Origin of the sequence: Achromobacter kerstersii (assembly GCF_902859595.1) — a bacterium.
Taxonomy (GTDB): domain Bacteria; phylum Pseudomonadota; class Gammaproteobacteria; order Burkholderiales; family Burkholderiaceae_B; genus Achromobacter; species Achromobacter kerstersii.
The window spans coordinates 1204213-1316430 of record NZ_CADIJQ010000001.1 but is presented as its reverse complement, the minus strand read 5'-3'; the positions used below and the strand labels follow the sequence as shown (position 1 = coordinate 1316430).

Annotated in this window: 110 protein-coding genes and 1 pseudogene (2 of these 111 cut by a window edge); 64 read left to right on the top strand and 47 right to left on the bottom strand. The window is 64.9% G+C overall.

Annotated features, from left to right (window positions below; translation table 11 throughout):
• The 9 genes from HV765_RS05775 to queE form a co-directional block, all read right to left on the bottom strand.
• Positions 1-1054 carry the 5' portion of a thiamine pyrophosphate-binding protein gene (locus HV765_RS05775; RefSeq protein WP_054421630.1) on the bottom strand. 677 nt of this gene lie to the left of the window's left edge, so 1054 of the gene's 1731 nt are visible here — the first part of the coding sequence; the start codon lies at positions 1052-1054; the stop codon falls past the left edge of the window.
• Positions 1055-1067: 13 nt separating this feature from the next.
• The gene (locus tag HV765_RS05770; RefSeq protein WP_175169075.1) at positions 1068-1901 is read right to left on the bottom strand and encodes a hypothetical protein; all 834 of its coding nucleotides are present in this window, start codon (positions 1899-1901) and stop codon (positions 1068-1070) included.
• Between the two features lie 163 nt (positions 1902-2064).
• On the bottom strand, positions 2065-3486 hold the full coding sequence (locus HV765_RS05765) for an efflux transporter outer membrane subunit (protein WP_175169074.1): 1422 nt from the start codon (positions 3484-3486) through the stop codon (positions 2065-2067).
• Between the two features lie 75 nt (positions 3487-3561).
• Positions 3562-4539, bottom strand: a complete 978-nt coding sequence (locus HV765_RS05760) for an efflux RND transporter periplasmic adaptor subunit (RefSeq protein ID WP_254600459.1) — start codon at positions 4537-4539, stop codon at positions 3562-3564.
• Between the two features lie 2 nt (positions 4540-4541).
• Positions 4542-4754, bottom strand: coding sequence for a DUF1656 domain-containing protein (locus HV765_RS05755; RefSeq protein ID WP_054421638.1), 213 nt, complete (start codon positions 4752-4754; stop codon positions 4542-4544).
• Positions 4751-6814 (bottom strand): FUSC family protein, encoded by a 2064-nt coding sequence (locus HV765_RS05750; RefSeq protein WP_175169073.1) that lies wholly within the window; start codon positions 6812-6814, stop codon positions 4751-4753. The genes HV765_RS05755 and HV765_RS05750 overlap by 4 nt, the downstream gene beginning before the upstream one ends.
• On the bottom strand, positions 6811-7287 hold the full coding sequence (locus HV765_RS05745; RefSeq protein WP_054421643.1) for a MarR family winged helix-turn-helix transcriptional regulator: 477 nt from the start codon (positions 7285-7287) through the stop codon (positions 6811-6813). Before HV765_RS05745 ends, HV765_RS05750 begins: the two co-directional genes overlap by 4 nt.
• Positions 7288-7522: 235 nt before the next feature.
• Complete coding sequence (gene queD / locus HV765_RS05740; protein ID WP_054421646.1) at positions 7523-7966, bottom strand: 6-carboxytetrahydropterin synthase QueD; 444 nt, start codon at positions 7964-7966, stop codon at positions 7523-7525.
• A gap of 28 nt (positions 7967-7994) precedes the next feature.
• Positions 7995-8627, bottom strand: a complete 633-nt coding sequence (gene queE, locus HV765_RS05735) for a 7-carboxy-7-deazaguanine synthase (protein ID WP_175169072.1) — start codon at positions 8625-8627, stop codon at positions 7995-7997.
• Positions 8628-8728: 101 nt separating this feature from the next.
• Here queE and arfB point away from each other — a divergent pair, with 101 nt between their 5' ends.
• The 3 genes from arfB (at position 8729) to HV765_RS05720 (ending at position 10707) form a co-directional block, all read left to right on the top strand.
• Complete coding sequence (arfB, locus tag HV765_RS05730) at positions 8729-9145, top strand: alternative ribosome rescue aminoacyl-tRNA hydrolase ArfB (protein WP_054421652.1); 417 nt, start codon at positions 8729-8731, stop codon at positions 9143-9145.
• A 100-nt stretch (positions 9146-9245) separates the two neighbouring features.
• A complete protein-coding gene (locus HV765_RS05725; RefSeq protein WP_054421655.1) occupies positions 9246-9593 on the top strand; it encodes an ArsR/SmtB family transcription factor in 348 nt (115 codons plus the stop codon).
• Between the two features lie 61 nt (positions 9594-9654).
• Entirely contained in the window at positions 9655-10707 is a 1053-nt protein-coding gene (locus tag HV765_RS05720) for an alkene reductase (protein ID WP_175169071.1), read from the top strand.
• Between the two features lie 130 nt (positions 10708-10837).
• Here HV765_RS05720 and HV765_RS05715 read toward each other — a convergent pair whose 3' ends face one another.
• Positions 10838-11686, bottom strand: a complete 849-nt coding sequence (locus HV765_RS05715) for a CPBP family intramembrane glutamic endopeptidase (RefSeq protein WP_175169070.1) — start codon at positions 11684-11686, stop codon at positions 10838-10840.
• 143 nt (positions 11687-11829) lie between these two features.
• Here HV765_RS05715 and HV765_RS05710 point away from each other — a divergent pair, with 143 nt between their 5' ends.
• Positions 11830-12204, top strand: a complete 375-nt coding sequence (locus HV765_RS05710) for an MAPEG family protein (protein WP_175169069.1) — start codon at positions 11830-11832, stop codon at positions 12202-12204.
• Between the two features lie 71 nt (positions 12205-12275).
• Here HV765_RS05710 and HV765_RS05705 read toward each other — a convergent pair whose 3' ends face one another.
• The 10 genes from HV765_RS05705 to HV765_RS05660 form a co-directional block, all read right to left on the bottom strand.
• Positions 12276-12710: a flagellar hook assembly protein FlgD gene (locus HV765_RS05705; protein ID WP_054421665.1), complete on the bottom strand. Its 435-nt coding sequence runs from the start codon at positions 12708-12710 to the stop codon at positions 12276-12278.
• 79 nt (positions 12711-12789) lie between these two features.
• Positions 12790-13563: an NRDE family protein gene (locus tag HV765_RS05700; protein WP_175169068.1), complete on the bottom strand. Its 774-nt coding sequence runs from the start codon at positions 13561-13563 to the stop codon at positions 12790-12792.
• Between the two features lie 3 nt (positions 13564-13566).
• Positions 13567-15546, bottom strand: coding sequence for an FUSC family protein (locus HV765_RS05695; protein ID WP_254600458.1), 1980 nt, complete (start codon positions 15544-15546; stop codon positions 13567-13569).
• A 52-nt stretch (positions 15547-15598) separates the two neighbouring features.
• Positions 15599-16081, bottom strand: a complete 483-nt coding sequence (locus HV765_RS05690; RefSeq protein ID WP_054421673.1) for a YbaK/prolyl-tRNA synthetase associated domain-containing protein — start codon at positions 16079-16081, stop codon at positions 15599-15601.
• Positions 16082-16159: 78 nt separating this feature from the next.
• Positions 16160-16891, bottom strand: a complete 732-nt coding sequence (locus HV765_RS05685) for a response regulator transcription factor (protein ID WP_054421676.1) — start codon at positions 16889-16891, stop codon at positions 16160-16162.
• Between the two features lie 217 nt (positions 16892-17108).
• The gene (locus tag HV765_RS05680) at positions 17109-18602 is read right to left on the bottom strand and encodes an efflux transporter outer membrane subunit (protein ID WP_175169067.1); all 1494 of its coding nucleotides are present in this window, start codon (positions 18600-18602) and stop codon (positions 17109-17111) included.
• Between the two features lie 6 nt (positions 18603-18608).
• On the bottom strand, positions 18609-19754 hold the full coding sequence (locus HV765_RS05675) for an ABC transporter permease (protein WP_054421682.1): 1146 nt from the start codon (positions 19752-19754) through the stop codon (positions 18609-18611).
• Entirely contained in the window at positions 19751-20731 is a 981-nt protein-coding gene (locus HV765_RS05670) for an ABC transporter ATP-binding protein (protein WP_175169066.1), read from the bottom strand. Before HV765_RS05670 ends, HV765_RS05675 begins: the two co-directional genes overlap by 4 nt.
• On the bottom strand, positions 20728-21693 hold the full coding sequence (locus tag HV765_RS05665) for an HlyD family secretion protein (protein WP_054421686.1): 966 nt from the start codon (positions 21691-21693) through the stop codon (positions 20728-20730). The genes HV765_RS05670 and HV765_RS05665 overlap by 4 nt, the downstream gene beginning before the upstream one ends.
• Positions 21690-22424: a TetR/AcrR family transcriptional regulator gene (locus tag HV765_RS05660; RefSeq protein WP_175169065.1), complete on the bottom strand. Its 735-nt coding sequence runs from the start codon at positions 22422-22424 to the stop codon at positions 21690-21692. Before HV765_RS05660 ends, HV765_RS05665 begins: the two co-directional genes overlap by 4 nt.
• Positions 22425-22588: 164 nt before the next feature.
• Here HV765_RS05660 and HV765_RS05655 point away from each other — a divergent pair, with 164 nt between their 5' ends.
• From HV765_RS05655 to HV765_RS05645, 3 genes are all read left to right on the top strand, one after another.
• Complete coding sequence (locus tag HV765_RS05655) at positions 22589-23638, top strand: NADP-dependent oxidoreductase (protein ID WP_175169064.1); 1050 nt, start codon at positions 22589-22591, stop codon at positions 23636-23638.
• 11 nt (positions 23639-23649) lie between these two features.
• Positions 23650-24330 (top strand): type 1 glutamine amidotransferase domain-containing protein, encoded by a 681-nt coding sequence (locus HV765_RS05650; protein ID WP_175169063.1) that lies wholly within the window; start codon positions 23650-23652, stop codon positions 24328-24330.
• A gap of 166 nt (positions 24331-24496) precedes the next feature.
• Positions 24497-25123 (top strand): HD-GYP domain-containing protein, encoded by a 627-nt coding sequence (locus HV765_RS05645; RefSeq protein WP_054421695.1) that lies wholly within the window; start codon positions 24497-24499, stop codon positions 25121-25123.
• Between the two features lie 53 nt (positions 25124-25176).
• On the opposite strand, the gene HV765_RS05640 is transcribed toward HV765_RS05645, so the two are convergent.
• Both HV765_RS05640 and HV765_RS05635 read right to left on the bottom strand, forming a co-directional pair.
• Positions 25177-26772, bottom strand: a complete 1596-nt coding sequence (locus HV765_RS05640; RefSeq protein WP_175169062.1) for a glycerol-3-phosphate dehydrogenase/oxidase — start codon at positions 26770-26772, stop codon at positions 25177-25179.
• A gap of 105 nt (positions 26773-26877) precedes the next feature.
• Positions 26878-27696, bottom strand: a complete 819-nt coding sequence (locus HV765_RS05635; RefSeq protein ID WP_217483338.1) for a DeoR/GlpR family DNA-binding transcription regulator — start codon at positions 27694-27696, stop codon at positions 26878-26880.
• Positions 27697-27918: 222 nt separating this feature from the next.
• Between HV765_RS05635 and HV765_RS05630 the strand changes: the two genes are divergently transcribed.
• The 7 genes from HV765_RS05630 to HV765_RS05600 all read left to right on the top strand — a co-directional run bounded on the left by HV765_RS05630 (position 27919) and on the right by HV765_RS05600 (position 35091).
• Positions 27919-29004: an ABC transporter ATP-binding protein gene (locus tag HV765_RS05630; protein WP_054421702.1), complete on the top strand. Its 1086-nt coding sequence runs from the start codon at positions 27919-27921 to the stop codon at positions 29002-29004.
• Entirely contained in the window at positions 29004-30092 is a 1089-nt protein-coding gene (locus tag HV765_RS05625) for an ABC transporter ATP-binding protein (RefSeq protein ID WP_175169060.1), read from the top strand. Before HV765_RS05630 ends, HV765_RS05625 begins: the two co-directional genes overlap by 1 nt.
• The gene (locus HV765_RS05620; protein WP_054421708.1) at positions 30089-30979 is read left to right on the top strand and encodes a carbohydrate ABC transporter permease; all 891 of its coding nucleotides are present in this window, start codon (positions 30089-30091) and stop codon (positions 30977-30979) included. The genes HV765_RS05625 and HV765_RS05620 overlap by 4 nt, the downstream gene beginning before the upstream one ends.
• Positions 30972-31784: a carbohydrate ABC transporter permease gene (locus HV765_RS05615; protein ID WP_054421712.1), complete on the top strand. Its 813-nt coding sequence runs from the start codon at positions 30972-30974 to the stop codon at positions 31782-31784. Before HV765_RS05620 ends, HV765_RS05615 begins: the two co-directional genes overlap by 8 nt.
• A gap of 12 nt (positions 31785-31796) precedes the next feature.
• Complete coding sequence (locus HV765_RS05610; protein WP_175169059.1) at positions 31797-32105, top strand: DUF2160 domain-containing protein; 309 nt, start codon at positions 31797-31799, stop codon at positions 32103-32105.
• Between the two features lie 87 nt (positions 32106-32192).
• A complete protein-coding gene (locus tag HV765_RS05605; protein ID WP_175169058.1) occupies positions 32193-33923 on the top strand; it encodes an ABC transporter substrate-binding protein in 1731 nt (576 codons plus the stop codon).
• Between the two features lie 199 nt (positions 33924-34122).
• Entirely contained in the window at positions 34123-35091 is a 969-nt protein-coding gene (locus HV765_RS05600) for an alpha/beta hydrolase family protein (RefSeq protein WP_254600457.1), read from the top strand.
• 94 nt (positions 35092-35185) lie between these two features.
• Here the strand turns inward: HV765_RS05600 and HV765_RS05595 are convergent, their stop codons facing one another.
• The gene (locus HV765_RS05595) at positions 35186-36082 is read right to left on the bottom strand and encodes an NAD(P)/FAD-dependent oxidoreductase (RefSeq protein ID WP_175169057.1); all 897 of its coding nucleotides are present in this window, start codon (positions 36080-36082) and stop codon (positions 35186-35188) included.
• Positions 36083-36319: 237 nt separating this feature from the next.
• Here HV765_RS05595 and HV765_RS05590 point away from each other — a divergent pair, with 237 nt between their 5' ends.
• Positions 36320-37447, top strand: coding sequence for an acyl-CoA dehydrogenase family protein (locus tag HV765_RS05590; RefSeq protein ID WP_175169056.1), 1128 nt, complete (start codon positions 36320-36322; stop codon positions 37445-37447).
• Position 37448: 1 nt separating this feature from the next.
• On the opposite strand, the gene HV765_RS05585 is transcribed toward HV765_RS05590, so the two are convergent.
• Positions 37449-38339 carry a tetratricopeptide repeat protein gene (locus HV765_RS05585; RefSeq protein ID WP_175169055.1) on the bottom strand — a complete coding sequence of 297 codons (891 nt, stop codon included), beginning with the start codon at positions 38337-38339 and terminating at the stop codon, positions 37449-37451.
• 137 nt (positions 38340-38476) lie between these two features.
• The gene (locus HV765_RS05580; RefSeq protein ID WP_175169054.1) at positions 38477-38875 is read right to left on the bottom strand and encodes a DUF2784 domain-containing protein; all 399 of its coding nucleotides are present in this window, start codon (positions 38873-38875) and stop codon (positions 38477-38479) included.
• 200 nt (positions 38876-39075) lie between these two features.
• On the opposite strand from HV765_RS05580, the gene HV765_RS05575 reads away from it, so the two are divergent.
• Entirely contained in the window at positions 39076-39459 is a 384-nt protein-coding gene (locus tag HV765_RS05575; RefSeq protein WP_254600456.1) for a nuclear transport factor 2 family protein, read from the top strand.
• Between the two features lie 28 nt (positions 39460-39487).
• On the opposite strand, the gene HV765_RS05570 is transcribed toward HV765_RS05575, so the two are convergent.
• The 4 genes from HV765_RS05570 to HV765_RS05555 are packed head-to-tail and all read right to left on the bottom strand — an operon-like array spanning position 39488 to position 41649.
• Complete coding sequence (locus HV765_RS05570) at positions 39488-40063, bottom strand: restriction endonuclease (protein ID WP_054421729.1); 576 nt, start codon at positions 40061-40063, stop codon at positions 39488-39490.
• A 59-nt stretch (positions 40064-40122) separates the two neighbouring features.
• A complete protein-coding gene (locus HV765_RS05565) occupies positions 40123-40368 on the bottom strand; it encodes an RNA-binding S4 domain-containing protein (protein WP_175169053.1) in 246 nt (81 codons plus the stop codon).
• A 30-nt stretch (positions 40369-40398) separates the two neighbouring features.
• On the bottom strand, positions 40399-41139 hold the full coding sequence (locus HV765_RS05560; protein WP_254600455.1) for a DUF502 domain-containing protein: 741 nt from the start codon (positions 41137-41139) through the stop codon (positions 40399-40401).
• A gap of 42 nt (positions 41140-41181) precedes the next feature.
• A complete protein-coding gene (locus HV765_RS05555) occupies positions 41182-41649 on the bottom strand; it encodes a winged helix-turn-helix transcriptional regulator (RefSeq protein ID WP_054422406.1) in 468 nt (155 codons plus the stop codon).
• Positions 41650-41783: 134 nt separating this feature from the next.
• Here HV765_RS05555 and HV765_RS05550 point away from each other — a divergent pair, with 134 nt between their 5' ends.
• The 4 genes from HV765_RS05550 to HV765_RS05535 all read left to right on the top strand — a co-directional run bounded on the left by HV765_RS05550 (position 41784) and on the right by HV765_RS05535 (position 48346).
• Positions 41784-43085 (top strand): D-amino acid dehydrogenase, encoded by a 1302-nt coding sequence (locus tag HV765_RS05550; RefSeq protein WP_175169052.1) that lies wholly within the window; start codon positions 41784-41786, stop codon positions 43083-43085.
• A gap of 46 nt (positions 43086-43131) precedes the next feature.
• On the top strand, positions 43132-44256 hold the full coding sequence (locus HV765_RS05545) for a metallophosphoesterase family protein (protein ID WP_175169051.1): 1125 nt from the start codon (positions 43132-43134) through the stop codon (positions 44254-44256).
• Complete coding sequence (locus HV765_RS05540) at positions 44253-46880, top strand: AAA family ATPase (protein ID WP_175169050.1); 2628 nt, start codon at positions 44253-44255, stop codon at positions 46878-46880. The genes HV765_RS05545 and HV765_RS05540 overlap by 4 nt, the downstream gene beginning before the upstream one ends.
• 557 nt (positions 46881-47437) lie before the next feature.
• A complete protein-coding gene (locus tag HV765_RS05535; RefSeq protein WP_175169049.1) occupies positions 47438-48346 on the top strand; it encodes a DMT family transporter in 909 nt (302 codons plus the stop codon).
• Here HV765_RS05535 and HV765_RS05530 read toward each other — a convergent pair.
• Both HV765_RS05530 and HV765_RS05525 read right to left on the bottom strand, forming a co-directional pair.
• Positions 48300-49331, bottom strand: coding sequence for a hypothetical protein (locus HV765_RS05530; RefSeq protein ID WP_254600454.1), 1032 nt, complete (start codon positions 49329-49331; stop codon positions 48300-48302). The genes HV765_RS05535 and HV765_RS05530 overlap by 47 nt on opposite strands.
• 396 nt (positions 49332-49727) lie before the next feature.
• Positions 49728-50714 carry a tripartite tricarboxylate transporter substrate binding protein BugE gene (locus HV765_RS05525; RefSeq protein WP_054421745.1) on the bottom strand — a complete coding sequence of 329 codons (987 nt, stop codon included), beginning with the start codon at positions 50712-50714 and terminating at the stop codon, positions 49728-49730.
• A 555-nt stretch (positions 50715-51269) separates the two neighbouring features.
• Here HV765_RS05525 and HV765_RS05520 point away from each other — a divergent pair.
• The 17 genes from HV765_RS05520 to HV765_RS05440 all read left to right on the top strand — a co-directional run bounded on the left by HV765_RS05520 (position 51270) and on the right by HV765_RS05440 (position 68102).
• The gene (locus tag HV765_RS05520) at positions 51270-54185 is read left to right on the top strand and encodes a monovalent cation/H+ antiporter subunit A (protein ID WP_054421746.1); all 2916 of its coding nucleotides are present in this window, start codon (positions 51270-51272) and stop codon (positions 54183-54185) included.
• Positions 54185-54529, top strand: coding sequence for a Na+/H+ antiporter subunit C (locus HV765_RS05515; protein WP_054421748.1), 345 nt, complete (start codon positions 54185-54187; stop codon positions 54527-54529). The genes HV765_RS05520 and HV765_RS05515 overlap by 1 nt, the downstream gene beginning before the upstream one ends.
• The gene (locus tag HV765_RS05510) at positions 54526-56157 is read left to right on the top strand and encodes a monovalent cation/H+ antiporter subunit D (protein WP_054421750.1); all 1632 of its coding nucleotides are present in this window, start codon (positions 54526-54528) and stop codon (positions 56155-56157) included. The genes HV765_RS05515 and HV765_RS05510 overlap by 4 nt, the downstream gene beginning before the upstream one ends.
• Entirely contained in the window at positions 56157-56639 is a 483-nt protein-coding gene (locus tag HV765_RS05505; protein ID WP_054421752.1) for a Na+/H+ antiporter subunit E, read from the top strand. The genes HV765_RS05510 and HV765_RS05505 overlap by 1 nt, the downstream gene beginning before the upstream one ends.
• Positions 56640-56641: 2 nt before the next feature.
• Positions 56642-56923, top strand: coding sequence for a K+/H+ antiporter subunit F (locus tag HV765_RS05500; protein ID WP_175169520.1), 282 nt, complete (start codon positions 56642-56644; stop codon positions 56921-56923).
• Positions 56920-57261, top strand: a complete 342-nt coding sequence (mnhG, locus tag HV765_RS05495; RefSeq protein ID WP_054421756.1) for a monovalent cation/H(+) antiporter subunit G — start codon at positions 56920-56922, stop codon at positions 57259-57261. Before HV765_RS05500 ends, mnhG begins: the two co-directional genes overlap by 4 nt.
• A gap of 271 nt (positions 57262-57532) precedes the next feature.
• Positions 57533-58060: a hypothetical protein gene (locus HV765_RS05490; RefSeq protein WP_245636267.1), complete on the top strand. Its 528-nt coding sequence runs from the start codon at positions 57533-57535 to the stop codon at positions 58058-58060.
• 372 nt (positions 58061-58432) lie between these two features.
• Complete coding sequence (locus HV765_RS05485; RefSeq protein ID WP_175169048.1) at positions 58433-59281, top strand: HAD family hydrolase; 849 nt, start codon at positions 58433-58435, stop codon at positions 59279-59281.
• Entirely contained in the window at positions 59274-59798 is a 525-nt protein-coding gene (gene tadA, locus HV765_RS05480; RefSeq protein ID WP_175169047.1) for a tRNA adenosine(34) deaminase TadA, read from the top strand. Before HV765_RS05485 ends, tadA begins: the two co-directional genes overlap by 8 nt.
• Positions 59795-60781: an LD-carboxypeptidase gene (locus HV765_RS05475; protein WP_175169046.1), complete on the top strand. Its 987-nt coding sequence runs from the start codon at positions 59795-59797 to the stop codon at positions 60779-60781. The genes tadA and HV765_RS05475 overlap by 4 nt, the downstream gene beginning before the upstream one ends.
• A gap of 117 nt (positions 60782-60898) precedes the next feature.
• The gene (locus HV765_RS05470) at positions 60899-62503 is read left to right on the top strand and encodes an ABC-F family ATPase (protein WP_054421760.1); all 1605 of its coding nucleotides are present in this window, start codon (positions 60899-60901) and stop codon (positions 62501-62503) included.
• Between the two features lie 150 nt (positions 62504-62653).
• Positions 62654-63892, top strand: coding sequence for an MFS transporter (locus HV765_RS05465; protein WP_175169045.1), 1239 nt, complete (start codon positions 62654-62656; stop codon positions 63890-63892).
• A 163-nt stretch (positions 63893-64055) separates the two neighbouring features.
• The gene (locus tag HV765_RS05460; protein ID WP_175169044.1) at positions 64056-64826 is read left to right on the top strand and encodes an ABC transporter ATP-binding protein; all 771 of its coding nucleotides are present in this window, start codon (positions 64056-64058) and stop codon (positions 64824-64826) included.
• A 65-nt stretch (positions 64827-64891) separates the two neighbouring features.
• The gene (locus HV765_RS05455) at positions 64892-65890 is read left to right on the top strand and encodes an ABC transporter substrate-binding protein (RefSeq protein WP_054421765.1); all 999 of its coding nucleotides are present in this window, start codon (positions 64892-64894) and stop codon (positions 65888-65890) included.
• Complete coding sequence (locus HV765_RS05450) at positions 65887-66660, top strand: ABC transporter permease (RefSeq protein ID WP_175169043.1); 774 nt, start codon at positions 65887-65889, stop codon at positions 66658-66660. Before HV765_RS05455 ends, HV765_RS05450 begins: the two co-directional genes overlap by 4 nt.
• A gap of 16 nt (positions 66661-66676) precedes the next feature.
• A complete protein-coding gene (locus HV765_RS05445; RefSeq protein WP_054421768.1) occupies positions 66677-67480 on the top strand; it encodes a transporter substrate-binding domain-containing protein in 804 nt (267 codons plus the stop codon).
• A gap of 34 nt (positions 67481-67514) precedes the next feature.
• Positions 67515-68102, top strand: a complete 588-nt coding sequence (locus tag HV765_RS05440) for an IMPACT family protein (protein WP_175169042.1) — start codon at positions 67515-67517, stop codon at positions 68100-68102.
• A 63-nt stretch (positions 68103-68165) separates the two neighbouring features.
• On the opposite strand, the gene HV765_RS05435 is transcribed toward HV765_RS05440, so the two are convergent.
• The 3 genes from HV765_RS05435 to HV765_RS05425 all read right to left on the bottom strand — a co-directional run bounded on the left by HV765_RS05435 (position 68166) and on the right by HV765_RS05425 (position 71291).
• On the bottom strand, positions 68166-68540 hold the full coding sequence (locus tag HV765_RS05435) for a thioredoxin family protein (RefSeq protein ID WP_006222300.1): 375 nt from the start codon (positions 68538-68540) through the stop codon (positions 68166-68168).
• A 175-nt stretch (positions 68541-68715) separates the two neighbouring features.
• On the bottom strand, positions 68716-69738 hold the full coding sequence (locus HV765_RS05430) for an LLM class flavin-dependent oxidoreductase (protein ID WP_054421770.1): 1023 nt from the start codon (positions 69736-69738) through the stop codon (positions 68716-68718).
• A 260-nt stretch (positions 69739-69998) separates the two neighbouring features.
• On the bottom strand, positions 69999-71291 hold the full coding sequence (locus HV765_RS05425) for an NCS2 family permease (RefSeq protein ID WP_175169041.1): 1293 nt from the start codon (positions 71289-71291) through the stop codon (positions 69999-70001).
• A 110-nt stretch (positions 71292-71401) separates the two neighbouring features.
• On the opposite strand from HV765_RS05425, the gene tsaD reads away from it, so the two are divergent.
• Complete coding sequence (gene tsaD, locus HV765_RS05420) at positions 71402-72433, top strand: tRNA (adenosine(37)-N6)-threonylcarbamoyltransferase complex transferase subunit TsaD (protein WP_175169040.1); 1032 nt, start codon at positions 71402-71404, stop codon at positions 72431-72433.
• Positions 72434-72616: 183 nt separating this feature from the next.
• Here tsaD and plsY read toward each other — a convergent pair whose 3' ends face one another.
• Positions 72617-73258: a glycerol-3-phosphate 1-O-acyltransferase PlsY gene (gene plsY / locus HV765_RS05415; protein ID WP_054421776.1), complete on the bottom strand. Its 642-nt coding sequence runs from the start codon at positions 73256-73258 to the stop codon at positions 72617-72619.
• Between the two features lie 180 nt (positions 73259-73438).
• On the opposite strand from plsY, the gene surE reads away from it, so the two are divergent.
• The 11 genes and pseudogenes from surE to rlmD all read left to right on the top strand — a co-directional run bounded on the left by surE (position 73439) and on the right by rlmD (position 83115).
• On the top strand, positions 73439-74197 hold the full coding sequence (surE, locus tag HV765_RS05410; RefSeq protein WP_054421778.1) for a 5'/3'-nucleotidase SurE: 759 nt from the start codon (positions 73439-73441) through the stop codon (positions 74195-74197).
• Positions 74182-75006 carry a protein-L-isoaspartate(D-aspartate) O-methyltransferase gene (locus HV765_RS05405; RefSeq protein WP_054421780.1) on the top strand — a complete coding sequence of 275 codons (825 nt, stop codon included), beginning with the start codon at positions 74182-74184 and terminating at the stop codon, positions 75004-75006. Before surE ends, HV765_RS05405 begins: the two co-directional genes overlap by 16 nt.
• A 17-nt stretch (positions 75007-75023) precedes the next feature.
• Positions 75024-75887, top strand: a complete 864-nt coding sequence (locus HV765_RS05400; protein ID WP_054421782.1) for a peptidoglycan DD-metalloendopeptidase family protein — start codon at positions 75024-75026, stop codon at positions 75885-75887.
• The gene (locus tag HV765_RS05395) at positions 75884-76663 is read left to right on the top strand and encodes a 3'-5' exonuclease (protein WP_054421784.1); all 780 of its coding nucleotides are present in this window, start codon (positions 75884-75886) and stop codon (positions 76661-76663) included. Before HV765_RS05400 ends, HV765_RS05395 begins: the two co-directional genes overlap by 4 nt.
• Positions 76664-76866: 203 nt before the next feature.
• On the top strand, positions 76867-77496 hold the full coding sequence (locus tag HV765_RS05390; protein WP_054421786.1) for a hypothetical protein: 630 nt from the start codon (positions 76867-76869) through the stop codon (positions 77494-77496).
• A 418-nt stretch (positions 77497-77914) separates the two neighbouring features.
• Positions 77915-78667 (top strand): TorF family putative porin, encoded by a 753-nt coding sequence (locus HV765_RS05385; RefSeq protein ID WP_175169039.1) that lies wholly within the window; start codon positions 77915-77917, stop codon positions 78665-78667.
• Between the two features lie 241 nt (positions 78668-78908).
• Positions 78909-79256, top strand: coding sequence for an Imm51 family immunity protein (locus tag HV765_RS05380; protein ID WP_054421790.1), 348 nt, complete (start codon positions 78909-78911; stop codon positions 79254-79256).
• Between the two features lie 106 nt (positions 79257-79362).
• Positions 79363-79473 (top strand): annotated as a pseudogene (locus HV765_RS32050) (helix-turn-helix domain-containing protein); the annotation flags it as partial.
• 93 nt (positions 79474-79566) lie between these two features.
• On the top strand, positions 79567-80196 hold the full coding sequence (locus tag HV765_RS05375) for a LysR family substrate-binding domain-containing protein (RefSeq protein WP_276529722.1): 630 nt from the start codon (positions 79567-79569) through the stop codon (positions 80194-80196).
• A 96-nt stretch (positions 80197-80292) separates the two neighbouring features.
• Positions 80293-81474, top strand: coding sequence for an MFS transporter (locus HV765_RS05370; protein WP_175169038.1), 1182 nt, complete (start codon positions 80293-80295; stop codon positions 81472-81474).
• A gap of 105 nt (positions 81475-81579) precedes the next feature.
• Positions 81580-83115 carry a 23S rRNA (uracil(1939)-C(5))-methyltransferase RlmD gene (gene rlmD, locus HV765_RS05365; protein WP_175169037.1) on the top strand — a complete coding sequence of 512 codons (1536 nt, stop codon included), beginning with the start codon at positions 81580-81582 and terminating at the stop codon, positions 83113-83115.
• Positions 83116-83245: 130 nt separating this feature from the next.
• On the opposite strand, the gene cueR is transcribed toward rlmD, so the two are convergent.
• Both cueR and HV765_RS05355 read right to left on the bottom strand, forming a co-directional pair.
• On the bottom strand, positions 83246-83638 hold the full coding sequence (cueR, locus tag HV765_RS05360; protein ID WP_054421795.1) for a Cu(I)-responsive transcriptional regulator: 393 nt from the start codon (positions 83636-83638) through the stop codon (positions 83246-83248).
• A gap of 17 nt (positions 83639-83655) precedes the next feature.
• A complete protein-coding gene (locus HV765_RS05355) occupies positions 83656-85935 on the bottom strand; it encodes a heavy metal translocating P-type ATPase (RefSeq protein WP_175169036.1) in 2280 nt (759 codons plus the stop codon).
• Between the two features lie 163 nt (positions 85936-86098).
• Here HV765_RS05355 and HV765_RS05350 point away from each other — a divergent pair, with 163 nt between their 5' ends.
• The 3 genes from HV765_RS05350 (at position 86099) to HV765_RS05340 (ending at position 88941) form a co-directional block, all read left to right on the top strand.
• Positions 86099-86299 (top strand): heavy-metal-associated domain-containing protein, encoded by a 201-nt coding sequence (locus HV765_RS05350; protein ID WP_175169035.1) that lies wholly within the window; start codon positions 86099-86101, stop codon positions 86297-86299.
• A gap of 180 nt (positions 86300-86479) precedes the next feature.
• Positions 86480-87211 (top strand): glutathione peroxidase, encoded by a 732-nt coding sequence (locus HV765_RS05345; RefSeq protein WP_054421800.1) that lies wholly within the window; start codon positions 86480-86482, stop codon positions 87209-87211.
• A 293-nt stretch (positions 87212-87504) separates the two neighbouring features.
• A complete protein-coding gene (locus HV765_RS05340; RefSeq protein WP_054421801.1) occupies positions 87505-88941 on the top strand; it encodes a dihydrolipoyl dehydrogenase in 1437 nt (478 codons plus the stop codon).
• Positions 88942-89076: 135 nt separating this feature from the next.
• Here the strand turns inward: HV765_RS05340 and HV765_RS05335 are convergent, their stop codons facing one another.
• From HV765_RS05335 to HV765_RS05325, 3 genes are all read right to left on the bottom strand, one after another.
• Positions 89077-89967, bottom strand: coding sequence for a 23S rRNA (adenine(2030)-N(6))-methyltransferase RlmJ (locus HV765_RS05335; RefSeq protein ID WP_054421803.1), 891 nt, complete (start codon positions 89965-89967; stop codon positions 89077-89079).
• Positions 89968-89980: 13 nt separating this feature from the next.
• Positions 89981-90730, bottom strand: a complete 750-nt coding sequence (ugpQ, locus tag HV765_RS05330; RefSeq protein WP_054421805.1) for a glycerophosphodiester phosphodiesterase — start codon at positions 90728-90730, stop codon at positions 89981-89983.
• A gap of 188 nt (positions 90731-90918) precedes the next feature.
• Positions 90919-92211 (bottom strand): M20/M25/M40 family metallo-hydrolase, encoded by a 1293-nt coding sequence (locus HV765_RS05325; RefSeq protein WP_175169034.1) that lies wholly within the window; start codon positions 92209-92211, stop codon positions 90919-90921.
• A gap of 356 nt (positions 92212-92567) precedes the next feature.
• Between HV765_RS05325 and HV765_RS05320 the strand changes: the two genes are divergently transcribed.
• Positions 92568-94532, top strand: a complete 1965-nt coding sequence (locus tag HV765_RS05320; RefSeq protein ID WP_054421809.1) for a SurA N-terminal domain-containing protein — start codon at positions 92568-92570, stop codon at positions 94530-94532.
• A 148-nt stretch (positions 94533-94680) separates the two neighbouring features.
• Here the strand turns inward: HV765_RS05320 and HV765_RS05315 are convergent, their stop codons facing one another.
• Complete coding sequence (locus HV765_RS05315) at positions 94681-95331, bottom strand: arylesterase (protein ID WP_175169033.1); 651 nt, start codon at positions 95329-95331, stop codon at positions 94681-94683.
• Between HV765_RS05315 and HV765_RS05310 the strand changes: the two genes are divergently transcribed.
• On the top strand, positions 95330-96007 hold the full coding sequence (locus tag HV765_RS05310) for an ABC transporter ATP-binding protein (RefSeq protein ID WP_054421812.1): 678 nt from the start codon (positions 95330-95332) through the stop codon (positions 96005-96007). The two genes, HV765_RS05315 and HV765_RS05310, sit on opposite strands and share 2 nt — an antisense overlap.
• Before the next feature lie 25 nt (positions 96008-96032).
• Here the strand turns inward: HV765_RS05310 and HV765_RS05305 are convergent, their stop codons facing one another.
• From HV765_RS05305 to HV765_RS05295, 3 genes are read right to left on the bottom strand one after another with little or no spacing between them, the layout of a single operon-like run.
• The gene (locus HV765_RS05305; RefSeq protein WP_054421813.1) at positions 96033-97016 is read right to left on the bottom strand and encodes an ABC transporter substrate-binding protein; all 984 of its coding nucleotides are present in this window, start codon (positions 97014-97016) and stop codon (positions 96033-96035) included.
• 23 nt (positions 97017-97039) lie between these two features.
• Positions 97040-98686: an ABC transporter permease gene (locus tag HV765_RS05300; protein WP_054421815.1), complete on the bottom strand. Its 1647-nt coding sequence runs from the start codon at positions 98684-98686 to the stop codon at positions 97040-97042.
• Positions 98687-98699: 13 nt separating this feature from the next.
• Entirely contained in the window at positions 98700-99776 is a 1077-nt protein-coding gene (locus HV765_RS05295; RefSeq protein WP_175169032.1) for an ABC transporter ATP-binding protein, read from the bottom strand.
• A 250-nt stretch (positions 99777-100026) separates the two neighbouring features.
• On the opposite strand from HV765_RS05295, the gene HV765_RS05290 reads away from it, so the two are divergent.
• From HV765_RS05290 to HV765_RS05280, 3 genes are all read left to right on the top strand, one after another.
• Positions 100027-100932: a LysR substrate-binding domain-containing protein gene (locus HV765_RS05290; RefSeq protein ID WP_175169031.1), complete on the top strand. Its 906-nt coding sequence runs from the start codon at positions 100027-100029 to the stop codon at positions 100930-100932.
• An 18-nt stretch (positions 100933-100950) separates the two neighbouring features.
• The gene (serB, locus tag HV765_RS05285; protein WP_175169030.1) at positions 100951-101673 is read left to right on the top strand and encodes a phosphoserine phosphatase SerB; all 723 of its coding nucleotides are present in this window, start codon (positions 100951-100953) and stop codon (positions 101671-101673) included.
• A 212-nt stretch (positions 101674-101885) separates the two neighbouring features.
• Positions 101886-102194: a hypothetical protein gene (locus HV765_RS05280; RefSeq protein WP_175169029.1), complete on the top strand. Its 309-nt coding sequence runs from the start codon at positions 101886-101888 to the stop codon at positions 102192-102194.
• Between the two features lie 45 nt (positions 102195-102239).
• Here HV765_RS05280 and fabV read toward each other — a convergent pair whose 3' ends face one another.
• Positions 102240-103430: an enoyl-ACP reductase FabV gene (gene fabV, locus HV765_RS05275; RefSeq protein ID WP_175169028.1), complete on the bottom strand. Its 1191-nt coding sequence runs from the start codon at positions 103428-103430 to the stop codon at positions 102240-102242.
• Between the two features lie 129 nt (positions 103431-103559).
• A complete protein-coding gene (locus HV765_RS05270) occupies positions 103560-104510 on the bottom strand; it encodes a DMT family transporter (protein ID WP_054421824.1) in 951 nt (316 codons plus the stop codon).
• A 72-nt stretch (positions 104511-104582) separates the two neighbouring features.
• On the opposite strand from HV765_RS05270, the gene HV765_RS05265 reads away from it, so the two are divergent.
• The 7 genes from HV765_RS05265 to HV765_RS05235 all read left to right on the top strand — a co-directional run bounded on the left by HV765_RS05265 (position 104583) and on the right by HV765_RS05235 (position 111936).
• Positions 104583-105488, top strand: coding sequence for a LysR family transcriptional regulator (locus HV765_RS05265; protein ID WP_054421826.1), 906 nt, complete (start codon positions 104583-104585; stop codon positions 105486-105488).
• Between the two features lie 367 nt (positions 105489-105855).
• On the top strand, positions 105856-106902 hold the full coding sequence (locus HV765_RS05260) for a TRAP transporter substrate-binding protein (protein WP_054421828.1): 1047 nt from the start codon (positions 105856-105858) through the stop codon (positions 106900-106902).
• A gap of 118 nt (positions 106903-107020) precedes the next feature.
• On the top strand, positions 107021-107641 hold the full coding sequence (locus HV765_RS05255; protein WP_054421830.1) for a TRAP transporter small permease subunit: 621 nt from the start codon (positions 107021-107023) through the stop codon (positions 107639-107641).
• Positions 107638-108921: a TRAP transporter large permease gene (locus tag HV765_RS05250; RefSeq protein ID WP_054421833.1), complete on the top strand. Its 1284-nt coding sequence runs from the start codon at positions 107638-107640 to the stop codon at positions 108919-108921. Before HV765_RS05255 ends, HV765_RS05250 begins: the two co-directional genes overlap by 4 nt.
• A gap of 73 nt (positions 108922-108994) precedes the next feature.
• Positions 108995-109678, top strand: coding sequence for a DUF2848 domain-containing protein (locus HV765_RS05245; protein ID WP_054421836.1), 684 nt, complete (start codon positions 108995-108997; stop codon positions 109676-109678).
• A 91-nt stretch (positions 109679-109769) separates the two neighbouring features.
• Complete coding sequence (locus tag HV765_RS05240) at positions 109770-111119, top strand: amidase (RefSeq protein ID WP_054422412.1); 1350 nt, start codon at positions 109770-109772, stop codon at positions 111117-111119.
• A 10-nt stretch (positions 111120-111129) separates the two neighbouring features.
• A complete protein-coding gene (locus HV765_RS05235; protein WP_054421838.1) occupies positions 111130-111936 on the top strand; it encodes a putative hydro-lyase in 807 nt (268 codons plus the stop codon).
• 75 nt (positions 111937-112011) lie between these two features.
• On the opposite strand, the gene HV765_RS05230 is transcribed toward HV765_RS05235, so the two are convergent.
• Positions 112012-112218 carry the 3' portion of a porin gene (locus HV765_RS05230; RefSeq protein ID WP_054421839.1) on the bottom strand. Its footprint extends 864 nt past the window's final position, so the window shows 207 of its 1071 coding nt (coding positions 865-1071); its start codon lies off the right edge, out of view; it ends in the stop codon at positions 112012-112014.

Sequence of the window (112218 nt, the reverse complement as noted above, 5' to 3'; positions counted from 1 at the left end):
CGTAGTCCTGGCGGCCTTGCGCGGACGCGGGTTGCGCGGCCAGCCGTTCGCCCAGTTCTTCCAGCGTGGCTCGCACGTCGCCCCACAAGCGCAAGGCGGGCGTGGTGGTGCGGTCGAACTCTTCGGCCACGATGTCCAAATGAATGATGGGCGTGCCGGCCGACAGCAGGTCGTAGCGGCGCGTGGCCACTTCGCCCAGCTTGCAGCCCACGACAAACAGGCAATCGGCCTTGGCGATCAGGTCGTTGGCGATGCGGCTGTAGCGGCCGAACAGGCCGGCGTTCAGCGGATCGTTGCAGGCGACTGCGCCTTTGCCGCTCATCGTGTGCGCCACGGGGATGTTGAATTGCCGGGCGAAGGCTTGCACGGTGTTGGCCGCGTCGCTGATGTGTACGCCGCCGCCGCACAGCATCAGCGGGCGGGCGGCGCCAGCCAGCATGCTGGCGGCCTGCGCCAGATCGTCGGCGGCAGGGCGGCAGCGCAGGGCGGGGGCGCGGCGGTAGTTGGCGCTGGAAAAAAAGGCGTCGGCATCAAAGGCGTGAACCTCGTGCGCAATGTCTTCCGGCACATCCAGCACCACCGGACCCGGCCGGCCGCTGGTGGCCACCGCGAACGCGCGGCGCACCAGTTCCGGGATGCGCTCGATTTTTTCCACGCGCAGCACGTCTTTCACCACCGGCCGCAGCACCTCGAGCTGGCGCGCTTCCTGCGTCATGTTCTTCCACGAATGCATCCGGTGCGAATCGCCCACCAGCGCCACCATCGCCGTGCCGGCGTTATAGGCTTCGGCCAGCCCGGTGACCAGATTGGTCGCGCCCGGGCCCAGGGTCGCGTCGCAGACACCGGGGCGGCCGCTGACCTTGGTGTAGGCATCGGCGGCGAACACGGCGCAGCGCTCGTCGTTGATCAGGTTGTGGTTCAGCTTCAGGCGCCGCACGGCGTCGTAGAACGGCAGCAGCTGAAAGCCGCCCATGCCGAACATCAAGCCCACGTCGTGCGCGGCGAACATGCGTGCAATGGCTTCGCCGCCCGTGATTTCCAGTTTTTCCGACATGCGGGTAATGCTCCTAGTAAGTGCTGCGCCCGTTCAGCAGGGCGTCGATGAAAGTTTTCAGCGGCGTGCCAACGCGGCAGCCCCATTCGCGGGCGCGTGCGTTCGCGCAGGAAATCACGCCATCCTGGTAGCACGAGCGGGCATCGCCGATGCGCGCGCTGTAGGCCGACACGGTCAGCGCTGCGATGCCGCGCTGTTGCAGCAGCGGCAGCCGGCCGATGCCGGCGCTGTCTTTGCCGATACCGGCGTCGTTGAAGGTCACAAGACGCGGTGCGGCTTTCACGCCGTCGGTGTGCAGGCCCGCCAGCCGCTCGCCATGCGAGGCCGTGACCACGATGCGTCCATCGTCGCCGGCATCCACCAGCGATACGGAGTCGGCGCCGACGACCAGCGGCGTGCCATCGGCAGCGGCTTTGAAAATGGAGCGGGATTCTTGCTGCGTGGCGGGCCGGGCCTGGCCGGCGGGCGCTTCACCCAGCGCCAGGGCGGCGTCGGCGACGGCCATGCCTGTGCGGCAGCCCAGCGCTTGCGCCAGGGCATTGGCGTGGCTGATGACCCCGTGGCGGGCCATGTCGGCGCCGTCGCCGATGCGGCAACTGCGGTAGTCGGCCGTGGCGGCGGGTACTCCCCATTGCTGTAAATCTGCCAAGCCCGCAATGCCGGCCTGTTCCCAGCCCACCCCGGCGTCATTCAGGATGACGGCGAGTACGTTGCCGCGTGCCGCGCAATAGGCCGCGTAGCTGCCGCCGTGCGACCCCGCGATCACAACGCGGCCCGCATCGTCGGGCGTCAGTTTGGTGATGCTGTCGAGGACGCGCGCACCCGCCGCCCCTGATAGGTATTCCATATTATGGATTTGTCTCATTGCCTGAACCGCTCTGGCGCAATGTGCTGCGCGACGCGGTTCATTGATAGTTATAAAAATCAGCGATGAGACAATTCTACGGGCGGCCATTTCCCGCGGGCAATGTCATATCCATATTATGGAAACGACATTGCCGGCCTGCGGCTTACTTTTCCCAGCCGCCACCCAGCGCCAGGAAGACGGCGATCTGGTCGCTGCTGAGTTCCGCCTGCGAGGCGGCCAGCGCGCTTTCGTTGGTGGCCAGGGTGCGTTCGGCGTCCAGCACGGTCAGGTAGTCGGTCTTGCCGTACTGGAACAATTGGCGCGCTTGCGAAGCGGCTTCGGCGCTTTGGTCGCGGGCGGCGCGCAACGACGCATTGCGGTCCAGCTGGCGGGCGTAGACGACCAGCGCGCTTTCCGTTTCGCGCAAGGCGTTCAGCACCGTGGCGTCAAAACGCGCCACGGCGGCCTTGGTGTTGGCTTCGGCTTCCGCGATGCGGGCCTGCACCGCGCCCGTGTTCGGCAGCGTCCACGATATCAGCGGGCCCACGCTCCAGCCGAAGGTGCCGCGGTCGCCAAACATCGAAGCGGGGCCGCCCGATGCGCCGGATAAGCCCAGCGTGATCTTCGGATAGAGGTCCGCTGTGGCCACGCCGATGCGTGCCGTGCTGGCCGCCAGCGTGCGTTCGGCCTGACGGATGTCGGGACGGCGGCGCAGCAGCGACGCGCCATCGCCCACGGGGATGGTGTCGGTCAGGCGCGGCGCGGCGGCGCATTGCAGCAGCGATGCGGGAATTTCGTTGGGCGTCTGGCCCGTCAGTGCGGCCAGGCGATACAAGGCGGTGCGTTGCTGCGCCTGGAAGGGCGGCAGGTTGGCTTGCAGTTGTTCAAGCTGGCTACGGGCGCGGGTGACGTCCAAGGTGGTGCCACGGCCTGCGCGTTGCAGGCGGCTGACGGCGTCCAGCGATTCCTTTTGCACCTGCACCGAGTGCTGCGCCGACGCCAACTGCATGCCGGCCGCGCACATGTTGGCGTAGGCGCGCGCGGTCTCGGCGGCGACCGTCACACGCGTGGCGTCGTAGGCGGCTTGCGCGGCCTGCGCGTCGCCGCTGGCGGCTTCGATGGCGCGGCGAATTTGCCCGAACAGGTCCAGCTGGTACGACACGCTGGCGCCCGCCGAGTACGACCAGCGGCTGGGGGGATCAATGCCCGGTTGCAGCTCTTGCAAGCCCGACACATGGCCGAACGTGGGCGACGCGTTCACGCCGATGGTCGGCTGCTGCTGCGCCTGCGATTCCTGCACCGCAGCCTGCGCACGTTCCAGGTTGGCGCTGGCCACACGCAAGTCCGTATTCGCCGACAACGCTTTTTCAACCAGGCCGTCCAGCACCGGGTCGTTATACAAACGCCACCAGTGGCCCGACACCGCCTGCTGCTGGAACACGCCCGCCTGCGCTTCCAGGAACGCACCCTGGGCCGCCTGTCGCTGGACGAACGACCCGGCCGGCACCTGGTAATCAGGGCCCACGGTGGTGCATCCGGCCAGCGCAAGGGCCAGCATCAGCGGCAGAAGGTGTTTGGTGTTCATGGCAGGTACGGCTTGGCGTTGATAAGAGGGTTGAAAAAGGGATCGTCAGAAATCAGGTTGCGGAAAAACAGGCGATCAGGCCGGCGGAGGCGTGTCGGGCGCCGCGCGTTGCGAGGGGCTCTGGGTTGCGGCCGGAGTTCTGCCAGGAGAGGTGTCCTGCTGGGCCGCCTGCACAGGCTTCGGGTCGACCGACACGGTCGCCGTCTGGCCCGCCACCAGGCGCACGCCCTCTGGCACGTCGTCGATCTTTACGCGCACCGGAATGCGCTGCGCCAGGCGCACCCAGTTGAACGTCGGGTTCACGTTAGGCAGCAGGTTGGCGCCCGTGCTGCGGTCGCGGTCGGCGATGCCCATGGCGATGCTTTCCACGTGGCCGCGGATGTGGCGCGAGTCGCCCATCAAGGTCACGGTGACGGAGTCGCCTTCATGAATGCCGGGCAGCTTGGTTTCTTCGAAATAGCCTTCGACATAGAACGACCCGGCGTCTACCAGCGCCATCACGCCGTGTCCTGCGGTGGCGTACGAGCCCGCGCGCAAGTCCAGGTTGGTGATGCGGCCATCGCTTGCGGCCAGCACGCGGCTGCGTTCCAGGTTCAGGCGGGCGGTGTTCAACTGCACTTCGGCCTGAGCCAGCGCGGCTTCGGTCTGCTGCACCTTGGTCTGGCTTTGTTCAACGGCTTCGGCGGCCACCAACTGGCCCAGCGAACGGTTGCGCTTGGCGTCGCGCAGCGCCTGGTCGTGCGCCACTTGCTGCGAACGCACGGAGGCTTGCGCCTGATCGAACGCCAGCTGGAAGCGGGCGCGGTCGATTTCAAACAGCAGGTCGCCGGCTTTGACGTCTTGGTTGTCGTGTACGGGCACGGCGGTCACCAGGCCGGACACGTCGGGCGCCACCTGGACCACGTAGGCTTTGACGCGGCCGTCGCGCGTCCAGGGTTCAACTTCGTAGTGCACCCAGAGCTGCCAGCCGGCGTAAGCGGCGGCGGCGACGACAACCGCCGTCACCGCGAACTTGCCGATAGCAGCAGGGCGAAGAGCATTGGGGAGTTTCATACCTATCTCTGGAGAAAATAAGGGGAAATCAGGGAGACGCCATACAGCAGCACCACGAACAGCGCCAGATCAAACAGCGCGGGGTGCCACACCAGGCGGTACAGGCCGGCGCGCGCGAGCACGCGGCGCAGCGCCCAGGCCACGCCAAGCGTGACCACGCCCAGCACCAACAGCCAAGGGAAGTAAATACCGTAGAGATTGAATTCGCCGATCATGATGCGTGGCCCTCCATGGCGGGATGGGCGGGTTGGTAGTCGGGCGCGTCGGGGAAGAAGGCGCGGCGGATGCCCACCAGGGCCACCACGGCGCGGTCTCGCGCGGCCAGGCCTTGCGGGGTGGCGGCAACGCTGGACAAGGCGCGGTCGATCTGCGCCAGGAACTCCGGCGTTTTTTCGCCGATGCGCCACGATGACCGTGCGCGGAAAAACTGCGCCAGGCTATTGAGCACCGGCTGTATCGTGGGCTCGGCCATCGGCAGATGGCGGCGCGCGCGTTGCAGCTCGGTGATGTCGCGGCCCACGCGCAGGTCTTTCAGCGCGTCGGCGGCAACCAGATCATCGGGGCGCTGGGCCAGCGCCAGGCGCGGCTGCAACAGGCCGATGCGGTCCAGCATCCGCGCGGTGTAGGTGTGGCGCGAGGGCGCGCGCGGCGAGCTGGCCAAGGTCGCCAGTTCCTTCCAGTTGGCGGCCTGGATGCGGCGGGCGCTCCAGTCGGCGCTGACCGTGCGGAAGATGGCGGCGATGATGGCGGCCGTAGCCACGCCCATGCACTGCGCCACTTGCGTGTCGATGAACGAGACGACGTCGGCAGTGTTGGTGTCTTGCAGCGCCATCGTGCCCAGAAAGCCGAACAGCATCGCCATGGCCTTGCCGGCGCTGGCGGGGCGGGCGATGAAAATACCCAGCACGAAGGCGGTCGGCAGCATCGCCAGCGCCAGCATTTCAAACGAATGGATGGCGGGCATGATGCCCAGCAGATACAGCGCCGACAGCGGAATCGAATACACCGTGTAGGTCAGGAACTGCATGATGCCCGGCACGGGATTGTCTTGCGACGCGAAGAAGCAGCTGAAGATGGCGGCCATCAGCGCGGCAGTCGCGCCGTTGCTCCAGGCCGTGCCGATCCAGAACGCGCAGCACACTGAAATGGCCACACCCGCGGCCAGGGCCGACAACAGCGCCATGCCGTGGTCGCGGTGCAGCGCGGCGTTCGGGTCGCGGTTGGTACGCTGCGTGCGCATGGGCGCCCGCAGCGGCGCGCCTTCCAGCCCGGCGCGAATCTCGCGGCGCAGCGCCAGGCATTCGTCATAGGTGTCGATCAACTCGCGCAGCCGCGTCATCAGGCTGGCCAAGAGCGCGTCGCGCCACGTGGAATGGCTGTCGATGGCGGGTGTCAGGCGGGTGACGGCCGCGCGCAACTGCACGGCGGTTTCGTGCGAGGCCTGGGCGCCGGCATTGATCCATTCCGAGATGTCGTTCAACAGCGTAGACACGGGTTCCGGCAGCGGCTGATCGTTCGCTTGCAAAGCGCGCAGCCGGTCTTCCACGGCCGAGACGGCGGGCGTCAACGCCGAAATCTGGTCCTGCATGGCGCGCACCGCGCCGGACGTCCAGCGCAGGTTGCTGGTGTCAAACGGCACGTGGGTGGACAAGAGACGCAGCTGCGTGATGTCGTTGGCCAGCACGCGGCGGTCGCGGTCGCGCTGTTCGGCGTTCTGCCCGCTAAGGGTGTCGTGCATCCAGTTGCGCGCATCGCGCACGGCCTTGTCCAGTTGCAGCGTCAACGCAGGCGCCAGGCCACGCGGCAGCACAATGCTGTGGACGAGCGTGGCGCAGACGATGCCCAGGCTGATCTCTTCCACGCGGGCCAGCGCCGTGTCGAACACCAGGGAAGGGTCCGTGACGCTGGGAAAGCCGATCATCGCGGCGGTGTAGCCGGCCAGCATGAACAGGTAAGAACGCGGCGTGCGGTCCAGCACCGACATGTACAGGCAGGCGCCTACCCACAACACCATGGCGCCCGTCATGATGACGGGCGAATTCGACAGCCGCGGCACCATGTACACGGTGGCGGCTGAACCGAAGAAGGTGCCGACGAGCCGGTACAGCGCTTTGGAGCGCACGGCGCCCGACCAGGGCTGGGCCACGACATAGGCGGTAGTCATCGCCCAGAACGGACGCGGCAAACCCATGCTGTAGGCCAGATAAAGCGCCATGATGGCGCTTAGGTAGCTCTTCAGCGAAAAGATGGTTTCGCGGACGTTCGGCAATTTCACGATTGATTGTCCTGTTGATGGCCGCCTGCGGTGCCGCGCCCCAGGGACACTTTCAGCGCATCGAAGACGCGCAGGCACGCTTCCAGGTCGGCTTCGCTGACGCCGCTGAACAGGCGGCGGCGCAGTTCCACCAGCACGTCTTCGACCTGCGCGCGCAGCGCATGGCCGGCTTGCGTCAGGTGCAACGTCTTGGCGCGGCGGTCGTGCGCGTCTTCGCGGCGTTCCATCAGGCCGGCGGCCACCAGCTGATCCAGCACACGAACCAGGGACGGGCCTTCGACGCCCAGCGCCTCGGCCAGCGCGCCTTGGCGCACGCCGTCGCCCAGGCGGCCAGCCAGGATGACGGGCCAGGCCGTCGCTTGCGACAGGCCGTAGTCGACCAGCGCTTTATCAGCGGCGCCACGATAGGCGCGGGACAGCACCATCAGATTTGCGGTGGTGGCCATGAGTTGGGAGTCGGAAGGCGTGTTCATGGAGATAGATTGTATCCTATCTATTAGCTTACTAATAATTGAAAATGGCGAATATCCCCATTGATTTTTTCAATTGGCTAGATAGAAGCGGGTCTTTCCATAGGTGGAAAAACGGGACCGGTGCGGCCCTGCCGGGCGGCGCTGACGGCCAGCGCACCAGGGGGAATGCGCGCAACAGATGGGGCCAGAACCCCCTGGCCAGAAACCGGCCACGTCATCGCGCGCAATCCTTCAACTACCCGTTGCAATCCGCCCAGCAGTTGGGCGTTTCATACAGACGCACGCGCGACAGGCGCAAGTCGGCGCCGTAGTGGCCGTGATAGTGCGGGGCCAGCGTGTCGAACACGATCTTGGCCAGGTTTTCGGCCGTGGGAATGCGGTCCAGCACCACGGTCTTGTGGCCGGGCAGGGTGTCCAAAAAGCCGCGCACGGCGGCGTCGCCTTCAAACACCAGGAACGCGTGATCCCAGACGTCCACGATGTGGGTCTTGGCGATGTGCTTGATTTCGGAGAAGTCCATCAACATGCCGTTGTCGGATTCGCCCGGGGCTTGCACGATGTCACCCGTCAGGGTGATTTCCAGCACATAGCGGTGGCCATGCAGGTTGCGGCACTGGCTGCGGTGATCGGGAATGCGGTGGCCGGCGTCGAATTCCAGCCTGCGGGTCACGGAAATCATTGCGTGCTCCGCCGCGCGTTCGGGTAAATCATGGAATGCCTATGTATTTGTGAGTCTGCAAACTGAGCCGCCATTGCGGGTGCTGCATACAGTATTGAACGGCTTGCTCGGTGTTCTTCACGCGCGTTGGGCCGTCCATGGGTTGCAGGAAAAAGTGCTCGAAATCCAGATGCGTAAAGGCTTCGGGCAGGGCATTGAGCTGCGGGTAGACCAGCTTCAGCTCGTTGCCGCGTTCAATGACAAGCGGCGCGGTGCCTTTGGGGCTGACGCAGATCCAGTCGATGCCCTCGGGCGGCTTGACGGTGCCATTGGTTTCAATGGCCACGGTGAAGCCGCGCGCATGGACGGCGGCCAGCAGCGCGTCGTCCAGTTGCAGCAGCGGTTCGCCGCCCGTGAAGACCACGTAGCGGTCTTCCGTGCCTGGGCCCCAGGATGCCGCGATGGCGTCGGCCAGCAGCTCGGCGGTGGTGAATTTGCCACCACCTTCACCGTCAGTGCCGATGAAGTCGGTGTCACAGAACGTGCAGGCGGCGCTGGCGCGGTCGCTTTCGCGGCCGGTCCAGAGGTTACAGCCCGCAAACCGGCAAAACACCGCCGCGCGGCCCGCATGGGCGCCTTCGCCTTGCAGGGTCTTGAATATTTCTTTGGCGGAGTAGGTCATAGGGGGGAGTAATGGCGTGGTGCAGAGCCGGACGCCGTAATTTCACACAAAAGCGGATTAAAGCAAAAGCGGATTATTTTACTTGGTATAGACTCGCGCCCATGTTTCATGTTCAAGATTCCCTGTATATCGACGAGCGCGACCTGACGTTCTCCATGATCCGCGCCCAGGGCGCGGGCGGGCAAAACGTCAACAAGGTGTCCAGCGCCGTGCACCTGCGCTTTGACGTGCGCGCCTCCAGCCTGCCGCCCGAGGTCCAGGACGCGCTGTGCGCCGTCAGCGACCACCGCATCTCTAAAGAGGGCGTCATCGTCATCAAGTCGCAGTCGTTTCGCAGCCAGGAAAAAAACCGGGCCGAAGCCATTGAGCGCCTGATCGGCATGGTGCGGGCGGCGATTCAGGTCGACAAACCGCGCCGCGCCACCAAACCGACCCGTTCTTCCCAGCGCCGCCGGGTGCAGCGCAAGGTCCAGCACGGCGAGGTAAAACGGCTGCGTGGCCGGGTGCAGGGGGACTGATCTCTCCCGTGTTGCAAAGCAAAAACCCCAATTCGCACAGGGGCATGACTATATATCGAGCATTCACGATATATGATTCGATAAATTGCGATATACCAATATGACCGCATCCTCTTCACCGACCGATCAGACCGGCAACCTGCCGGGCATTGACGCCGACGCCATCCTCAAGGCGCTGGCCAATCCCGTGCGGCGCGACATTCTCGCGTGGCTGAAGACACCGCAGGCGTACTTCGAAGAGCGCCCCGGCCACACCTTTGAACATGGGGTGTGCGCGGGCCACATCGATGACCGCTGCGGCTTGTCACAGTCCACCGTGTCATCGCACCTGGCCGTCTTGCAGCGTGCAAGCCTGATCACGTCGACGAAGGTGGGGCAGTGGGTATTTTTCCGTCGCAATGAACCCGTGATTGCCGCGTTTTTGCGGCAATTGAATCAGGATATGTAGTCAGCCGCAGGCCCCTGGCCGCGGCCCCAGCGCCCCGTGATCCGGGACGGAAGGATTTTGCATGAGCTCCCTGTTTGACCCCCTGCGCGTCGGCGACCTTACGCTGCGCAACCGCATCATCATGGCCCCGCTGACCCGTCAGCGTGCAAGCGAAGGCCGCGTGCCCAACGACTTGATGCTTGAGTACTACACCCAGCGCGCCGACGCCGGCCTGATTCTGACCGAAGCCACCTCCGTGACCCCGCAGGGCGTGGGCTATGCCGATACCCCGGGCCTGTGGTCGACCGAGCAAGTGAAGGGCTGGCGCAAGATCACCGCTGCCGTGCACGACAAGGGCGGTTTGATTGCTGCGCAGCTCTGGCACGTGGGCCGCATTTCCGACCCGATCTTCCTGAATGGCGAACTGCCCGTTGCGCCCAGCGCGATTGCGGCCGGCGGCCACGTCAGCCATGTGCGCCCCAAGCGCGCCTACGTCACCCCGCGTGCGCTGGAAACGGCCGAAGTGGCGGGCGTGCTCGAAGCCTATCGCCATGGCGCGAAGATGGCGCAGGAAGCCGGTTTTGACGGCGTTGAAGTGCATGCCGCCAACGGCTACCTGCTGGACCAGTTCCTGCAAGACAGCACCAACCATCGCACCGACCAGTACGGCGGTTCGCTGGAAAACCGCGCCCGTCTGCTGCTGGAAGTGGTGGATGCGTGCGTGGAAATCTGGGGCGCGGGCCGTGTGGGCGTGCATCTGTCGCCGCGCGCCGATGCGCACACGATGGGTGATTCGGATCTGGCCGGCACGTTTACCTACGTGGCTACCGAACTGGGCAAGCGCGGCATCGCATTCATCTGCGCCCGCGAACACGAAGGCGAAGATAGCCTGGGTCCGAAGCTGAAGGCCGCGTTTGGCGGCGTGTACATCGCCAACGAAGGGTTCACGCGCGAATCCGCCGAAGCCGCCATCGACGCAGGCCGTGCCGATGCCGTGGCGTTTGGCGTGCAATACATCGCCAACCCGGACCTGGTGCGCCGCTTTGAATTGAACGCGCCGCTGAACACGCCAGATTCGTCCACGTTCTACGCGCAAGGCGCCGTGGGTTACACGGACTATCCGGCGCTGCCCTGAAGCGCCAACAAGGGCCAACGCCGGCCGCTTCGGGGGACGTCGGGCCTCCTCGGGCCGCTTCGGGGTACGTCGGGCCTCCTCGGGTCGTTTCGCGGCACTTGGGGCCGCGTTAGCCCGTCCTGGTTCGGCCCTAGAACACCGCGCGCATCGGGTACGTAAACAAGCCGAAGTGCGCGGTGTTCAAGCCCAGGTGCGCCAGCACGGCGGCGGCAAGTCCGCCGTATCGATACGCCACGCCGTAGGCCATGCCCGCGCAACTGGCCAGCAGCATCCACTGCCAGCCGCCCGCGTAATGCGCCAGTCCGAATAGCACGGCGGCAATCGCCAGCGCCGCCCAGCCGCCCCAGGCATGGCGGCGCCAGCACATCGACAACTGCTGCTGCACATAGCCGCGAAACAGCGCCTCTTCGGCCAGCGTGACCAGCAATGCGTTGTTGACGAGCCAGATCCAGGCAGGTTCAGGCCACTTGGGCGCCCAGCCCACCACGTTCAACGCCAACCCCAATCCCAAACACACCAGCACCGCGCCCGCGCAGGCCAGCACGGCGGCGGCGAGGGTTGCGCGCCCTGATGCGCCTGCCATCGGCGGGGCCAGCGCCAGCACCACCCAGAACGCGACCAGCGGTTTGTCCAGGTTCAGGTACATGCCGAACGGCACCGCGTCCGGGCTTAGCGGCGCGGGGGCGATGACCTGCGGGTTGTGGAACCCCGGCAGCCCATGCAGGAACAGCGCCGCAGCCAGCAGCAGAAACAACACATGCCCGGCCGCGCGGGCCGCGTCAGGTGCCGCCGGCCGGACGCACACGGCCGCCAGCAGCAACAGCGCTGGCGCCATCAGCGCCACCGGGTCGATCACGCCATCCGCCAACGCCCACCCCCACGCCACCGCCAACGGCGCCAGCGCCCAGCGGCGCGTGGCGGGCGGCCAGAGCAGGGCGGCGGAAAGAAACAGCGCAGACCAGGGGCTAAGCAAGGGCATGGAAGGCAAGCATGCGAAGGCAAAGCGCAGAGTTTACGTGCAGGCTTTTCATTTCGCCGCTTTCAGGCGACCATGCCGCAGCGGCGGCGCAGGCCCGCCATGTATCCGGCGGACCCGATTGTTCGCCAGCACCGGGAGTCAAAATGAAAATGATCGCGTGGTTGATGTTGGCGGCGGCGATTCTGCCGTTCGTGTCGGCGCTGCTTGCCAAGGCGGGCGGCAACAAGTACGACAACAACGATCCGCGGGCGTGGCTGGCCCGTCAGCAAGGCTGGCGTGCGCGGGCCAACGCGGCGCAGGTCAACACCTTCGAGGCGCTGCCGTTCTTCTACGCCGCCGTGTTGTTCGCGTTGTACAACCAGGCGCCGCCCGCGCATGTTGCCACCTTGATGGCGTGCTGGCTGGGTGTGCGGCTGGGCTACATCGCCATGTACCTGGCGGGCTGGGGCGCGCTGCGCTCGCTGGTCTGGGCGGTCAGCGTGGGTTTCGTGATCGCCATCCTGTTTTCGGGCGTCTGACGCACCAGCGCTTTTGCTACGCGGCGGGGGCGGTGCCCCTCGCCGGCGTGCGTGCTCTTATTTCCACTCGCTTATTTCCACTCAAACGTCGCGCGGGCGGTGCCGGTGTTCTGTACCGTCACCGCCCGTTCCTGCGTCTTGCCTTCATAGGTGGCTGAAATCTTGTAAGCGCCTGCCGGCAGCTTGACCAGCATGTACGGGCCTTCGGACGTGGCCTTCAAGACTTCCTTGCCCTGCGCGTCATGAATGGCGACGCCGACGCTGGCCACATAGTCCGCTTTGCCGTCGCGTTGCGCGGCGAAGGTGAGCGCCAGCGGATAGTCCTTGGCGGCCGCCTTCATGGCTTCCGATTCGTCAATGCCGATGCCGCCGCTTACGTACTGCACCGTGCCCTGATGTTTGACGGGCGGCAACGCCGCTTGCGCGGTCGACAAGACGCCAGCCAGTGCGATGCTGCCCACCGCCATCATGGCGGCCAAGGTGCAGCGTTCAATGCGTTTGTTCATAAGGGTCTCCTGATAAGGACCTGAGTATTTCGACTGGCATGCCGCCCGGGAGTTCGCGCTTGCCCAGCATATCGCCGCGTTATGCGGCCTGCCAATCAAAGGTCAGCCGGCTTTCCCCGCTGACCATGCCGTCAGGCGCAAAGCGCCTTTCATCCAGCTGTCCGGCGCCGCCTTCATGGAGCGCCAAGACGCTGGAGCTGCGAGTGCCATAGTCGGGGCTGACGATAAACGGGCTGCTCAATAGTTTTTCGCGATCTCGCGGCAGACCCGTGGCGGGCATGTCTTCATCGTCTGCGGCTTGGCGGTCGGCCAATGCGTCGAACAGCGCAGGCAGATCGGGCTGGGGCGACTGCGCCAATACGGCCGTGAACGCCGCCTTGGTGCGGGCCAGCTTGGGCCACGGGGTGTCCAGCAAGTGGTTGGACAGCGCATAGATACCGGGTTCAAGCGCGCGCGGGCCACCATTGCGATTACTCAAATACCAGGCTTCGCGCGTGTCGCCCACGATCAGGTTGAAGCCGTTGTACGCCTGATCAACAGCGTGCGTGCTCGCCAGGTAATCGGCAGGCGAGGCCGTGCCGCGCAAAAAATCTTCCACCAGCGCGCCACGCGACGGCGCCGGGTTCAGGTGTTTGCCGGACTCGCGGAAATTGGTCACCAGCGCAAAACGCCCCGACGTGGTCACGCCCATCCAGGTGCCGCCCGCCAAGCCGTCGCGGCCCGCGTAGATGGCCGGCGCGTCATCCCATTGCGCGGCGGGGCGCGTGGGACGCGCGTGAAATTCATCGCGGTTGGCGGCGATCAAGACGGGGATGCCCGGCAAGGCATGCAGGGCCAATACGGCAAGACACATGGTTCAGACCTGGTGGACGGGGTGTTTGGGGGCGCCAGCGCCGGGGGCGGCTGCAAAATCCGGCCCGGCCAGCACGGCGCGCAAGGCTTCGATTTCGGCGGCCACATCGGCCAGCGCGGGCGAGGGGGCGGTGACGGCAGTGACGGGCGTGGCCACGCCTTGGTCGACGGCGACGCTCATGGCGTGCAAGGCGTCGGCCAATTGCGCAACTTCGGCGGCGCTGGGCGGCGTCTGGCCTTCCGGCCATGACCACGCGGTGTCCGAGATGGCGTTGGCCACGCGTTCCAGCGCCACCTCGACCGGCCACCACGCCAGCGCGCGGCGGCTGACCAGACGCGGTTCAGACAGCCCGCGCTGCAAGGCGATGCGCAGGTCAGACAGCCGCGCATAGGCGCGGGCGCGCAGGTCATGGCGGTTGGCCGGATCGGCCTGGAATACGGTGTTCAGATAGGCCGCCAAGGTGTCCATCGACGCGGACACGGCGTGGTCCAGGTTGCTGCGTTCGATGCGTATCCAGGGCAGGTAGCCCACCACAAGCACAATGCCGGCCGCCACGCCCACATCCACCAGCCGGGCCAATGCAATGGTCCAGGTGCCGGGTTGCAGGGCGCCAATCAACAGCATCAGGATGGGCACCAGAATGGCCGAGAACAAACCGTAGTTGCGGCGAATGGACCAGGGCAGCAACGCGGCCAGCGCCGCCACCGTCAGCAGGCTGGCCACACCGCTCTGGTCCACGGCCAGCACGGTCGCGCTGATGGCCACGCCCACCACGCTGCCGCCGCAGCTTTGCAGCGCGCGCGCAAAGACCGACCCAAAGTTCGGTTTGAAGATGACCACGACAATCAGCGGCACCCAGTACGACCGGGGCAGCGATGCGGCCATCGCCACGGCTTCCGCCGCGATCAGGCACAGCGCCAGCCGGATCAGGTAGCGCACCGTTGTGGGCCCGGGCCGATACGTGCGCGCCAGCACCCGCCAGGGCGTGCGCGGCCGCACGGGCGCAAGCCCCGCCAGCGGGTCCGGGTTGACGGGCTTTGCGCCATCCAGCAACGGCAACGCCTGCGCCAGGGCGTCGGCCAGTTGCGGCATATTGGCCAGGCGCAAGGCGGCGATATCGTCGCCTGGGTCGGGTTCAGCGTCGTTCTCCACGCGATCCGCCAGGCGGTTCATGACGCGCGCACATTCAGGCGGCAGCACGCGGCCCGCGCGCGCCAGCGCCAGCGCGGCATTGGTCAGTGGCGTGCAGGCCTGCAACTGCGCCGCCAGCCGCGCCAGCCGGGGCGATGGCCCCATCGCCCGGCCACGCGCTGCCAGCACGGTGTCGTAAGCGGTGGTCATGGCCGCTTCCATATCGCGGCGCGCCACCATCGTGCGCGACGTGCCAATGGCGGCAAACATGGCGGCCAGCTTGCGGTACGCCAGCGCCACGGCGGCGCGTTCGGGCGCGATGGGGTTCACCACCCACCCCGACAAGGTCAGCGCCAAGCCGAACAAGCCGCCTGCGCCCACCAGCACCGACGGCATCCAGGGCGGCAGGGTCGAGGTCAGGCTCGCGCCCACAATGACGTACACCGCGAATTGCAGCGTGGCCACCGCGGCGATGTTGTTGAACGTGCCGATCAGGCTGGCGATGAGCACCAGCAGCGTCATCGCGGCGCTGGTCCACAAGCCATGTCCAGCCACCAGGTTGCCCAGCAGGTAGCCCAAGGCGCCGCCAAATACGGTGGAGCCGATGGACAGCGCCCGGTTGCGGTAGGGGCCGCCGTTGTCGCCGGTGATGGCGGGCAGCGCGCCCAGCGCAACCAGGGCGGCGGCCGCGCTTTGGTCCAGCGCCAGGCCCACCGCCGATGGCAAGCCGATCGCCAGCGCCGCACGCAGCGCCACCCATCGGCTGACGGGCGAAGGCTCCATATGCGCCAGGCTCATCAGCCAGCGCATGTTCGAGCTGCGCGCGCCGCGGGTCAGGAATGAGCGGGACACGGCGGCTTCAGAGTGGGCGACATCGTGGCGGCGACATCATGGTGGGGGGGCTTCAGGCCTTGATCAGCGGCGCCACATCGGGCGCGGCCAGCCGGAAGTAGTCTTCCGTGTTCAACAGAATGGACGCGTCCAGGCGGCCGGCGTTGAACACGATTTCATCGTGGCGTAAGCGCAGGGTGGGGTCCACCAGCAAGTGCAGGTCGGGGTTGAAGGAAAAGGGCGGGATGGCGCCGATCTCGCACCCGGTCAGTTCGCGCGCCAGGTCTTGCGAGGCCAGCGACGCCTTTTTGCCGCCCGCGGCGCGTGCAATGGCGTCCAGGTCGGCCTGCTGGTCGGCCGGAAACACGGCCAGCACGTTCTTGCGAACGTTGGACGAGATCTTCACCCGGCAGACCAGCGCCTTGGCGCCCTGGCTGACTTCGGTGCCGCGTATGGCGGCAACTTCCACGGATCGGCCCGCCGCCGCGTGTTCGATCAGGCGGTGGCGAACCTGGTGCTGGGCGAGCAGGGCTTGAAGGCGTTCAAAGACTTCCATGGCGGCAATAGAAAGGTGGACGGACGGGGGCCGCAATTCGCGGCCCCGCACGTCGCATGATACGCCCGCCAGCGGCGCTCAGATGTCTCCGGTGAAGGCATAGCCCCAGCCCCAAACGGTGCGGATGGGCAGCTCTACGTTCACGTCCAGCGCCTTGCGCCGCAAGCGGCTGACGACGACGTCGGTGCGGCGGACGGATTCGCGCCCGGCTTGCGGGTCCACGCCCGGCGGGTCGCTGCGCGGCAAGCGTTTGTCGGCGGACGCCGTGAGCTTGAGCATGAACTCGCGCTCGGCCAAGGTCAAAGACAGCCGCGTGCCTTGCGGGCTCACCAGCGTCCAGGCGGCGTCGTGGAATTGCCATTTTCCCGGCGCATCGGCGATGACCGGCGCGGCGGGCACGACGCGCGGCTCGATCTCCGGCACGAGCGGGCGGCGCCCCGTGGCCGGAACGCGGCGCACCAGCGCCTGCAATGCCGCGGCGATTTCGGCGGTGGCCACGTCGGGTTGAAAGCAGGCGTCGGCGCCGCAATGCAGCCCCAGGATGCGGTTTTCAGGCGTGTCGAAGGTTGAGACCGCAACAATGCCGGCGGTGGTGTCCATGGCGCGCAGACCTGCGACGGCCATACAAAGGTCGGTTAATTCGGCTTCCATCACCAACAAAGGCGTGCGGCGCGCCTGGAACAGGCGGAACAGGCCATTGGAGTCCTCACAGCGTCGAGGCGAAAATCCCATGCCAGCCAGTGCGTCGCTGCGGCGCACTCGTTGGTCGGGATCGGGAGAGAAGACGATCAGGTCTAGTAGGTCATTCATGAATCGTAGTGATCTGTGCAGCTTGAGCGCATGCATGATGCTACGGATACCACCATTTCCCAAACGTCGCACAACGCCACTTTCGTACCCGAATTCTCAGACATGATTGCGGGCCATCTGCTACGCGCGGGCGGGGTGCGCACGCCTGATCGGGTCGAACATTGTTTGAATCAGAGAAAGGTGCCACCCCTCTGACTCGGGGTTGAACGCGCGGGCGCTATCGGGTTGCAGTGGCGGGCGCAGCATCCGCGGGTTCGTTCCACCAGCCGCCGCCCAGCGCTTGCAGCAGCGCTGCGGTATCCGCATAGCGCGCGGCATCCGCCTCGGTGCGTGCAATGCGCGTTTGCAGCAGCTGGCGCTGGCTGTCCAGCAGGCTTTGATGGCTGATGCCGCCGGCTTGATACCGGCCTTGCGCGATGCGTTCGGCGTCCTCGGCGCGGCGCCAGGCCTGGTCATAGGCAGCGAAGGCTTCGCCGTCGGTTTGCACGGCGCGCAGCGCATCGGCGACTTGGCGAAAACCATCCAGCACGGTCTGCCGGTACGACGCGGCAGCCGCTTCATACGCGGCTTCGGCCGAGCGTTTGCGTGCCCGAAGTTCACCGCCGCGAAATAAGGGTTGCACCAATCCCAGCCCCAGGTTCCACACGTTCACGCCGTTGCCAATATCGCCCACGCTGGTGCGTTGCGACCCAAAACTAGCCGTTAATGTGAACTGCGGATACTGATTTGCCGTGGCCACGCCCACATCCGCGGACGCTTTATGCCACAACGCTTCGGCGGCCAGAATGTCGGGCCGCTGCCGTGTCAGGGCGGACGGCACGCCGGTGGGAACGTCGGCGGGCAGCGTCAGGTCGGCCAGGCGCAACGGCGGCGTCGTCAGCGCAGCGGGCGGCAAGCCCAGATAGACGGCCAATTGGTGCGTGGCCTGCGACAACTGCTTATCCAGTGGCGGCAAGGTGGCGCGCGTTTGCGCCACCAGCAATTCCTGATTGCTCAAGTCCGCCTGCGCGACGCCGCCCGCAGCCACGCGTTGCCGCATGATGTCTTGCTGACGCAGCTGCGCCGCCAGCAATTCGCGGGTGGCGGCCAGCCGTTCGGACAAGTCCGCCTGGCGGATCGCGGCGGTGACCACGTTGGCGGCCAGCGACATCCGCGCGGCCTGCCATTCGTGCGACTGATAATCCACTTGCGCGGCCATGCCTTCCAGCGCGCGGCGGTTGCCGCCAAACACATCCAGCGTGTAGGACACATCAATGGACGCGTTGTAGAGCGTGAACGGTGGCGGCAATTCGGCAACGGGCACGCCATAAGCGGACGGGTCCACCTTCTTGCGGGCACCCGACAGGTTGGCGTCAACCGATGGGGCCAGGCGGCCGCCCGTCTCGGCGTCCAGATCTTCACTAGCCTGGCGCAGCCGCGCGCGTGCTTCATCCAAGGTGGGGCTGGCGTCGAGCGCCTGGCGCACCAATTGATCTAGCGCGTCGGAATGAAAAAGCGTCCACCATTGCGCGGGGATATCGGCGCCGGGTTTTAGTTGCTGTGCGCCGCTCGTTGTGGCGCTGTCTTGCGCGGAGTACGCCGCCACATCCGGTGCGGCGGGCGTCTGAAAATCAGGCCCCACCGCGCATCCGGAAACCAGCAGCGCAAGCAGGCTCAGCGCCGCCAGGGGTGGGCGCTGGTGCGGTAAAGAAAAAGGTGGGGGCAGGGACATGGCGCGTCAATCCAGGGTTCGGCGATAGAACTTCACGGCAAGGGTCATGACGACGGCGGTGAACAGTATCAGCGGCCAGATGCTGGGCCACAGGTCCCACCAGCCGTTGCCTTTGAGCAAAATGCCGCGGATCAGCCGGTTGAAATGCGTCAGCGGCAGCAGGTTGCCCAGGTACTGCGCCCACATTGGCATGCCCTGAAACGGGAACATGAAGCCGGACAACAGCATGTTGGGCAGGAAATAAAACATGGTCAGCTGCATGGCTTGCAGCTGGTTCTGCGCCAGCGACGACAGCGTGATCCCCACCGTCAGGTTCGCCGCCACGAACAGCAGCGCCGCCATATACACCGACAACAGGCTGCCCAGAATCGGCACATGGAACACAAAGTGCGCGGCCAGCAAAATGATGGTGGCCTGGATCAGGCCGATGGCGATGTAGGGCACGATCTTGCCCGTCATCACCTCAAGCGGGCGCACCGGCATGGCCAGCAGGTTTTCCATCGTGCCGCGCTCGCGTTCGCGCGTCATGGCAAGGCCCGTCATCATCACAAGCGTCATCGTCAGGATCACGCCCATCAGGCCCGGCACGGTGTTGTATTGCGAGATCTGCTCTTCGTTATAGAGCTGGTGCACGCGCACGTCGAAGGCGGGTTGCCCGCCCGCCAGTCCGGCAAGCGGCCCCGTCAGGTCCTTCTGCGCCACGGCTTGCGTCAACTGGGTCGCCGCGCCAATCGCCATGCCGGTGGCCATGGGGTCGGTGGCGTCGGCTTCAATCAGCAACGCGGGGCGCTCGCCGCGCAATAAGCGGCGCGAGAAGTCTGGCGGGATCGTCACGACGAACAGTACACGGCCTTGCGCCAGCGCCGCGCGGCCGGCTTCCTCGTTGTCCAGTTCTTCGGTGATGTGGAAATAGTCTGACGACTTCATCGCCGCGATGAAGCTGCGCGTGAAGGGGCTGTGGTCGGCGGTGATGACCGCCGTGGGCATCTGCTTGGGGTCGGTATTGATGGCGTAACCGAACAACGCCAGCTGCATGATGGGCAGGCCCACAATCATGCCGAACGTGATGCGGTCGCGGCGCAGTTGCAGGAACTCTTTGAGCACCATGCTCCACCAGCGCGACCACGAAAAGCCCTGCAAATGGCGCATCATGGCGGGCTCGCGAAGTTGTCGGTGGACCGGTTCATCAAATAGATGAAGACGTCTTCAAGACTGGTGTCGATGCGTTCCAGCCGCAGGTCCTGGCCGTCGATGGCCTGGCGCAGCGTGCGTTCCAGCAGTTCGGCGTCGCGGCCGCTGATGTGCAGCGCCGAGCCGAAGGCGACGGTCTGGTCTACGCCCGGCGCGCCGCGCAAGCGCTTGCCCAGCGGCACCAGGTTATGGCCGTGGATGGCCCAGGTGGTCAGGTGCTGTTCGGCAATCACTTCGTCTGCCGTGCCTTGCGTCAGCAGACGGCCATACGAGATATAGGCCAGCTTGTGGCAGCGCTCGGCTTCGTCCATGTAATGCGTGCTGACCAGCACCGAGATGCCGCGCGCCGCCAATTCATGCAGCTGTTCCCAGAAGTCGCGGCGCGCTGTCGGGTCCACACCTGCGGTGGGTTCGTCCAGCAGCAGCAGACGCGGTTCGTGCAGCAGGCAGGCGGCCAGCGCCAGCCGTTGCTTCCATCCGCCCGATAGCGACCCCGTCAACTGTTTGGCGCGGCTTTGCAGGCCCAGCTCTTCCAGCGCGCGGTCCACGGTGTCGTTGCGCTGCGGCATGCCATACATGCGCGCCACGAAGTCCAGGTTTTCGCGAATCGTCAGGTCATCCCAGTACGAGAATTTTTGCGTCATGTAGCCCACATGCCGCTTGATCTCGGCGCTTTCGCGCAGGATGTCGAAGCCCAGGCAGGTGCCGCTGCCCGAGTCGGGCGTCAACAGGCCGCACATCAGGCGAATGCAGGTGGTCTTGCCGCTGCCGTTGGGGCCAAGAAAGCCGAAGATCTCGCCTTCCTGCACGCGCAGCGACACATCGTTGACGACGTGCTTGTCGCCAAAATGCTTGTTCAGCCCATGCACGTCGATGACGGCGCGCCCGGGGTCGGGCACGGCGCTGGGGGCGGGGCGGGCGTTGTCCGGCGCGTTCATTGCAGCGTTGCCTCAACGGGCTGGCCCGGATGCAGGCGCGTGGCGGCGTCGGGAGTGGGGCGCGCTTCGACCATGTACACCAGCTTGCTGCGGTTTTCGCGGCTGTAGATGACGGGCGGCGTGTACTCGGCCTGATTCGACACGTAGTCGATATGCACGGGTATCGGGTCGCCGCAGCCGTCGCAGCGCAAGGTGGCCTGCTGGCCGACTTTCAATGCGCCCACCACCGTTTCCGGCACGAAGAAGCGCACCTTGATGTTGCCGGGCGGAAGCAGGCTGACGACGGGGCTGCCGGCGGGCACCCATTCGCCCACGCGGTACATCGTGTCAAACACCTGGCCTGCCGCCGGGGCGCCCAGCTGCTTTTGCGCCAGCGTCCATTCGGCTTGGGCGAGTGTGGCGCGCGCGGCATCGACCTGGGCGGCCTGCGCGCGGCGCTGATCCTGCCGGCCGGGCAGGTTGGCCACTTCCAATTGCGCGCGCAGTTCACGCACGCGGGCGGCGTCCGACTGCGCCTGTTCGCGGCTGTCGTCCAGCTGCGCGCGCGCAATCCCGCCGATGCGGAATTGCGCGGCGTCGCGTTGCAGTTGTGCGGCCGAGCGGCGGCTGGCGGCTTCGGCCTGCGCTAACTGCGCGCGGCTCACATCCACTTCTTCCGGGCGTTTGCCGGTGGCGATGTCTTCCAGCTGCGCGGTGGCCGCCGCCAATTGCGCGCTGGCCTGATCGCGGGCCGCGCGTTCGCGCGTGGCCTCCAGCGTGAACAGCGGCGCGTCGGCCGCCACCTGCTGCCCGCGCTTGACGGCCAGCGCATCCAGCCGGCCGGCCTCGGACGAGGCCACATACACGTAATCGCCTTCGACATAGCCTTGATAGAAGGGATGGCTGTCGTTGCCGCAACCGGCCAGCAGCAGCAGCGCCAGCGTGGGCAGGGAACAATGCAACAGCGGGCGCGGCATGCTCATGGTTGGCATTCCTGGGGGGCGGTGGTGGGCGGGGCGGGCGGCGAAAACAAACCGCCAGTCAGCATGGCGATGGCGTGGGCGGCGATGGCGCGGGTGTCGATCGCTTGCGCTTGCGCATCGCCTTGCCAGATGCGGCGCCACAGGTTGGACGTGGCAAGCGGCAGCAAGGTCAGGCCAAGAATGGACAGGAACACCAGCCGGGGTTCCACGCCCGGCGTGATCCCGCCCTGGCCCTGGGCTTGTGCAATAAGCCCCGCAAACACCTGCAAGCGTTCTGACGGCAGATGGGGCAACACGCGTTCGCGCAACTGGCCCCCTTCGTTGACGACTTCATGCATCCACAAGGCGGGCAGCCACGGCCGTTCGGTGGCGCTCTGCACGATGCGGTTGACGATTTCAACCAGGTAGCGGCGTGCGGCGGCGGCGGGGTCCGCGTTCGTGTCGCCTGCGGATTCCGCCATCAACGGCACCGGCGCCCACACGAAGCCGATCACCGGCAACACCCGCTCCTGCACCACGGCATCAATCAACTGGTCGCGGCTCTTGAAGTAGTAATGCAGCATCGCCGGCGTGACGGCCGCAAGCTGGGCGATATGCGAAATGGTGGTGGCCGCCACGCCTTGGGCGGCGAACAGGCCCGTGGCGATGTCGAGCAAGTTGGCGCGCATGGCGGCGTTGTCGGGGCGCACGGGGCGGCCGGGACGGCGGGGGGTGGAAGAGGGCGAAGACATGGGCCGTAGTTTAATTAAGTATTTAATTAATTAAAAGGGGAGCAAGCGCCAGGGTTACAAAACAGTGCGCGGGGCTTCGATGGTGTAATGGGTCGTTCCCCATCTTGCCACCCGGGCCTTGCCCGCAAGACCCGGGCGGCTTCCCCCCGTAGGAGGCTGGATTCATGTCGCAATCACCGTCGATCAACCGCCGTATCGTGCTTGCCGCTCGCCCGCATGGCGAACCGGCAGACAGCGATTTCCGTCTGGAAACAGGCGAAGTCCCGAAGCCCGGCCCCGGCCAGGTGCTGCTGCGCACCGTGTACTTGTCGCTGGACCCTTACATGCGCGGCCGCATGAGCGATGCGCCGTCCTACGCCGAGCCCGTGCAAGTGGGGCAGCCCATGGTGGGCGGCACCGTCACGCGCGTGGTAGCGTCGAATCATCCTGATTTCCCGGTGGGCGAATGGGTGCTGGCCCAGTCCGGCTGGCAGGACTACGCCTTGTCCGATGGCGCGGGCCTGCTGCGCTTGGGCGCCAAGCCCCAGCATCCGTCGTATTCGCTGGGCGTGTTGGGCATGCCCGGCTTTACCGGCTACATGGGGCTGCTGGACATCGGCAAACCCAAGGCGGGTGAGACCGTTGTCGTGGCTGCCGCCAGCGGCGCGGTGGGCGCGGTCGTGGGGCAGATCGCCAAAATCCACGGCTGCAAGGTCGTGGGCATTGCGGGCGGCGCGGACAAGTGCCGCTATGTGGTTGATGAGCTGGGCTTTGACGACTGCCTGGACCACAAGCTGCCCGATCTGGCCGGCCGCCTGGCGCGCGCCGTGCCGCAAGGCATTGACGTGTATTTCGAAAACGTGGGCGGCGCGGTGTTTGATGCGGTGCTGCCCCTCTTGAATCCGCGTGCGCGCGTGCCGGTCTGCGGCCTGATCTCGGCCTACAACGCCACCAGCCAGCCGGAAGGCCCCGACCGCCTGGCGCTGCTGATGCGCACCATCCTGACCAAGCGCCTGACGTTCCAGGGCTTCATCATCTTCAACGAATACGCGCATCGCTATGGTGAATTCCGTGACGCGATGGAAGGGCTGATCCAGCAAGGGCGCATCAAGTATCGCGAGGACGTGGTTGAAGGCCTGGAGAACGCGCCGCGCGGCTTGATGGGCCTGTTGAAGGGCGAAAACGCGGGCAAGCGCATTGTGCGCGTCGGCCCGGACGAGCAACCCGCAGCTTAAGGACGCACAACATGAAAATCCTGATCGTGCTGACTTCCCACGACACGCTGGGCAACACGGGCCGCAAGACCGGCTTCTGGCTAGAGGAGTTTGCCGCGCCGTATTACGCGTTTGTCGACGCGGGCGCGACGGTGACGCTGGCCTCGCCGCAAGGCGGCCAGCCGCCGCTGGACCCCAAGAGCGATGACCCCGACGCGCAGACGGACGACACGCGCCGTTTTCGCCAGGATGCCGAGGCCCAGCGCCTATTGGCGTCCACCCGCCGCCTGGCCGAGGTGCAGGCGGCGGACTACGACGCGGTGTTCTATCCGGGCGGCCACGGCCCCTTGTGGGACTTGGCGGAAGACGCCAAATCGGTGGCCTTAATTGAAACGATGCTGGCGGCGGGCAAGCCGGTATCGGCGGTGTGCCACGCGCCCGGCGTGCTGCGCCACGCGAAGACCGCTGATGGCAAACCGCTGGTGCAAGGCCGCCAGGTCACGGGCTTTTCCAACGCGGAAGAGGCGGCGGTGCAACTGACCGACGTGGTGCCGTTTCTGGTGGAAGATGAACTGGTCCGCTTGGGCGGCGTGTACAGCAAGGGGCCGGATTGGCAGCCCTATGTGGTCAGCGATGGTTTGCTGGTTACGGGGCAGAACCCGGCATCGTCAGTGGGAGTGGCGCAGGCCTTGCTGGCGCGGCTGAAGAACTGATAATGGCCTGAAATCGTTGCCAGCTGGAGCGGGGCGGCGGCAAAGGCAGCATCTGCGCCGCTTGCCGGGTCATTGCTCTGTTTGGGTTGAAGTTCGGCACACTGTGTCAGAATTGCTACTTTCTGACACAAGCGTGCCTCTCCGTTGCAGCGGCGCGCCTTCCCTGATGCCTCCCGACGTACCCGAAAACTCCGAAGGTTCCAGCGGCTGTCATGCCGCCGCAGGTTCCTGCGAGGCCGCGCTGTTTGCGGCCATGAAAGCGCGTGATCTCGCCACCGGCCGCCACTGCGACCGCGTGGTCGCCTTAAGTGTGGCGCTGGCCCAAGCCTGCGGCCTGAGCGAATCCGAACAAGCGGCCGTTGCCGTCGCCGCCCGCCTGCATGACGTGGGCAAGATCGGCACCCCTGACCGCGTGCTGTTTTCGCCGAACCGGCTGGAAGCGGAAGATTGGGAAATCATGAAGGGGCATGCCGCAACCGGCGCCGACATCATCATGCACAGCGCCATGCCGCAGCGCGATCTGATCGCGCTGGCGGTACGGCATCATCATGAACATTTCGATGGGTCGGGCTACCCGGCCGGGCTGTCGGGACACGATATCCCGATGCTCTCGCGCATTATTTCGCTGGCCGATTCCTACGATGCGCTGGGCGATACGCGGCCGTACCATCCTGCTCGGTCGCACGCCGAGATCATGCGCATCCTGAATCGCGAAGCGGGGTCAAAATGCGACCCCGACATGCTGCGCGTGTTTGAAGCGATGATTCTGATCAGCCCGTTGCGGGTGCCGTGAATGACAGGCGGTAGTTATAGGCGCTAACTACAGGCGCTAACTACAGCCGGTAATTACAGCCTGTACTTCGCCGCCACCACGGCCAGATCTTGCAGCGTGCGTTGCTGCCACGCTGCGTCGTGGCCCAGTTCTTCGGCCAGGATGCGCGCCACTTCCGGGGCGGCCAGCATTGCGGCTTCGCTGTCCAGGAACAGCGCGCGGTTGCGGCGCGCCAGCACGTCTTCGGCGCTGCGCGCAAGTTCAAAGCGCGCCGCGAAACGCACGTGCGCTTCGGTCAGGCCGCTGGCCTTGATCAGCATGCGCTCGGCGCCCGGCAAGGCCTTCAGCGTGGCCAGATCGCTGCCGTAATAGCTGTCCGGCGTGCCCGCGTGTTCTTGCGCAGGCGACAGGCCCGACGCGCCATGCAAGGGCAGGGACTCGGTGCGGCAGGTGGCTTGCGTCAGCAGCTGATGCTGAATCGCCGTGTCCACCACGTCTTGCGCCATGCGGCGGTAGGTCGTCCACTTGCCGCCCGTTACCGTCACCAGCCCGGCGTTGGACACCAGAATGGTGTGCTCGCGCGACAGCTGCTTGGTCGACGCATCGCCCGTGGCCTTGACCAGCGGACGCAGACCCGCCCAGACGCTGGTGACGTCATCGCGCGTGGGCTTGCGGCTAAGGTAGCGCGCGGCCGTGCTCAGAATGAAGTCCACATCCTGCGCGCCCGCTTCCGGGTCCAGCGGCAGATCGTTGCGCGGCGTGTCGGTCGTGCCGACGATGGTGTGGCCGTTCCATGGCACCACGAACAGCACGCGGCCGTCGTCGGTTTTCGGGATCAGGATGGCGCGCTTGCCCGGCAGGAAATTCTGCGGCAAGGTCAGGTGCACGCCCTGGCTGGGCGCCACCATGGTCTGCGCGTTCTTGTCTTCCATGCGGCGCACGGCGTCCACCCAGACGCCCGTGGCGTTGATCACGCAGCGCGCGCGCAGCGAAAAGCTGGCGCCGCCGATCACGTCTTGGGCAGTCACGCCGTCCACCTTGCCGTTGCTGGTGGTCAGGCCCGTGGCGCGCACGTAGTTCACCGCCGTGCCACCCAGATCGAACAGCGTGCGCATCAGGCTCATGGCCAGGCGCGCGTCATCGAACTGGCCGTCGTAATACAGCACGCCGCCCTTCAAACCGCGGCCGTTGACCTTTTCAGCCAGCGTCGGCGCGTTGGCCAGCGTGTCGCGGCGCGACAGCCAGCGGCTGGGCGCCAGGTTCAGCTTGCCGGCCAGCATGTCGTACATCTTCAGGCCGATGCCGTAGAAGGGCTGATCCAGCAGGTTGTAGGCCGGCACCACAAAGCCCAGCGGCCACACCAGATGCGGCGCGTTGCGGTTGAGCAGGCCGCGTTCGTGCAGCGCTTCGCGCACCAGGCTGACGTTGCCTTGCGCCAGATAGCGCACGCCGCCGTGCACCAGCTTGGTGGCTTTGCTGGACGTGCCTTTGGCGAAGTCGGCGCCTTCGATCAGCAGCGTGCGAAACCCGCGCGAGGCGGCATCCACGGCGGTGCCCAGGCCCGTTGCGCCGCCGCCGATGACGATGACGTCCCAGGACGGCGTGTTGTCCAGCGTGGACAACAGGCGGTTGCGATCGGGCGGGGTGACGTTGGCTAGCGGTTGGTTCATAAGTTGTTGCGGCAAAGCCGCCAATTAAATTCGGGTGGATTCGTGCGGGGCGTCAGTGGCGGGCGGGTGGCCCGGGTCTGGCGCTCCCGGGTCTGGCGTTCACATTCAAGCGGGGGTTGCCGAGGAGGTCGTCGTGACGGTTGCGCCAGCCGGATTCGGGGCCGCCGCAACGTCGCAGCGCACGCCGGAATCCAGCAACACTTGCGCCAGCGGTTCCTGCGGATGCGCGTCGGTAAAGAAACGGTCGATCTGCGAGATATGCGCCAGTTCCACCATGGCCTGGCGCTTGAACTTGCTGCTGTCTGCCGCCAGCCAGACCTCGCGCGATTGCTCGATGATGGTTCGCGCCACGCGCACTTCGCGGAAGTCGTAGTCGCGCAGCGTGCCATCGGCTTCGATGCCCGAAATGCCGATCAGCCCGATGTCCACCTTGAACTGGCGGATGAAATCCATGGTGGCTTCGCCGACGATGCCGCGGTCGCGCGACCGCACCACGCCGCCCGCCACGATGACTTCACAGTCCGGGTTGTCAGACAGAATGTCCGCCACATGCAGGTTGTTCGTGATGACGCGCAAGCCGCGATGGCGCAGCAGGGCGCGCGCGATGGCTTCGGTGGTGGTGCCAATGTTCAGAATCAACGAACAGCCGTCCGGCACGGCGCGCGCCACGGCTTCGGCAATGCGCTGCTTGCCGGCCGCGTGCAGGCCCTGGCGCTTGCGGTAGGCAATGTTCTCGATGGTGGACGCTTCAATGCGCACGCCGCCATGGAAGCGCGACAGCAGGCCGGCTTCCGAAAGGATGTTCACGTCCCGCCGCACGGTTTGCAGCGTGACGTCAAAGCGTTTGGCGAGTTCTTCGATCGTGGCCGAGCCTTGGGCTCGCACCATTTCGACCAAGGCGCTCTGTCGTGGATTTAATGTCATATGCGAATGATAAAACAACAAAAGCGAAAAATAATGCCGCACTGCAAGATTGTTTTTTGTTCGCTTCTTCGGTAAAACGCACAAAAAACGAAAGCCATCTGAAAGAGTATGCTCATCGTGTTGCGCCCCTGCGCGCAACGGCTGGGAAGTTGTGCCGCGCTGTACCGAATGCCGAAGTCCGTTTGTAAAAACAGGGACATATAAGTAGGTTGAGGAGACTAGATGCAGCTGACCCTGGACAGGATAGGTTTGCGCGCCGGTTCGCAAACGCACCTGACTCCCATGAGCCTGGCCCCGGTTCCGGGCGCCATGACGGTGCTGCTGGGGGTGACCCTGGCCGGCAAAACCTCGTTGATGCGCATCATGGCCGGGCTGGACCGGCCCACCGAAGGCCGCGTGCTGGTCGATGGCGCCGACGTCACAGGCGTTCCCGTGCGCCAGCGCAACGTCGCGATGGTGTATCAGCAGTTCATCAATTACCCGTCCATGTCGGTTTACGACAACATTGCGTCGCCGCTGAAGCTGCGCGGCGAACGGGACATCCGCGAAAAAGTTCGCGCCATGGCGGCGCGCCTGCACATAGACCACTTGCTTGAGCGCTATCCGTCTGAATTGTCGGGCGGGCAGCAGCAGCGGGTGGCGCTGGCGCGCGCGCTGGTCAAGGACGCGCCGCTCATCCTGCTGGACGAGCCGCTCGTCAATCTGGACTACAAGCTGCGTGAAGAATTGCGCGACGAGCTTTCGGAATTGTTCGCCGAAGGGCGCTCGACCGTGGTGTACGCCACGACGGAACCGGGCGAAGCGCTGTTGTTGGGCGGCCACACCGCCGTGCTAGATGCCGGCGAACTGCTGCAATACGGCCCCACCGCCGAGGTCTTTCACCGGCCCAATTCCATCCGGGTGGCGCGCGCGTTCAGCGACCCGCCCATGAACCTGTTTCCCGCGCGGCGCACCGGCACGGGTTTCGTCCTGCAAGGCGAGCTGGCGGTGGACCGCCACTTGCCCGCCAACGCCGGGGGCGACATCACCGCCGGCTTGCGGGCGGGCGCGCTGGATGTGGAACCGCGCGCGGGCCACCTGAGCCTGCCGGGCACGGTGAAGCTGGCCGAGATTTCAGGTTCCGACACCTTTGTGCATGCCGAAACCGCAGCGGGCGATGTGGTGGCGCAGTTGCCGGGGGTGCACCGGTACAAGCTGGACGAGCGCGTGCAGCTGTATTTCGACCCCGCGCAGACCTATGCCTTTGGCGCCGACGGCGCGCTGCTGGCCGCGCCGCGCCAGCCCGCGGGCGCCGGGGAGCTGATCTGATGGCGCAGATTGAGCTGGACCTTTCCCATTCCTACGTCGCCCATCCCCAAACCGACGAGGACTACGCGCTGCTGCCGCTGAAGTTCACGTTCCGCGATGGCGGCGCGTACGCTTTGCTGGGGCCATCGGGCTGCGGCAAGACAACTTTGCTTAACTGCGTGTCGGGGCTGCTGCAGCCGTCGCATGGCCGGATTCTGTTCGATGGGCAGGACGTCACGGCCAAGACGCCGCAGGCGCGCAACATCGCTCAGGTGTTCCAGTTTCCGGTCGTGTACGACACGATGACGGTGGCCGAAAACCTGGCGTTCCCGCTGCGCAACCGGGGCATCCCGCCAGACCGCATCCGCGAACGTGTGGGCCGCATCGCCGAGATGCTGGAAATGTCGTCCGTGCTGGACCGGCGCGCAAGCGGCCTGACGGCGGACGCCAAGCAGAAGATCTCGCTGGGCCGGGGCCTGGTGCGCAGCGACGTGTCGGCGATTTTGTTTGACGAACCGCTTACCGTCATCGACCCCCAGTTGAAATGGGAGTTGCGCAGAAAGCTCAAGGAAATCCATCACGAATTCAAGCTGACGCTGATCTACGTCACCCACGACCAGACCGAAGCGCTGACCTTTGCCGACCAGGTCATGGTGATGGCGCGCGGCCGCGCCGTGCAGGTGGGCAGCGCGGACGACTTGTTCGAACGGCCCGCGCATACCTTCGTGGGCCATTTCATTGGTTCGCCCGGCATGAACTTCCTGCCCGCGCAGTGGCGCGAGGGCGGGCTGATGGTAGGGCAGGCGCGGGTGGTAGGCGCAAGCGGCGAGCTCGCCGCCAAGCTGGAAGGCGCCGGCCCCGTCAAGCTGGGCGTGCGGCCTGAATACCTGCGCGTCACCGAACCCGGCGCGGCCGGCGCCGTGCCCATGCGGGTGGACCGCGTGCAAGACGTGGGCACCTACACCTTGCTGGTGGCCGACTTCGAAGGCACCGCCGTGCGCGCCCGGCTGGGCAGCAACATCGTGCCCGTGGCGGCGGGCGGCACGGTCTGGCTGTCGGTGCTGAATCCGCACACCTGCTTTTATCGCGACGAGGTGCTGATCCCATGAAACCCATCGATCATCGAGCCTGGTTCCTGGTGTTGCCCGTGGTGCTGTGCGTGGCGTTTTCGGCGATCTTGCCGCTGATGACCATCGTCAACTACTCGGTGCAAGACATCATTTCCCCCGAACGCCGCGTGTTCGTCGGCACGGAATGGTTTGCCGCTGTCTTGCAGGACGAAGAATTGCACGGCGCCTTGTTCCGGCAGATCGGCTTTTCGCTGGCGGTGCTGGCCATTGAGATTCCGCTGGGCATTTTGCTGGCGCTGTCCATGCCCGCCAGCGGCTGGCGCGCCTCTGCCGTGCTGGTGATCATCGCGCTGTCGTTGCTGATTCCGTGGAACGTGGTGGGCACCATCTGGCAGGTGTTCGGCCGCACCGACATCGGCCTGCTGGGCGCCACCTTGACCTGGCTGGGGGTGGACTACAACTACACCGGCAACGACCTCGACGCCTGGGTGACCGTACTGGTCATGGACGTGTGGCACTGGACGCCGCTGGTCGCGCTGCTGTGTTACGCGGGCCTGCGCGCCATTCCCGACGCCTACTACCAGGCCGCCCGCATCGACGGGGCGTCGCGGCTGGCCGTGTTCCGCTACATCCAGCTGCCCAAGATGCGCGGCGTGCTGATGATTGCCGTGCTGCTGCGCTTTATGGACAGCTTCATGATCTACACCGAGCCGTTCGTGCTGACCGGCGGCGGGCCGGGCAACGCCACCACGTTCCTGTCGCAATACCTGACGCAAAAAGCCGTGGGCCAGTTCGACCTGGGCCCGGCCGCAGCGTTCTCCATCATCTACTTCCTGATCATCCTGCTGCTGTGCTTCATCCTCTACAACTGGATGCAGCGCGCAGGCACCTCCGGCGGCCTGGACGAGGAGCATCCCCATGCGTGACCAATCCACTTGGTGGCGTTCGGCCTTCCTGATCCTGTACCTGGTGTTCGCCATCCTGCCGCTGTACTGGATGCTGAACATGTCGTTCAAGACCAATACGGAAATCGTCAGCACGCTGACGCTGTGGCCGCGCGACTTCACGTTCGAGCATTACCGCACCATCTTCACTGACCGGGCCTGGTATTCGGGCTACATCAACTCGCTGATCTACGTGGTCATCAACACCGTGATCTCGCTGGCCGTGGCGCTGCCCGCGGCCTATGCGTTTTCGCGCTACCGCTTCATCGGCGACAAGCACGTGTTCTTCTGGCTGCTCACCAACCGCATGACGCCACCCGCCGTGTTCCTCTTGCCGTTCTTTCAGTTGTACAGCTCGTTCGGCCTGATGGACACGCACCTGGCCGTGGCGCTGGCGCATCTGGTGTTCAACGTGCCGCTGGCCGTGTGGATTCTGGAAGGCTTCATGTCGGGCGTGCCGCGCGAAATTGACGAAACCGCCTATGTCGACGGCTACTCGTTTCCACGTTTTTTCCTGACGATCTTCCTGCCGCTGATCAAGTCGGGGGTGGGCGTGGCGGCCTTCTTCTGCTTCATGTTCAGCTGGGTGGAACTGCTGCTGGCGCGCACGCTCACGTCGGTGAACGCCAAGCCCATCGTCGCCACCATGACCCGAACCGTGTCGGCCTCCGGCATGGACTGGGGCGTGCTGGCGGCGGCCGGCGTGCTGACCATCGTGCCGGGCGGCATCGTCATCTGGTTCGTGCGGCACTACATCGCGAAAGGTTTCGCGATGGGCCGCGTGTAGAGGGGGCGCGACATGTTCAGCTGGATGGTATGGACTACCCCCGTCGCCGTGTTCTTTTCGTGCATCGTGCTGATGCTGATCGGCATGACGGTCTGGGAATTGAAGTCGCCCACGGTTGAGCGCAAGGGCTTTCTGCCGTTGCGCACCACGCGCGGCGACCGGCTGTTCATCGGCTTGATGGCCGCGGCCTGGCTCAACCTGGCGTTTCTGGGGTTTGGTCAGAAAGCGGTGCAATGGTTTTCGCTGGACGAGCCGCCATCGGTATGGATCAGCTTCGTGCTGTCCATGTTGCTGCTGGCCTTCATCATGAGAAAAGGCTGAAGGGGATCAGGAAGGACTACGGCCCGTATCTTCCCCGGCCAGCGGTCCGCAGCAAAAGATGGGGAAGGACATTCGAGGAGACAGGTCATGAAAATGCGCATGCACGCCGTGGCGGCCGCTATCGCCCTGATCGGAACGTCAGGGGCGTGGGCGGGCGAGCCCGAAGCGAAGAAGTGGGTAGATGCTGAGTTCCAGCCATCCACGCTATCCAAAGACCAGCAGATGGCCGAGATGAAATGGTTCATGGACGCCGCCGCCAAGCTGAAGGCCAAGGGCGTCAACGAAATTAGTGTGGTGTCGGAAACCATCACCACGCACGAGTACGAATCGAAGACGCTGGCCAAGGCGTTCAGTGAAATCACCGGCATCAAGGTCAACCACGATCTCATCCAGGAAGGCGACGTCGTTGAAAAGTTGCAGACGTCCATGCAGTCCGGCAAGTCCATCTACGACGGCTGGATCTCGGACTCGGATCTGATCGGCACCCACTACCGCTACGGCGCCATCCTGCCGTTGTCCGACTACATGGCCGGGGCGGGCAAGGAATGGACCAACCCCAACCTGGACATCAAGGACTTCATCGGCACCAAGTTCACCACCGCGCCGGACGGCAAGCTGTACCAGCTGCCCGACCAGCAGTTCGCCAACGTCTACTGGTTCCGCGCCGACTGGTTCGCCCGCCAGGACCTGAAAGACAAGTTCAAGGCCAAGTACGGCTACGACCTGGGCGTGCCAACCAACTGGTCCGCCTATGAAGACATTGCCGACTTCTTCTCCAATGACGTCAAGGAGATCGACGGCAAGAAGGTCTACGGCCACATGGACTACGGCAAGAAAGACCCGTCGCTGGGCTGGCGCTTTACCGACGCGTGGCTGTCGATGGCCGGCGCCGCCGACAAGGGCCTGCCCAACGGTATGCCGGTAGACGAATGGGGCATTCGTGTCGCCGACGACAAGTGCACGCCGGTGGGCGCATCGGTGTCGCGCGGGGGCGCCACCAACAGCCCGGCCGCCGTCTATGCCCTGACCAAGTACATCGACTGGATGAAGAAGTACGCGCCGCAGCAGGCGATGGGCATGACGTTCTCGGAGTCTGGCCCCGTGCCGGCCCAAGGGCAGATTGCGCAGCAGATCTTCTGGTACACGGCATTCACCGCCGACATGACCAAGAAGGGCCTGCCGGTTGTGAACGATGACGGCACGCCGAAGTGGCGCATGGCCCCGTCGCCTTACGGCCCGTACTGGAAGGACGGCATGCAGAACGGCTATCAGGACGTGGGCTCGTGGACGTTCTTCAAGTCCACCAACCCCGACAAGATGGCTGCCGCCTGGCTGTACGCGCAGTTCGTCACGTCGAAATCGGTGTCGTTGAAGAAGTCCATTACCGGGCTGACCTTCATTCGTGACAGCGACATCAATAGCGACTTCTTCACCAAGAACGCGGCCAACTACGGCGGCCTGATCGAGTTCTACCGCAGCCCGGCGCGCGTGGCCTGGACGCCCACCGGCAACAACGTGCCCGACTACCCGAAGCTGGCGCAACTGTGGTGGAAGAACGTAGCCACCGCCGTCACGGGCGAAAAGACCCCGCAGGCCGCCATGGACAACCTGGCCAATGAAATGGATCAGGTAATGGCGCGCCTGGAGCGCGCCGGCATGGCGCAATGCGCGCCGAAGCTCAATGCCAAGAGCGACCCCAGCAAGTGGCTGTCGGACCAGCATGCGCCGTGGAAGAAGCTGGCGAATGAAAAGCCCAAGGGCGAAACCATTCCGTATGAAAAGCTGCTGGCGGCTTGGAAGGAGGGCAAGGTGCGGTAAGCGGGTATCGGGTATCGGGTACCGGTATCCGGTATCGGGTATCGCTAATCCGTAATCCGTGATCCGTAATCGGTAATCGGGTATCCCCAACCCGGCGCTGCGGCAACGCAGCGCCTTTTTTATTCCGGCTTTTTCTGATGGCGGCGATGGGATAATGCCGGCTTTCCTGCTTTGCCTCTTCGCGGAATTTCCATTCAGCATGTCCACGCATCTTCTTGGCCGTATCAGTGCAGCCGCCGTTTTTGGCTTGGCGATGGCGTCGTCGCACGCCGCCGGTTTTCAACGCTTGAACATTCCCATGGACATGAATGGCCCCGGGCTGACCGGCGCCATCTGGTATCCGTGCGCCACGCCCGTCACGGATATCAAGGTGGGCGCCGCGACGATACCCGGCGTGTTGAATTGCCCGGTGCCGGACGGCCGGCATCCGTTGATCGTGATCTCGCACGGCTCGGCGGGCTCGTTCCTGAGCCATCACGACACCGCGGCCGCGCTGGCGAACGCGGGCTTTGTGGTGGCGGCAATCAATCATGTCGGCGACAACGCGCAAGACCGGTCGCGCCAGGGGTATCTGTCGATTTTCTCGACGCGGCCTCGTGAAATGCGGCGCTTGCTTGACTACATGACGACAGCGTGGCCGCAGCAGGCGAAGGTGGACTCGACGAAGATTGGCGTCTTCGGCTTTTCGCGCGGCGGCTATACCGGGCTGGTGCTGGCGGGCGCCAAGCCGGATTTCCAGACGGGGCTGGCCGTGTGCCAGGATGCGCCCACGCTGCCGATGTGCCGTGACATCGCCAGCGGAAAAATTCCGCAGCAGCCCTATGTGCAAGACGCACGCATCAAGGCGGCGGTGATTGCCGACCCGTTGAACGCGTTTCCGGGCGATGCCTTGAAAGCCGTGAAGATTCCCGTGCAGTTGTGGGCGTCGGAGCAGGGCGGTGATGGCGTGATGCCCGCCCGTGTGGAAGCGGTGCGTCAGGCGCTGCCTGCCGCGCCGGATTTCCAGGTGGCCCAAGGTGCGGGGCATTTCGCTTTTCTGGCGCCGTGCTCGCCCGAGCAGGCGCAGTCGTCGCCTGCCATCTGCCAGGACGCTGCGGGGTTCGACCGCCCGCATTTCCATCACGACTTCAACGCCAAAGTCGTTGAATTCTTCAAAGCGAATCTATAGCGAAGGCGTGTTGGCCATTCGCCTGTTTGCGACTCGCCAATCGCGATTTGCCGACTCCTAATTCGCCAGGGCAAATTCGTTTTTGCCCAATTTCCTATTCCATCACCAGCGATCGGTGCACGCATACGCCCGCCATGACGCCCGAGGCGCTGGCGAGTGTGGCGTTGCTCATCGGAATGGCGGCGTCGCCTGCGGCATAGACGTTGGGAATTGATGTTTGCCGCAGCTCATCCACCCGGATCAACGGCCCGAGCGGCCCGTCATTGAATGCGCAGCCCAGCTGCATGGCCAAGGGGCTGGCCATGTGCGTCCTGCTGGCGACAAACAGCGCGTGGATCGCCATGCGCCGCCCATCGGCAAGTTTGACCGCATCCAGCGCCGGGGCCGTGCCCATCAATTCCACAATGGGCGTGCGTTCGATGCGCACGCCGCGTTTTTCCAACAGGGCGGCTTGCTCCGCATCCGGTTCGAATTCGCCCTGCGTGAAGTAAGTGGTGGGGCCCCAATCCGGCAGCAGCATGGCCTGGTGCGCCGACAGCGGGTGCGCCGCCATCACGCCCAGCGGGCTGCCCGCGACTTCATAGCCGTGGCAGTAGGGGCAGTGCAAGACAGTCAGGCCCCAGCGTTCCTGCAAGCTCGCAAGCGCCGGCAATTCGTCACGCAAGCCCGTCGCCAGAATCAGGCGCTTGCCTTGAACGTCCTGTCCGTCTTCGATAGACACGCGCAACAGGCCGGCGTCTTCGCGCGCCTTGACCGCCTGGCCATCCAGAAACTTGACGGTGGGGTACTGCGCCAGCTGCTCACGCGCTTCTCGCACGATCTCATACGGCGCCTTGCCGTCCTGGCCCAGAAATCCGTGTGAATGCGCAGCGTACCGGTTGCGCGGCAAACCGCCGTCGATCAACAGAATGCGCCGTCTGGCGCGAGCCAATTGCATGGCGGCGGACAGGCCGGCAAAGCTGCCGCCCACGATGATGGCGTCGTAGGTCATCTGAAAATCTCCTTCAGCGGTTATCAAGACACTTGGTAAGTTGCATGATAAATCGAAGCCTGGAATTCACGCAACTTATGTTGTTCTGTATTGGTGGATGCCGGGATGTCGCGCGCACCATCGGGCGGTGTATTCTCGATTCCGTGCCACGTCCGCCAACCCGCCGCGGCCGTGCAAAACAAAGCGGGCGGCGCCGATCCCGCGCCAGCCCGCTCTCGCATCTCAGGAGACAAAAACATGTTGTTGACGGAAGAACAGCTCAGCATTCAGGAAATGGCCCGCCGCTTCGCGACGGAACGTCTGGCGCCTAACTCCGAACGCTGGGACCGAGACCACCACTATCCCGCCGACGCCATTCAAGAGATGGCGCAGCTGGGGTTCTTCGGCATGTTGGTGCCGGAAGAATGGGACGGCAACGCCAGCGGCTATGTGTCGTACGCGGTGGCGCTGGAGGAAATTGCCGCCGGTAACGGCGCGTGTTCCACCATCATGAGCGTGCATAACTCAGTGGCCTGCATGCCTATCCTGAAGTTCGGCACCGATGCGCAGAAGGACCAGTTCCTGCGCCCGTTGGCCACCGGCGAACACATTGGCGGCTTCGCGTTGACGGAACCGCAAGCCGGGTCGGACGCCAGCAGCCTGCGCACGCGCGCGCGCCGCGATGGCGACGACTACATCCTGAACGGCGCCAAGCAGTTCATCACGTCAGGCAAAAGCGGCCAGACGGTGATTGTGTTCGCCGTGACCGACCCGGACGCGGGCAAGCGCGGCATTTCCGCCTTCATCGTGCCAACCGACACGCCGGGCTATCAGGTGCTGCGCGTGGAAGATAAGCTGGGGCAGCACGCCTCGGACACGTGCCAGATCGCGTTTGAAGACATGCGCATTCCCGCCGCTTACCGGCTGGGGGCAGAAGGCGAGGGCTACAAGATCGCCTTGGGCAATCTTGAAGGCGGGCGCATCGGCATTGCGTCGCAATCGGTGGGCATGGCGCGCGCGGCATTTGAATGCGCTCGCGACTACGCGCGCGACCGGCAGGCCTTTGGCAAACCTATCATGGAGCATCAGGCGGTGGCGTTCCGTCTGGCGGACATGGCGACGCAGATTCACGCGGCGCGTCAGATGGTGCTGCATGCGGCGGCGCTGCGCGAAGCGGGCCGGCCGGCCTTGACCGAGGCGTCGATGGCCAAGCTCTTCGCTTCCGAAATGGCCGAGAAGGTGTGCTCGGCCGCGATCCAGACGCTGGGCGGCTATGGCTACCTGAAGGACTTTCCGGTGGAGCGTATTTACCGCGATGTGCGCGTGTGCCAGATCTACGAAGGCACCAGCGATATTCAGCGCCTGGTGATTGCGCGGGCGCTGTAAATCACTGCGCCAGCTCGCGGTCCCAATACGCCAGATGCTCTTTCCAATCTGGGCGGTTCATGGCGTGCAGCTGAGTCAGGATGCGCGTAGCGGCATCGCGCTGGCCCAGGTGCAGGTGCGCCTTGATCAGGTTATTGCCAACCGGCAGCCCGTGCGCTTCGGCCACAAAGTGCGGGCCCGCCAGTTCCAGGATCTCGGCAATGCAACCGGCGTTGCCGAGGTCTCCGCTCATTTGCATCAGCAGGTCGCCCGGTATGGGTTGCCCCGCGCGCGATAGCGATTCCCGATACAGCGCGAGCGCGCCCGCCGTGTTGTGCGAACCCAATTCGCCGCGGGCAAGCCACAGCTGCGCGCGCCAGCTGTGAGGCAGCGCAGCAACCTTGCGCATCGCGGTGATGCCCGCCGCATCGCCGCCCACGTCGCGGTGGATGGCCTCGTACCAGCCCAGTCCGTTGTCCTGGTTCGGGTCAAGTTGCAGCGCGCGCCACAGCGTGTCGAGCGTCTTGGCGTCGTCATCGCGCTCAGCGTGGACCTTGGCCAGATTCGTCAGCACGATGCCCGTCTCGCCATGCTGCGCGCAGAAGTCGAGCAGCACGCGTTCGCAGTCGTCCAGGCGGCCCAGCTTCATGTAGACGATGGCTTGCAGCACGATCGCGCGTTCGGGGTTGGCGTCCAGTTCCATCAGCCGTTCGGCGGGGCGGACCATTTCCTCGAAGAAGCCATCATTCAACGACTGGATGATCAGGCCGGCCAATTGATCGGCATCGTTCCAGTTCTGCTGGATGGCGCCGACCAGCACGTTGTCGCGCCATTGTTCGCGGGCGACGAGAATCTCGCGGCCATCGGCATCAAACGCGCGGATCATCTGGGGGGTGTCGGGGTGGGAGCTCATGCGGGGGGGACCGTGGTGCGGCGTGGCGCCGGGTGCCTGACATGATAAAGCAGCGGGCGCGGCGGACGATGTGGCGGCTTATTTCGCGGCGGCGTTTTCGTGCGAACCCATTTCCTGCGAGCCCATATCGTGCAAGCTCATTTCGTGGCGGCATCCAGACGCGTGCTGGACCGGTCACGGCGGCGGCGTCGCGCCCACAGCGTGTAGACGATCAGGTTGCCCGAGATCAGCAGCGCGGCCAGCACAATCTGCGACGTGCGCGTGATGCCTTCCGGATAGATGATGCCCAGCAAATAATGCTCGATGAATCCGCCCGCATAGCCTTCCTGCCCCGCCTGCTGCCGCAGCGACACTTCCAACGGCGTCAGCGGGCAGATCCAGCCCATGCCGATGACCATGGCGCCCCAGGCCAGCGCGGGCAGATGCCAGTACGCGGCGCGCGGCTTCCATAGCGCAAGCAGGCCGCCGAACACCACGAAGGCAACGAACAGGCCATGCAAGACAAGCACCAGGTCGGCAAGAATGCGGTAGGTCATGCGGGGGTCTCAATGAATAATCAGGAACTGCGGTGACGCAGCGGGATGCGCATTTAATCGTAATCGCGCTTGCCCCGTACAAGTCATTGGCAACAAGGCACGACGCTTGGTGTCGGAATAGAATGCCGGCGATGGATTGACGCGCCGACTGATCGACGCCCGGACAGACCAATCCCCCGACATACCGATATCAGGCAAGCATGATGACCCAAACAATCACGGCGCGGATTCAGGCCGCGGAAGAGGAACTGCGCCAGGCGATGCTGGCGTCCGACATTGCGGCGCTTTCGCGCCTGCTGGACCCGGAGCTGATATTCACGAATCACATGGGCTGGACGTTCACGCGCGAAGACGATCTGGATGCGCATCGTTCGGGCTTGTTGAAGATCCACGGCCTGGACTTGTCCGAATGGAATATCGCCGTGCGTGAGGCGTGCGCGGTGGTGTCCGTGCAGGCCCGCATCACCGGCAGCTATAACGGCGTGCCGGCCAACGGCACGTTCCGCTTCATGCGGACGTGGGCGCCGGATGCCGAACAGAGTCAGTGGCGCGTGATTGCCGCCAGTTCGGTGATGGTGGTTTAAGCCCGCGGGGGGCGACCCGCCGTTAGCGTCAGACCTTCAAGTCGCGCAGCAGCTTGGTCAGTTCCGGCGCCGTCATCAGCGACACGCCTTGGGATTTGGCGTAGCTCCACGCGTTGTCCGACACATCGCCCAGCGCGATGTAGATCGCTTCACGCGCGCCGCGCTTTTCGCGCGCCGCTTGCAGTTCGCGCAGCGGCTCCACGCCGACGCGGGCGGCTTTCCAGCGCTTGGCGCTGACGATGGCCACGTGGCCGTCTTTGCTCAAGGCGAAATCCGCGCCAGGCGATTGCAGGCGCTCGACCTCACAGCCGTCGCGCTTGAAGCCGGCTTCGACCGTTGCCGCGAATTCCGTCCACGACATGGCGGCGGCGGCCTCGGCCACCGCCTGCACGCGCGTGCCGGACGGCGCGCGCAATTGCTTGTAGGCCGCCATGATGGAGATGACCGCAAACGGCACCGCCGCGAACACGCCCATCGCCGCGAACTCCAGGGGCAGGGCGGCAAACCCGCCCACGCACAGCACGACGGCCACGCCCGCGCTCATCCACCACGGCGAACGCAGCAGGACGGCGAAGATGGAGTTCTGGGACATCTTGAGTTTCATGGGGGCTCGCGGTGTTGCGGTGTCGGGAAGGTGGAACGGAAAGACGAAACAGAAAGGGGTCAGGCGTCGGCCGGCGGGGTGTCGGCGGCGCGCACCACGATGCGCACGTCGCCGCAGGTGACGATCTGGCCGCCGCGGATTTTGGCGGTCTTGCGCGTTTCGACGACACCGCCAACGCTGACCAGGCCGTCGGCCACCATCATCTTGCCCGCGCCGCCGCTGTCGCAAACGCCGGTGGCTTTCAAGAGCTGGTTGATTTCAATGTAGGGGCTGCCGTCGGCAAGCGTGAATTCGATAAGAGGCATGGGTTGCGCGTAAACGAATGAAAAAGCCGGTCAGACCGGGCCGCCGCTGCGGGGGGGCGCGGGCGGCAAATCAGAAGGCGGCAAATCAGAAGAGGCCGAGGCAGAAGGGGCCGAGGCAGAAGGAGCCAAGTCTGGGGCGACCGAGTCCGGCTCGTCCGGCGCTGCGGGCGCCGCCGGGCGGTGGTTGCTTTCGGCGCGCGCCATCCAGGCGATAAGCGACGAACGCATCGCTTCTTCCACCGACATCTGAATCGGTTGCACCCAGTCTTGCGGCACGAAGACGGTGTAGCCGCCAATCATGTAGCCCATCGGCAGGTAAACCGCCACGCGGTCGCCTTGCGTGAAGCCTTCAGGCAGGCCTTCCATGCTGCGGCGGGTGACAAGGCCCACCAATTCCAGCTGCTGGCCCGGTATGCGCAGCACCACGACCTGTTGCGCCGTGTTCTTGGAGCTGGGCGAAAAGTAGTCCGCAAAACTTTTCAGCGACGAATAAATGCTCTTGACCACCGGCAGGTTGGTGAAGGGCATTTCCACGACGGTCAAAAAGCGCTGCACGCGCTGCTTGGACACCAGGTAGCCAATGGCCAGAATGCCCAGGATGCCCAGCGCCAGCCCCATGCCCGGCACGTAGAACCCGCCGATGAAGGGGCGCAGGAACGTCAGCGCCACGGCCTCGGTCCAGGCCAGGAAGATGTACAGCAGGTAGATGGTCAGCGCCAGCGGCAGCACCGTGATCAGGCCGCGGAAGAAGTATTTGTAGAGACGAGTCATAAGGGGGGCTAAAGACCGGGACTAAAGAATTTGGGGTCGGACCTAGCGGTCCACGGGCAGGTACAGCGTTTCCTTGATTTCCTCCATCACGACGTAGCTGCGGGATTCCGCGGACGCTGGCAGTCGTTTGAGGATTTCGCCAAGAAGGCGGCGGTATTCGTTCATTTCCGTCAGGCGGGCCTTGACCAGGTAGTCGAAATCACCCGACACCAGGTGGCATTCCATGACTTCCGGCACATACAGCAGCTCTTTCTTGACCTTGTCGAAGACATCGCCCGATTTGGCCGACAGCTTGATTTCCAGAAAGACCAGCAGGTTCTTGCCCAACGCGGCCGGATTGACGCGCGCATGGTAACCCGTGATGACGCCTTCGCGCTCCATCCGTTTGACGCGGTCGGAGCAGGGCGTGGCGGACAGGCTTACGCGTTCGGCCAATTCCGTTACCGAAATGCGGCCTTCACGCTGCAGGATATCCAGGATTTTCAGGTCGATTCTATCGAGGTCGCGCATTTCACTTTTGGCGATCAGAAAAAAGGGGCCGCCCGAGAAAAAGCACTGGTAAAGCAAAATAATCAGTGCTTTTCACTGCGACGAGGGCCATAGACTACCGAAATTACTGAGCAAATCCAAATACGGAAAGAATCATGCATGTGATCGTCCTAGGTAGCGGCGTTATCGGCACCACGACCGCGTATTACCTGGCCCGCCAGGGCGCCAAGGTTACGGTCCTTGACCGCCAGCCCGCCGCCGCCCAGGAAACCAGCTACGCCAACGCCGGTCAGGTATCGCCGGGCTATTCCACGCCCTGGGCGGCGCCCGGCATTCCGCTGAAGGCGATCAAGTGGCTGTTTCAAAAGCATGCGCCGCTGGCGATCCGCCTGGACGGCAGCCTGTATCAGCTGAAATGGATGGCGGCGATGCTGGCCAACTGCTCGGCTGACCGCTATTCGGTCAATAAAGAACGCATGCTGCGCCTGGCCGAATACAGCCGCGATTGCCTGCGCGAACTGCGCACGTCCACCGGCATCCATTATGAAGAGCGTACGCGCGGCACCTTGCAGCTGTTCCGTACCGACTCCCAAATGGAAGCCGCCCGCCGAGACATCGCGGTGCTGGAAGAGGTGGGCGTGCCGTATGAGCTGCTGGACCGCAACCGTCTGGTAACGGCCGAACCCGCGCTGGCGCGTTCGATCCACAAGCTGGCCGGCGGCCTGCGCCTGCCCAATGACGAAACGGGCGACTGCCGCCTGTTCACGACCCGGCTGGCCGAGATGGCCGTGGCGATGGGGGTGGACTTCCGCTACAACCAGACCGTGTCGGGCCTGAACACGGCAGGCGGCCAGATTACCGGCGTGCGCGTGGGCAACGACGTTCTGACCGCCGACCGCTACGTGGCGGCCTTTGGCAGCTACACGCGCGGCTTCCTGGAACCGCTGGGCCTGGACCTGCCGGTGTACCCGGTCAAGGGCTATTCGCTGACCATCCCGCTGAAGGACGAAAGCGCCGCGCCCGTCTCGACCATCCTGGACGAGACCTACAAAATTGCCGTAACCCGTTTCGACGAGCGCATCCGCGTGGGCGGCATGGCCGAGTTGTCGGGCTTTGACCTGCGCCTGAAAGACGCGCGCCGCAAGACGCTGGAGCTGGTCGTCAACGACCTGTTCCCCGACAGCGGCCATGTGGCGCAAGCCGAGTTCTGGACCGGCCTGCGCCCGATGACGCCGGACAGCACGCCGGTGGTTGGCCCGACCCGCTACGGCAATCTGTACCTGAACACCGGCCACGGCACGCTGGGTTGGACCATGGCGTGTGGCTCGGGCAAGCTGGTGGCTGATCAGGTCATGGGCCAGCGCCCCGCGATTCGCACCGACGGCCTGAGCCTGTCGCGTTACGACCGCGGTGCAGCCTCCGAGCCGTCGCTGGTGCTGGGCGGCAAGGGCGCTTGAGCGGGGAGGCAAGGGCGCTTGAGTTTGCTTGTGCCAAAATCGGCGGATGACCCATTTTCTGCATACCGCCGATTGGCAGATCGGCCGTCAATACGGCCAGTTCGAAACCGATGATGCCGCCATGCTGGCCGAGGCGCGCTTTGACGTCGTCGGCCGCATCGCCCAGCTAGCCACCGAGCGCGGCGTGGACGCGGTGCTGGTTGCGGGTGACGTATTCGACACGCAAGGCGTGTCCGATCGCACGATCCGCCGGCTGTTCGCCGCCATGGCCGGCTACGCCGGACCCTGGGTAATGATTGCGGGCAACCACGATGCGGCCTTGGCCGACAGCGTCTGGAGCCGCGCGATGCAGCTGGGCTGCATTCCCGCCAACGTGCATGTGCCATTGCGCGTTGGCGTTGTCGACTTGCTCGCCATCAATCTGGCCGTGCTGGCGGCACCGCTGACGCAACGCCACACCTACGACGATGTCACCCAGGCGTTCGACACGCTGGACACCGCCGCCGGGCGCGTGCGCGTGGGCCTGGCCCACGGCAGCGTTTCTGGCCGGCTGCCCGACACCATCGACGCCACCAACCCCATCGCACCTGACCGCGCCACGCGCGCGCGCCTGGACTATCTGGCGCTGGGCGACTGGCACGGTTGCCTGTCCATCGACGCGCACACCTGGTATGCCGGCACGCCCGAGCAAGACCGCTTTCGCGGCAACGAACCCGGCTATGTGCTGGACGTGCGCATCGATGCGCCGGGCGCGGTGCCGGTTGTTGAACGGGTCGCGACCGGCAAGTACCGCTGGTCGGCCTGGGATGAAACCATCAGCCTGCCCAGCGACGCGCACGCGTTGGCTGAACGGCTGGCGCAGACGCGTGTCGAAGACGTGTTGCGGCTGGACGTACAAGGCCACGCCAATATGGAAACGCTGGACACCTTGCAGCGCGCGGTGGACTTGGCGGCGGCGCAGGCGCGCGCCTTGTTGCCTGACCTGTCCGGGCTGCGCCTGGAACCCGATCTGGCGGACCTGGCCGAGCTGGGCGCCAGTGGTTATGTGGGCGACGTGGCGGCGCAGCTGCAAGCGATGCAAGGCGAGGGCGAGCAGGCTGCCGTCGCCAGCGAAGCCTTGCGGCTGCTGCTGCGGTTTCAGCGCGATAGCGTCTCGGGAGCCGCCAAATGAAGCTCTCGCGCATTGCATTGGAAGAATTCCGCAAGTTCCGTCAGCCCCTGGTGCTGGACGGCTTGCAAGACGGGCTGAACCTGTTCGTGGGCGCCAACGAGGCCGGCAAGAGCACCGTCGCCACCGCCATCCGCGCGGCGTTCCTGGAACGCTACAGCACCAGCAAGGTCTCTGACCTGGCGCCGCGTGGCGAGTCCGGCGCGCGGCCAAGCGTTGAGCTGTCGTTCGCGCATGCGGGCCACGACTATGTGTTGAAGAAGCAATTTCTGTCACGCGCGCGCTGCGAGCTGCTGATCGACGACGGCGCGCAGCGCCTGGATGGGGAAGAAGCCGAAAATGCTTTGGCGGCGTTGCTGGGCTTCGAGCTGCCCGGACGCGGCCAGAGCAAGCCCGACCTGGCCGGCATTCCTGGCCTGCTGTGGATACAGCAAGGCGACGGCCAGAATCTGCAAGAGGCGGCGGGCTATGCGGGCACGCATTTGCGCGATGCGCTGACGCAGCTGTCTGGCGAGCTCACGTCGTCTGATGGCGACCGCCTGTATGAACGCGTATCGGCCGAGCGCGCCGCGTTGCTGGATGCCCGCAATGGCCGCCCCAAGGGCATCTACAAAGATGCCGAGGACGCCTTGGCGCGCGCCACGGCCGAGCGTGACGACTGCGCCGCAGCCATGGCGCAGTTGAATGCCGACGTGGACCGTTTGGCCGAGCTGCGCCGCGACCACGAGCGCGCGCAAGCCACCGAACCCTGGAAGGAATTCGAGGCCAAGGCGGCTGATGCGCGCGCCCGCTTGGCCACGCTTGCCAAGGAGCGCGAGGCGTTCGAAGGCCTGCGCCGGGAACAGACGCAAGCCGCCCAGACCTTGGCCCTGTTGCAGGACCAGGTGCGCCGCGATCAACAAGACGAATCCGAATACCAGGCGCTGGTGAAGGAAGCGCAAGCCGCGCGGGCGCGGGTGGACGCCGCGCAGGAACCGGTGGCGCGCGCGCAGCAGCAGCGCCAGACGCACGCCGCCGCGGTCGACGCGGCGCGCTTGCGGGTGGCGGCCGTACAAGCGGTGGCCGACCGCCGCGACGTAGAGCGCCAGCTCGCGCAGTTGAACGCCGAAATCGAACGCCTGGACGACGCGCTGAAAGCCGCCACTGCGCTGATCGAACAAGGCTCGCTGCTGAAGACCGAAGCGCTGCGTATTGAGATTGCCGACGCCGATATCGACGCCTTGCGCAAGTCCGAACGCGCGCTGGCCAATCTGCAAGTGCGCCAGCAGGCCATCGCCACGCGCTTGTCGTATGAATTGAACGCCGGGCAGCAGGCCACGCTGGATGGCAAGCCGTTGTCTGGTGCCGACCAGGTATTGCTAACGTCGGTTGCCGAGCTGGATCTGCCCGGCGTGGGGCGCTTTCGCATCGAGCCGGGCGGCCAGGACTTGCCGGCGCTCAAGCGCGAACGGGACGATCTGCAACGGGCATGGTCCGCCTTGCTGGAACGTTTGGGCGTGGCGACGCTGGCCGATGCCGAACAGCGCCACGCCCGCTACACGGCGTTGCAGCGTGAGCTGGCCGGCATGCGTAATACTCTGGCCATCCATGCGCCCAAGGGTATGGACGTGTTGCGTGGCCAACGCGACGACGCCCTGGCTCGCCGCGTGCCATTGCAAGAGCGCTTGGCGAAACTGCCTGCTGCGGTCGACGGCGGGAACGACGATTTGCCCGCCGCCACGCAGGCCTTGCGTGAAGCGGAAGCCGTGGCCACGCAGGCCGAAGTGTCGCTGGCGGCGGCGCAGCGCGCGCTTGATGCGGATATGGCGCGCGCGCAATTGCTGGAAGGGCAGGCGGCGGCACGCGGCGCCGACATGCAGTCCGCTGAACGCGCTTCGCAACGTCAGGCGCGCGCGGGCCGGCTGGCAGAGGTGCGCAGCGGCCACGATGACCTTGACCGCCGCGTGCGCGACGCGCAAACGGCACTTGCCGAACACCGGCCTGAATTGGTGGAGCAGGACGTTCAGCGCTATGAAAAATCGGCCGGCATCGAACGCGAGGCGCAGCACAAGCGCCACGGCGAGATCCTGCAACTGCAAGGCAAGCTGGATCAGGCGGGCGCACAAGGCTTGGGCGAACGCTTGTCCGAGGCTGCGGCCGACTGCGAGCGCCTGACGCGCCGTCGTGATGAGTTGTCGCGCCGTGCGGCGGCGCTGGACTTGTTGCTTAAGCTGCTGACCGACAAGCGCGCGGCGGCAACACAACGGCTGCAAGCGCCGCTGGCCCGCCGCTTGAATCACTATCTGGCCTTGCTGTTTCCCGACGCCGCGCTGCGCCTGGACGATGCCTTGTTGCCCACGGCGTTGCGGCGCGGGGATGGCGAAGATCTGCTTGATGCGCTGAGCTTCGGCACGCGCGAGCAGCTGGGCATCCTTGCGCGTTTCGCCTATGCCGACCTGTTGCAGGAAGCGGGGCGGCCCACCTTGCTGCTGCTGGACGACGCGCTGGTTCATACGGACGACGCGCGGCGCGACTTCATGAAGCGCGCCTTGTTCGACGCCGCCACCCGCCATCAGATTCTGATGTTCACCTGCCACGGCGATGCGTGGCGGGACATGGGTGTGGAGCAGCGGCGCATCGGCGGGTGAGGGCAAGCGTGGCTGCGGGTGAGGGCAATCGTGGCTGCGGGTGAGGGCAAGCGTGGCGGCGAGGCTTGACGGGTTTCTGGCCTGTCGCTACGCTACGCAAATGCCCGCCGCCACGAACCTGTTTGCCTCGACCGCCGCTGCCCACGCAGCCGGCGGTTTTGCATGCGCGCGGGTCTTCGCGAGGGTCTTCTCTTCCCGGGTCTTGCCTTCTGTTATGGCGTCCCCTGTCGTCTTTTCCCCTGTCACTGCGGTAGTCCCTTCGGTGGTGCTTTCGCCGCCTGGGTCTCCTCCGGCCTCACCGCCTTCCGGCGGGGTTTCCGGCGCGTATCCGCCTTCCGGCGTGGTCTCCGGCGCGTATCCGCCTTCGGCGGTCGTAGCTGGCTAAACGCCGGTTCGTCTTCCCGACTCCAGCCCTTTCAGTTATCCGCACTATCGGTCGCATGATGCGCTGACGCCTTTGGCGCTCGCCGTGCGCAGCTGATCCGTGCGCGGCCCGCTTGGCGCATCGCCATGCAGGGGGCTGGAGCCTGTGCTTTTACCCTGACAGGTGAAACCTCATGTCTTTGAATCGATCTTCGTGGACGGCCTACGGCTCCACGGCCTTGTTCGTGCTGCTGTGGAGCGGCGGCGCCATCTTCGCGAAATGGGGGCTGTCGCATGCCTCTGCCTTTGGCTTTTTGCTGTTGCGCTTCATCCTGGCGTTGGCCGCGCTGGCGCTGATCTGCCTGTGGCGCAAACGCTGGCTGCCGGCGCCCGGCACACGCTGGACGGTTGCGGTGACGGGCTTGCTGCTGATTGGCAGCTACTCCATCTGCTATCTGCTGGCGCTGGACCACGGCATCACGCCGGGCGTGCTGGCGACGTTGCTGGGTGCGCAACCCATCCTGACCTTGGCAGTGATGGAACGCCGGTACTCCCCCGCGCGTCTGGCCGGTTTGTTGCTGGCGTTGTCGGGCCTGGTGATGGTGGTGTTCCAAAGCATCGGCATGGCGCGGTTTTCGGTGGCCGGTATGACGTTCGCGCTGGCGGCCTTGCTCAGCATGACAGGGGGCGCCATGCTGCAAAAACGCGTGAAGCAGGCGCCGATGGACGTGCTGCCCTTGCAGTACGTGGTCAGCTTGGCGCTGTGCCTGGTGTTCGCGCCGTTCCAGCCCCTGCGCGCCGAATGGGGCGTGGGGCTGGTGCTGCCGCTGATCTGGATGGGACTGGTGATTTCGGTGGGCGCGACGCTGCTGTTCTACCGGATGATCCAGGCCGGTAACCTCGTCAACGTCACCAGCCTGTTCTATCTGGTGCCGGCCGGCACCGCCGCGCTGGATTACCTGATTCTGGGCAACCGGTTGTCAGTGCTGAGCCTGGCGGGCATGGGCGCGATCCTGTTGGGGTTGATGCTGGTGCTGCGCCACCCGGCAGCCGCCATCACGCCAACGCGGGCGTCGCGTTCATCGGCCACGCGGGGCGGTTAGCGCTGGCGGGCGGCGGGCCGGCAGGGTCTTTGTGCTGGCCCTGCGGGTAGTGCTGGCTCTGCGGGTCGTGGGGGCTGTCCAGTTCGTCCGCGGCGTCTTGCCTATCCCGCGCGTCTGCCGCGTCCCGTCCCGCCCAGTGCCCGCTGACCAATTGGGCGGGGCGGCTTTGCGCCACCACGCGTGCGCACACGGACCAGGCGTCCAGCCGGACGCTCAGGCCGGCGTACACGCCGTGGCCGTCGCCCGCCTGGATCAGGCCGTCGGCCTGCACGCCTTCACCGGCCCGTATCGAACCTTGGGCGCGGATGTCGCCGCCTGCGATCATGCCCCAGCCTGATGCCAGGTGTTCGCCGCAGTCAATCGCGCCACCGGCCTGGATGCCGCTGCCCGCGTTGATTTCCTTTTCGGCGCGCACGTCGCCGCCCGTCTTGATGCCTTGGCCGCATTTGATGGCGCCTTGGGTCTGCACGTCTTGTCCGGCATGCAGGTGGCCGGTCACGGCCAAGTCCTGGCCCGCGCAGATGTCCCATTTTGCGCGCACGTTACCGCCACAATCCACGCGGGTGGCGACTTCGATGCCCCAGTCGGCCATGATGTCGCCGCCTGCGCGCAGGTTGCCGCCGCTGGCGATATTGGCGGCCGCAGTGATGTTTTCGCCCGCCATGATGGTTTCACCCGCGCGGATGCCGCCGCCCGTGATGATGCTGCGGCCGGCACGCACGACCGAGTCCACGTTGATGCCCATGCGCACTTCCAGCGTGCCGGCGAAGACGATGGCGTTCGCGTCCACGGCGTCCAGTTTCAGCACCGCATCGGTGGGGCCGAACTGGTCCAGCAGCCAGCAAGCGTCGCTGACTCGGCCGTCTGCGACCAATGCGTCAAGCACGGCCTGGTAGTCCCCCTGTCCGTTGTGGTCGCGGATGAACCATTTGTAGCCTCCCGCGCAGGGGTTCTTGGCTTTGACGAATTTCTTGGTGAGTTGCATGGTGCTTAGACGAAGATCGGTGCGTGGCCGGGCCGCCGGCGCGCGGCAGGCAGCAAAGATTCAGGCGCGGGCGTCCGGCCACGCGGCAGGACAACCGCCGGCCGATGTCTGGCGGCAACCCATAGCGATGTGCTCAGGCCGCCGGCGACTGGCCGGAATGAAAGAAGGGGGAGCGAAGACGCCGGCTGATTAGCCGGGCTTGGAGCGCGCGTAAGCGGAACGCGCGGCGACTTCCTGCGAGCTCAACAGAGTCGAGCGCAGGGCGCAAAGGACGCAAGCAGCGGGAGGGATGGGAGAAAAATCGGATCGCACGGGGCCAGATGCTAACACCCAGGCATCGCTAGTCAAGTGGGCAAGCCGTCCCCAATAAAGAGGGCGGCTCGCCCGCAGTGACGATCAGTTCGTCGAAACGATGTTGCGTTCCTTGGCGATGCGCTGGCGCAGTTCCAGCTCGCGCTGGATCTGGGCGGCGTATTCGGCGGGCGTGTTGCCGTCCACCAGCGATCCGCCGTCAGCCAGACGTTGCACGATCTTCGGGTCTTTCAGCGCCTTGATGGCGGCATCATGGATGCGATCCACCACAGCCTTGGGGGTGCCGGCAGGGGCCACCAGGCCGTACCAGGCCATGTTGTCCATTTCAGGCAGGCCGCCTTCCTTGAAGGTCGGCACGTCCGGCAGGGCGGGCAGGCGCTTGGGGGCGGCCACGGCCAGGGCGCGCAGCTTGCCGGCCTGGATGTGGGGCATGGACGACGGCAGGTTGTCGAACTGGGCGTTCACCTGGCCGGCGATCACGTCATTCAGCGCCGGGCCCGAACCGCGGTAGGGCACGTGCACCATGTCGGTCTTCGTCAGCGACTTGAACAATTCGCCGTCCAGGTGGCCGATGCCGCCTGCGCCTGACGAGGCATAGCTGTACTTGCCCGGGTTGTCTTGCAGCAGCTTGATGAATTCGGCCAGGTTTTTGGCCGGCACGGCCGGGTTCACCGTCAGCACGTTCGGCACGTTCACCAGGTTGGTGATCGGCGTGAAGTCCTTGATCGGGTTGTACGGGTTCTTGGGGTTGGTGGCCGGGTTGGTGGCCATGGTGCTGACGGTGGCAACACCCAGCGTGTAGCCGTCCGGCGCGGAACGGACCAGCGCGTCGGCGCCGATCGAGCCGCCGCCACCGCCCCGGTTTTCAACTACGACGGCTTGGCCGAGCTCACGGCCCAGGCCTTCGGCCACGATGCGGGCCACGATATCGGTGGTGCCGCCGGCCGCAAACGGGACGATCAGGCGGATGGGTTTGTTGGGGTAGGGGTCGGCGGCGAGGGCCGCGGAGCTAAAGCAGACGCCTGCAATGGCGGCGGCCAGAACGGCCTTGGCATGAGACAGCACGGTCAAGAGTCTTCTCCATATTGTTGTTCCGAGCCGGCCGGCTTCTTGGGCCGGCGTCGGTGAAGCGTGCGTAGCCGGATACGGGAGTTGCATACACTTCGTGGACGCAATTCCACACAGGAATCCCCCTACGGTCAACTCAGGATTCACCCTGCCTCGTGCCAAAATATTTTTTCGGTGTTGCAGCGGTGTCTGAAAATGACGTCAGTTAGGCGAAAAAGCCAAGCCTGACAACAAGATGAACAGATGTCGATTAGCTGTCATTGCGCAATCATTGCGCAGTCATCGTGCTGTCATTAGCCGGGTTCACGCATAAATCTCTGCATAACTTACAAGAATCTGATATTTTTCGGATGAGATTCTTGGCCGGTCTTGCAAGAAAGCTATTGCGTTTGTTTCTGTCTGCGCCGTTCAATGGGCGTTGGTTGATGTCCCCGCGGGGCAACGTGTAGTGCAGCGACGCACCGGGCCAGGGTTCCGTCTTTGTTGTTAATCCCCGGTCTGTTTCGTCTTTCGCTGCCACGTGCTGGCGGGAGGGGGCCCGGACATTCTCGGAACGCCATGTCGCTGATCCTGATCCTCGCTCTGCCGTTTGCCGGCAGCCTGTGCGCCGCGCTGCTGCCTTCCAACGCTCGCAATGCCGAGGCGTGGTTGGCCGGCCTCATCGCGCTGGCCTGTGTGGTTCTGATTGCCAGTCTGTACCCGGAAGTCGCCAACGGCGGCGTGATCCGGGCGGACATGCCCTGGGCGCCCGCCCTGGGCCTGCAATTCACCCTGCGCATGGACGGCTACGCGTGGCTCTTCGCGCTGATCGTCTCCGGCATGGGCGCGCTGGTGGTGCTGTATGCGCGCTACTACATGTCGCCGGAAGACCCGGTGCCGCGCTTCTTCTCCTTCTTCCAGGCCTTCATGGCCGCCATGCTGGGCGTAGTGCTGTCCGGCAACCTGATCCAGCTGGTGTTGTTCTGGGAAATGACCAGCCTGGCGTCGTTCATGCTGATCGCCTACTGGCACCACCGCCTGGATGCCCGCCGCGGCGCGCGCATGGCATTGACGGTGACGGGTGGGGGCGGGCTCTGCCTGCTGGCCGGCGTGCTGATCCTGGGCCATATCGTGGGCAGCTACGACATGGATCGCGTGCTGGCCTCGGGCGATCTCGTCCGCGCCGACCCCTGGTATCCCGCCGTGCTGGTGCTGGTGGCGCTGGGCGCGCTGACCAAAAGCGCGCAATTCCCGTTCCATTTCTGGTTGCCCAACGCCATGGCGGCGCCGACGCCGGTGTCCGCCTACCTGCACTCGGCCACGATGGTGAAGGCCGGCGTGTTCCTGCTGGCGCGGTTCTGGCCGGTGTTGGCAGGTACGGATCAATGGTTCTGGATCATTGGCGGAGCAGGGCTGATCACACTGGTGCTGGGCGCGTACGCCGCCATCTTCCAGCAAGACATGAAGGGCGTGCTGGCGTATTCCACGATCAGCCATCTGGGCCTGATCACGCTGCTGCTGGGCTTGAACAGCGAGCTTGCGCTGGTGGCCGCCATTTTCCACATGATCAACCACGCCACCTTCAAGGCGTCGCTGTTCATGGCGGCGGGGGTGGTCGACCATGAAACCGGCACGCGCGACCTGAGCCGCTTGTCGGGCCTATATAAAGCCATGCCCATTACCGCCACCTTAGCGATGGTGGCGGCGGCGTCGATGGCTGGGGTGCCGCTGCTGAACGGCTTCCTGTCCAAGGAAATGTTCTTCGCCGAAACCACCTTCGTCAGCGGCGACCGCTTTACCGAGATCGGCCTGCCGCTGATGGCGACCATCGCTGGCGCGTTCAGCGTGGCCTATTCGCTGCGCTTCATTCTGCAAGTCTTCTTCGGCCCGCCGGCGACGGATCTGCCGCGTGCGCCGCACGAGCCGCCGCGCTGGATGCTGTTCCCCAGCGCATTGCTGGTGTTCATGTGCCTGTTGGTGGGCGTGGTGCCAGGCCTGACGGTCGGCCCGTTCCTGGCGACCGCCGCGCGCAGCATCCTGGGCGAGAACATGCCCGAATACAGTCTGGCCGTCTGGCACGGGGTGAATCTGCCGCTGGTGATGAGCATGGTCGCAACCGCTGCGGGCGTGCTGCTGTATCTGGCGTTGCGGGCGCATCAGCGCGCCAACCCCGGCCGCGTGCCGTTCATCTATCGCCTGGATGGCCGGCGCACGTTTGAGGCCTTGCTGGACGGCTCCAGCGTGGCCGCTGCCTGGCTGCTGCGTTGGGTGTCATCCACGCGCCTGCAAGTGCAGATGCTGCTGATCGTGCTGGGGGCCTTGTTCGTGGCCTGGCTGCCGCTGCGCGGCGGCGGCTGGCTGGATGGCACCGAACGCATGTCGGCTATTGACCCGGCCTTTGCGCTGATGTGGGGGGTGGGCGCGGCCTGCGCGCTGGGCGCCGCCTATCAGGCCAAATACCACCGTCTGGCGTCGCTGGCCCTGGCCGGTGGCGCGGGGCTGATCACCTGCCTGACCTTCGTCTGGTTCTCGGCGCCTGACCTGGCGTTGACCCAGTTGTCGGTTGAAGTCGTCACCGTGGTGCTGTTGCTGCTGGGCCTGCGCTGGCTGCCGCGCCGGATTGAACAGGACGACGAAGAAACCCTGAAGGCCACGTTGCGCGCCCGCGGCCGCCGCCTGCGCGACTTGCTGATGGCCACGGCCGCCGGCACGGGCATGGCGGCGTTAGCTTACGCCGTGCTGGTGCGCCCGCAAGGCGACACCATTTCGTCCTACTTCGTAGACCGCGCGCTGCCTGACGGCGGTGGCACCAACGTGGTGAACGTGATTCTGGTGGACTTCCGCGGCTTCGATACCTTTGGCGAAATCACGGTGCTGGGCATCGTGGCGCTGACCGTCTACGCGCTGCTGCGCCGCTTCCGTCCGGCCGCCGAAAGCGCCGACCTGCCGCGCCAGCAAAAGGAACAGGATGGCGGCGTGCCGGCCGCACCCGATATCAAGTCGGTAGTGCCGACGGGGTCGATGATGGTGCCGACGGTGCTGGTGCGCCTGTTGCTGCCTACCTCGGCGCTGATCTCGGTCTACTTCCTGCTGCGTGGCCACAATCAACCGGGCGGCGGTTTTGTGGGCGGCCTGATTTTCGCCACCTCCGTCATCCTGCAATACATGGTGGGCGGCGTGTACTGGGTGGAATCGCGCAGCCGCCTCAACCCGCAGAACTGGATCGGCCTGGGCCTGCTGGCGGCAGGCGCCGCGGCGGTCACGGCGTGGCTGGCGTACAAGCCGTTCCTGGCCGCGCTGGCCTGGGATGTGTCGCTGCCGGTGATCGGCCATATTCATTTGTCCAGCGTGCTGCTGTTCGACCTGGGCGTATACATGCTGGTCGTTGGCTCCACCGTGCTGGTGCTGGTGGCGCTGGCTCACCAATCGCTGCGCGCACAACGCAAGGCCGCCGCCGAGATGCAAGCGGCCGCCGCACAAACAGGGGAAGCCTGATGGAATTGATTTATGCCATTGCGATCGGTGTGTTGGCGGGCTCGGGCGTCTGGCTGCTGCTGCGTCCGCGCACCTTCCAATTCATCATGGGCCTGTCGCTCGTTTCCTATGCGGTGAACCTGTTCATCTTCGGCATGGGCCGGCTCACGTCGGGCCGCCCGCCGGTGCTGGACCCCGCCACGGCGCATGACCCTTCCTGGTACGCCGACCCCTTGCCGCAAGCACTGGTGCTGACGGCCATTGTGATCGGCTTCGCCACCACCGCGTTGTTCCTGGTTGTTCTGCTGGCCTCCCGCGGCCTTACGGGTACCGACCACGTTGATGGACGGGAGTCCCAATCTTGAGTTTCTGGCTTCAACACCTTCCAATTCTGCCGATCATCACGCCGCTGGTTGCGGGCGCGGTGATGCTGTTGCTGGCCGATACCAGCCGCTACACGCGGGGCGCCATTTCAATGGTTGCGACCCTGGCGCAACTGGCGGCCGCCATCGCCTTGCTGGTGGTGGCGGGCGGCGGCGTGCCAGACGTTTGGCCGACCGGGGTAGGGGTCTACCTGGTGGGCGATTGGCCGGCGCCCTTCGGCATCGTGCTGGTCGTCGACCGCCTGGCCGCCGTCATGCTGACGCTGACCGCCGTGCTGGGCCTGGCGACGCTGACCTACGCGCTGGCCCGCTGGGACCGCGCAGGCGTCCATTTCCATTCGCTGTTCCAGTTCCTGCTGATGGGCCTGAACGGCGCCTTCCTGACGGGCGACCTCTTCAACCTGTTCGTGTTCTTCGAAGTGCTGCTGGCAGCCTCCTATGGCCTGCTGCTGCATGGCTCGGGCGTGGCGCGCGTCAGCGCCGGCCTGCAATACATCGCCGTGAACCTCGTGGCGTCGTTCCTGCTGCTGATCAGCATCGCGCTGATCTATGGCGTCACCGGCACCTTGAACATGGCCGACCTGGCCCTGCGTGCCGGCAATCTGGCGGGCCCCGACCGCATGCTGTTCGAAGCCGGCGCAGCCATTCTGGGTGTGGCCTTCCTGGTGAAGGCGGGCGCGTGGCCGCTGAACTTCTGGCTGGTCAAGGGCTACGGTTCGGCCGGTGCGCCCATTGCGGCCATGTTCTCCATCATGACCAAGGTCGGCATCTATGCGCTGTTGCGCATCGGCTCGCTGCTGTTGCCCTCGGGCGCGCCCGCGGCCTTCAGCCTGGACTGGATGTTCGCAGCGGGTCTGGCTACGCTGCTGTTCGGCGCGCTGGGCCTGCTGGCCACGCAGCAGCTGGAGAAGATGGTGGGCTACTGCGTCATCGTCTCGGCCGGCACGCTGCTGACGGCGCTGGGCATGCCGGGCGTCACCTTGACCGGTCCCGCGCTGTTCTACCTGATCAGTTCCGTGCTGACGACGGGCGCGTTCTTCATGCTGGCTGAACTCATCGAACGCACGCGCAGCTTCGGCGCGAACGTGCTGGCCGTGACGCTCGACGCGTTCGACCTGGACGACCCAGCCTCGGTCAACCGGTCCGACGACGTGGTGGGCGTGGCCATTCCGGCGGCCATGGCTTTTCTGGGGCTGGCCTTCATTTGTTGCGCCTTGCTGGTGACGGGCTTGCCGCCCTTGTCGGGTTTCGTGGCCAAGTTCTCGCTGTTGTCGGCGGCGGTGTCCGCCGCCACGGAATCCGCACCGCCGATGGACGCGTGGATTCTGGTGGCCGCCGTGCTCGTGTCGGGCCTGGCGGGCCTGATCGGCTTGAGCCGCACGGGTATTCGCGTGTTCTGGGCCAGCGACGATCGCAGCACGCCGCGTCTGCGCGTGATCGAAGCGGGTCCGGTGGCCGTGCTGCTGCTGTTGTGCGTGGGCCTGGCGGCGGGCGCAGGCCCGGTGTCGGCCTACCTGGACGACGCGGCGCGCTCGCTGGATCAACCCAAGTCTTATATTGATGCCGTCATGTCCGCGCAGACCGTGCGCGGCGCTCAAGGAGGAAGCTGATGCGCCGTGTTTACTTCCTTTTCCTGCCTGTATTCCTGTTCGTCCTGTGGCTGGTGCTGAACGAAAGCCTGTCGGCCGGGCAGATCGCGCTGGGCGCGGCGTTGGCGCTGTGGTTCACCTGGGCTGCATCCCGGCTGCGTCCGCTGCATGCGCGTCCGCACCGGCTCTGGAAGGCCGTGCCCCTGTTCCTGCACGTGACGGTCGACATCATCAAGTCGAACATTGCCGTGGGCAAACTGATCCTGAACCCCCGGCGAAACGATTTTTCGCCCGGCTTCATCATGATCCCGCTGACGATGCGCGACCCGCACGGCCTGGCGATGCTGGCCTGCATCGTCACCTATACCCCTGGCACTGTCTGGGTCGACCTGACGCCCGATCACAGCCTGAAGCTGCACGTGCTTGATCTTCAGAACGAAGACGACTGGGTCAAGCTGGTGCAGGAGCGCTACGAGCGCCCGTTGATGGAGATGTTTGAATGACTATGAACACCGCACTGTATTGGGCGGCGTCCTTCGCCCTGGTGTGTTTCGCGCTGGGCATGGTGTTTGCCGCGATCCGCCTGCTACGCGGGCCCACCGCGCAGGACCGCGTGCTGGCGCTGGACACGCTGTATATCAACGGCATGCTGACCATGCTGGTCTTCGGCATCCGCTCGGGCTCGCCGCTGTACTTCGACATCGCGCTGCTGATCGCCTTGTTCGGCTTCGTCGGTTCCACTGCGATGGCGCGCTTCCTGTTGCGCGGCGAGGTGATCGAGCCATGATCGAGGCCACCATCCCCCTGTGGGCCGGCATTCCCGCCTGCATCCTGCTGGTGTTGGGCGGCTTGCTGGCGCTGACCGGCTCGGCCGGCCTGCTGCGCTTTCGCTCGTTCTACGCCCGCATCCACGCGCCTACCTTGGGCAACACACTGGGTTGCGGCTGCGTGCTGGCTGCATCGATCCTGGTGTTCTCGGCCTTGTCCGCGCGTCCGGTGTTTCACGAAGTGATCATCACGCTGCTGCTGGTGGTGTCGTCGCCCGTGACGGCAATGCTGCTGATGCGCGCCGCGACCTACCGCAAGCGCCTGACCAAAGCCGACGCCGACCTGGACGCCCGCTAGCACTGGTAACAAGCGCCACGGCTTGTGAACGGCGCACGCCGTGCTGCGCCGCGGAATTGAACGCAACAGGGGCCAACCGCCCCTGTTTTTTCGTCTGGATTTCCGTCTGGCCCCCGGCCTGCGCAAATTCGGTGCCTGATACGACAACTTACGAATTCATGTTGCTCGACATGTCCCCGGCGCGGCATCGTGGGATAGTGGATTCCAAGCAAGCGGCGTGACCGCTGTCGGGTCACTGCCGTTTTCGGTTCAATTCTTAAAGGAGCTGGCCATGAACAAACGACCCATGCATACCAAACGCCTTGCGGCATCCCTTTGCGCGGCGGGCTTGATGTTGGCCGCGGGAGCGGTCCACGCGGCGGATGCCATCGGCCGCGCCGGCATCCAGTCCCAGTACGAACAGGATGTGGCCAAGTGCAAAAGCGGCAACACCAACCAGGACCGCGCAACCTGCATGCGCGAAGCCGGCGCCGCGCGCGATGAAGCCAATCGCCAGAATTTGAAGGATGGAAGCACGGACCAGCATCAGCAGAACATGGTTGACCGCTGCAACCGGCTGCCCGCCACCGCGCGGCAGGACTGCCTGACCCAGATGTCGTCGCCCACCAACGTGCGCGGCAGCGTGCAGGGCGGCGGCGTGCTGCGCGAAACCGTGATCCAGGTGCCGGCCGGCAGCGTGCCGCCTCCGGCGCCGGGCATGGCGCCGCCTCCGCCCGCATCGGGCATGGCGCCTCCGCCTCCCGCCCCGGGCTCGGTGCCGCCCGCTACCGGCACGATGAACGCGCCGATGCGTCAATAAACGCGGGAAGGGCGCGCGGCCACGGGCGTAACGTGGCCGTGCGCAGGTGCAGCCCATACCCGCGCCCATTCCTGAGCTTGCGGCCCGATCATGGCCGAAGCGCAAGCGCCACCAGCAAGCGCCACCAGCAAGCGCCACCAGCAAGCGCCACCAGCAAGCAACACCGGCAAGCAATACCGGCAAGCAAAACCGGCAAGCAACACCAGCAAGCAACACCGGCAAGCAACACCGGCAAGCAATACCCACAAGCAACACCGCGCACAGCCGCCACCACATTCAGGCAAAATGGCGGCTGTGCGCTTTTTTGCGCCGTCCGTTTGCGTCCTTTCGCGCCCGCCGTTTCGTTTCCACTCGTCCTTATCCCCCAATTCCATGTCCGACGTCATCGCCCTGATTTTCGACTTCGACGACACGCTGGCGTCAGACAGCACGTCGGGTTTTCTCGAAAGCATCGGTGTGGACACGGCCTCGTTCTGGAAAGACGAGGTGGACCCCTTGCTGTCGCAGCAAGACTGGGACCCCGTGCCCGCCTATCTGTACAAGATGATCCAGCTGTCGCAGGCCGGCACGCACGGCCTGATCACGCAGCAGCGCTTGAAAGAGTGGGGCGCCCGCCTGGACTTGCATGACGGCGTGCCGACCTTGTTCCAGCGCCTGCGCGCGGCCGTGCGCGCCGAACAGCCGCAAGTGCAGCTTGAGTTCTATCTGATCTCAAGCGGCATTGGCGACGTGGTGCGCTCCACGCCCATCGCGCACGAATTCACCGAGATCTGGGCGTCCGAATTTGTCTACGGCGAAGACGGCGGCATCACGTTCCCGCGCCGTATCGTCAGCTTCACCGACAAGACGCGCTACCTGTTCCACATTCAGAAAGGCATCATCGGGCGCGACTTCCGCAACAAGCCCTTCGAGGTCAACCGCAAGGTGCCCGAAGACCGTTTGCGCGTCCCGTTCGACCAGATGGTGTTCGTGGGCGACGGCTATACCGACATCCCGTGCTTCTCGCTGATCCGCCGCGCAGGCGGTTTTGCGTTCGGCGTCTGGGACCCTAAGCATCGCGACAAGCGCAGCCGCGCCTGGGGCTTCATCGAAGAAGGGCGGGTGTCGAACCTGAACCAGGCCCGCTACGACGAAGAAGCGGAGCTCTACCAATGGCTGGAAGAGGCCGTGACCAGCCTGGCCGGCCGCATCGCCCTGAAATCTCGGGTGTACCGTGGTTGAGGTCGACGGCACTGCCGACGCCACTGCCGCCGCGTTTTCGGCCTGGACCGAAGAAGACGCCCGCTACATCCGTCTGGCCCTTGAAGAAGCGCAGGCCGCGTACGACATCGGCGAAGTGCCGGTGGGCGCGCTGGTTGTGTCGGCCAAGGGCGAGATCCTGGGGCGTGGCTACAACCGCACCATCATCGACCACGACCCCACTGCGCACGCCGAGATCGTCGCCTTGCGCAACGCGGCGCGCCAGCTGGAAAACTACCGTCTGCCCGGCATCACCGTGTACGTCACGCTGGAGCCTTGCGTCATGTGTATCGGCGCCATGCTGCATGCGCGGCTCGCGCGCGTCGTGTTCGGCGCCTACGACCCGAAGACCGGCGCGTGCGGCAGCGTGCTGGACGTGGGCGCGGTCCCGAAACTCAATCATCACACTTCAGTCACCGGCGGCGTGCTGGCGGAACCCTGCGGCGACCTGCTGCGCCGGTTCTTCCGCGAACGCCGCGCCAAGGAATCCATCGCATGAGCACCCCTACGCATGACCACGATCACGGCCCCACCTGCGGGGATGATTGCGGGCATGACCACAGCCATGATCACGCCCACTCGCTGCCGGACGCGCGTGGCATCTACCTGATCTCGCCGTCTTCGGCCGTGCGCGACCCGGCCACGGTGGAACTGGCGCGCGAACGCTTGCAGCAGCAAGGCTTCAAGACCGCGCTGGACCGCACTGCCTTGGCCGAGCATCAGCGCTTTGCCGGCACGGACGCCCAGCGTCTGGCCTGCCTGACGCGCGCCACCAAGCAGAAGCTGCCGATCGTCATGGTGACGCGCGGCGGCTACGGCATGGGCCGGCTGCTGGACCAGATCGACTGGAAGGCCATGGCCGACAGCGGCAAGCGCTTCGTGGGCTTGAGCGACTTCACCGCGTTCAACCTGGGCCTGCTGGCCAAAACCGGCGCGGTCAGCTATTCCGGCGCGACCGCCGTGGCGGACTTCGGCGGCAAGAAAGTCGACGACCTGACCGAAGCGCTGTTTGGCGAAGTCATGCGCGGCGAACTGGAAATCTTGAGCTTCGAAACGCAGGACGCCGACGCCGTCGACGCCCGCGGCATCCTGTGGGGCGGCAACCTGGCGATGGTGACATCGCTGATCGGCACGCCCTACATGCCGAAGATTCGCGGCGGCATTCTGTTCCTGGAAGACGTGGCCGAACATCCGTACCGCGTCGAACGCATGCTGATCCAGCTGTGGCAGGCGGGCATCCTGGCCAAACAAAAGGCCATCGTGCTGGGCCGTTTCACCGATTACAAGCTGGCGCCGCACGACAAGGGCTACGACCTGCATGAAGTCGTGGCGTGGCTGCGCAAGACGGTCAAGGTGCCGGTCATCACCGGTTTGCCCTACGGCCACGTGGCCACCAAGGCCACCTTGCCGATCGGGCAGAAGGTGGGCATTGCCACCGAAAAGGGCCTGGCGCATCTGGTGCTGGACGAACACCACCACTGATCGCCGCAGTCAGCGTCACCCTTACGGGTCCCGCGCAAGCCGGACCCGTAAAGTCATTTGCTACACTATCGGGTTTCCTCGCATGCGTCTTCGGACGCCTACAGACTCAAATACACCGTGATATCCACAGCCAATCTCACCATCCAGTTCGGTCCCAAGCCCCTTTTCGAGAACGTCAGCGTCAAGTTCGGGGAAGGCAACCGGTACGGGCTGATCGGGGCCAATGGGTCCGGTAAGTCTACGTTCATGAAGATCATCGGCGGCGACCTCGAGTCCTCCGGTGGCAACGTGTCGCTGGAGCCGGGCGTGCGCCTGGGCAAGCTGCGCCAGGACCAATTCGCGTTTGAAGACCTGCGCGTGCTGGACGTCGTCATGATGGGCCACACCGAAATGTGGGCCGCCATGTCCGAGCGTGACGCGATCTACGCGAACCCGGAAGCCACCGAAGACGACTACATGCGCGCGGCCGACCTGGAAGCCAAGTTCGCCGAGTACGACGGCTACACCGCCGAAGCGCGCGCAGGCGAATTGCTGCTGGGCCTGGAAATTGCCGTTGACCAGCACAACCTGCCGATGCGCGAAGTGGCCCCGGGCTGGAAGCTGCGCGTGCTGCTGGCGCAGGCGCTGTTCTCGAACCCCGACGTCCTGCTGCTGGACGAGCCCACCAACAACCTGGATATCAACACCATCCGCTGGTTGGAAAACGTGCTCAACGGCTACCAGAGCACGATGATCATCATCAGCCACGACCGCCACTTCCTGAACCAGGTGTGCACGCACATGGCCGACGTGGACTACGGCGAAATCCGCATTTACGCGGGCAACTACGACGACTACATGCTGGCCTCCACCCAGGCCCGCGAACGCCTGGTGTCCAACAACGCCAAGGCCAAGGAACGCGTCGCCGAACTGCAAGACTTCGTGCGCCGCTTCGCCGCCAACAAGTCGAAGTCGCGCCAGGCGACCTCGCGCTTGAAGCAGATTGACCGCATCAAGGCCGACCAGGTCGTGGTCAAGCCGTCGTCGCGCCAGAACCCGTACATCCGTTTCGAGCAGAACAAGGTCATGCACCGTCTGGCCGTCACGGTTGAAAACCTGACCAAGGCGTACGACGCGCCCGTCATCACCAAGTTCTCGGCCATGGTCGATGCGGGTGAAAAGATCGCCATCATCGGCGCGAACGGCGTGGGTAAGACCACCTTGCTGCGCCTGCTGGCCACCGAATTGCAGCCGGATTCGGGTTCGGTGAAATGGTCCGACAACGCCGACCTGGGCTACATGGCGCAGGACGTGTCCGACCAATTCCTGCAAACCGACATCAACCTGCTGGACTGGATGGGCGACCACCGCCAGCCGGGTGACGACGACCAGTCGATCCGTTCGGTGCTGGGCCGCCTGCTGTTCTCGGCGGATGATCTGCCCAAGGCGCCCAAGGTGCTGTCGGGCGGCGAAAAGAACCGCATGACCTTCGGCCGCCTGATGCTGGGCCGGCACAACGTCATGCTGCTCGACGAGCCCACCAACCACTTGGACATGGAATCGATCGAATCCCTGCAATTCGCACTGGAAAAGTACGAAGGCACGCTGGTGTTCGTGTCGCATGACCGCGAATTCGTGAGCGGCCTGGCCACCCGCGTGATCGAAATCCTGCCGTCTGGCGAGATCATCGACTACCGCGGCGGCTACGAAGACTATCTGGAATCGCGCGGCATCGAAGCCTGATGATTTCCGCCTGAAGTCATCCAGCACGGCGCGTCCCTCAGGGGCGCGCCGTGTTGTTTTCAGCCCGCCGATGTTCAGCAAGCTGCAATATTGATTGCGCTATCATCGGGTTTACCCTGAACCGTTCGGTCAGGCAACTCCACGCCTCCCATGTCTCCCACACCGCATACCGCGCCCGACGGCGCGCAGATCAGCACGTTCACGCTGACGGCTCGCATTGTTTCCATCGCGTTCTTCACCTTCATCTGCTACCTGGCCATCGGCCTGCCGCTGGCCGTGCTGCCGGGCTACGTGCATGACAACCTGGGCTATGGCACCGTGCTTGCGGGCTTGGCGATCAGCGTGCAGTACGTGGCGACTTTGCTTAGCCGCTCGCACGCGGGCCGCATGGCCGATACGGTGGGCCCTAAGCAGACGGTGGTGATCGGCATGGTGGCCTGCGCGGCCAGCGGCGTGTTCCTGTTGTTGGCCTATGCGTTTGAACGCAGCGCCTGGCTGAGCCTGAGCGCCATCATCGTCAGCCGGCTGGCGCTGGGCTTTGGCGAAAGCTGGGTGGGCACCGGGTCAGCGACCTGGGCGATTGCCCGCGTCGGCCCGCTGCATACCGCGCGCGTCATTTCCTGGAACGGTATCTGCACCTACGGCGGCCTGGCGTTGGGCGCACCGTTGGGCGTGCAGCTGGAAAAGGAATGGAGCATGGGCGCGCTGGGCGGCGCGGTGCTGCTGCTGGGGCTGGCGGGCTTGGGCTTGGCGGTGTCGCGCGCGGCGGTCGCTATCGTGGGCGGCCATCGCATGGCGTTCAAGAGTGTGGTGCTGCGTGTCTTCCCGCACGGGATGGCGCTGGGGCTAGGTTCCGTGGGTTTCGGCACGCTGGCGGCCTTTGTGGCGCTGTATTACACCAGCATGTCCTGGGAGGGCGCGGCGCACGCGCTCAGCGCATTCGGCTGCGCCTTCATCGGCGTGCGTCTGCTGTTCGCGGGCACCATCACGCGCTTTGGCGGCTTCCGCGTGGCGCAGGTGTCGTTCCTGGTTGAGGCGGCGGGTTTGCTGCTGCTGTGGCTGGCGCCCAATCCCACCGCCGCGCTGCTGGGCGCCGCGCTGACGGGCTGCGGCTTCGCGCTGGTCTTCCCGGCGATTGGCGTGGAAGCGGTGGCGCGTGTGCCGGCCGGCAGCCGTGGTGCGGCGCTGGGCGCGTACTCGGCATTCCTGGACTTGGCGCTGGGCGTAACCGGCCCCGTCGCCGGGTATATCTCCAGCGGCTACGGCTATCCGTCGATCTTCCTGTCCGCCGCGCTGGCGGTGCTGATCGGCTTCATGATCGCGTTTGGCCTGCAACGGCACGCCAATCGGCAAGCGGCTGCCGTGTCGACGCCGGCTTCGGCAGGGTGATCGCAGCGCCCTGGGTGGGGGCGAGGCGCGCGCGGATGCGTCGTGGCGGGAAGTGGTTGGATATAACCTGAAGATGTAAAGACATTCAATATTGATCGTTTGAATTCATATAACGAATTGTTAGATTTAGGCCTCGTCTCCACGCGCGCCCACGATTCGTTCCATGAACCTGACCTTCGACCACGTCCACAAACACTTCGGCGACCTGCCCGTTGTGGATGGCTTTACCAGCGAAATCAAGACCGGTGAATTGGTCGCCCTGGTCGGCCCGTCGGGCTGCGGCAAATCCACGCTGCTGCATCTGGCGGCCGGCCTGGAAAAGCCGACGCAAGGCAGCGTGTTGGCCGACGGCCAAGCCGTGGCCGGCCCGCATCCCAGCCGCACGCTGGTGTTCCAGGAACACGCGCTGTACCCGTGGCTGACCCTGGAAGACAACGTGGCGCTGGCGCTGGAATTCCAGAACACGCCCAAGAAGCGCGCTCGCGAAGCCGCCCGCCACTGGCTGGCGCGCGTCAGCCTTGGCGGCTTCGAACACTATTACCCCCATCAGGTGTCCGGCGGCATGCGCCAACGCGCCGCGCTGGCCCGCGCGTTCATCGCGCAGCCCAAGACGATGCTGATGGACGAACCCTTCGGTGCGCTTGACGCGCTGACTCGCCTGAGTCTGCAAGATGTGCTGCGCCAATTGATCGCCCAGGAAAAGCCCACGGTGCTGCTGGTTACGCACGATGTGGACGAAGCCTTGTTCCTGGCCGACCGCATCGTCGTCTTCAGCCCGCGCCCGGCGCGCGTGCTGCGCGAATTCAATCTGGCGCATCGAGAAAAAACGCACGACCTGTCGGACCTGGCTGCTGAAAAGCGCGAAATCCTGCGCCTGCTGGGCATCGCGGTCGACGGTTCGCAAGCGCATTCTGATCTGGCCCTGGCGGCCTGACGTCCTCTTCCATCTGTGGCGGCGCTGCGGCGTCGCCGACCTTGAATTCCCTGGAGCTCCCTCTCATGAAATTGAAGCAATGGCTGTCTCTGCCGCTGGCGGCTGCGCTGCTGGCCGCGGCCCCCGCAATGGCTGCCGAAAAATTCCGCGTGGGCTATCTGCGCGTGATGGACGACGCGCAAGCGATCGTGGCGCAAGAGGGCGGCTTCTACAAAAATGCGGGCCTGGATTCCGAACTCATCGAGTTCAAGTCAGGCACCGATCTGATCAAGGCGATTGTCGGCGGCCAGCTCGACATCGGCGTGCTGGGCTTCACCAACGCGGTGGCGTGGGCCTCCAAGGGCGCTGACCTGAAAGTGGTGGGCGGCGCGCAGCAGGGCTATCACTCGCTGATCGTGCGTGACGATTCCGGCATCAAGGACATCGCCGGCCTGAAGGGCAAGACGCTGGCATCGCAAGCCGAAGGCAGCACGGCCGACGTCGTGTTGAAGGGCGTGGTGCTCAAGCAGGGCAATCTGGGCGCAGACGACGTCAACGTCATGGGCGTGAGCCCGGCCGTGGCGGTGCAATCGCTGGTGGGCAAGCGCGTGGACGCGGCCTTCCTGTTTGAACCCTATGACCGCATCGCGCAGCTGGTGGCGCCGGTCAAGCAGATCTATGAAGTGGGTCAGGCCTGGCCGTTCCCGTGCATGGTCGTGATCACGTCGGGCGAAACGCTGGCCAAGCGCAAGGATGACGTCTGGAAGGCGCTGGACGCGCAGAACCAGGCCATCACGCTGCTGCAAAAGGAACCGGCGCAAGCGTCCAAGCTGATCGCGTCGTACTTCATTGCCGAGCCCACGCTCAAGACGCTGACCCGTGGCGAACTGCCGCGCGAAACGGTGATTGCCGAAGCCATCAGCACGCAGGTGTTCACGCCGAAGCTGACGCAGAAGGACACCGCGCGCATGCAGGAAATTGCCGACATCCTGCAAGCCCAGGGTTCGCTGAAGACGCGCGACGGCAAGCCGTATGACGTGTCCAGCATCGTTGATTTGTCCTGGCAAGAGGCGCGCAAACTTTGAGCTCGTCTACCCGAGTGACCGGCGCCCGCAAGCATTTTGCGGGCGTTTTGGGCGTCCTGTTCATTCTTGCGTTGTGGCAGCTGGCGGCGTTCGCGTTGCCTGATTTCCTGATGCCGGGCGTGCCTGCGGTGGTTGAACGCCTGTTCGAAGACCTGGGCAAGCAATCGTTCCATCAAAGCCTGCTGGGCACCTTGGGCCGCCTGGGCGCGGGCTACGGCTTGGCGTTGGCGGCGGGCATCGGCTTTGGCCTGGTGGCTGCGGTGCTGTTCTTCTTTCGCGAAGTGCTGCGCAGCGCGATCGTCATTCTGCAATCGATTCCGTCGATTGCGTGGGTGCCGCTGTTCCTGATCGTGATGGGCTTTGGCAACACGCCCATCATCGTGGTGGTGGCGCTGTCGGCGTTCTTCCCGGCCGCGCTCAGCGTCATGAACGCCACCGAATCCGTGCAGCGCGTGCACGTGTCGGCCGCGCGCGTCATGGGCGCCACGCGCTGGGGGCTGGTCAAGCGCGTGTACCTGCCCGCCGTCATGCCCGAGCTGATCACCGGCGCGCAACTGGCGTTTGGCAATGCGTGGCGCGCGTTGATTTCGGCCGAGATGCTGATCGGCTTCGGCAAGGGCCTGGGCCGTTCGCTGGCGTATTCAGGCGAGATCGCCGACATGACCGGCGTGATGACCAACATTCTGGTCATTGCCGTGCTGGCCGCGCTGATCGATCAGTTCGTGCTTGAAAACCTCAAGCATCGGCTGCTGCGCTATCAGTACGTGTAAGCATCGGACACGCATCATGCGCCGCCTTTCCCTTGCTCTGCTGACCGCATGCGCCTTGCTGACCGGCATGGCGCATGCGCAACCCGCTGGCTTTGCCGCCGCGAAAGCGCGCGGTGAGTTGGTGGTGGGCGTGCCGTATCTGGCCCCGCCTCCCGTGGCGGGCGCAAAGATCCGCACGCCCGATGGGCTGGACGCAAACATGGCCGACAAGCTCGGCCAGAGCCTGGGGCTGCCGGTGCGCTTGCATCAGGTGGCCGCGGCAGACGCGGCCGCGGCCTTGTCCGCAGGGCAGGTGGATGTGGTGCTGGCGGATAGCGCCGCCGGCCAACCGCAAGCCGTGGCAGTGCAGCCCACGGGCTACGGCACGCGGCCCAAGGCCGTTATCCGCAGCGACACGCGCTGGCGCAAGCCGTCTGATGTGCAAGGCCGCAGCGTCTGCATGGCCGAAGCGGCTACTGATGCCCGCAAGCTCGCCGAGAGTTGGGGCGCGGTGGTGCGCACGTACCGCGTGCCGTCGGATGCATTGGTCGCGGTGCGTGAAGGCGCGTGCGATATCGGTCTGGTGGACGACACCGTCTGGGAACCGCTGGTGCGCTTTCCCGAATGGAAAAAATTCTCTTCGACCTTGGCTCCCGATGGCGCGCGCCGCGATCGCGTATGGCTGCTACCCGCCCATGACGCCGCGGGCCGCGCCTGGCTGGCGGACGAAATGCGGGCCTGGGATCGCGCGGGCGCCTGGAAAGCGATGACGGCGAAATGGGCGCGCGACGTCGCCTTCGACGTCTATCTGGACCAGGAAGTCCCCGACTGCCACGGCTAGAGACGCGCGTGCGCCAGCACTTACAATGCCGGGCATGACGCACACGTTGACCGCTCCTTGCTCGTATCAGGAAGACATCAAGAAAAGCCGCTTTGTCGGTTACGCCGCGCCGGTCGCCACGGTGGACGAGGCGATGCGATTCTTTGCCGAGCGCAGCGACCCCGAAGCCACCCACAACTGCTGGGCCTACCGCATCGGGCAGGAATACCGATTCAACGATGATGGCGAACCCGGCGGCACGGCCGGCCGTCCCATTCTGCAAGCCATCGAAGGGCAGGACATGGACCGCGTGGCGGTGCTGGTCGTGCGCTGGTATGGCGGCATCAAGTTGGGGGCGGGCGGCTTGGTGCGGGCCTACGGCGGCTGCGCCGCGAATTGCCTGCGCCTGGGCGAACGCACCGAAATCGTGGACCTGGCAACCGTGACCTGCACGTGCGGCTTTGCGGAACTGGCGCTGCTGAAGTCGCGCTTGGCGCAGGCGGGCGCGGTGGTGCAGCAGGAAGATTTCAATGAAGAGGGCGTGGCGCTGTGCTTCGTGGTGCCGCGCACTGCGGTAAGTGACCTGGAGGTCACCGTCGCCAACATCACGCGCGGGCGCTCGGCCTGGGAACTGGTGTCGTGACCCGGACCTGAATGAATCCCGCGCAACAATGAAAAGGGACCCGCTGTCGGGCCCCTTAGTTGTTTACGCGTTCTGGCTGTCTTGCGCCGCGGCGATTTCCTGGTGGACCTTTTCCATGTCCACTTCCTTGATCTTGGCGAGCAGCTCGTTCAGCTGGCCGCCCGACAAGGCGCCGGGTTGCGAGAACAGCAGGACCTTCTCACGGAAGACCATCAGCGTGGGGATCGAGCGGATACCCAGGGCGCCGGCCAATTCCTGCTCAACGTCGGTGTTCACCTTGGCGAACGTGACGTCGGTGTGCTCGGTCGCGGCTTGCTCGAACACGGGAGCAAAACCACGGCAGGGGCCACACCAGGGAGCCCAGAAGTCGACGATCAGGGTGCCGTCGGGGGTGATGGCGTCCTGGAAGCTGTCTTTGGTGAGTTCAACAATACTCATTTTGTATCCTTGCCGCGATGCACGGCGCAAAAGGCGGTGTCAGAGATTCAGGGTGTGCCTGCCCCGGACCTGATTCGGCGACGCTTGATGTGCCACGCGCTCTGTCGGTAATAGTAGAGCCGTCGATAGCTGCGTCGCAATGGTTAGCGCTATGGAGAGCGCAGTCAGCGGTGCTTTAGACCGCGGTTTTTGTGGAGACGCCGGCGTCGTTCTTCAACGACGCGACAATTTCGAAGGAGCGCAGGCGGTCGGCGATGTCGAAGAAGTCGGACACGATCATGACTTCGTCGGCTTCCGTTTCGGCCACCAGCGCTTCCAGACGGCGCTTGACGGTATCGGGTCCGCCCACGATGGACGCGCCCAATCTTTGATTGACCGCTTCACGCTCCCATTCGTTCCACAAACCGTCCATATTCTCGACCGGCGGCTGCAATTGCAGGCGGTGCCCGCGCACGAGCGACAGGAATTTCAGCTGCTGCGTGGTGGCCTGGCGCTGAGCGGCCTCGTCGGATTCCGCCGCCACCACCGGCACGCCGATCATGGCGTACGGGCGGGCCAGCGTGGCCGATGGCTTGAACAGATGCCGGTACAGGCGCATTGCCGCCATGCCCTCGGGCGAGAAGTGCCCCGCAAACGAGAAGGGCAGACCCAATTCCGCGGCCAGACGGGCGCTGAAATCACTGGAGCCCAGCAGCCAGATCGGAATATCCAGGCCTTCGCCGGGAATGGCGCGCACCGGCTGCCCCGGGCGTGACGCCGCCAGGAAGCCGCGCAATTCCTCGACCAGCGCCGGGAACTCCAGGCCACTGCGGGGGCCGCGGCGCAGCGCGTGCTGGGTCGCGCCGTCGCTGCCGGGCGCGCGGCCCAAGCCCAGGTCGATACGTCCCGGGTACAGCGTTTCCAGCGTGCCAAACTGTTCCGCGATGACCAGCGGCGCATGGTTGGGCAGCATGATGCCGCCGGACCCGACGCGCAGCGTGCTCGTATGGCCTGCAACGTGGCCAATCAGCACCGCCGTGGCGCTGGAGGCCACGCCGTTGATGTTGTGATGCTCGGCCAGCCAGAAGCGCTTGTAGCCCAAGCGTTCAACGTGCTGCGCCACCGCCACGGTATTGCGGAAGGCGTCAGCCGCGTCGCGGCCCTGAACAATCGGGGCCAGGTCAAGGACCGAGAACGGAATGCGGGCGAGGGCGCTCATGCGGACACCTCAGCGTGCAAGGCGTGACAGGGCGGCAGTGCGGGGGCAAATCGGGTAAGGCGCAAGGTGGACTCCATATACCGTGATACATGGGGAGTGTATCGGCGAAATCAAGCTGAACCGGCAGCAACCTTGTGGGCGGGCGGGTTGTATTGGCTGAGACTATCTTGATGATTGCCAGGGCCGATCGGCCCCGCGCGCGCGCAATAAAAAAGCCGCCACGGCCATGCCGGGCGGCTTTCGTTGCGAGCAGACGCCGCTTATTCCGGGAAGAACGCGTAGCGGATCACGAACAGCACCGCCACCAGCCACGTGGCCGGATGCACGTCGCGGACCTTGCCCGTGGCGGCTTTCAGCACCACGTAGCTGATGAAGCCGAAGGCAATGCCGTTGGCGATGGAGTACGTGAAAGGCATGACCAGCGCCGTCAGGGCGGCCGGCGTGGCTTCGGTGACTTCGTTCCAGTCGATGTCGATCAGCTCGCGCATCATCAGGCCGGCCACATAGAGCAGGGCGGGGGCGGTGGCGTAGGCCGGCACGGCGCCGGCCAACGGCGAAATGAACAAAGCGGCCAGGAACAGCAGGGCGACGACCAGTGCGGTCATGCCGGTGCGCCCGCCTGCCTGCACGCCCGAGGCGCTTTCCACAAACGCCGTCGTGCTGCTGGTGCCCAGTGCGGAGCCTGCGACGATGGCGGTGCTGTCGGCGAACAGGGCGCGGCCCAAGCGGTTGGGCTTGCCTTCCGGCACCAGGCCGGCGCGCTTGGCCACGCCCACCAGCGTGCCGGTGGCGTCGAACACTTCCACCAGCACGAACACCAGAATCACGTGGACGAAACCGCTGTGCAGCGCGCCCATGATGTCCAGCTTCAAGAACGTGGGCGCCAGGCTGGGCGGGGCCGAGAAGATGCCTTTGAACTCGTTGTAGCCCATCGCCATCGACAACACCGTCACGACGATGATGCCGATCAGGATGGCGCCGCGCACGCGCAGCGCGTCCAGCGACGCGATGATGAAGAAGCCCAGAATCGCGAACAGCGGGCCATGCGTTGTCAGGTTACCCAACGAGACCTTGGTGGCCGGGTGGGCAACGACGATGCCGGCGCTGGACAGCGCGATAATGGCGAGGAACAGCCCGATGCCCGCGGCAATGGCGCTGCGCAGCGAATGCGGAATGCCTTTGACGAGCCATACCCGTATGCCCGATATCGTCAGGATCAGGAAGATCACGCCCGAGATGAACACGGCGCCCAGCGCCTGTTCCCACGTGTAGCCCATGGTCTTGACCACGGTGAAGGCGAAGAACGCGTTCAGGCCCATGCCCGGCGCCATGCCGATCGGCCAGTTGGCGATCAGCGCCATCACCAGCGAGCCCAGCGCGGCGGCCAGGCAGGTGGCGACGAAGACCGCATCGCGGTCCATGCCGGTGGACGACAGGATGTCCGGGTTGACGAAGATGATGTATGACATCGTCAGGAAGGTCGTCAGACCGGCCACGATCTCGGTGCGCGCGGTAGTCCCGTGTTCACGCAGCTTGAATAGCTTCTCCAGCATTCGAGTCCCCAATGGGTTTGCAGGCTTATAGGTTGTTGTGGGCGGCGGCCGAAGGGCCTCCGCAATTTTGAAACAGGCGTATTTTCGCATCAGTTGTAAACTCTGCCGCCATGATTATTCTCGGCTTTGAAAGCTCCTGCGACGAAACCGGTGTCGCAGCCGTTTGTACGGAACGAGGTCTGCTCGCGCACGCGCTGCATACCCAGATCGCCATGCACCAGGAATATGGTGGCGTGGTGCCGGAACTTGCCTCGCGCGACCATATTCGCCGCGTCGTCCCCTTGACCCGTCAGGTGCTGGAAGAGGCAGGCCTGCAAATGTCGGACATCGGCGCCGTGGCCTATACGGCCGGCCCGGGCTTGGCGGGCGCGCTGCTCGTGGGCGCGAGCGTTGCGCAGTCGTTTGCGTGGTCTCGCCATCTGCCCGCCATCGGCATCCATCACCTGGAAGGGCATCTGCTGTCGCCGATGCTGGCCGACCCCAGACCCGACTTTCCCTTCGTGGCGCTGCTGGTGTCTGGCGGCCACACGCAACTGATGCGGGTGGACGGCGTGGGCCGCTACGAATTGCTGGGCGAAACGCTGGACGACGCCGCAGGCGAAGCCTTCGACAAGTCGGCCAAGCTGATGGGCCTGGGCTACCCCGGCGGCCCCGCGTTGGCCAAGCTTGCGGGCCAGGGCGACGCATCGCGCTTCGAGCTGCCTCGGCCGATGCTGCACAGTGGTGACTTGGATTTCAGCTTCAGCGGCTTGAAAACGGCTGTGCTGACGCGGGTCAAGGCGGCGGAAAAGGCGGGCGGGCTGGACGACCAGACCCGCGCCGATCTGGCGGCGGCCACGCAGGGCGCAATTGTGGATGTGCTGGCGGCCAAGGCCATCAAGGCGCTGAAGCAGACCGGGCTGCGCCGGCTGGTGGTGGCGGGCGGCGTGGGCGCCAATCAGCTGCTGCGCGCCAAGCTGGCCGCGGCCCTCAAGCCGTTGCGCGCCCAAGCGTACTTTCCCCCGTTGGAACTGTGCACCGATAACGGCGCGATGATCGCCTTTGCGGCGGCCGAGCGAGTCAAGGCGGGCTTGGTGACGCTGGACCCGGATGCGCACAGCTTTACGGTCAAGCCGCGCTGGGACTTGGCCGATATCGCTTAGCGGTCGGTGAAGGCAGTCGGCAAAGGCAGTCGGCAAAGGCAGTCGGCAAAGGCAGTAGGCAGACGCAGTCGGCAAACGCATCCGGCAAACGCATCCGGCAAACGCATCCGGCAAACGCATCCGGCAATAAAAAAAGGCGGCCAGGCCGCCTTTTTCATCGAAAAGCGCGTCTCGGAAGACCGCTTATTTTTTCTTGCCGCCGCCAATTTTGCTTTCGGTGCCTTGCACCAGGCGCGTGATGTTGGCGCGGTGGCGGTAGAACAGCAGCACACCGATGACGGCCAGCGCGATGCCCATGGCGGGCTGGGCATACCAGGCCAGGCCTGAACCGAACACGTAATACACCGGCGCAAAGAACGCCGCCACCAGCGAGGCCAGCGAGGAATAGCGGAAAAAGATGGCAATGATCAGCCAGGTGGCCGCGGTGGCCACGGCCAGCCAGGGCTGAATCGCCACCAGCACGCCCAGCGCCGTCGCAACGCCCTTGCCGCCCTTGAAACCCAGGAACACGGGGTACAGGTGGCCGACAAAGGCGGCCAGCGCCACCAGGGCCAGGCCAGCCGGAGCGATGCCGGGGGCCAGCTGTTCAGCCAGCCAGATCGCGAACCATCCCTTGGCGGCGTCGCCCAGCAAGGTCAGCGCAGCCGCCGTCTTGTTGCCGGTGCGCAGCACGTTCGTGGCGCCAGGGTTCTTGGACCCGTAGCTACGGGGGTCTTGCAGCCCCATCAGCTTGCTGACGACTACGGCGAACGGCACGGAGCCGATCAGGTAGGCCAGCAGGATGAGCGCAGCGGTGAACGCCAGGGAGGGTTCGGTAATCGCCATGGAAAGGGAGTCCGTTGTTGTCGTAATGGCGCGGATTCTACCGCGCCCGGGGGCGGCCCTGGGTACGGGTTATCGAGCGTGGCGTCGGCGCCCGCTTGTCGCAGGCAGTCATACAGGGTCCGGCTGCGGACGGTACAATCCGACACGTCCACGCGCGTTTTATTTTCTTTCGGATGCACAATGCGAATTCTGGTTTCGAACGATGATGGTTACTCAGCCCCTGGGCTTGAAGCGCTGGTTGCCGCGCTGGAAGGCCTGGGCGATCTCACCGTCGTTGCGCCCGAGACCAACCACAGCGGCGCCTCGAACTCCCTGACGCTGAACCGCCCCTTGTCGGTGCGTACGGCGTCCAACGGCTTCATCGCGGTCAACGGCACGCCGTCCGACTGCGTCCACGTGGCGCTGACGGGGCTGATGGATACGCGGCCGGATCTGGTCGTGTCCGGTATCAACAACGGCGCCAACATGGGCGACGACACGCTCTATTCGGGCACGGTCGCCGCGGCTAGCGAAGGCTATCTGTTCGGCATCCCGGCCATTGCGTTTTCGCTGGCCGAGAAAGGCTGGGAACACATCGACTCCGCTGCGCGCGCCGCCCGTCTGGTCGTCGAACGCCATCTGGCCAAGCCCCTGGCGGCGCCCGTCTTGCTGAACGTCAACATCCCCAACCGCCGCTTCGACGACCTGCACGGGTTCGCCGTCACGCGGCTGGGCAAGCGGCATCCGTCGCAGCCCGTGGTGCGCACCACCACGCCGTACGGCGATACCGTTTACTGGATCGGCCCTGTAGGCTTGGCGGCCGACGCCACCCCCGGCACGGATTTCCACGCGGTGGAGCAGGGCATCGTGTCGGTGACGCCGCTGCGGCTGGACCTGACGCAGCACAGCCAACTGGATGAAATCCGCACTTGGGCAGAGCCGCTATGCGTAAACGCGTAAGCCAACCTGACGTGTCCCAGGCCGTGCCAGGCCGGCCCAGCCCGGTCCGCTATGACTCAGGCCGCCTCGGCCCCGGCATCACGGCCACGAACAGCAACACGCGCATCTCTGCGCCGACCTTGCAGCGCCCAGCGCAAGCACCTGTGCCTGCCGCCGGCAGCAACCTGGGCTTGAACTCTGACCGCTTGCGCCAGGCCATGGTGCAGCGCTTGCGCGGGCAGGGCATCAGCGACGAACGCGTGCTGAACGCCATGTCCGCCGTGCCGCGCCATCTGTTCGTGGACGAGGCCTTGGCCAGCCGCGCTTATGAAGACGCGGCGCTGCCCATCGGCCATTCGCAAACCATTTCGCAACCGTGGGTGGTGGCGCGCATGATTGCCGCCGCCTGCGAAGACCGCGCACCCACGCGCGTGCTGGAAGTGGGCGCCGGTTGCGGCTACCAGGCCGCGGTGCTGGCGCAGTTCGTGCGCGAGGTCCATTCCATCGAACGTATCCGCGGGCTCTACGAGCTGGCGCGCGAGCATCTGCGCGCCTTGCGGCTGACCACCAGGATTCGCCTGATCTATGGCGATGGCACCTTGGGCCTGCCCGGCGTGGCGCCGTTCGATGCTATCGTTGTGGCTGCCGCTGGCCTGGCCATTCCGCAAGCGCTGCTCACGCAGCTTGCGCCAGGCGGACGCCTCATCGCCCCGGAAGGGGGCACGAACCAGCGCCTGGTGCTGATCGAACGCACGGGCGCGGCCAGCTGGAAAAGAACTGAATTAGAGGCCGTGCGCTTTGTGCCGCTACGCGCCGGAATACAATCTTGAGCAAACAGGAGAAACGTATGCTCAACGGGCAGTCGCAACTGACCGCTATGACTATGGGCGCGTCCATGACGCGCCTTCGCCGTCCGCTTTTTATTGCGGGGGCACTCAGCCTGGCCATATTGGCGGGCTGCGCATCAAAAGGAACTCGCGCTCCGGTGGTCGACATGACCGGCGGGCAACCTGCACCGACGGCAGCGCCCGGTGGCAGCTATGTGGTCAAGCCGGGCGACACGCTCTACAAGATCGCCCGCGCCAACAATGTGGACATGGAAAGCGTCAAGCGCTGGAACAACCTCAGCGATCCCAACCAGATTTCGGTGGGCCAGGTGTTGAAGATGTCGGCCGGCAGCGGCGGTGGCGCGCAGTCGGCGCCCATTGCCAGCGCCAAGCCGCAGCCGCGTCCTCTGGATCAGCAGCCCGACGCGCCGGTCGCGTCGTTGCCGCCTCCGGATGCCACGCCCGCGCCAGCGCCAGCTCCCGTTGACACCAAGCCCGCCCCGCGCGCGGCAGACGCCAACGTCATCAACTGGGCATGGCCCGCCAATGGCTCGATCGTGCAGACGTTCAACGCCAGCAGCAAGGGTATCGATATCTCCGGCGCGCTGGGTGACCCGGTCACCGCCGCAGCCGATGGCCTGGTCAAGTACAGCGGCAACGGCGTGCGCGGCCTGGGCAACCTGATCATCGTTGAGCACCAAAACGGTTTCATCACCGCCTATGCGCACAACCGCGCCTTGCTGGTGAAGACGGGCCAGAACGTCAAGCGCGGCGCCAAGATCGCCGAGCTCGGCCAAAGCGACACCACGTCGCCGCGCCTGCACTTCGAGATCCGCCGCCAAGGCACGCCGGTTGACCCGATGCAGTACCTGCCCACCAAATGACGCCCACCCTGGTATTCGACCTTGAAACCATCCCCGATGCCGATGGGCTGCGCAAGCTCAACGGCTGGGGGCCCGAGGTCCCTGACCAGGAAGTGGTCGAGCGCGCGTTGACCGCGCGCCGCGAGGCCGTCGGACACGACTTCCTGCCGCTGCATCTGCACAAGGTGGCGGTGGTGGGCTGCGTGTTTCGCGACGACCAGGGTTTTCGCGTCAAGACGCTGGGCCAGCCTGATGATCCCGAAGCGGCCTTGCTGGCCGGCTTCTTCAAGACCATCGAACGCTACACGCCCAAGCTGGTGAGCTGGAACGGCTCGGGTTTCGACCTGCCCGTTCTGCATTACCGCAGCCTGATCCTGGGCGTGCCTGCGCCGCGCTATTGGGACATGGGCGAAGAAGACCGCGACTTCAAATTCAACAACTACATCGCCCGCTATCACACGCGCCATGTGGATTTGATGGACGTGCTGGCCAAGTACAACGGCCGCGCCAACGCGCCGCTGGATGACCTGGCCAAGCTGTGCGGCTTTCCCGGCAAGCTGGGGATGGACGGCAGCAAAGTGTGGGAAGCCTGGAACACGGGCCGCGCTGACGAAGTCCGCGCCTATTGCGAAACCGACGTCGTCAACACCTGGCTGGTCTATTGCCGCTTCCGCTTTTTGCGCGGCGAGCTTGACCGCACGGGCTACGACGCCGAAGTTGCGCTGGTGCGCGACACGCTGTCGGCCAGCGATGCGCCGCATTGGAAGGAATACATGGCGGCGTGGGACGCGACCTGATCCGGTTGGGGACGAGGTCAGCAACACGAAGCACGGGGCCGTCATGGCCCCGTCTTCACGTCTGGCATCACGGGGCTGTCACGGCCCGTCTTCACGTCTGGCGCAGGCGCAATCGACTGAAACATGGACGGCAGGCACGAAACCTGGTTGAAACCGGGCGCACCGCACAATGGCCTCGCTTTCTTCACTTTCAGGAGACACACATGTCCCGATTCGCGATTCGCACCAATTTGGCCGCTCTTGCATTTGTCGCCGCGACGAGCGGTCTGGTGGCGGGCTCCGCCGTGGCCGCACCGCCGCCTCCCGCTGACGGCGGCCCTGCTGCCATGCAGCACCACGGCCCGCGCGGCGAGTTCCATAAGGGCATGCGCGACGGCTTGTTCATTCCCGGCCTGGGCCCCGTGTCCAAGGCGCAAGTTGACCAGCTGAAGCTCGACGACAAGCAGCAAGCCTTGTTCAAGACCGCGCAGGACGGCCAGCGCAGCCTGCATGAAGCCATGCGCGCGGCCGGTGGCAAGCGCCATGATCTGCTGAAGGCGCAACTGGACAGCAACAAACTGGACCCGCGTGCGCTGGCCACGCAATCCGAGCAGTCGCGTGACCAATTCAGCACGCAGGCCAAGCAGGTGCGCGACCAATGGCTGGCCGTTTGGGACAGCCTGAACGACACCCAGCGCGGTCAAGTGACGAAGATCGTCAAGGAACGCGAAGCCAAGATGCAGGAACGTCACGCCAAGATGGAAGAGCGTCATGGCAAGGGCCGCGGTGGTATGCCCCCGCCGCCGCCGCCTGCCGGTGACGTTCCCCCGCCGCCTCCGCCCGCAGCGAACTAAGCCCGCAGGCACCCGCTGCCTCACCCCTCGGCAAAGTAAGCCCGCCGCCCACCGCTGCTTGAACGGCAGCGGGCAACGCCCGCCCAGCCCCGGTCATGCCCCACGCGTGCCGGGGCTTTTTTATCGGCCTTGCGGCCACCCCCTCATTCGCACCGGGTACGGTATCCCGCCTATGAACCACGTTGGCGCGGATTCCCCGTTTTGATGCATGAGCCATCATCGCCACGCCGCCGCTCGCACGATTCTGGTGCATGGCCGCAAAGATTCAACGCGCTGCAAGCCGTTTGTCACCCCGCTGAAACCTGGCACGGACATTGCTTCATGGAAAGAGAGCCGGTAACCACCGCTGCAAAGCCGGTCAGATGGATGCGCCACAGGCCGTCCTCCTCCTCGTTAAATCCGATCAGGACTCCGCACCATGAAGAAGACGTTGCTAGCCTTGCCTTTTGCGCTTGCCGCTTGTTTCGCCTCGACGGCTCAGGCCGAACCCACCGATCTGGGGGGCGGTTTTTCGCTTAGCGGTAACGCCACCATCGCCAGCGACTACCGTTTCCGCGGCTACTCCCAGACCGACTTCCGGCCTGCCGCGCAATTGGGCGTTGACCTGACCCATAGCTCGGGCTTCTACCTGGGTAACTGGAACTCCAACGTGTCCAATTTCGTCTTCACCGACGGCAACCTGGAAATGGACTTCTACGGCGGCTGGAAGGGCGACGTCGGCGGCGGCTTCACGCTGGACGCCGGGGTGCTGCACTACTACTACCCGGGCTCGAGCTCTCCCAAGGGTGGTAACTACAACAACACCGATCTTTATTTGGGCGCGTCCTACGGCAGCTACTCGCTGAAGTATTCGTACACGCCCAGCGACTTTTTCAGCACGCCTGACAGCAAAGGCACCTGGTATCTGGATGGCACCGCCACCTTTGACCTGGGTGACGGCTGGGGCTTGCTGGGCCACTTGGGCTATCAGAAGCTGAAGAACCAATCGAACATGGACGGCGACTCCATCGGCCATTACGTCGACTACAAAGTTGGCGTCACGAAGGACTTGAAGGGCTGGGTGCTGGGCCTGGCGGCAGTGGGCGCCACCAAGGACAACTGGCTGCCCACCAAGTACGGCCATCCGTCCGGCCGCCTGGGCGCCGTCTTCTCGGTATCGCGCTCGTTCTGATGTGAAATCCGTGGCGGCGCTTTCATCGGCGTCGACCTTTAGGGGGATTGATGGAGACTGCCTGATGGGGCAGTCCCCTTCAATTCCCCTTTTTTTATGCGGATTGCGCGCACCCGGTTTGCGGGAATCCCGATAATTGCCTTTAATGGTCGCGGCCGCGACGCCGCGCACACGCGTTTTGCGCGGCGTCGATGCATGTCCGCCACCGTGGCGGCAGGCTATTCAAGGAGCTTCGAGCGCAGTGACCATCGATTTTGAAGAATCAATCAAGCCATTTTCCTGGACGGAATATGAAGGCAGCTATTCGGTAACCCTCACCGTGGGGGAGTACAAGGCCGAAGTCTTCAGGCGCAGAAGGGAAGAGGGCTTTTTGGGTACCGGCTACGACTGGGTGTCGTTGGCGCTGGTCTTCCTGAACGAGAAGATGCCCGAACTTTCTGATCAGATCGATTTTGATCCCGAAGCCGATACCTTCTGCGCGTATTCGGAAGATAGCGACGCGCTCAAGGCGTTTAGCCTGGCATTCAAGGCCGCGTGCGAAGACTGGCGCCTGGTGCAAGATTTGTTTTCACGCGCCGAGCTGGATTGATTTTTCGAAGCGGGCCAGTCGAATGGGACAGCCGAATATTTCGATGATTGAAACTCGCTTGTTGCGGCAGTTCGTCGCCGTTGCCGAAACCTAGCATTTCAATCGCGCGGCGCAGCGCCTGCACATGGCGCAACCGCCGCTTAGCCAGGCCATACGCCGCCTGGAAAGCGAGATTGGCGCAACCCTGTTCGAACGCACCAACCGCAGCGTGGCGCTGACACCGGCTGGCGCTGCGTTCCTGGAATCGGCCCGCCGTATTCTTGATTCGCTGGAGGAAGGCGTGGCGCACGCGCGGCGTGTGGCGCAGGGCATGGACGGGCATCTGACGCTGACGTTCATCAACATCTCGCCTTACGCGTCGCTGCTGCGCGCGCTGCGTGATTTTCGCAGCGGCTACCCGGCCGTCGCATTCACGCTGCAAGAGGCCACCACGCAGGAACAGGTGCAGGCGCTGGAGGCCGGCCGGGCAGATATCGGCTTCATGCGCGCGCCGGGCGCCACCACGCCCAGCCTGCAATTCGAGACCCTGCTAAGCGAGCCCATCCACGTGGCATTGCCGGCAGAGCACCCGCTGGCTGTCGCCGAGGTGGTGGATCTGGCTGCATTGAAGGACGAGCCCTTTGTGGCGTCGCCGCGGCGGCTGGGGCAGGGCTTTCATGATCAGTTGATTCAGCTGTGCCAAGCGGCGGGTTTCGTTCCGCGCGTGGCGCAAGAGGCTCGGCAGTTGCAAACGGTGGCCGCGCTGGTGTCGGCGGGCTTTGGCGTGGCGCTGTTGCCCGCGTCGCTGGCCCAGCCGGGGCGGGGCGACATCGTGTTCCGGCCCATTGCGGTGGATGCGCCTGCGCCGATGCAGCATCTGGAACTGCTGATGGCGTGGAATCCGGGCCAGCTGTCTCCCGTGCGCGACCGCCTGATCGACGCGATTCGTCAGATCAAATAAGACTTTTGGCGTCTTATTAGCTACTAAATAATATATTTTACGGCCTGAGGGCGTTTCCCTAAGCTCGGCTTTCCTGTTGCTGAGTCGGAATGCTCCATGCCTGTTGCTGTCTATTTGTTCTCCGTCTGCACGTTTGCATTCGGCCTGTCTGAATTTGTGGTGGCGGGGCTTGTGTCTGCCATGGCCGAGGGCTTGCACGCCCGGATCGAAGCGGTGGGCAGCGCCATCGCCGCCTACGCCTTTGGCGCGGCCATTGGCGCACCCTTGATTACGGCGCTGGTGTCCCATTGGCGAGACCGCCGCATTCTGGGCTGGGCGATGGCCGTGCTGGCGGTGGGCAGCGCGTTGATGAGCGTGTCTGCAACCCTGCCCATCTTGCTGGTCGTGCGCTTCGGCGTGGGGTTGGCGCATGGCGTGTTCATGGCGGTAGCGTCCGATGCGGCCACCCGGCTGGTGGACGAGGCGCGCGCCGGCCGGGCGGTGGCCGTCGTGTGGATCGGCCTGACCCTGGCGCTGGCGTTGGGCGTGCCGCTAGGCACTTTCCTGGGCAGCGTCTGGTCCTGGCGCGCAGTGTTTGCCGCGATCGGCGTGCTGGCGCTGGCCGGGATGGCCGGCTTGTGGTGGTGCATGCCTGCTCGCGACGCCGGCGCGCAATCGCCGCAACACCGGCCCAGCGCCTGGGCGGGTTTGCGGGCCATCGCCCACCCGCGCATGCTGATGACGGCGGGGGTGGGCGCGCTGGTCAGCGTGGCGACGTTCTGCTTCTTCACCTTTATTTCGCCTTATCTGCTGCAAATCTCGGGGGCAGACGTCGCCTGGCTCAGCACCGCGATGCTGCTGTTTGGCCTTTTCTCCATTGCCGGCAACCTGCTGGGCGGTTATCTGGTCGACAAGATGGACCCGGACCGCGCCGCGCTGCTGGCGCTGACGGGGCTGGCCGCCACCTTGCTGGGGCTGTACCTGGGCAGGGATTCCGCCTGGATGGTGGTGGCGTTGGCGGGGGCGCTGGGGCTGGTGTTCTTCTGCATCGTGACCGTGCTGACGCTGCGCCTGTTGAAGCTGGCGCAACGCCACGCGCCGCAATCCACGGCGGTGGGGGCGGGCCTGAACATTGCCTCGTTCAACCTGGGAACCGCGGTGGGCGGCGGGCTGGGCAGCCTGACGATCGCCTGGGCGGGGTTGCCGGCGCTGCCCTTGATGGGGGCGGTAGCGGCTGGGGCGGCGATGGCGGCGGTCTGGCTGCAATCGTCTCGAAAGCGCGTCAGGCAAGCGGCCTGACCCCCAATGCAGGGCGCGGTGCGCCGGCCCCCGCAAAGACCATTTCCGTGAAAGCCCGGAGTCCTTTTACAATCATGGGTTGCGTGTAATTCTGGACTGCGTGAGATGTCAGACGTTTTGAGTATCGAGTCCCTGGATCTGGAAGCCAGGGGGATCGCCCGCCGCGACGGGAAAGTGGTGTTCGTGGAAGGCGCTTTGCCGGGCGAGCGGGTCACCACCGTGACGCTGCGCCGCAAGCCGTCCTATGAGATTGCGCGGGTGGACGAAGTGCTGCGCCCGTCGTCGCAACGGGTGGTGCCGCGTTGCCCGCACTTTGGCGTCTGTGGCGGCTGTGCCATGCAGCACCTGGAGCCCAGCACGCAAGTGGCCATCAAGCAGCGTTCGCTGGAAGACACCTTCTGGCACGTGGGCAAGCTGCGCCCGGCGCTGATTCTGCCGCCGTTGCAAGGCCCGACCTGGGGCTACCGCTATCGCGCGCGCCTGTCGGTGCGGGTCGTGCCGAAGAAGGGCGGCGTGCTGGTGGGCTTTCACGAGCGCAAGAGCAGCTACGTGGCCGACATGCGCGAATGCCATGTGCTGCCGCGTCACGTCAGCGACTTGCTGATGCCGCTGCGCGCGATGATCGGCTCGATGTCCGCGCCCGACCGCATGCCGCAAATTGAAGTGTCGCTGGGTGAAGGCGTGACGGCGCTGGTGCTGCGCCATCTGCTGCCGCTGACCGATGGCGACATCGCGATCCTGCGCGCCTTCGCCGCCGAGCACAACGTGCAGTGGTGGTTGCAGTCCAAGGGCCCGGACACCGTCCATCCGTTGGAGCGGGAACACGACGACACGCTGTCCTACACGATGCCGGAGTTCGGCCTGCGCATGCCGTATCGGCCCACAGACTTCACGCAGGTCAACCACGCCATCAACCGCGCGATGGTGTCGCGCGCGTTGAAGCTGCTGGACGTGCAGCCCACCGACCGCGTGGCCGACTTGTTCTGTGGCCTGGGCAACTTCACGTTGCCGCTGGCCACCCAAGGCCGCGAAGCCGTGGGCGTGGAAGGCAGCAAGGCGCTGACCGACCGCGCGTTTGACGCCGCATCGCGACATGGCTTGGGCGACCGCACCAGCTTCGCCACGCTGAACCTGTTTGAAGTGGATGCGCATTGGCTGCGCAGCCTGGGTTACTTCGACCGCATGCTGATCGACCCGCCGCGCGAAGGCGCGCACGCCGTGTCGCAGGCGCTGTCGGAATTGTCGGCGGAAGAACGGCCGCGCCGCATCGTCTACGTGTCCTGTAACCCGGCCACGCTGGCGCGCGACGCCGCCATCCTGGTGCATGAAGGCGGCTATGTCTTGAAGAGCGCCGGCGTGATCAACATGTTCCCGCACACGGGCCACGTGGAATCCATCGCCGTGTTCGAATCGCTGGATGCGGCGGGTGTTGCGGAAGTGAAGGAACGCGCCCGTCAGCGCGCCATCCAGGCCGCGGCTGATGCCATTGCGGCGGAAGAAGCCAAGGCTGCTGCGGCGGCGGAGAAGGCGGCGTCCAAGCAAGCGGCGACGGATGCGTATCACGCACGCGTTGCGGCGGAAGCCGAGCAGGCAGAGCAGGCTGAACAGGCCGAACAGGCCCCGGGCGAAGCGCAAAGCTAGTCCCAAGCAATCGGGCCGGTCGCAATGCCGGCCCGTTTGCTCCGACCCGTTTGCTCCGGTCCGTTTGGTGTTTGATGTGTCTGAGCCGGCAAGCCTTGGTGGCTTGCCGACGCGTCTGCGCTGACGCCTCTTAGTGCGACTGCCCCAGGTTCTCAAGAATCGGGCAATCCGGCCGGTCGTCGCCATGGCAATGCTGCGCCAGATGCTTGAGCGTGGCCGCCATGTCGCGCAGGGCTTGCGCCTTGCGCTCCAATTCCTCTACGTGTTCCAGCGCAATCCGTTTGACGTCGGCGCTGGCGCGGCTGCGGTCCTTCCAAAGCGCCAGCAGCTCGTTCATCTGCTCCACGGAAAAGCCCAGGTCCCGCGCGCGGCGCACGAAGCGCAGCGTGTGCAGATCATGGTCGCTATACACGCGGTAGCCCGAGTCGGTGCGCACGGCCGGGCCGATCAGGCCGATGCTTTCGTAGTAGCGGATCATCTTGGCCGAAATGCCCGAGCTTTTTGCGGCTTCGCCGATATTCATCATGGGTCTCCGGTAGATCAGGCCTGCGCCGCGCGCGGCCGGAACGCCTTCAGGCGCAACGCATTACCCAGCACGAAGACGCTGGACAAGGCCATCGCGCCCGCGGCGAAGATGGGCGACAAGGACAAGCCGAACGCCGGATACAAGGCGCCGGCCGCCAGCGGAATCAGCGCGGCGTTGTAGGCAAATGCCCAGAACAGGTTCTGGCGGATGTTGGCCAGCGTGGCGCGGCTGAGCGCGATGGCGTTGGGCACACCGTGCAAGTCGTCGGCCATCAGCACCACCGACGCGGCTTCGATGGCGACGTCCGTGCCGGTGCCGATGGCGATACCTGTGTCGGCCGCCGCCAGCGCCGGCGCATCATTGATGCCGTCGCCCACGAACGCCACCTTGCGGCCGCCTTCGCGCAGCGTGCGGATGGCGTCCACCTTGCCGTCGGGCAGCACTTCGGCGCGCACTTCATCAATGCCCAGTTGGCGCGCGACGGCGTTGGCCGTGTAACGGTTGTCGCCGGTGATCATGGCGGTCTTCAAGCCTTGCGCATGCAGCGCCGCGATGGCGGACACGGCCGACGGCTTGATCGGGTCCGTTACGGCCATCATGGCGGCGGCCTGGCCGTCGATCGCCACATAGATGGGCGTCTTGCCTTCATTGCCCCAATCCGTGGCGCGCGCGCCAAACGCACTGACGTCCACGCCGCGCTCGGCCATCAAGCGCGCGGCGCCCGCCAGCACCTTGCGGCCGGCCACGGTCGCTTCAACGCCCGCCCCGGTGATGGCGGCAAAGCCGTCGGCAGGCAGCAGTTCCATCTTGCGTTCCGATGCGGCGGCCACAATGGCCAGCGCAATCGGATGCTCTGACCGCGCTTGCACCGAAGCTACCCATTGCAGAACGTCGTTGCCGTCATGGCCCGCAGCCGGTTCCAGTTCCGTCAGCGTGGGCTTGCCCAGCGTCAGCGTGCCGGTCTTGTCAAAGGCCACCACGTTCACGTCACGCAGCGTTTGCAATGCATCGCCCTGGCGGAACAGCACGCCCATGTCGGCCGCGCGGCCCGTGCCCACCATGATGGACGTGGGCGTCGCCAGCCCCATCGCGCAGGGGCAGGCGATGATCAGCACGGCCACGGCGTTCACCAGCGCATGCGAGAGCGCGGGCGAGGGCCCCAGGAAAAACCACGTCAGGAAAGTGAGCAGGGCGGCGGCCATCACGGCGGGCACGAACCAGGCGGTGACCTGATCGACCAGCGCCTGGATGGGCAAACGCGCGCCTTGGGCCGCTTCCACCATGCGGATAATGCGGGCCAACATGGTGTCGGCGCCCGTGTGCGTGACGCGCAGCGTGAAGCTGCCCGATGTATTCAAGGTGCCGCCCGTGGCTTGCATGCCGGGCTGCTTTTCGACGGGCACCGGTTCGCCGGTCAGCATGGATTCGTCAACGTAGGACGTGCCTTCGATGATGTCGCCATCCAGCGGAATCTTTTCGCCCGGCCGCACGACGACGATGTCGCCCGTTTTTACCTTTTCGATTTCCACATCCAGCGCCTGGCCATCACGCATGACGCGCGCCGTGCGCGGTTGCAGGCCGATCAAACGTTTGATGGCGGCGCCGGTCTTGCCCTTGGCGCGCGCTTCCAGCATGCGGCCCAGCAGGATCAGCGTCACGATGACGGCGGCGGCCTCGAAGTAGACATTGCGCGCCGCTTCGGGCAGCCAATCGGGGGCAAAGGTCGCCACCACCGAATAGCCCCACGCTGCGCCTGCGCCCAGCGCGACCAGCGAATTCATCTCGGGCGCGCGGCGCCACAGGGCCACAAACCCCTTGGTGAAGAAATGGCGGCCCGGCCAGACCAAGACCGCAGTCGTCAGCACAAACTGAAGCAGCCAGCTGTTTTGCTGGCCGATAGTGGCAAGCACCCAATGGTGCATGGCGGGAATCAGGTGGGAACCCATTTCCAGCAGGAACACGGGCAAGGTCAGCACCAGCGCCACCGTGAAGGCGCGCTGCAAGCGCTGGGCTTCGGCGTCCCGCGCTTGGGACTGGCGTTCGGCGTGGTCGTCCTGCGCGGCAATGGGCCGCGCTTCGTAACCCATCTTGATGACGGCATCGACCATCGCTTGCGGCTGGGCCGAGGACGGGTCATACGACACCAGCGCGCGTTCGGTCGCCAGGTTGACCTGAGCCTGGGCAACGCCGGGAACGTGGGTCAGGGCCTTTTCCACGCGCTTGACGCACGACGCGCACGTCATGCCTTCAATGGCGAGTTCCAACTGGGTGGTTGAGGGGCTGGCAACGCTCATGGCTGTTCTCGTTTTGGAGGGGAGCTTGCAGTTTCATCCTTCCCATCGTGGGAAGGTCAAGCGCCATTCTACGCTTGACCTTGCCATGATGGGAACGTTTAAAGTTCGCTCCATGGCGTGGAAAAAACGTCCCGCTACCCTGAAGAACTTACGGAGAAAAACGATGAGCATCGAATTCCAAGTGCCTGACATGACTTGCGGCCATTGCGTGAAGACCATCACCGGCGCCGTGAACCAGGCTGCCCCGGGCGCGACCGTTACCGTGGACCTGCCCACGCACCGCGTGACCGTCACGGGGACGGACCAGGCTGACAAGGTCGAAGCCGCCATCCGCGATGCGGGCTACGAGCCGGCGCGCGTATAAGCCTGCATGCTGCACTGCTGGAAAGGCGGTTTATGATAGATCCTCTTTTCCGGCAGTTATTTGTTCATTGCAAAAAGCTATCGATCAATTTAGTTAATTAAATTTGCTTAATCGATAGCTGAGATTTATCATTCTTTCCATGGTGGTTAAACAAACCCCGCTACCCAAGGAGAGATTTGAATGCTGCAAAACCGCGAAGGCCAACGTGTTCCGAACGTAACGTTCCCCGTCCGTGAAGACAACACGTGGAAGAAGGTCACGACCGACGATCTGTTCAAGAACAAGACGGTTGTCGTCTTCTCGCTTCCCGGCGCTTTCACGCCGACCTGCTCGTCCACCCACTTGCCGCGCTACAACGAACTGGCTCCCGCGTTCTTCAACGCTGGCGTTGACAGCATCGTCTGCGTGTCGGTCAACGATACGTTCGTGATGAACGAATGGGCCAAGGACCAGGAATCGGCCAACATCACGCTGCTGCCCGACGGTAACGGCGCGTTCACCGAAGGCATGGGCATGCTGGTCGACAAGAGCGACCTGGGCTTCGGCAAGCGCAGCTGGCGCTATTCGATGCTGGTGAAGGACGGCGTCGTCCAGAAGATGTTCATCGAACCGGAAAAGGAAGGCGACCCGTTTGAAGTGTCGGACGCCGACACGATGCTGGCTCACATTGCCCCCACGGCCAAGAAGCCCGACCAGGTGGTCGTGTTCTCCAAGCCGGGCTGCCCGTTCTGCGTGGAAGCCAAGGCGCTGCTGGATGAAAAGGGCTACGCCCCGATCGAAATCCCGCTGGAAAACAAGGTCCGCGGCCGTGTGATCGGCGCCGTGTCCGGCAAGGGCACCGCTCCCCAGGTGTTCATCAATGGCGCGCTGATCGGCGGCCTGGAAGACCTGAAGGCGCACTTCGCAGCCTAAGTCGGTCAGCCAGTCTGTCAGCCGGGCAGGGGAGCATTCCCCGCCTGGCCGGCGCAACGGGGCGGCGCAAGTTCGCCGTCCCGTTGCCGCCGGGCTGAGGCTGACACGTTAAAGCCCGCCGAGTTGAAGGCCAGGCCAGGCCGCTCGAGTTTCCCTTTTTACGCACCCTTATCGCATTCCTGCTGCGGCCCGTCACGGGCGCCGCCGGACGCTGTTCGTCCCAAGGATGCGTAATAAGGCGGAACTCGCCTTTTGAATCCCTGCTACCCGCAACCTATGGGGGAACCCCAATCATGAAAACTCTGCACACCGATATCGCCGTCATTGGCGCCGGCACCGCCGGTCTGGCCGCTTATCGCGCCGCGAAGGCCGCGGGCAAGCGCGCGCTGCTGATTGAAGGCGGACCCTATGGCACCACCTGCGCCCGAGTGGGCTGCATGCCGTCCAAGCTGCTGATCGCCGCGGCCGAAGCCGCCCACAACGCCGCGCATACCGAGGCGTTTGGCGTGCACGTCAGTGGCGAGATCTCGGTGGACGGCGTGGAAGTGATGGACCGCGTCAAGCGTGAGCGTGACCGCTTCGTGGGCTTCGTGCTGGAAGGCGTCGAGAACATTCCCGCCGAAGACAAGCTGCGCGGCTATGCCCGCTTCGTGTCCGATACGGTGCTGCGCGTGGATGAGCACACTGAAGTGCATGCGTCGCGCGTTGTCATCGCAACGGGGTCGCGCCCGTCGGTGCCGCCGCCGTTCCGCGCGCTGGGCGACCGCCTGGTCGTGAACGATGACGTGTTTGCGTGGGACGACCTGCCGCGCCGCGTGGCCGTGTTCGGCCCCGGCGTCATCGGGCTGGAACTGGGGCAGGCGCTGGCGCGGCTGGGCGTGGATGTGCGCGTCTTTGGCGTCAGCGGCAGCCTGGGCGGCATCAGCGACCCGCAAGTGCGCCAGTCCGCCCGCAAGATTTTCCAGCGCGAGTTCTATCTGGACCCGGATGCCCGAGTGCTGGAAACCACCCGCGTGGGCGACGAAGTGGAAGTGCGTTACGTGACGCTGGATAACAGCGAACGTACGGAACGCTTTGACTATGCGCTGGTAGCCACGGGCCGCCGCGCGAACGTGGACGGCTTAGGGCTGGAGAACACGTCGCTGGAACTGAATGCGCACGGTGTGCCGGTGTTCGACCGCGAAACGATGCAGGCGGGCGATTCGCCCATCTTCATTGCTGGCGACGCCAATGCGGATGCGCCCTTGTTGCACGAAGCCGCCGACGAAGGCCGCATCGCGGGTGAAAACGCGGCGCGCTTCCCCGAGGTGCGCCAAGGCTTGCGCCGCGCGCCGCTGGCGGTGGTGTTCTCGGACCCGCAGATTGCCTTGGCGGGGCAGGGTTATGGCCGGTTGATCCCGGGTACGTTCGTGGTCGGCGAAGTGGATTTCAGCGATCAAGGCCGTTCGCGCGTCATGCTGAAGAACAAGGGCATGCTGCACGTGTACGCCGACATCGCGTCGGGCCGCTTCCTGGGCGCCGAAATGGTGGGGCCGAGTGCCGAACACATCGGTCACCTGCTGGCCTGGGCCGTGCAGCAGGAACTGACGGTGGCGCGCATGCTGGAAATGCCGTTCTACCACCCGGTCATCGAAGAAGGCCTGCGTACCGCGTTGCGGGATGCGGCGGCGAAGCTGGCTCGGGCGCAGGAAGCGTTGCGTAGCGAGGCGGCGGAGCAGGAAACGGTGTGATGGGTTAAGCGCGATCGTCAGCGGTGTGCTTGTGATCGCCGTATCGCGCTTCGCCCATCGCGCGAAACCCATCACTCGGTCAAAAAAAATGCCGCGATCAAAAATCGCGGCATTTTTTCGTTCGCACAAAACCCGTCAATCGTCCGACTGCTTCTTCGGCACGGGGAACGGATTCTCGCGGTATTGCAACGTAAAGCCTGCGCGTTCGTCCTGCCCCAGTTCGCGGGCCAGGTACGGCATCGCTTGCTTGAGCCCTTCGTGCAAGGTCCACGGCGGGTTGATCAGGAACATGCCGCTGCCGTGCAGGCCGTAGCCGTCAATCGTCGCCTTTTTGACGGTCAGCGTCGCGTGCAGCCAGCTCTTGACCTTCAGGTTTTCGAAATGGCGGGCCATTTCGCTGGCTTCACGGCGTTGCACCAGCGGATACCACACGGCGATCGTGCCGGTGGCGAAACGCTTGATGCATTCCTTCACCGTGATCAGGGTGCGGCGGTAGTCGTGCTTGTCTTCGTACGACGGGTCGATCAGCACCATGCCGCGGCGCGTCGGAGGCGGCAGCAGCGCTTTGACGCCTTCGAAACCGTCGTCACCGTAGATCGTCGTCTGGCGTTGCGCAGCGCGGCCCTGGTGTTCCAGGTTGACGACCAGCGTGTCGATTTCGGTCGGGTGCATTTCGAACAGGCGCAGCCGGTCCGACGGGCGCATCACGTCCAGCGCCAGCCACGGCGAACCGGGGTAGCGCTTCAAGCGGCCATTGGTGTTGTAGTCGCGGATGCGGGCCACGTAGTCGGCCAGCAGCGGGGGCAGGTCTTTAGCGTCCCACAGGCGGCCAATGCCGTCGACGAACTCGGACGTTTTGTTCGCCCAGTCGCCGTCCAGGTTGTACAGGCCGGCGCCGGCATGCGTGTCCACGACCCAATAGGGCGCGTCTTTTTTGTTGAAGTAATCCAGGGTGTGAACCAGGATGGCGTGCTTGAGCACGTCGGCATGGTTGCCGGCGTGAAAGGCGTGGCGGTAACTGAACACGGGGCGTTCTGCCTCAGGCGGCCGGCCGGATCGCGGCCAGCTCGTCGGTGAAAATGCCGTCAATACCCCAGTCCAGCAGCAAGCGGGCGCGTTCGGGGTCGTTGACGGTCCAGGCCGCGATCCGGTAGCCGGCGGCATGCACGGCGTCGATCAGTTCGCGGGTTGCGTCTTTCTGGTTGATGTTCAGGGCGACGCAGTCGTATTTGACCAGACGTTCGCGCCAATCGGCGGGAACCTTTTCCACCAGCAGCGCGCGCGGGATCTCGGGCGCCACTTCCAGCGCGGCTTGCAGCGCTTCTTCGGCGAACGAGGACAGCAGCGGCGGCGTGCTGGCGCCTGCCCACAATTGCTTGCAGGCCAGCGCCACGGCGGCGCCGGTTTCGGCTTCGCGGCCGGGGCAGGGCTTGATCTCGACGTTGCTGGCGATGTGGTTGGCGACCGTGTAGCGGGCGACGGCGGCAAACGTGGGCAGCGGTTCGCCGGCGTAGGCGGCCGAGTGCCAGCTGCCGAAGTCCAGTTGCGCCAGTTCGGCGTAGGTCTTGTCCGCGGCCGGGCCTTGCCCGTTTGAGGTGCGATCGACGTTGTCGTCGTGCATCAGCACCAGCACGTTGTCGCGGCTCAGCTTCACGTCGTATTCGAACATCGTGAAACCGTGCTCGGCGCCCACGCGCATGGCGGCCAGCGTGTTCTCCGGAGCCAGACGACCGCCGCCGCGGTGCGCGATGTAACGGGAATAGGGCCAGGACGGGAGTTTTGCGGTCATTTTGGTGTTGCTTGGGGTTCTTATGGACAGGGTTGCAAGGATACTCCTTCTTGGGGGGCGATTTGAGGGGGGAGCGGGCCCGGCATTGGCACAGGCCCCGGCTCAAGGCGCGGGCTCAAGGCGCGGGCGCCAGTCGCAGGCACTCTGCCGCCGGGCCATGACGGGCCGCGGCGGCGAACCAAATCGGCTTACTTCGACGACACCTTGTCCTGCGACACGTCCATGATCATCCGGCTGGCCAGATACAGACGCGGCACGATGCTGTTGATCTGGATGTATTCCGCATCATTGGAGTGCGCGCCAAAGCCGCTCAGGCCCATGCCTTCGATCACCGGGCCACGCGCCTTTAAGGCCGCAAAGGCGGCATCGGTGCCGCCGCCGCTGGCGCGGTCAACCACCTTCATGGGCAGATCCAGCTCCTGGTAGATCTTCACGCCGTGCTGCGCCAGTGCGCGGGACGCTTCGGTGGCTTCCAGCGGCGGGCGGCGCACTTCGAACTTCACGCTGACCTTGGATTCCGGCAGCAGCTTTTTCTGCACGCGCTCTTCCAGCGTGCGCGCCAGGGCGTCAAAGTCCGACACGCGCAGCGCGCGGGCGTCGGCTTGGGCGGTGGCCTGGCCAGGAATGACATTGCGGTTGGTGCCGGCCTGGGCCACCGTCCAGTTCAGCTTCAGCCCGTCTTCGGGCTTGGACAGCTTGTCCAGTTGCAGCAGCTGGTGCGCCAGTTCATATAACGCGTTCACGCCGCCTTCGGGGCGGGCGCCCGCGTGCGAGGTCTTGCCTTGCACCGTCAGGTACGCCGCGCCGATGCCGCTGGTGGCCAGCGTCAGGCGGGGTTCCACGCCGCCGCCTTCAAACGAGAAAATGGCGTCCTGGTCCGCGCCCAGGCGCGTGATGGTGCTGCGGGCGCCGGGCGAGCTGATTTCCTCGTCACCATTGATCAGCACCGTCAACGTGCCGAAATCGCGGAAGCCCAGCTTTTGCAGCAGCGTCAGCGTGTGGATGATGGTCGCGACCCCGTGCTTGTCGTCAGCGATACCCAGGCCGTAAGCCTTGTCGCCATCCACCCGGAACGGCTGGTCTTTCAGCATGCCGTTGCGGTAGACCGTGTCCATGTGCGCGATCAGCATGATTTTCTTGGTGCCGGTGCCCTTGAATTCGGCGTGGACCATGGGGCCGACCTTCTCGGGGGTGTCGTCCAGGCGGAACACGTCGGTGGCCGGGATGATATCCACCGTGCCGCCCAGCGCCTTCAACCGGTCGCGGATCAGTTCGGCGATGCGTTCGACGCCTTCGACGTCCTTGCTGCCGGACTCGATATTGACCAGGTCCCGCATGGTGTCGAGCATGCCCTGCTTTTGGGCTTGCGCGGCCTCGTGCACGGGGGCGACGGGGGCGGCTAGCGCGGCGTGCGCGCCGCCCAGAAAGGCCAGAGCAAGGCAGGTGCGCAGGACGTGCAGGCGGGGGGAGGTGAGTGGCATTGATCGAACCCTTTAACTGTTGCTTAGGAAAGGGGCGCCGGCGGAGGTCGCGGCGTCGGGCGGCAGCGCGTTGCGCGAGGCCAGTCCCGGCACCCAAGATACGGACGCGGAAAGGCGCCCGAAATAGGTATTTCCCGGGTTGACGGCGCCCGGGTTCCATGCGGCGGGGACAGATCCAAGGGGTTCGGAAAAATCTGAAGAGAATCTCAAGCTCCCATATGAATGAGAAATGCTAAAATCCGCCCGCTGATCCGGTAGTAACCGGTATGGGAATAGGGCGAATCGACTTCGCCTTTTTTTATGCGTTTTCGTGCGGCTCTGGGTGGACACCCCCGGAGTGCGGCAACAGGGATTCCATGTTCGAATTTATTCGCAGCCATCGGCGCTGGATGCAGCTCATCCTGCTGCTTCTGATTGTGCCGTCCTTCTTCCTGGTCGGGATTCAAGGCTATGACAGCTTCATGCGCAAAGAGCCTGAGTTGGCGACTGTCGCCGGCCAGCCTATTTCGCGTGCCGAGTTTGATCAGGCTCACCGCAACCAGTTGGAGCAGATGCGTGCCCGTATGGGCGCACGCTTTGACCCGGCATTGGTCGACACCCCGGCCATGCGCGAGCGCCTGCTGAACGAGCTGATCAATCAGCGTTTGCTGGCCAACGTTGCCGTCGACAACCGTTTTACGGTGTCGGACGAAACGCTGCGCAACACCATCGCCGCCATTCCGGAAGTGCAGGACAACGGCCGCTTCTCGCCCGAGCGCTATCGCCAGGTGCTGGCGGCGCAAGGCATGTCGCCGACGTCGTTCGAAGCCGGCCTGCGCCGTGATCTGGCGGTTGCCCGCGTGCTGGAGCCCGTTGGCCAATCGGCCCGTGCGCCCGCTGAAGTGGTGGCCTCGCTGGAAACGGCGTTGACGCAGCAGCGCACGGTGCAACTGCGCCGCTTCGCCGCCGCCGACTTCCGCTCGCAAGTGACCGTTACCCCGGCTGATATCCAGGCCTGGTACGACGCCAACAAGCAGCAGCTTCAAATTCCCGAGCAGGTTCAGGTGCAATACCTGGTGCTCGACGAAGCCGCCGCCACGCAGGGCATTCAGGTCAAGGACGAAGACCTGAAGGCCTACTACGAGCAGAACAAGAACCGCTTCGGCCAGCCCGAACGCCGCCGCGCCAGCCACATCATGATCGAGCTGGCCCCCGGCGCCTCGGAAGAGGCTCGCAAGGCTGCCCGCGTGAAGGCCGACGACCTGGCTCGCCAGGCTGCCGCCGACCCGGCGCAGTTTGCTGAACTGGCCCGCAAGAACTCGCAAGACGCCGGCTCGGCCACCAACGGTGGCGATCTGGGCTGGCTGGCGCCGGGCATGTTGTCTGGCCCGCTGGAAAAGGCGATCTTCAGCCAAGCCAAGGACCAGGTGTCTGGCGTGGTCGAAAGCCCGTCCGGCCTGCACATCATCAAGGTCACTGAAATTCAGCCCGCCGCCATCAAGCCGCTGGCCGAGGTCAAGGACCAGATCACCGGCGAAGTGCGCAAGCAGCTTGCCGCCGTGCATTTCTCGGAAATGGCCAGCCAGCTGAACAAGCAGGTCTATGACCAGCGCGACAGCCTGCAACCCGCCGCCGATGCGGTTGGCCTGAAGCTGCGCACCGCCACGGGCGTCACCCGCGAAGGCCTGCTGCCCGCTGACAAGGTTGGTCCGGGTTCGGCTGCCGACAGCCCCGATGCCGAAGTGCTGGACAACCCGCGCGTGCGCCAAGTGCTGTTCTCGCCCGACGTGCTGCGTGAAAAGCAGAACTCCGGCGTGATCGAACTGTCGCCCGCCATGATGGTGGCCGTGCGTGTCGCCAACATTGAGCCGGCGCACATTCCTGCACTGGACAAGGTCACCGAATCCATCCGCGCCAAGCTGATGGACGAGCGTTCGGCCGAAGCCGCCAAGAAGGCCGGTGAAGCTGCGCTGGCGGCTGACAAGGCCAACCCGGCGGCGGCGCCTGAAGGCTTCTCGCCTGCCGTGGTCGTGTCGCGCCAAGATCCGAAGGACGTTCCGCAAGCCGTGGTGGACGCCGCCATGCGCCTGCCGTCTTCGCCGTTGCCCGGCTACGCCGGCGTGCAATCGGGCGTGGACTACACGCTGGTTCGTCTGGAAAAGATCGAAGCCGGCTCGGTGGACGCGTCCGCCAAGGAACGCCTGACGCAGCAGTTGTCGGGTGGCCTGGGCCAAGCCGAAGCGGAAGCGGTCGTGAAGATGCTGCGCGAGCAGTACAAGGTGCAGGTGCTGCCCAACGCCGCTGAAGTCATCCGCGGCGAAGCGCCGCAAGCGGCGGGCTGACCCCCCTGGGGCGTACCCGCGTGGGGCGTACCCGCGTGGGGCGTACCCGCGTGGGGCGTACCCGCCTGGGGCTGACTCGCCCGAGGCACCCCCGCCTGGGGCACCCCCGCCTGGGGCACCCCCGCCGGGGCCTGCTGATCGGCAGGCCCTAGTTCAACATAGGCCGCAACGTCGGCCACACGTTGTCCAGCAATTGCGGCTGGGCATCCTCGTTCGGATGGATGCCGTCAGCCTGAAACATCGCCCGGTTCGTTGCGATACCTTCCATCAGGAAGGGCACGAGCCGGGCGTTTTCGTCTTTGGCGACCGCAGGGAACAACTGGGCAAAGCGTTGCGTGTAATCGCGGCCATAGTTCGGCGGGATCTGCATGCCCACGATCAGCACTTGCGCATCCGCCTGCTTGGCCGCTTGCGTCATGGCGCGCAGGTTCTGTTCGGTCATCGACAGCGACAGGCCGCGCAAGGCGTCATTCGATCCCAGTTCCAACACCACGACAGCCGGCGCATGTTGGCGCAGCAGCGCAGGCAAGCGCGCCACGCCGCCGCTGGTGGTATCGCCGCTGATGCTGGCGTTGACGACCTGGTACTTAGGGTATTGTTCGGAAACCCGAGCGGACAGCAACGGCACCCAACCCGTGCCGCGCTTGATGCCGTATTCGGCGGACAGGCTATCGCCCACTACCAGCACGGTGCGCGATGCGGAACCCTCGGCCGCCGCGGCGGTCTGAGCGTGGGCGGGAAGCACCGTGGCGGCAATCGCCAGGGCAGACGTAAGACGCAGAAGGGAAAATAGGCGCATGGATAGCAAGAATTCGATCGAGGTGAAAGGGCTGGGCAAGCGGGTAGCCGATGCCGGCGGGACGCTGTCTATCCTGGAAGGTATTGATTTTACGGTGCAGGCGGGTAGCGCCGTGGCCATCACCGGAAGCTCCGGTTCGGGCAAGTCCACGTTGTTGGGACTGCTGGCAGGTCTTGATGTTCCCAGCATGGGCAGCGTGCACCTGGCCGGGCAGGACTTGTTCGCCCTGGATGAAGACGGCCGGGCGCGGCTGCGCGCCAATCACGTCGGGTTTGTGTTCCAGTCATTTCAGCTCTTGCCCAACCTGACGGCGCTTGAAAACGTCATGCTGCCGCTGGAGCTCGCGGGGCAGCCCGCGCGCGAAGCCGCGCAGGCCATGCTGGAACGTGTGGGTCTGGGCGCGCGGCTGCATCATTACCCGCGCACGTTGTCAGGCGGCGAGCAACAGCGCGTATCGCTTGCGCGCGCTTTTGTCGTGCAACCCGATCTGTTGTTTGCCGATGAACCCACCGGCAGCCTGGATGCGGCGACCGGCGTCACGGTTATCGACCTGATGTTCGACCTGCACCGCGAGCACGGCACCACTCTGGTGCTCGTCACGCACGACCCGCAATTGGCCGCCCGTTGCGGGCGCCAACTGGTGCTGGCCGCGGGCCGGATGGTTCAGAACGACTGATGCGTGCTGGCCGGCCCGGCCTTGATTACTTCGACTTCGCCACTGCCTGGTTCCAGGCGGCAACCACCGCTTCATAATCGGTAGCGGCCGCTTCCTGGCTGACGGGGAAGATCTTCACTTTCGCCAGATCAGGCAGCGTGGTCAGGCTGGCCACGGCGACGTCCGTACGCGTGGGGCGGCGGAAGTTCTTCACCAGCTGCGCTTCCTGCGATTCCTTGCTCAGCAGGCCGTCGTACAAGGCCTTGGCCGCGTCCAGGTTCTTTGCGCCCTTGATGATGAACATGCCTTCGGGCGCCAGGTAGCTGCCTTCGCTCGGGTAGACCAGCTTGATCTCTTTCTGGCCGCCCGCCACATATTCCTGCGCCGCATATTCCAGCGTCATGCCCACGGCGTATTCGCCTGCCGCCACGCCCTTGTAGGTGGTGCCGGACGATGCGGTGATGACGGCGTTGGCCGCGATCTTGTCCAGGCCTTCCTGGCCGAACTGCTTGTACAAGCCATACACCAGCATGTAGGCCGTGCCGCTCTTGGACGGGTCCGTGATGGCGAACTTGTTCTTCCATTGCGGCTGCATCAGGTCCGACCACGTGGCGGGCGCGGGCAGGCCTTTCAGCTGGCGCTCGTTCACCATCATCACCATGACGTGCACGTTCGTGCCCACCCACAGATCGTCCGGGCCACGGAACTCGGCGGGGATCTTGTCCAGATCGGCAGGGCGATACGGTTGCAGGTGCTGGCGGTAGGCGCCCAGCGTGCCAAAGCCGCCGCTCCAGAACAAGTCGCCACGCGGGTTCTGCGATTCGGCTTCGATACGCTTCATCATCGTGCCCGTGCCGCCGGTGACGGGCTGCACGTTCAGCTTCGGCTGCGTCTTCTTCACCGCATCCAGCGCGGTCTCGATGGTTTCCGTGTTGTTCGACGAGTACAGCACGACGTTCTGGGCGTGCGCGGCGCCAGCGGCGAGCGAGGCGGCCAGGACGCTGGTCTGAATCAGGTGCTTGAGTTGCATGATGAGCCTTTGGGTCGAGAGGGTTATTTGCCGGAGAACAGCTTGATGCGGAATGCTTTGACCGACACGATGATGGGCAGCACGATCACCGTGACCAGCGCCGCGCCATAGGCCGAGGCCATGCCGAGCCTGCCGCCGTCAACCTGGCGGAAGATGGCGATGGGCATGGTTTCCAGGCCGCCGCTGTAGGCCACGATGGACGCCGACAGCTCGGAAATCGTGGTCAGCCACATCAGGATGGCGGCCGAGATGATCGACGCCTTCATGGCGGGCAGGATCACCTTGAAGAACGTCATCAGCGGCGATACGCCCAGGCTGATCGACGCTTCCTCGATGGAGTCGGGAATGTTGAACAGCACCGACGACGCGTTGCGCACCGCAAACGGCAGACGGCGCACCGTGTAGCACAGCACCATGATTCCCGAGGTGCCCGCCAGCACCAGCCAGCCGGTGTTGAAGGTTTGCACCAGCGCAATGCCCAGCACCGTGCCGGAAATGGTCAGCGGCAGCACCACGATGTAGTCCAGCACCTGGGTAAAGGCGCTGCGCTTCTTGATGGTCAGATAGCTGACCAGCACCGCGAACGCCACGCCCAGCACCGTCGCCAGCGAGGCGAACTTCAGCGAGTTCAAGATCGGTTCAGGCGCGCCATGCACCGCGCGCTGCATGCTGGCCAACGACCATTGGCCCCATTGCATGACGGGTCCGCTGGTCTTCGTGAACGCGGCAATGAACACGATGATGAGCGGCAACATCGACACCAGAATCACCAGGCCCACGCCGCCCGCATACAGCACGGCGGTCCACGACCGCACGCGCACGGCGGCCGGCGCCCGCCCTTGCGTCATGGTGTAGACCTTGCGTTCCACCACGCGCTTTTGAAAGAACAGCACGATGGCGACGATGGCGATCGACACCACCGACATCGCGCTTTGCAGCGTGGGGCTGCCGCCCATTTCGCTGACGAAGGTGTTGTACGTCATGACCGACAAGAGCGGCACGCGGCTGCCCAGCAGCATCGCCAGCGCAAAGTTGCCGACCACCAGCGTGAACACCACCAGCGCATTGACCAGCACGGCGGGCAGCAGCACCGGCACCAGCACGCGCAGCTTGGTCAAGAGCGGCGGGGTGCCCAGGCTTAAGCCCGCTTCTTCCAGCTGCCCGTCAAAGCCGCGCAGCGCGGCCAGCACGCCCAGATAGATGTACGTGTAGTAGACGAGCGTCATGGAAAACACCATGCCCGTCCAGCCATAGAACGACGGCAGCGAAATGCCGGCGTCGCCCAACAGATTGGTCAACAAGCCGTTGTTGCCCAGGATCAGCAGCCACGACTGGCCCACGATGATCTCGGGGATCACGATGGTCAGCACGGGCAGGATCGCCACCAGGTTCTTCAGCGGAAAGTCGTAGCGCGCCACCAGATACGCGAACGGCACGCCCACCAGCACGGTGCAGGTGGTAACCGCCAAGCCCAGGATCAGCGTATTGCCGAAGGCCTCCAGATATTGCGAGTCGGCCAGCAGGGCTTTGAAGCCTTCCAGCGAAAAGCCGCCGTCCTGGCCGGTGATGCTGTTGCTGAACAGCACGCCCAGCGGATACAGCACGAAGAACAGCAGCAGCACCAGGCTGATTGCGGTCAGGATGCCCCAAGGCCACCATTTGATTTTCATGGCGTGCGTGTCCTCAGGCGTTGACGACGCGGCTGTCGGCGGGGATCAATACCTGCACGGCTTCGCCCGGCTGGAACTGCGCCACCATGTTGCCCGCATGCAGCTCCACGCGAATCTCGGCGCCGTTGTCCAACTGAATGCGGTACGCGGTCTTGAAGCCCAGGTATTGGCGGCGCAGCACCTTGCCAGGCAGCGTGTTGGGCACGTAAGGCGCGGGCGACATCAGCGCCAGTTCCTCGGGCCGGGCAATCAGCACGCCATTGGCGTCCAGGCGCGCGCTGCCTTGCACGCCATCAAACCCCAGGCCACACAATTCATAGCGCACATGCCCATCCGGCGCGCCGGCAAGACCCGTTTGCGCGGGCACGGGAATGACGTTGGCCGAACCAATGAAGTCAGCCACATACGCATTCACCGGCGTGCCGTACAGTTCTTCGGGCGTGCCCAACTGCGCGATGTTGCCGTGGTCCATGATGGCGATTCGGTCTGACATTGCCAGCGCCTCTTCCTGGTCGTGCGTGACGAACACGGTGGTAATGCCAGCTTCGCGCACCAGGTCCAGAATAACGTCGCGCATTTGCAGGCGCATCTTGGCGTCCAGGTTGGACAGTGGCTCATCCATCAGCAGCACGCGCGGCCGGATCACCAGTGCGCGCGCCAGCGCCACGCGTTGCCGCTGCCCGCCGCTCATCTGGGCGGGGTAGCGGTCAGCCAGCGCCAGCAGGCCCACGTTGTCCAGCGCTTCGTTAGTGCGGCGCGTGAGCTCTGCACGCGCCACGCCGCGCGCCCGCAAGCCATACGCCACGTTGTCAAACGCGGTCTTGTCGGGGAAGAGGGCGTAGTCCTGGAACACCATGCCGATATCGCGGCGGTGCGCGGACACATGCGTCACGTCGTCCTGATCGAACAGCAGGCGGCCGCCATCCGGCGCGTAGAAACCCGCAATGCAACGCAGCAAGGTGGTCTTGCCGCAACCGCTGGGGCCAAGCAGCGTATAGAACGCGCCGTCGGGAATGTGCAGCGACAGATTGCGCAACACCTGCTGCCCGCCGAAAGTCTTGGCGATGCCGTCTACTGTGATCGATGCCATATTCAGTTCCTGCTTAGGTTCCCGGCATCATAGGAACGGCTGTTGCGGTCGACCAGCAGTGTTTTTTAAGACATGGCGTTAGATTTTCTAAGAGGTCGGCGCCGCCGCTATCCCCTAGAATGCGGCAGAACAGAATAGGGCAGGCGCGGACGGCATGGCCACGCTGCCCATACATAAATCACAAGGGTAAACGTGAACAAGAGCAGCACAGGCTTGCGCCGCGCCGGCGCACGGGCGGACGCGCGCTGAGATGGCGGGGCCGAGTCTGCCGCCATTGAAGGCGTTGCGCGTGTTTGAAGCGGCGGCGCGTTTGCGCAGCTTCACCGCCGCCGCCGACGAGCTGAGCATTACGCATAGCGCCGTCAGCCAGCAGATCCGCATTCTTGAAGAGTATGTGGGGCAGCCGCTGTTCGCGCGCGAAGCGCGAGGCGTTGCGCTGCTGCCGTGCGCGCAAGCGTACTTCCCGGAAGTGCAGGCCAGCCTGGAACGCATCGCTGCCGCCACCGCCGCGCTGAAGTCGCCCGCCTATGGCGGCGTGCTGCGCGTGTGCGCCACACCGTCGCTGACCATGAAGTGGCTGATCCCGCGCCTGTCGACGTTCCAGGCGCAGCACCCTGGTATCGACGTGCAGCTCAGCACGCAGGCCCGTCCGTTTCTGGATCGTGGGGGTGACACCGGCAGCGATGTGCTCATCCGCCATGGCTTCATGACGCACGCCGAACTTGCTTGCGTGCATTGCCTGGATGATTTCCATGTGCCAGTGGCGTCGCCGCGTTTCATTGAACGCAACCGGCTGAACACGCCGGCCGATTGCCTTGCGCATCCGTTATTGAAAATATCCGGCGGCATGGATCACTGGCCGCGTTGGTTTGCGTTGGCCAAGGTGGATGTGCCGGCGCAATTGCCAGGGCCGGTCTTCGACCATCAATTTCTGTGCATGCAGGCCGCCATGAATGACCTGGGCATTGCGTTGGCGCCGTGGTGCTTGCTGGAAGACGATATCCGCGCGGACCGCCTGCGTCCGCTCTTTGCCCAGCCGCACCTGCCCAACGCCGGCATTCATGCGCTCTACCGGCAAGACGGCCCGGCCGCGGCATCGGCGCAATTGTTCATCGCATGGCTGTGTGCGCAGCAGCACGGCCTGGCTCATCCCTGAAAGACAAAGGACTCCCTCATGTTTCCCTCTGCCATTCCTGGCGTGCAGTGGCGTGGCATTACGCCGCCGCTTGCATTGTCCGACTACGCCGTCATCGCCTTCGACATGGACTCCACGCTGATCTCCATCGAGACGCTGGACGAAATGGCCGACCTGATGGGCAAGAAGGCCGAAGTGGCTGCCCTGACCGAAGCCGCGATGCGTGGCGACATCGTCGACTACAAGCAAAGCCTGCGAGACCGCGTGGCGTTGCTGGCTGGCATGCCTGAAGCTTTGCTGGATGAGGTCTACGAACAGCGCGTGCGCATCAACCCAGGCGCTGAAACGTTGATCGCCGCATGCAAAGCGGCCGGCTTGACGTGCCTGCTCGTGACGGGCGGCTTCACGTGTTTCACCGACCGTTTGCGTGTGCGATTGGGCTTGGACGATGTACGCGCCAACGTGCTGGACATTGTCGATGGACGCTTGACGGGCAAGCTGTTGCCGCAAGCGTGGGGCGACATCTGCGACGGCGAGGAAAAGCGCCGCAAGTTGCTGGAAGTGTGCGCACAACGTGGCGTCGGGCCGGAACGCGCCATTGCCGTGGGCGATGGCGCGAACGATCTTCCCATGATGCGGGCAGCGGGTTTGTCCGTGGGTTATCACGCCAAACCGGCGGTGCGCCAGGAAGTGAATGTCGCGATTGATGAAGGCGGACTGGATCAGCTGCTGGCGCTGATTCGGACAGAAGACGCAAAGTAAGCGGCGCTTTTAGATAAATTTCGGATTGATCCGAATAAAACTTGAGCGTAGTCTGATTGACATCGTTAGGTACGAAGGTTACGGCAAGGAGCGTTGATGGAAGCGGCACGGTCATGCCCGCCGTGCATGACTTAAGTTGTTCGCTAACCAGCCGTAATCACTAACAAGAAAGACATTTATTTGTGTCTTTCTGCCAACGACTGGGAGTGATCATGACTATTCGCGTCTCCGTTATTGCCGCCACGCTGTCTGTGTCGATGTGGGTTCCGCTGGCAGCGAATGCCGCGGGAGGCACCATCCGGTTCGTGGGCGCCATTGTTGAGCAGACCCGCTGTCAGGTGGGTACAACGGGCCTCTCCGCCCGGTCGATGCCTCAGGTGAATTGCGTGGCGCCAGCAGGCCAGCCGGCCTTGGTGCGTGACAATGTCGTCAAGGTCAGCACCAGAACCTTTACCCCCGAACCCGGCGCCAATGGCGCGCCCGAGCGGCAGCGCCGCGTGGTGACGCTGGAATATCTCTGATGCGGTAAATGCGGGGGGGCAATCCCCCCGCTTGGCGCCAAGCGCTTAGATCAGGCCGCGAATTTCAACGGCCGGGTCCACATCCGCTTCGTAATCCACACCTTCAATTTCAAAGCCGAACAAGCGCAGAAAGTCCTGCTTGTAGCCGGCGAAATCGGTCAGCTGATAGATGTTGTCGCTGGTGACCTGGTTCCACAGCGCCTGCACTTGTTCCTGCACGCTCGGGTCCAGTTCCTTGTAGTCGGCGCGCAGTCGGCCGTCCGCATCCAGGATGGGCGTGTCGCTGCACAGGCTGTCTTTGTACAGGCCGTAGACCTGTTCAATGCAGCCTTCGTGCGTGCCCTGCGCCTTCATTACCTTGAACAGCAACGACAGGTACAACGGCATCATCGGGATGGCCGAGCTGGCTTGCGTGACCACGGCTTTCAGCACCGACACGCGCGCGTCGCCGCCGCGCGCAGCCAGCTTGGCGCGGATGTCCAGCACCTTCTGGTCCAGGTCTTTCTTGGCGGCGCCGATCGAGCCATTCCAATAGATGTCGTGCGTGATCTTTTCGCCCAGGTACGTGAAGGCGGTGGTGGTGGCGCCTTCGGCCAGCACGCCGGCTTCAAGCAATGCATCGATCCACATCTGCCAGTCTTCGCCGCCCATGACGGCAACGGTGGCGTCGATCTCGGCTTGCGTGGCCGGTTCCAGCACAGACTCTTTCACCACTTCGCGGTCGGTGTCCAGGCCGCGCAGGTTCACGGCGTGGCCGATGGGTTTCAGCGTGGAATTGAAGACCTGGCCCGTCGTCGGGTGCGTGCGGCGCGGCGCGGCCAGGCTGTAGATCACCTGGTCAACCTGGCCCAGATCCGCCTTGATGGCGGCAATGGTCTTTTGCTTGATCTCATCAGAGAAGGCGTCGCCGTTGATGCTCTTGGCATACAGGCCGGCGGCGTCGGCCGCGCGATGGAAGGCGGCGCTGTTGTACCAGCCGGGCGTGCCCGCCTTGGTGGCTTCGGCCGGGCGTTCGAAGAACACGCCCAGCGTTTGTGCGCCACAGCCGAACGCTGCGCTGATGCGCGCCGCCAAGCCATATCCGGTCGACGCGCCCAACACCAGCACGCGCTTGGGGCCGCCGGCTATCGGACCTTGCGCCTTGACGTAGTCGATCTGGTTGTTGACATTGGCTTCGCAGCCGACGGGATGGGTGGTGACGCAGATGAAGCCGCGCACACGGGGCTTGATGATCATGAAGACCTCGCTCGGGGAATTGCCAGATGCCGGGAACGCCCATGCGCGGATGCGCAAAAAGCGACGAGCATTGTACGGGAGGCCGCCCGAGCGCGCTGGCGCGTCCGCCCGTAGCGGGGCGCCGTGGATTCAGCGGGCGGCTTGCCGTGCGATGGCCGCACCGCTTGCCAGGCTGCGGCGCCATTCCACCAGACCAATGCCGATGCCGCTGGCGCAGATGATGGCGATGCCCAGCCAGGTCAGCGGGTCGGGGAAATGGCCCCAGACCAGCCAGCCCACGGACGTCGCACTGATGATCTGCAAATAGATGAAGGGCGCAAGCGTGGAGGCGGGTGCGCGCCGGTAGGCGGCGATCTGGAACAGATGCCCGACGCCGCCCGTGACGCCGGTGGAGATCAGCAGGAACCAATCGAAGGCGGACAAGGATTGCAGCACCGGTAACGCGCCGGGCAGCACGAAGGGCAGGGTAAGCGTCAGGCAGGCTGTGCCCACCGCGCCGCTCCAGATCAGCGACGTGAACGGATCGTCGCCCGCGACCCGTCGCGTCGCAATGAATTGCGCGGCGAAGCAACAGGCCGTCAGCAGCCCGAAAATGGTGCCAATAGGATGCAGGCCGCCGCCCGGCCGGATGACGATGATCACGCCAATGAACGCAATGCCGGCCGCGACGAAGCGCGACAATCGGGCGGGCTCTTTCAACACCCAGGGCGCCAGCGACAGCACCAGCAGCGGCGCCAGAAAGTTGATGGCCGTGGCCTCGGCCTGCGGAATGTAGCTAAGCGTGGTGAAGAACATCAGCGTGGCCAGGAACATCGAGCCGCCGCGTATCAGTTGTTCGCGCGGGCGATTGCTGCGCAGCACGCTCACGCCTTTGGCGGGCAGCACCAGCGCCAGCACCAAAATCAAATGCACCACGTATCGGAACCAGGACAGCACCAGCAGCGGCACCCCTGCGTTCATCACCCATTTCCCGCTGGCGTCCAGGCACGACAGCGTCCACATCGATAGCACCAGCAGCAAAATTCCGACGAGCGGACCGCGGGTGGCGGGCGCGGCGGCTTGCGGGCGACCGGGGGACATGGACAAGCTCCTGGATGGGGGGATGGGCGGCTGCCATAATACGCCCATCGCGCAGGGGAAACAGACCAATCAATGATCGAATTACGCAACATCGAGACTTTTTTCTGGGTCGCCCGCCTGGGCAGCTTCCGCGCGGCCTCGGATAAGCTCAACACCACGCAACCCGCGGTGTCGCAGCGTATTGCCTCGCTTGAGGCCGATCTGGGCGTGTTGCTGTTCGAACGCGAGGCGCGCGGCGTCAAACTGACGGCCAAGGGTCACGAGCTTCTGTCCCACGCCGAACGCATGCTGCAAGTGCGGCGCGATATGTTCGAAGCGGCCCGCGAACAAAACGTCATGACAGGCACGGTGCGCATTGGTGTGGCGGAAACCATCGTGCAGACGTGGCTGCCCGCATTGATTGAATTGATCCACTCCACCTATCCGGCGCTGGTGCTGGAAATTGAAGTGGACACCACGCACGTGCTGCGCCCGCATCTGATGGCGCGCCAGATTGACCTGGCTTTCCTGATGGGGCCGGTGCTTGAGGCGCGCGTGGAAAATCTGCCGCTGTGCAGCTATCCGCTGGCCTGGGTCGCTAGCCCCGCGCTGGACCTGGGCCCTGAACCCTTGACGCTTGAACGTATCGGCAAGCTGCCCATCATCACGTACCCGTCCAACAGCGCGCCGTACCGGGTCGTGCGTGACATGCTGACGCGCGCGGGCGTGACGTCGCCGCGCATGTATGGCAGCGCGTCGATGTCGATGGTGGTGCGTATGACGCAAGACTGCATCGGCACCAGCGTCATCGCGCCGGTGTTTCTGGGCAAGGAGCTTGCGCGGGGCGAACTGCGCATCCTGCAAGTTCAGGCCGACCCCTTGCCCGAGCTGAATTTCACGGCGACGTGGGTGCAGGGGCCAGACAGCCATGCGGTTCGGATCATTGCGCAGATGGCGCAGAAGGTCGCGGCGCAGGCCGAAGGCGGCATTCCGCTCTAGGTGTTTTCCCCTGGCCGGGGGGCGTCGCAGGTTCAAATCAATCGGGCAGCACCGTCGCGCACGGCAGCATCATCTGCCCGCAAACCCGCGCCAATGCTGGGTCTTGCGAAATTTCTCCCCGCCTGTCCGGCGAGACCCAAGAAAAATTTATACCCCCACATCGCAACTAACGATTGGACGCTGGCCGCCCCTGACGATGCAATGGCGTCATATCAATAAGTAGCGCCTGGATACACAGTGCGGGGGAAAAAACATGAATTGGCCAACGCTTGACTCCCGTCCCTGAATCCCACATTCCACCCGCGTGCGACCAGGATAACGGGAACCCGCGCGCGATAGACCATCCCGCCAGCCAGGAGTTTTGTCCATGAAGAAGTCTCTTGTTTTCGCCGCCGTCGCTGCCAGCTTGTTGGCCGGCGCCGTCCACGCACAAGATCTGCCCAAGACCCACTTGAAGGTCGTGGGCGGCCTGTCCAACTTGACCGCGTACAACGACTACGAAAAGCCGTTCTGGACCAAGACCATTCCTGAGCTGTCCAAGGGTCAGGTCACGGCCGACATCAAGGGCTTCAACGAAATGGGCCTGAAGGGGCCGGAGCTGCTGCGCCTGATGTCGCAAGGCGTGGTCGAATTCGGCACCGCCACCTTGTCGTACTTCGCCAGCGACAACCCCATCAACGAAGCCATCGACCTGGCCGGCCTGGCGCCGGACGTCAAGACCGCGCGCGCCGTCACCGATGCATTCGAACCCGTCTACGCCAAGCTCTACGGCGAAGGCAACAACGTCAAGCTGCTGGGCATTTCGACCTATCCCGCGCAAGTGCTGTTCTGCAATGCAGACATCAAGGGCCTGGCCGACATCAAGGGCAAGAAGGTTCGCACCAGCAGCCGCACCACCGCCGAATTCGTTGAAGCGCTGGGCGGTTCCAGCGTGACGATGGCCTTCGGTGAAGTGGTGCCGGCCTTGCAGAACAAGGTGGTGGATTGCGCCATCACGGGTTCGCTGTCGGGCTATTCGGCCAAGTGGTACGAAGTGTCCACGCACCTGGTGGCGCTGCCGATCAACTGGAACCAGCAGATCCACGCCGTCAACCAGAAGGCCTGGGACAAGCTGGACCCCGCCGTGCGCACGTTCCTGCAAGCCAACGTGAAGACGCTGGTCGACAACATCTGGGAAGGCGCCGCGCGCCAGACGCAGGAAGGCTATGACTGCAACACGGGCGCTGCCGCTTGCCCGTTCCCGGTCAAGGGCAAGATGGTGTTGGTTCAGCCGTCGGACGCCGACCGTGCGCTGTTGAAGAAGATTGCCAACGAAGCCGTGCTGCCCAAGTGGGCCGCCCGTTGCTCGGCCCAGTGCGTGAAAGACTTCAACGCCACCATTGGCAAGACGCTGGGCCTGACCGCCAGCAAGTAAGCGTCACAGCGCGCCGCCGCCAGTCGCGGCGGCGCGTTGTCTGGCTTGTCATTAGGGGCGTATGTCCAATTATGGGCTTATGTCCAATTCCGGGCTTATGTCCGCAGAGGTTCCACTCATGACCCAAACCGAACACTTCCGCCTGCTGGGCGGCCTGTTGCGGCGCGCCGAGAGTTTTTCGCGCGCAGCCGTCTGGGCCGGCGGCGCCTTGACGGTGGCCAGCGTGCTGCTGATCTCCTTTGACGTTCTGGCCCGCAAATTCCTGGGCTTCAACACCGGCGGCGCGGACGAACTGTCCAGCTACGCCTTCGCCATCAGTACCTCGTGGGCCTTGGCGTTCGCCACCTTGCAGCGCGCCAACGTGCGCGTTGACGTGCTTTACCAATATTTGCCGGTGCGCCTGTCGGCCGTGCTGGATTGGATTTCCATGGTGGCCATGGCCGTCTTCATGGTGTTCCTGACCTACTACGCCTACGACGTGGTGCAAACCTCATGGATGCAGAAGTCCGCGGCCAACACGCCGCTTGCGACCCCGTTGTGGATTCCGCAGGGCTTGTGGATGCTGGGCCTGGCCTGGATGTGCATCACCGTGGCGTTGATGCTGGCGCGTGCGTCGGCCGCGCTGGTCACGGGCGACATCGAACTGGTCAAGCAAATCTGCGGCGTGCGTTCCGCGCAGGAAGAAGCTGACGAAGAAGCCGCCGCAGGCGAGCGCATGGTGAAGGGAGAAGCGGCATGATTTCCACCGCATTGACGTTGTTGCTGGTGCTGATCGGCCTGTCCATTCCCGTGGGCGCGGCGCTTGGCGTGTTGGGTCTGATCCTGGACCCGCTGTTCTCGATGCTGCCGCTGTCGCGCGCCATCGGTGAAATCTCCTGGAGCTCGAATAACGAGTTCCTGCTGGTGGCGATTCCGCTGTTCATCATGCTGGGTGAAGTGCTGTTGCGCGCAGGCTTCGCTGAACGTATGTACAGCGCGATGAGCCTGTGGCTGTCGTGGCTGCCGGGCGGGCTGATGCACGCCAACATCGGCGCTTCGACGCTGTTCTCGGCCACCTCCGGTTCCAGCGTGGCCACTGCGGCCACGGTGGGTACCGTCGCCATTCCGCAGATCCGCAAGTATGGCTACAACGAGCCGCTGTTCCTGGGCAGTTTGGCCGCGGGCGGCACGCTGGGCATCCTGATTCCGCCGTCGATCAACCTGGTCATCTATGGCGTGCTGACGAACTCGTCGGTGCCCAAGCTGTACCTGGCGGGCATCATCCCGGGCTTCGCCATGGCCGCGTTGTTCATGTTGACGGTCGTTGTCGCTTGCGTGGCCAAGCCGTCCTGGGGCGGCAAGAAGATTCATGCGACGTGGGGCCAACGCTTCGCCAGCCTGGTGCACTTGGCGCCGCCGATGGGGATCTTCTTCCTGGTTGTGGGTTCCATCTACGCGGGCCTGGCCACGCCGACGGAAGCGGCCGCGTTGGGCGTGTTGGGCGCGTTCATCCTGGCGGCCTGGTTCCGGCGCTTGACCTGGAACATGCTGCGCGAAGTGATGGAAGGCACGATGCGTTCCACGGCGATGATCATGCTGATCGTCATCGCGGCCAGCTTCCTGAACTTTGTGATGTCGGCCACCGGCCTGACGGATGCGCTGACGCAATCCATCACCGGCCTGGGCCTGTCGCCGGGCTGGATGCTGCTGATCGTGGTGATCTTCTATCTGGTGCTGGGCTGCTTCATGGAAACGCTGTCCATGATGATCACGACGATTCCCATCGTTGCGCCCATCATGATCGGCCTGGGCTATGACCCGATCTGGCTCGGCATCGTGATCATCGTGTTGGTGGAAGCCGCCCTGATTACCCCGCCCGTGGGTCTGAACCTGTTCGTGGTGCAGAGCCTGCGCAAGAGCGGCTCCATGAGCGCCGTCATTGTGGGCAGCCTACCGTTCGTGGGCGCCATGTTCGTGATGCTGGCTTTGCTGGCGTTCTGGCCCGACATCGCGCTGTGGCTGCCGCGCGCGTTTGGCTGAGCTTCATTTGCTTGATTTGGGTGCGGCCCCGTGCGGCCGCACCGTTTTCCACCCGTAAATTCGCAGGACTGATATGAAAGCCGTATTCAATCTCAACGACGCCAATCCCCGCCAGGTGGAAGTGGACTTCAACACGCTGATCGTGGCCGGCTGGGCGGGTCGCGACATCGCCGCCATCGAGCACCACATCGAAGAACTGGCCGCCATCGGCGTGCCGCGTCCGACCAGCGTGCCGCTGTACTACCGCATCGCCGACAACCAGCTGACGCAAGCCGAGCACGTGCAAGCCGTGGGCGAAGAGTCGTCGGGCGAAGTGGAAACCTTTGTGTTCGCGGTGGACGGCGAAATGTACGTCAGCATCGCGTCCGACCACACCGACCGCAAGCTGGAGACGGTCAGCGTCGCCATGTCCAAGCAGGTTTGCGTGAAGCCGGTCGCGACCGAAGCCTGGCGTTTGGCCGACGTGGCCGACTACTGGGACGAATTGGTCATCCGTTCGTACATTGTTGAAAACGGCGAAAAGGTCTTGTACCAGGAAGGCCCGCTGTCCACGTTGCGCACGCCGCAAGACCTGATCGCCGGCTACACCGGCGGCGCAGCGGTTCTGCCGCAAGGCGCGGGCATGACGTGCGGCACCGTGGGCGCCATCGGCGGCATCCGCGCCGCAGCGGATTTCACGATGGAACTGTTCGATCCGCGCCTCCAACGCACGATCAGCCACCGCTATCATGTGGAATCGCTGCCTGTCGTCGCCTGATTCCGATCGCGCACGGCATTGAACACCCGGCGCGTTCCCATGGGGCGCGCCTGTTCGCACTTTTACGCCGCAAGTCGGCACGAGGACAATGATGGTTTCGACCTTGAATGAACTGACCTTGGCCCTGAGCGAGGGCCGCGCGAGCTCCGTCGAGCTGACCGAAGCTGCGCTGGCGCGCGCACAAGACGCAGCGGGCGAGGGCGCCCGCGTGTTCACCAAGCTGTACGCCGAGTCGGCGTTGGCTCAGGCGCGCGCTTCCGACACCCTGCGCGCGGCGGGTATCGTCCGTTCGGCGGTGGAAGGCTTGCCGATCAGCATCAAAGACTTGTTCGACATCGAAGGCGAAACCACCATGGCCGGCTCGGTCGCCCGCGAAGGCGAACCGGCGGCGGATGCCAATGCCGAAGTCGTGCAGCGTTTGATCGCCGCAGGCGCCGTCATCATCGGCCGCACCAACATGACCGAATTCGCGTATTCGGGCCTGGGCATCAACCCGCACTACGGCACGCCGCTCAATCCTTATGACCGCAAGACCGGCCGCATTCCCGGCGGTTCGTCCTCGGGCGCCGCAGTGTCTGTCGCCGACGGCATGGCCGCAGCCGGCATCGGTTCGGATACGGGCGGTTCGGTGCGCATCCCGGCCGCGCTGTGCGGCTTGACCGGTTTCAAACCCAGCGCCTGGCGCGTGTCCATGACGGGTGTGCTGCCCTTGTCGGCCAACCTGGATTCCATCGGCCCCATCGCCGCCAGCGTGCGCTGCTGCGCCGAGCTGGACGCCATTCTGTCGGGCGACGGCGGCCCGGTGCCGGAAGCCATGCCGCTGCGCGGCCTGCGCCTGGCAGTGCCGACCACGCTGGCGCTGGACGCCATGGAAAAGCACGTTGCGGACACCTTCGCCGCCACGGTCGCGCGCTTGAAGGAAGCGGGCGCGCTGGTGGATGAAATCGCCATCCCCGAATTCGCCGAGCTGGGCAGCATCAACAGCAAGGGCGGCTTCACCGCTGCGGAAGCGTGGGCCTGGCATCGCGGCCTGATCGCGCGCGCCGGCAAGCGCTACGACCCCCGCGTGGTGTCGCGCATCATGCGCGGCCAGGACATGAGCGCCGCAGACTATCTGGACTTGCTTGACGCACGCGAAGCGTGGGTGGCGGCGGTGGATCACCGCATTGCCGGCTACGACGCCCTGATCATGCCAACGACGCCCATCGTGGCGCCGGCGGTGGCGGACTTGGCCGCATCCGATGACGCCTACTACGCCGCCAACGGCCTGATCCTGCGCAACCCCACGCTGATCAACTTCCTGGATGGTTGCGCCTTGTCGTTGCCGTGCCATGCCGAAGGCACCGCGCCGGTCGGTCTGATGATCGCCGCCAGCAATGGCGCCGACCGTCGCGTCCTGGCCATTGGCCAGGCAGTGGAAGACCTGCTGGCCGCACGTTAAAAGGAATGTCATGGTGTCCGCCAACGTCGTACGCAATAGTGTTGAGCTGGCCCGCCAAGCGCGTCTGGACGCGCGCAGCGGGCTGCTGACCGGACCCACCGCGAATCTGGCTCCCGGCCATGTGCAGGCCAATCTGGCGATTCTGCCGCGCGCGCTCGCGGCAGATTTCCTGCACTTCTGCCAGCGCAACCCGAAGCCATGCCCGTTGTTGGCGATGTCAGAACCCGGCAACCCGGCGCTGCCGGAGCTGGGCGCTGACATCGATATCCGTACCGATATCCCGCGCTATCGCGTCTGGAAGGATGGCGAGCTCATCGCCGAGCCCACGGACGTGCGGGATATCTGGCGTGATGACTTGGTGTCGTTCCTGATCGGCTGCTCGTTCTCGTTTGAAGAAGCAATGCTGGACAACGGCCTGCCGGTGCGCCACATCGAGCAGGGCAGCAACGTGCCCATGTACCGCACCAACATCCCCACGCACCCCGCTGGCGCCTTCAGCGGCCCGCTGGTGGTGTCGATGCGGCCGTTGAAGGCGGCGGATGCCATCCGCGCCATTCAGGTCACGTCGCGATTTCCGTCTGTGCACGGCGCGCCGGTACACATCGGCGACCCGTCACTGATCGGCATTGCGGATATCAATCGCCCCGACTACGGGGATGCGGTTGAGATCCGGCCAGGCGAAATGCCGGTGTTCTGGGCCTGCGGCGTCACGCCGCAATCGGTGGTGGCGTCGGTGCGCCCGGACTTCTGCATCACGCATGCGCCGGGCCACATGCTGGTGACAGACCTCATCAACAGCCGCATGGCGATGCTGTAGAAAGCAAAAAGCCCATCGCAAACACGATGGGCTTTTTTTTTATGCGGCGGGGGTTCGCCGCAATGCGTGCAGGTCTTAGAAGATGTGGCGGAAGCCCACGGCTGCGCCGACCTGGTTGCTCTTGCCGGCGATTTCGCCGCTGGCGGCATCGCTGACCTTGTTCCAGTCCACGGTGCCATAGACTTGCGAACGCTTGGACAGCGAGTACTCAGCCACGGCAACCAGCGCGTAGCGCTTGCCCTTGTCGCCGTCGGTGACCACGTTCTTGCTTTGGTCGTAGTA

Excerpts from the sequence above, each read along its gene's own strand:
- HV765_RS05325 (WP_175169034.1), bottom strand. The coding sequence starts at position 92,211 with ATGCCACTCACCTCCCCCCGCCTGCACGTCCTGCGCACCTGCCTTGCT.
- HV765_RS05765 (WP_175169074.1), bottom strand. The coding sequence starts at position 3,486 with ATGAACACCAAACACCTTCTGCCGCTGATGCTGGCCCTTGCGCTGGCC.
- HV765_RS05545 (WP_175169051.1), top strand. The coding sequence starts at position 43,132 with ATGACCCATTTTCTGCATACCGCCGATTGGCAGATCGGCCGTCAATAC.
- HV765_RS05720 (WP_175169071.1), top strand. The coding sequence starts at position 9,655 with ATGAGCTCCCTGTTTGACCCCCTGCGCGTCGGCGACCTTACGCTGCGC.
- HV765_RS05630 (WP_054421702.1), top strand. The coding sequence starts at position 27,919 with ATGCAGCTGACCCTGGACAGGATAGGTTTGCGCGCCGGTTCGCAAACG.
- HV765_RS05605 (WP_175169058.1), top strand. The coding sequence starts at position 32,193 with ATGAAAATGCGCATGCACGCCGTGGCGGCCGCTATCGCCCTGATCGGA.
- plsY (WP_054421776.1), bottom strand. The coding sequence starts at position 73,258 with ATGGCGATTACCGAACCCTCCCTGGCGTTCACCGCTGCGCTCATCCTG.
- HV765_RS05745 (WP_054421643.1), bottom strand. The coding sequence starts at position 7,287 with ATGAACACGCCTTCCGACTCCCAACTCATGGCCACCACCGCAAATCTG.
- HV765_RS05755 (WP_054421638.1), bottom strand. The coding sequence starts at position 4,754 with ATGATCGGCGAATTCAATCTCTACGGTATTTACTTCCCTTGGCTGTTG.
- HV765_RS05375 (WP_276529722.1), top strand. The coding sequence starts at position 79,567 with ATGGACGGGCATCTGACGCTGACGTTCATCAACATCTCGCCTTACGCG.
- HV765_RS05315 (WP_175169033.1), bottom strand. The coding sequence starts at position 95,331 with ATGCGCCTATTTTCCCTTCTGCGTCTTACGTCTGCCCTGGCGATTGCC.
- HV765_RS05500 (WP_175169520.1), top strand. The coding sequence starts at position 56,642 with ATGAACACCGCACTGTATTGGGCGGCGTCCTTCGCCCTGGTGTGTTTC.
- queE (WP_175169072.1), bottom strand. The coding sequence starts at position 8,627 with ATGACCTACTCCGCCAAAGAAATATTCAAGACCCTGCAAGGCGAAGGC.
- HV765_RS05590 (WP_175169056.1), top strand. The coding sequence starts at position 36,320 with ATGTTGTTGACGGAAGAACAGCTCAGCATTCAGGAAATGGCCCGCCGC.
- HV765_RS05430 (WP_054421770.1), bottom strand. The coding sequence starts at position 69,738 with ATGAGCGCCCTCGCCCGCATTCCGTTCTCGGTCCTTGACCTGGCCCCG.
- queD (WP_054421646.1), bottom strand. The coding sequence starts at position 7,966 with ATGATTTCCGTGACCCGCAGGCTGGAATTCGACGCCGGCCACCGCATT.
- HV765_RS05395 (WP_054421784.1), top strand. The coding sequence starts at position 75,884 with ATGACGCCCACCCTGGTATTCGACCTTGAAACCATCCCCGATGCCGAT.
- mnhG (WP_054421756.1), top strand. The coding sequence starts at position 56,920 with ATGATCGAGGCCACCATCCCCCTGTGGGCCGGCATTCCCGCCTGCATC.
- HV765_RS05515 (WP_054421748.1), top strand. The coding sequence starts at position 54,185 with ATGGAATTGATTTATGCCATTGCGATCGGTGTGTTGGCGGGCTCGGGC.
- HV765_RS05400 (WP_054421782.1), top strand. The coding sequence starts at position 75,024 with ATGCTCAACGGGCAGTCGCAACTGACCGCTATGACTATGGGCGCGTCC.
- HV765_RS05550 (WP_175169052.1), top strand. The coding sequence starts at position 41,784 with ATGCATGTGATCGTCCTAGGTAGCGGCGTTATCGGCACCACGACCGCG.
- HV765_RS05660 (WP_175169065.1), bottom strand. The coding sequence starts at position 22,424 with ATGTCTTCGCCCTCTTCCACCCCCCGCCGTCCCGGCCGCCCCGTGCGC.
- tsaD (WP_175169040.1), top strand. The coding sequence starts at position 71,402 with ATGATTATTCTCGGCTTTGAAAGCTCCTGCGACGAAACCGGTGTCGCA.
- HV765_RS05245 (WP_054421836.1), top strand. The coding sequence starts at position 108,995 with ATGAAAGCCGTATTCAATCTCAACGACGCCAATCCCCGCCAGGTGGAA.
- HV765_RS05505 (WP_054421752.1), top strand. The coding sequence starts at position 56,157 with ATGCGCCGTGTTTACTTCCTTTTCCTGCCTGTATTCCTGTTCGTCCTG.
- HV765_RS05460 (WP_175169044.1), top strand. The coding sequence starts at position 64,056 with ATGAACCTGACCTTCGACCACGTCCACAAACACTTCGGCGACCTGCCC.
- HV765_RS05300 (WP_054421815.1), bottom strand. The coding sequence starts at position 98,686 with ATGAAAATCAAATGGTGGCCTTGGGGCATCCTGACCGCAATCAGCCTG.
- HV765_RS05655 (WP_175169064.1), top strand. The coding sequence starts at position 22,589 with ATGTCGCAATCACCGTCGATCAACCGCCGTATCGTGCTTGCCGCTCGC.
- HV765_RS05610 (WP_175169059.1), top strand. The coding sequence starts at position 31,797 with ATGTTCAGCTGGATGGTATGGACTACCCCCGTCGCCGTGTTCTTTTCG.
- HV765_RS05370 (WP_175169038.1), top strand. The coding sequence starts at position 80,293 with ATGCCTGTTGCTGTCTATTTGTTCTCCGTCTGCACGTTTGCATTCGGC.
- HV765_RS05690 (WP_054421673.1), bottom strand. The coding sequence starts at position 16,081 with ATGGAAGTCTTTGAACGCCTTCAAGCCCTGCTCGCCCAGCACCAGGTT.
- HV765_RS05575 (WP_254600456.1), top strand. The coding sequence starts at position 39,076 with ATGATGACCCAAACAATCACGGCGCGGATTCAGGCCGCGGAAGAGGAA.
- HV765_RS05425 (WP_175169041.1), bottom strand. The coding sequence starts at position 71,291 with ATGCTGGAGAAGCTATTCAAGCTGCGTGAACACGGGACTACCGCGCGC.
- HV765_RS05340 (WP_054421801.1), top strand. The coding sequence starts at position 87,505 with ATGAAAACTCTGCACACCGATATCGCCGTCATTGGCGCCGGCACCGCC.
- HV765_RS05440 (WP_175169042.1), top strand. The coding sequence starts at position 67,515 with ATGACGCACACGTTGACCGCTCCTTGCTCGTATCAGGAAGACATCAAG.
- HV765_RS05665 (WP_054421686.1), bottom strand. The coding sequence starts at position 21,693 with ATGAGCATGCCGCGCCCGCTGTTGCATTGTTCCCTGCCCACGCTGGCG.
- HV765_RS05235 (WP_054421838.1), top strand. The coding sequence starts at position 111,130 with ATGGTGTCCGCCAACGTCGTACGCAATAGTGTTGAGCTGGCCCGCCAA.
- HV765_RS05540 (WP_175169050.1), top strand. The coding sequence starts at position 44,253 with ATGAAGCTCTCGCGCATTGCATTGGAAGAATTCCGCAAGTTCCGTCAG.
- serB (WP_175169030.1), top strand. The coding sequence starts at position 100,951 with ATGTTTCCCTCTGCCATTCCTGGCGTGCAGTGGCGTGGCATTACGCCG.
- arfB (WP_054421652.1), top strand. The coding sequence starts at position 8,729 with ATGTTTCATGTTCAAGATTCCCTGTATATCGACGAGCGCGACCTGACG.
- HV765_RS05715 (WP_175169070.1), bottom strand. The coding sequence starts at position 11,686 with ATGCCCTTGCTTAGCCCCTGGTCTGCGCTGTTTCTTTCCGCCGCCCTG.
- HV765_RS05620 (WP_054421708.1), top strand. The coding sequence starts at position 30,089 with ATGAAACCCATCGATCATCGAGCCTGGTTCCTGGTGTTGCCCGTGGTG.
- HV765_RS05625 (WP_175169060.1), top strand. The coding sequence starts at position 29,004 with ATGGCGCAGATTGAGCTGGACCTTTCCCATTCCTACGTCGCCCATCCC.
- fabV (WP_175169028.1), bottom strand. The coding sequence starts at position 103,430 with ATGATCATCAAGCCCCGTGTGCGCGGCTTCATCTGCGTCACCACCCAT.
- HV765_RS05445 (WP_054421768.1), top strand. The coding sequence starts at position 66,677 with ATGCGCCGCCTTTCCCTTGCTCTGCTGACCGCATGCGCCTTGCTGACC.
- HV765_RS05435 (WP_006222300.1), bottom strand. The coding sequence starts at position 68,540 with ATGAGTATTGTTGAACTCACCAAAGACAGCTTCCAGGACGCCATCACC.
- HV765_RS05580 (WP_175169054.1), bottom strand. The coding sequence starts at position 38,875 with ATGACCTACCGCATTCTTGCCGACCTGGTGCTTGTCTTGCATGGCCTG.
- HV765_RS05345 (WP_054421800.1), top strand. The coding sequence starts at position 86,480 with ATGCTGCAAAACCGCGAAGGCCAACGTGTTCCGAACGTAACGTTCCCC.
- HV765_RS05280 (WP_175169029.1), top strand. The coding sequence starts at position 101,886 with ATGACTATTCGCGTCTCCGTTATTGCCGCCACGCTGTCTGTGTCGATG.
- HV765_RS05685 (WP_054421676.1), bottom strand. The coding sequence starts at position 16,891 with ATGAATGACCTACTAGACCTGATCGTCTTCTCTCCCGATCCCGACCAA.
- HV765_RS05675 (WP_054421682.1), bottom strand. The coding sequence starts at position 19,754 with ATGATGCGCCATTTGCAGGGCTTTTCGTGGTCGCGCTGGTGGAGCATG.
- HV765_RS05250 (WP_054421833.1), top strand. The coding sequence starts at position 107,638 with ATGATTTCCACCGCATTGACGTTGTTGCTGGTGCTGATCGGCCTGTCC.
- HV765_RS05560 (WP_254600455.1), bottom strand. The coding sequence starts at position 41,139 with ATGACTCGTCTCTACAAATACTTCTTCCGCGGCCTGATCACGGTGCTG.
- ugpQ (WP_054421805.1), bottom strand. The coding sequence starts at position 90,730 with ATGACCGCAAAACTCCCGTCCTGGCCCTATTCCCGTTACATCGCGCAC.
- HV765_RS05295 (WP_175169032.1), bottom strand. The coding sequence starts at position 99,776 with ATGGCATCGATCACAGTAGACGGCATCGCCAAGACTTTCGGCGGGCAG.
- HV765_RS05585 (WP_175169055.1), bottom strand. The coding sequence starts at position 38,339 with ATGAGCTCCCACCCCGACACCCCCCAGATGATCCGCGCGTTTGATGCC.
- HV765_RS05725 (WP_054421655.1), top strand. The coding sequence starts at position 9,246 with ATGACCGCATCCTCTTCACCGACCGATCAGACCGGCAACCTGCCGGGC.
- surE (WP_054421778.1), top strand. The coding sequence starts at position 73,439 with ATGCGAATTCTGGTTTCGAACGATGATGGTTACTCAGCCCCTGGGCTT.
- HV765_RS05640 (WP_175169062.1), bottom strand. The coding sequence starts at position 26,772 with ATGAACCAACCGCTAGCCAACGTCACCCCGCCCGATCGCAACCGCCTG.
- HV765_RS05645 (WP_054421695.1), top strand. The coding sequence starts at position 24,497 with ATGCCTCCCGACGTACCCGAAAACTCCGAAGGTTCCAGCGGCTGTCAT.
- HV765_RS05310 (WP_054421812.1), top strand. The coding sequence starts at position 95,330 with ATGGATAGCAAGAATTCGATCGAGGTGAAAGGGCTGGGCAAGCGGGTA.
- HV765_RS05355 (WP_175169036.1), bottom strand. The coding sequence starts at position 85,935 with ATGAGCGTTGCCAGCCCCTCAACCACCCAGTTGGAACTCGCCATTGAA.
- HV765_RS05530 (WP_254600454.1), bottom strand. The coding sequence starts at position 49,331 with ATGCAACTCACCAAGAAATTCGTCAAAGCCAAGAACCCCTGCGCGGGA.
- HV765_RS05670 (WP_175169066.1), bottom strand. The coding sequence starts at position 20,731 with ATGAACGCGCCGGACAACGCCCGCCCCGCCCCCAGCGCCGTGCCCGAC.
- rlmD (WP_175169037.1), top strand. The coding sequence starts at position 81,580 with ATGTCAGACGTTTTGAGTATCGAGTCCCTGGATCTGGAAGCCAGGGGG.
- HV765_RS05475 (WP_175169046.1), top strand. The coding sequence starts at position 59,795 with ATGAGCACCCCTACGCATGACCACGATCACGGCCCCACCTGCGGGGAT.
- HV765_RS05465 (WP_175169045.1), top strand. The coding sequence starts at position 62,654 with ATGTCTCCCACACCGCATACCGCGCCCGACGGCGCGCAGATCAGCACG.
- HV765_RS05240 (WP_054422412.1), top strand. The coding sequence starts at position 109,770 with ATGGTTTCGACCTTGAATGAACTGACCTTGGCCCTGAGCGAGGGCCGC.
- HV765_RS05485 (WP_175169048.1), top strand. The coding sequence starts at position 58,433 with ATGTCCGACGTCATCGCCCTGATTTTCGACTTCGACGACACGCTGGCG.
- HV765_RS05385 (WP_175169039.1), top strand. The coding sequence starts at position 77,915 with ATGAAGAAGACGTTGCTAGCCTTGCCTTTTGCGCTTGCCGCTTGTTTC.
- HV765_RS05320 (WP_054421809.1), top strand. The coding sequence starts at position 92,568 with ATGTTCGAATTTATTCGCAGCCATCGGCGCTGGATGCAGCTCATCCTG.
- HV765_RS05520 (WP_054421746.1), top strand. The coding sequence starts at position 51,270 with ATGTCGCTGATCCTGATCCTCGCTCTGCCGTTTGCCGGCAGCCTGTGC.
- HV765_RS05260 (WP_054421828.1), top strand. The coding sequence starts at position 105,856 with ATGAAGAAGTCTCTTGTTTTCGCCGCCGTCGCTGCCAGCTTGTTGGCC.
- HV765_RS05565 (WP_175169053.1), bottom strand. The coding sequence starts at position 40,368 with ATGCCTCTTATCGAATTCACGCTTGCCGACGGCAGCCCCTACATTGAA.
- HV765_RS05390 (WP_054421786.1), top strand. The coding sequence starts at position 76,867 with ATGTCCCGATTCGCGATTCGCACCAATTTGGCCGCTCTTGCATTTGTC.
- HV765_RS05600 (WP_254600457.1), top strand. The coding sequence starts at position 34,123 with ATGTCCACGCATCTTCTTGGCCGTATCAGTGCAGCCGCCGTTTTTGGC.
- HV765_RS05305 (WP_054421813.1), bottom strand. The coding sequence starts at position 97,016 with ATGCAACTCAAGCACCTGATTCAGACCAGCGTCCTGGCCGCCTCGCTC.
- cueR (WP_054421795.1), bottom strand. The coding sequence starts at position 83,638 with ATGAATATCGGCGAAGCCGCAAAAAGCTCGGGCATTTCGGCCAAGATG.
- HV765_RS05490 (WP_245636267.1), top strand. The coding sequence starts at position 57,533 with ATGAACAAACGACCCATGCATACCAAACGCCTTGCGGCATCCCTTTGC.
- HV765_RS05595 (WP_175169057.1), bottom strand. The coding sequence starts at position 36,082 with ATGACCTACGACGCCATCATCGTGGGCGGCAGCTTTGCCGGCCTGTCC.
- HV765_RS05615 (WP_054421712.1), top strand. The coding sequence starts at position 30,972 with ATGCGTGACCAATCCACTTGGTGGCGTTCGGCCTTCCTGATCCTGTAC.
- HV765_RS05770 (WP_175169075.1), bottom strand. The coding sequence starts at position 1,901 with ATGGAATACCTATCAGGGGCGGCGGGTGCGCGCGTCCTCGACAGCATC.
- HV765_RS05710 (WP_175169069.1), top strand. The coding sequence starts at position 11,830 with ATGAAAATGATCGCGTGGTTGATGTTGGCGGCGGCGATTCTGCCGTTC.
- HV765_RS05270 (WP_054421824.1), bottom strand. The coding sequence starts at position 104,510 with ATGTCCCCCGGTCGCCCGCAAGCCGCCGCGCCCGCCACCCGCGGTCCG.
- HV765_RS05570 (WP_054421729.1), bottom strand. The coding sequence starts at position 40,063 with ATGAAACTCAAGATGTCCCAGAACTCCATCTTCGCCGTCCTGCTGCGT.
- HV765_RS05455 (WP_054421765.1), top strand. The coding sequence starts at position 64,892 with ATGAAATTGAAGCAATGGCTGTCTCTGCCGCTGGCGGCTGCGCTGCTG.
- HV765_RS05255 (WP_054421830.1), top strand. The coding sequence starts at position 107,021 with ATGACCCAAACCGAACACTTCCGCCTGCTGGGCGGCCTGTTGCGGCGC.
- HV765_RS05680 (WP_175169067.1), bottom strand. The coding sequence starts at position 18,602 with ATGTCCCTGCCCCCACCTTTTTCTTTACCGCACCAGCGCCCACCCCTG.
- HV765_RS05265 (WP_054421826.1), top strand. The coding sequence starts at position 104,583 with ATGATCGAATTACGCAACATCGAGACTTTTTTCTGGGTCGCCCGCCTG.
- HV765_RS05290 (WP_175169031.1), top strand. The coding sequence starts at position 100,027 with ATGGCGGGGCCGAGTCTGCCGCCATTGAAGGCGTTGCGCGTGTTTGAA.
- HV765_RS05635 (WP_217483338.1), bottom strand. The coding sequence starts at position 27,696 with ATGACATTAAATCCACGACAGAGCGCCTTGGTCGAAATGGTGCGAGCC.
- HV765_RS05555 (WP_054422406.1), bottom strand. The coding sequence starts at position 41,649 with ATGCGCGACCTCGATAGAATCGACCTGAAAATCCTGGATATCCTGCAG.
- HV765_RS05700 (WP_175169068.1), bottom strand. The coding sequence starts at position 13,563 with ATGTGTCTTGCCGTATTGGCCCTGCATGCCTTGCCGGGCATCCCCGTC.
- HV765_RS05535 (WP_175169049.1), top strand. The coding sequence starts at position 47,438 with ATGTCTTTGAATCGATCTTCGTGGACGGCCTACGGCTCCACGGCCTTG.
- HV765_RS05705 (WP_054421665.1), bottom strand. The coding sequence starts at position 12,710 with ATGAACAAACGCATTGAACGCTGCACCTTGGCCGCCATGATGGCGGTG.
- HV765_RS05650 (WP_175169063.1), top strand. The coding sequence starts at position 23,650 with ATGAAAATCCTGATCGTGCTGACTTCCCACGACACGCTGGGCAACACG.
- HV765_RS05405 (WP_054421780.1), top strand. The coding sequence starts at position 74,182 with ATGCGTAAACGCGTAAGCCAACCTGACGTGTCCCAGGCCGTGCCAGGC.
- HV765_RS05760 (WP_254600459.1), bottom strand. The coding sequence starts at position 4,539 with ATGAAACTCCCCAATGCTCTTCGCCCTGCTGCTATCGGCAAGTTCGCG.
- HV765_RS05350 (WP_175169035.1), top strand. The coding sequence starts at position 86,099 with ATGAGCATCGAATTCCAAGTGCCTGACATGACTTGCGGCCATTGCGTG.